Raw genomic sequence first — 108,898 nt, 5'->3', positions numbered from 1 at the left:
CGCTCCCTCAAACCCGAAAGATCATCGCGTCCAACAGCCACGGCCCTCGCAACTCCCACAGATCGCGGGTGTTGCGAGGACCGTTAGAACCCAAGGTCGACGGGGCCCCTCACCGTGCACCACGGGCCCGTCAACCGGCCGTCCGCAGCAGCTTCTTGACGATCTTCCCGGCCGGGTTCCTCGGCACCTGCTCGATGAACTCGACCCGCCGGGGCCGCTTGTAGGGGGCCAGCAGCCCGGCCGCGTGCCGCAGCAGCTCGGCCGCGCCGACCTCGCCGTCGGCCACCACATAGGCCAGCGGCACCTCGCCGTAGTCCTCGTCCGGCACCCCGACCACCGCGACGTCGGCCACCCCGGGGTGGGAGCGCAGCGCCCGCTCGATCTCCGTCGGGTAGACGTTCTGCCCGGCCCGGATGATCAGGTCCTTGCTCCGGTCGACCAGGTGGATCCGGCCGTCCCGGTCGATGAACCCGAGGTCGCCGGTGAGGGTCCAGCCGTCGACGGTGATCTCGGCGGTGGCCTCGTCGTTGCCCCAGTACCCGCGCATCACGCCCGGCCCCCGGACGCCGATCTCGCCGATCTCGCCCGGCCCGGCCTCGCCGCCCCGGGCGTCCAGCACCCGCGCCGACATCCCGGGGATCACCCGGCCGCTCGGGATGATGTCGGGGATCCGGTCCAGCGGGGGGTGCTCCTCGGGGCCGAGGGTGACGAACGGACCCCCGACCTCGGTCATCCCGTACACCTGGCGGAAGCCGCAGCCCAGTTCCTCCAGCGCCTCGCCGTACACGTCGACCGGCATCGGCGCCGCGCCGTACAGGATCTCCCGCAGCGAGGAGAGGTCCGTGCCCTGTCGCGCCCCGGCCCGCAGGATGAAGCGCAGCATCTGCGGCACCAGCCAGACGTGCGTGGCGCGGTTCTCCTCGATGGCGGCGAGCGCGGTCTGCGGCTTGAAGCCCGGCATCAGCACCACGGTGGCCCCGGCGGCCAGGTACGTCAGCGAGACGACCACGCTCCCGTGGTACAGCGGGCAGCAGTTGACCAGCACCATGTCGTCCTCGGGCCGGGCGAGCGCCAGCCAGCCGAGCGCGATCGCGCGGAACGACGCGTGGTCCACCGTGACGCCCTTGGCCTGGCCGGTGGTGGCCGAGGTGTGCAGGATCGCGGCGAGCGCGTCGTCCGGCACGGCCGGCAGCCCGGGGGCACCGGCCCCGCCGTCGCCGTCGGCCAGCGCGGCGTACTCCGCGCCGTCCAGGGCGATCCGCAGCCGCACCGGCAGATCCGGGTGCCGGCCGAGCAGTTTCCCTTCGCCGACGATCGCCGCCGGCCCGGTGCGCTCGACGATCCCGCCGATCTCCGCGGTCGTCAGACTGTGGTTGAGCGGCACGAACAGGACGCCGATCCGGGCCAGCGCGAAGTACGTCTCCAGCACCTCGATCCGGTCCAGCGACAGGACCGCGACCCGGTCACCGGCCCGCAGGCCCAGCCTGGCGAACCCGTGGGCGAGGCGCAGCGTCCGGTCGTGCAGCTCGCTCCAGGTCACCGAGCGCCGCTCGTCCACGAGGGCCCGGCGGTCCGGGTAGCACTGGCGGTTGCGCTCCAAGAGCTGGGTCAGCCACATCAGGCGGGACCGCCGTGCCCGGCCAGGAACCGCTCGTAGTCGGCGATCGTCGAGAGCCCCTCCAGGTCCCCGGCGGTCACCTCCGCCCCGGTGTGCTGTTCGATCAGCAGGACCAGGCGCACCATGTCGCCCGAGTCGATGCCGCTGGCGGTGAGATCGGCGGTGTCCTCGATCGCGTCGGCGAACTCCGGCAGGCCGGTCAGGTCGACCAGCATCTTTCGTACAGTGCTCATGCCCTGCCTCTCGTAGCGGTCCCGTGCGGGGCCTTGCCGCCCCCGGGCGTGTCTGACCCGCCCTTACAGAGGAGCGGTCGCGGCCTGACCAATCCCTGTCATGTCTGTGATCAGCATCACTGGCGCGGTTGTACGGCCGGGGGATGGAGCACCCCGCCCCGCTCCTCCTCTACCCGTGAAGGCACGCGCCGGGCCGTCGGCCGGAGCGTGCGTGCGACGAGGAGGAGCGAGGGGTGATCCGGGTGCGTTCAGGGCCCGTGGAGGAGGCCGGCCGGGCACCGGCCGGGCCGGCGCCGGACGACGGCGACGGCACCGCAGGACAGCGGCTGGAGGAGCACTTCGAGGCGCTGCTCGCCGCCGACGAGCGGATCGAACCGCGCGACTGGATGCCGCCCGGCTACCGGATGATGCTGCTGCGCCAGATCGCGCAGCACGCCCACTCCGAGATCATCGGCATGCAGCCGGAGGGCTCCTGGATCACCCGCGCGCCCTCGCTGCACCGCAAGGCCTCGCTGCTGGCCAAGGTGCAGGACGAGGCCGGGCACGGGCTCTACCTGTACGCGGCGGCGGAGACCCTGGGCGCCTCCCGCGAAGACCTGCTCGACGCCCTGCACCGCGGCCACCAGCGGTACGCCGCCACCTTCAACCACCCGGCCCTGACCTGGGCCGACACCGGCGCCATCGCCTGGCTGACGGACGGCGCGGCGGTGGTCAACCAGGCCCCGCTCTGCCACACCTCGTACGGCCCCTACGGCCGGGCCATGCGCCGGGTCTGCCAGGAGGAGGCCTTCCACGTCCGCCAGGGCTACGACGTCCTGTGGGCGCTCTGCCGGGGCACGGCCGGGCAGCGGGCGATGGCGCAGGACGCCGTCGACCGGTGGTGGCTGCCGGCCGTCGCGCTGATGTTCGGCCCGCCCGACACGGAGGCCGGCGGCCTGGACAGGCGCACCGCCGCCATCGGCGCCGGGGTCTCCCGCCGCTCGCTGGCCTGGGGCATCAAACGGCACACCAACGACGAGCTGCGCCAGCGGTTCGTCGACAACGCCGCCCCGCAGGCCGAGCGGCTGGGCGTGACCCTGCCCGACCCGGCGATCCGCTGGAACGAGGAGCGCGGGCACTACGACTTCAGCCCGATCGACTGGCAGCTGTTCCGGGACGCCCTCGGCGACGACTCGCAGTGCGCCCGGGCCCGGCTGGCCCACCGGGTCGCGGCGCACGAGAACGGCGCCTGGGTCCGCGCCGCGGTGGACGCCTACGCCGCCCGCCTCGACGAGGACGGCACCCTGCCGGACGCGGCGCGGCCCGAGGCCGCCGAACCGGCCGGGCGGCGGTCATGACGGCGACGACGCGGGGGAGCGGACGGGTGCAGACGCCCTGGGAGGTGTTCATCAGGCCGCGCCGCGGCCTGTCCCACCAGCACGTGGGCTCGGTCCACGGCGCCGACGCCGACATGGCGCTCGCCAACGCCCGTGACCTGTACGCCCGCAGGGGCGACCCGGTGTCGATCTGGGTGGTGCGCAGCGACGCCGTCCGCGCCTCCTCGCCCGCCGAGAAGGACCCGCTGTTCAGCAACGCCGCGGACAAGCCGTACCGCTACCCGGAGCACTACGTCTCCCTCACCGAGGACGGCGCCCATGACGACTGACACCACACCGGCCCGCCCCGCCGCCCCGGGCCCCGCCCCCCACCCGGACCCCGACCCGGACCTGGCCGGCTACGCGCTGCGGCTCGGCGACGACGCCCTGGTGCTCTGCCAGCGGCTCTGCGGCTGGATCACCCGCGCCCCGACCATCGAGGAGGACCTGGCGCTCTCCAACATCGCGCTCGACCTCCTCGGCCACGCCCGCACCCTGCTCTCCTACAGCGGGCAGCGCGACGGCACCGGACGCGGCGACGACGACCTCGCCTACCGCCGCACCGAGCGCGAGTTCCGCCACGTGCTGCTGGTCGAACTGCCCGACCCGGACTTCGCCGCGACCGTCGTCCGCCAGCTGGTCTTCTCCCACTACGCCGGACTGCTCTACACCGCGCTCGCGGACTGCGCCGACCCCGTCCTGTCCGGCTTCGGCGCCCGCGCCGCCGCCGAGGTCGAGTACCACCGGATGCACGCCGCGCAGTGGACCGTCCGGCTGGGCCGCGGCACCACCGAGAGCCGCCGCCGGATGACCACCGCCCTGGACGCGCTCTGGCCCTACACCGACGAACTGTTCGAGGAGGACGGGCCGAGCAGCCGGCTCGACGCCGCCGGCACCGCCGTCGCCCCCGCCCGGCTGCGCGACGCCTGGCAGCGCGAGACGGCCGCCGTGCTCGCCACCGCGGGACTGGCCGTCCCCGCCCCCCGCTGGCGGGCCACCGGCGGACGGGCCGGCCTGCACACCGAGGCGTTCGCCCCGCTGCTCGCCGAGTTCCAGTCGGTCCACCGTCAGTACCCCGGCGGCACCTGGTGACCGCGCCGGCCACCCCGGCCGCCCCGGACCTCGACCGCGTCCGGGCCCGCGTCGCCACCGTCCCCGACCCGGAACTGCCGATGATCACGCTCGCCGACCTCGGTGTGATCCGCGCCGTCGGCCTGGCCCCCGACGGCGCGGTCGAGGTGGTCATCACCCCGACCTACCTCGGCTGCCCCGCGCTGCCCGCCATGACGGAGGCCATCCGGGAGGCCCTGGCCGACTGCGGCCACCCGGACGGCCGGGTCCGCCAGGAGCTCACCCCCGCCTGGACCACCGACGCGATCACCCCCGAGGGCCGCCGCCGGCTCGCCGAGCACGGCATCGTGCCCCCGGGCCCCGCCACCGCGCCCCTGCCGCTGCGCCTCGGCCTCGGCCTGCCCTGCCCCAACTGCGGCTCGGCCGCGACCAGGCCGCAGAGCCCGTTCGGCGCCACCCGCTGCCAGGCCGTGCTCGTCTGCACCGCCTGCCGGGAGACCTTCGCCCACCTGAAAGCGATGTGACGACCCGTCATGACAGCGATACCGGCGGCCGCCCCGCCCCGCACGCCCGGCTGGCACCGGCTGCGCGTCGCGGGCCTGGACCGGCTCACCGACGACGCCGTGGCGATCCGCCTCGACCTGCCCGACCCGCTCGCCCCGGCCTTCGCCCACCGGCCGGGACAGCACGTCGTGGTCCGTCACCGGGGGCCGCGGGGCGAACTGCGCCGCAGCTACTCGCTCTGCCCGCCGCCCGGCGAACCGCGGACGCTGCGCCTGGTCGTCCGCCGGCTCGGCCCCGGCGGCTTCGCGGACCACGCCACGACCGCGCTCGCCGCCGGCGACACCCTCGAACTCTCCACGCCCACCGGCGGGTTCGCCCTCGCCGACCGCCCCGGCGAGCACCATGTGATGATCGGCGGCGGCAGCGGCATCACCCCGCTGTTCGCCATGGCCGCGCACGCCCTGCGCACCGACCCGCACGCCAGGGTCTCCCTGGTCCACGCGGTGCCGACCGCCCGCGCCGCCCTGCTCGCCGACGAACTCGCCGACCTCAAGGACGCCCACCTGCGGCGGTTCACCGCCCTCCATGTGCTCTCCCGCGAGAGCCGGGAGAGCGAACTGCTCTCCGGCCGGATCGACGAGGAACGGCTGCCCGGCCTGCTGACCCTGCTCGGCGCCGCCCCCGGCGACCCGTGCTCCTTCTACCTCTGCGGCCCCTGGGGGCTGGTGCGGACCGCCCGGTCGGCGCTCGCCCGCTGGGGCGCCGAACCGGGCCGGATCCACTGCGAGTTCTTCACCGCCGACGACACCCCGGCACCGGCCGCCGCCCCCGACGCCCGCACCGCGGGCCGCCCGATCACCGTACGGCTGGCCGGCCGCACCAGCGCGGTCACCATGGCACCCGGCGACCGCGTCGTCCTGGACGCGGTGCTGCGCGCCCGGCCCGAGACCCCGTACTCCTGCCGCGACGGCCTCTGCGGCGCCTGCCGGGCCAGGGTCGTCCGCGGCGCCGTCCGGATGGACCGCCACTACGCGCTCGGCGAGCGCGAGGTGGCCGAGGGCTGCGTGCTCACCTGCCGGGCCCGGCCGGAGCCGGACGCCACCGGCGAGATCGCCCTCGACTTCGACCTCTGACACCGCTGACCGGCCGTCCCGGTCGACAGCCCCGATTCCCACGGAGTCCTCATGACCGACGCACCGTTCCTGGAATTCCAGGGAGTGACCCCCTACGAGGACTACGTCCACGCGGACCTCCTCGCCTCGCTCCAGCAGCCGCTGACCGACGCCCCCGACGAGATGGGCTTCCTGGTCACCGCACAGGTGATGGAGCTGTGGTTCGCCCTCACCGTGCACGAGTGGCGCTCCGCCGGAGAGGCGCTGTCCAAGGACGACCCCGAGGCCGCGCTCGACGCCCTGCGCCGCAGCGCCCGCGCCCACCGGGCGCTCAACGACTCCTGGCACCCCATCGCGACCCTCACCCCCGGCCGCTTCAACTCCTTCCGCGCCGCCTTCGGCAAGGCCTCCGGCTTCCAGTCGGCGATGTACCGGCAGATGGAGTTCCTGCTCGGGGACAAGTCCCGCCCGATGGTCGACTCCTACCGGGGCCACCGGGCGGCGCACGAGGCGCTGGAGGCCGCGCTCGTCCGGCCGTCGCTCTACGACGAGGTGCTGCAGTTCCTGTACCGCCGGGGCCTGCCCGTCCCCGAGGCGGTCCGCGAGCGCGACGTCACCGAGCCCTACCGCCCGGACCCGGGCGTCGAGGAGGTGTGGCGCCGGATCTACGCGGGGCCCGCGCACGACCCGCTGCTCACCCTGGCGGAGACCCTCACCGACATCGCCGAACTGGTGCTGCGCTGGCGCGCCGACCATGTGCTGGTCGTCCGGCGGGCGATGGGCGCCAAGACGGGCAGCGGCGGCTCACCGGGCGTGGTCTGGCTGGAACAGCGCGCCGCCCGGCCGGTCTTCCCCGAGCTCTGGACGGCCCGCAGCCATGTCTGACGCCCCCGGCAGCCCCGATGTCCCGGCCCCCGCACCCCGCGTCCGCCCGCCGCTCTCCGCCCAGGGCGCCGAGGAGGAACGCCGCGTCCTCTCCCTGAAGCCGGTGCTCGCGCCCGCGCGCGGCTCCTACGGCGGCCATCCGCACCAGACCTACGACCTCTGGACGGCGAACCGGCCGGACGCCCCGCTGGTCGTGCTGCTGCACGGCGGCTACTGGCGCTACGACCGGCTGCACCTGACGCCGTTCGCCGCCCACCTCGCCCGCCAGGGCTTCGACGTCCTGCTGCCGGGCTTCCGCCGCGCGGGCGGCGCCGGCGGCTACCCGGCGACCTTCGACGACGTCGCCCGGGCCGTGGACACCCTGCCCGCCGGGCGGCCCTACATCCTGGCCGGCCACTGCTCCGGCGGGCACCTGGCCCTGTGGGCCGCCGCCCGGGCGCTGCTCCCCGAGGACTCGCCCTGGTACAGCACCCGGCTGCCGGACGCCGTGCTCGGGCTCGCGCCGATCACCGACCTGGCCGGCGTGATCCGCGACGGCCTCAGCGACGACGCCGGGCTGCTCCTGCTCGGCGGTGACGGCCCGGCCGTCGAACGGCTGCCCGCGGTGGACCCGCTGACGCTGCTGCGCGGCGCGGGCACCACCGGCGTGCCGACGGTCGTCCTGCGCGGGGCGAACGACGAGGAGCTGCCGCACGACCAGTTCACCGGCTACCTGGCCGCGCACCGGGACGCGCGGGAGATCGTGCTGCCCGGCACCGGGCACTACACCCTGATCGAGCCGGGCTCGCCGGCCGCCGGCTCCGTCGTCCGGGCGCTCACCGACCTCGCGGCCGGCCTGCCCGGCTGAACCCCGCCCGGCAGCACCGCCTGACCGAACCCGGTCCGGCCGAACCACCTGGCCAGGGGGCGGGGTTCGGCCCACGGGGGGCACGCTGTGAGAAGACGCCGTCCACCCCGCTGCGGCACGATGGCCGGGCCACCGCGTCCACCCGGACCGGCCGGCTGAACGGGACCGTCGTACGGCCGAGGGTGGAGGGCTCATGCTGGTCTGTGTCACGGGGGGAACCGGGTTCGTCGGAGCCCATTCGGTAGCGGCGGTTCTCGCGGCGGGCTGCCGGGTACGCCTGCTGGTCCGCGATCCGGCGGCGGTGGGCCGGGCGCTCGGGCCGCTGGGCGTCGACCCGGCCCGGGTCGAGGTGGTGGTCGGCGACGTCACGGCCCCCGACGCGGTGGCCCGGGCGGTCACGGGAGCGGACGCGGTGCTGCACGCGGCCTCCGTCTACTCCTTCGACAGCAGGAAGTACGCGCAGGTGCGCCGCGTCAACGTGCAGGGCACCGGGCTGGTCATCGAGGCCGCCCGCCGGGCCGGGGCCGACCCGATCGTCCATGTCTCCAGCGTCGGAGCGCTCTTCCCCTCCCCGCAGGCCGAGCTGGGCGCGCACTCGCCGGTCGGGCGGCCGCGGGAGGCCTACCTGGCGAGCAAGGCGGCGGCCGACCTGCTCGCGCGCGGGCACCAGGAGGCGGGCGCCCCGGTGGTGATCAGCTACCCGCCGGCGCTGCTGGGGCCGCACGATCCGTACCTGGGTGACCAGAACGCGCGGCTGCGCAACGAGTTGCGCGGCCTGATGCCGCTCTGGCCGTCGGGCGGGCTCCCGCTCGGGGACGTCCGGGACACCGCGGCCCTGCACGCCGCGCTGGTCACCAGGCCGGCCGGCCGAGTCCCCGCCGCCGACCGGTACTTCGCGCCCGGGCGGTTTCTGACGACCCGTCAGTATGTCGAGGCGGTGGGGGAGGTGACCGGTCGGTGGCTGCCGGCCGGGTATCTGCCCGCCCGGGCGATGTTCCCGGTCGGCCGACTGGTCGGGCTGCTGCAGCATGTGTGGCCGTGGTACATCCCGGCGGAGTTCGGCGCGGTCTACACCTGCGCGGTGGCGGCGCCGGTGGCCGTGGACGCGCCGTCGCTGGGGCTGCGGGCGCGACCGCTCGCGCAGACCCTGGCCGACACCGTCGGCTGGCTGCACCGCTCGGGGCGGATCTCCGCCCGGCAGGCCGGCCGGGCGGCCGGCGGGCACCCGGATACCGTCGCGTCCGGCCGGGTCTGAGCGCGTCCGGGTCGGTGCGTCCGGTCCGGGCGAGGCCGGTCCGGGCGAGGCCGGGCGGGCCCGGTCGGAGGCGGGCCGGGGCGGGACCGGCGGTCGGGCTTCCGGCGGCGGGACACCCTGGTCCCGGCCTGCTCCCCGAGGCCGTCCGCGGTGGGGGTGACGCGGCAGGGCACGGCTCGGCGGGCATGGTCGGCAGGGCGCGACACGGCACGGTGGGGCGTGGTCGGCCGGTTCGTTCGACGGCACACCGGCCGGCGGTCCGGGGTGCCGGGTCCCGGCCCGGCCGTCAGGCCGGGTACGCCTGCTGGGTCAGCTCGGACCGCGCCTCGCGGCTCCACGGCGAGGACGCCGCGGGTGTGCACGCGGATCCCGAGAAGTGGCAGTCCAGTTCGGGCAGGGCGAGCAGGATCGGCATGTCCAGCAGACAGAGCGGTCTGGTGTCGATGTCGGCCTCGGCGCGGCCGCTGCGGACCGTCATCGGCGCGCTCGACCCGACGAACAGCGGCTGGTGCGAGCGCCGGCGGGGCTGGGAGTCCAGCGCGAGGACGGTGGCGCGGACGTACCAGAGCCCGTCGGGCAGCGCGTCGAGCCGGTAGCGCCCGGGGCCGTTCAGGACGGCGCAGGCCACCGGGAAACCCTGCACGATCGGTTCCTTGAAAGCCCCGACATAGACCCGGACGGCGCCTTCGGTGGGCGGCACGGTGACCGATCCGGTGACCGTGGAGACCCGTTGTCCTAAACCTGCCGCCGGCGGGCGGTTAATATCGTGAATTCCGGTTCGGGTAAACGCGCGAAATCGCGCCGGCGACATTCCGACGCTCCGGGTGAAACGGCTGGTGAATGTTCCGAGGCTGTTGTAACCGACCTGATAGGAGATGTCGGTGACGCTCAGCAGGGTGTGCTGGAGCAGGCCCTTGGCCTTGAACAGGCGGATGGCGGTCAGGAATCTGCCGGGGGAGGTGCCGGTCTGGTCTCTGAAGACACGGGAGAAGTAGAACTTGCTGAGGATGGCGGTGTCGGCCAGGTCGGCCAGCGAGAGCGGCTCGTTGTAGTGGTCCCACATCGTGTTGATCGCACGCTCGACAGCAGCCCGCATGACATCTCTCCAATCGGGGGAAGAGGTGCGCGGCATGAGACCGCGGGCGCCGCGGGAAGCGGCGCCCGGATCAGATGGCGCATGGAACCGGCCGGGCGCAGCCTCCGTCGAGCCTGTGGCGGCGCGCGGCCGTGGAATTCCGCCGATTCGGCGGGACGCTCTGTTCCGTTAGTGGAGAAACCGTCGTCAATTTGTGATGCCCCCGTGTTATGGGCCGTTACGTTAGCGGAGTCGTATGTCGAACTCAAGGTCACGCCCGAGGTTCGGGCCATGCCCGGGCGGGGTAGCCCTCAATGGCCGGTGGCGTCCTTCCGGCCGGTCTGCCGGTAGGTCCGGTCGCCGATTCGGCGGGCCGCCTCGAAGCTCGCCCAGGCGGTGATTTCGACGATGTCGCGGTCGGTCCGGCCGGGCCGCGCGGCGGCGACGGTCCGGTCGTCGACGCGGTAGGAGGCCATCGCGCTGAGCAGGGCCAGCCGGCCCGCCGGCCGGTCCTCGGCCGACAGGCCGGCCAGCGCCCGCTCCGGCCAGGGGGTGCCGAGCCCCGGCGGCTGCCCGTCCCACTGGTCGAGTTCGGCGGTCACCACGGCCCGGACGGCGGCCGGAACGGCCCGGCGGCCGGCCTCGTCGAGGGCGGCGCAGGCCCGGGCGAAGGCGTCCGCGACGCTCGGCTCGCCCGCCGCCCAGCGGAGGTCCTCCGGCAGCTCGGCCGCGGGGAGCAGGCCGTGATTGCGCGAGCGCGGGGAGGCCGTCCGGCCCGCCGAGCGGATCAGCCAGGTGAGCACCCGCAGGACCGGGCCGAGCGAGGTCCTGGGGGCGCCGGGCGGCAGCGGGACTTCGCTCAGGAAGACGTTGACCATCCGGTTGAGGTAGTGCATCACCACCAGGGTCCCGATCAGTTCGGGCACTTCGTCCGCCGGGACGGGGTCGGGCAGCCCGTCGCCGCCCGCGACGGTGGCGGGCTGCCCCGGACCGGCGCCGCCGCCGGGCAGCAGCACCGCCAGGGTCGCGGCGTGCATCCGGACGCAGAAGGGGCAGGAGTTGGCCTCGGAGACCGCGACGGCCACCGCCTCCTTCGCCGCCCGCCGCGCCCGGCCGGGGGCGACCAGCGAGGCGCGGAGGACCAGCCAGCTCGCGGTCATCACGTCCGGCGCGGGGGAGTGCAGTGCGATGGGCGGGGCGAGCACCCCGAAGTCGCGCTCCACCTCCCGGTAGACGCGGCGTACGGGCAGTCCGCCGCTGTGGTAGCCGGCCGGCGAGACGTGGCGGATCTGGGCGAGCGACAGGTTGCGCAGCCCGCGTTGGACGATTCTTCGGTGCACGCGGTTCCCCTGTAGTAGGTGTGTGGGCCGGAGGGACGGGAACGGGGCCGGACGTCCGGTGGGCGCCGGCGGGACCGGCGGTGGTTGGGGAGTCCGACTGAGTGCCAGTCAGGAACGTTCGGTGGACCGCATGTTAAGGGATCGGGAAGAAAGCTCGCACAAATCGCTCGAACATGCGGTCACCGATGGTCCAGCGCATCCGGGGCAGCAGCCGGGACGGGACCCCGATCCGGTACCTGATCCTCGGGTTGTCGCTGGCCACCGCCCGCTCCACGACCTTGGCGACCGTTTCGGCCCGGACCGCCATCCGCCCGCGGCCGGTGGGGTGTTCGGTCTCGCGGTAGGCCCCGTGCCAGTCGACGAAGTGCTCCCAGAACGCGTCGTACAGGCCGGACTTCTCCTGGCCGGACATCCCGAGGTCGGCGACGCTGGTCGGCACGAAGCCGCCGAGGATCGGCGAGGGCTCGACCAGGACCACCTTGATCCCGACATGGGCGACCTCGTGCCGCAGCGAGTCCCCGATGGCCTCCAGCGCGTGCTTGGTGGCCTGGTAGTAGCCGCGCCCGGGGGTGGCGAACTGCCCGAAGATCGAGGACATCATCACGATCCGGCCCTGCCCCTGCTCGCGCATGCCGGGCAGGACCAGCTGGGTCAGCCGGGAGAGCCCGAAGACATTGGTCTCGAACTGCCGGCGGACCTCCTCGATCGGCGTCTCGCCGATGGTCCCGTTGAGGCTGTAGGCCGCGTTGTTGACGAGCACGCCCACCGCGCCGTGTTCGGCGGTGATCCGCTCCACCGCCGCCAGCATCGACTTCTCGTCGGTCACGTCCAGGCGCATCGTGGTGATGCCCTCCGCGGCGAGCGGCGCGAGCATCTCGGGGTCGCGGGCGGTCGCGTACACCGGCCAGCCGGCCCGGTGCAGCCGGAGTGCGACGGCCCGGCCGGTGCCGGAGGAGAGGCCGGTGCCGGAGGAGGCGCCGGTGAGCAGAACGGCGCGGGAGGCGTTCACCGGGCGGCGTCCTCGGCGTCCCCGGCGTCTCCGGTCGCCTGCTCCCCGGTGTCCTGCTCCTCGGTGTCCTGCCGGGAGATCCGGCTCTCGCGGACCGTCGTGCCGAGCCCGAGGCCGTCGACCAGCCGTGTGATGAAGTTGAACAGGGCGGCGACGAAGACCGCCTCCAGCAGTTCCTCGTCGTTCCACCCCGCGGCGGCGGCCCGCTGCCAGTCCTCGTCGGTGACCCGGTAGGCGCCGGTGGTCACCTTGGTGACCAGCCGCAGCAGTTCGGCGGTGGGCGCGTCGACGGGCAGCTCGTCGGGGGAGCTCGCGACGGTGATGGCGTCGGCGAGCTCCTTGCTGCCGCCGAACTGGAGCAGGAACCAGTTGTGCGTCCCGACGCAGTACGGGCAGCCGCAGACCTTCGACGTCCAGGCGGAGATGAGTTCCCGGGTGCCGCGCGGCAGCACGCCGTCGCTGAAGACCCCGGAATAGCCGGCGAGTACCACCTCCAGGAGGGCCGGCCGGGCGGATACCAGCCGGAACATGTCCGGAACGAAGGGAAGCTTCGTCGTCTCCTTGATGCGCTCGTACAGTTCCGCGGTGCGGCCGGTGGCCTCGGATTCGGACACCATCGGGACGCGGACCCCGGGGATCTGCTGCTGCTCCGTCATGTCAATCTCTCCTGCTCTCCGAGTGGTTCGGATATTCCGCGGACGGTGATTTCGGTGCTTTGCTTTCCCACGATGGTGGCACCGGGCGGTCGGTCTGGTGTCTCCGAGATTGCCCTCTGCCAGGTGGATTGAACGACCGGTCGGCCGGTTGGTCAAAGGCCGGACCGGGCACGGGTATTGGTCATTTCGGCCGGCCGGCGTCCCGGGTACGCGAACGGCCCCGGGCCCGTCCGCCTGGTACGCGAACGGGCCCGGGGCCGGCCGGCCGTGGCGGCCGGTGGCGGTCAGTCGCGGCTCAGCCAGTCCGCCAGCCGCTCGCCGATCATGATCGAGGTCAGGTTGGTGTTGCAGCTGACGATGTTCGGCATCACGGAGGCGTCGGCCACGTACAGGGCGTCGACACCGTGGACGCGCAGGTACTGGTCGACCACGGCGCCCGGGTCGTCGGCCGGCCCCATCCGGGCGGTGCCGACCGGGTGGTAGGCGCTGTCCAGGCTGACCCGGATGTACTGGCGCACCATGTCGTCCTGCTCGACCAGCCGCTCGTTGAGCACGATGAAGGACTCGCCGTACGGGCGGACGTCCGGGTGGTTGGCCAGCTGCCAGCAGGTGCGGACGCCGTCGGCGAGGATCCGCATGTCCCGCTCGGTGGAGAGGAAGTTCAGCCGGACGTCGGGCGCGGCCGCGGGGTCGGCGGAGGTGAGGGTGATCCGGCCGCGGGACTCGGGCCGCTGGTGGACGACCATGACGCCGAGGATGACCATGCCGCCGGCCAGCATCTGGAGGTCCGGGAAGAGTGTCAGGTCGAAGTGGTTGACCATGTAGAACTGCAGGTCGTTGAACTGGTCGGAGTCCTCGGCGGTGGTGCGCAGGATGGTCTGCAGGAACGGTGCCGCGGTGTCCACGGCGCCGGGCCGGGGCACCATGAAGACGCCGGTCCGCGGGTGGTCGATCAGGTTGGCGCCCACGCCCGGCAGGTCGGTCCGGACCGCGATGCCGTGGCGGGCCAGCTCGTCGGCCGGGCCGATGCCCGAACGCATCAGGATGGCGGGTGAGTTGACAGCGCCGGCGGACAGCACGACCCGGCGGCCGAGCAGTTGCTCGGCCGCGCCGCCCGCGGTGGACACCTCCACGCCCGTGGCGCGCCCGTCCTCCAGCAGCACGCGGTGGACGAGGACGCCGGGCCGGATGGTGAGGTTGGGGCGCTCGCGCACCTCGGCGGTCAGGTAGGCCATCGCGGTGGAGACCCGGACGTCCAGCGGCTCGCGCCGGTTGGAGGGGATCGGGCCGACGCCGGTCGCCTCGGGGTCGTTGTGGTCCTTGACCTCGGGGTATCCGGCGTCCAGGGCGGCCTGCAGGAACCCCCGCTGGATGTCGGTCAGTTCGTCGGGCTGCCAGCGGCGCACCGGGTACGGGCCGCCCCGGCCGTGCACTTCGCCCTGGTCGTGGTCGGCGTCGTCCTCCAGGCGGCGGAAGAACGGCAGGACCTTCTCCCAGGACCACTCGGGGTTTCCGACGGCGGCCCACTCGTCGTAGTCCTGCGGCACGCCGCGCAGGGCGATGGTGGCGCCCACCGCCGAGGAGCCGCCGGTCACCTTGCCGCGCGGGAAGCGGACCCGCCGGCCGTCGGCGATCTCGGCCCGGTACTTCCAGTCGTGCTCGTCCAGCGACATCGCGGCGCCGCTGCGGAGGTCCTCGGGGGTCCCGTCGATGTCCGGAAAGTCCGGGCCGGCCTCCAGCAGCAGGACCCGGCGGGAGGGATCGGCGCTGAGCCGGGCGGCCAGGGCTGCGCCGGCCGAGCCTGATCCGACAATGATCTCGTCGTACGTCTCTGTCATGACATGTCCTCGCGGCGTAGTACCGGTGGCGGCACCCCCGTTCGTGGTGGATCCACGGGGCGTGCGCTCGGGCGATCTGCCGGAGAGCATCACACGTGCCCGGGCCGCGGTCTTCTCCGAACGTGCCCATATCGGCCGTATCGGTGGGCAATGCGGGAGAAGCGTTTTCCGCGGACTCCGATCCATCATTCATTCTGCGAACTCCTGGCCATATCCGCCGTTCTTTTGACGGTATTTCACTGGTCCTGGCAGTTCCGTCCGTGCCCGATCCGAAGGGAATGAGATGCGTCTCCGTGAGCGGTTTCGCCGGATGATACCGGGGGTGGCGACCATCGTGGTCGCCGCCTCCCTGTTCTTCGCGGTCAGGACCTCCGTGGCGGTGGCCGGAGGTGACGAGGCAGCCGCCGCGTACGCCTTCCAGGAACTGCCGATCGCGATGCCACCGGGCTACGAGAACCGCCCGATGAAGACCGTCCGGGAGGTCAACCCGGCCTACTACAAGATCCGTTCGTGGATCTCCTCGGTCGGCGCCAGCATCGCCATCAACGACCTGACCGGACACGGCGTCGCCGATGGCATGTGCATCGTCGACACCCGGACCGACCAGGTGATCGTCACCTACACGCCGACCGCCCGGCCCGGCGACCGCTTCACCCCCTTCGTCCTCGACGCGGCGCCGCTGCCGATGGACGCCGCGATGGCGCCCACCGGCTGTACCCCGGGCGACTTCAACGGCGACGGCCGGATGGACCTGCTGGTCACCTACTGGGGCCGGACCCCGATCCTCTTCATGGCCAGGACCGACGCCACCGAGCCGGCGCCCGGCGCGTACGTGCCGCGCGAGGTCGTGCCCACCGCCTCGCCGGACGGCAAGTACCACGGCCCGCGCTGGAACACCGACGCGGACTACGTCGGCGACCTCGACGGCAGCGGCCACCCGTCCATCGTGATCGGCAACTACTTCCCGGACTCCGACGTCCTGGACCCGCACGGCCTCAACAACGTGGCGATGAACGACTCCCTCTCCAGCGCCCGCAACGCCGGCGGCGACCACGTGCTGCGCTGGGTGTCCGCCACCACCGGCAGCGACCCCACCGCCGCCTTCGTGGAGGAGAAGGACGCGATCCCCTACGACGCCTCCACCGGGTGGACGCTGGCCATCTCCGGCGCCGACCTGACCTCCGACGCGCTCCCCGAGCTCTACATCGCCAACGACTTCGGCCACGCCCACCTGCTGTACAACCGCTCCACCCCGGGGAAGATCCGGTTCACCGAGGCCACCGGGGAGCGGACGCCCACCACCCCGAAGTCGTTCGTCCTCGGCAAGGGCTCCTTCAAGGGCATGGGCGTCGACTTCGGCGACCTCAACCACAACGGCAACTTCGACATGTTCGTCAGCAACATCACCGAGGCCTGGGGCCTGGAGGAGAGCAACTTCGTCTGGGTCAACGAGGCGAAGGACGAGGCCGACATGAAGCGGCAGCTCGAACGCGGCACGGCGCCGTTCACCCAGAAGGCCCAGGAGCACGGCATGGCCTGGACCGGCTGGGGCTGGGACGCCAAGATGGGCGACTTCCTCAACAACGGCGACCTCTCCGTCATCCAGGCCACCGGCTTCGTCAAGGGGAACATCGACCGCTGGCCGTGGCTCCAGGAACTCGCCATGAGCAACGACAATCTGCTCTCCAACCCCCGGATGTGGCCGCACGTGCAGCCCGGTGACGACCTCGCCGGCGACAACGTGCTCGGCTTCTACGCCAAGACCGCCAACGGCGTCTACGCCAATGTCAGCAAGCAGCTCGGCCTCGCCGTCCCCACCCCCACCCGGGGCATCGCCACCGGTGACACCACCGGTACCGGCGCCCTCGACTTCGCGGTGGCCCGCCAGTGGGGCCCGCCCGCCTTCTACGCCAACATGGCGTCCAACCGCGGCGACTACCTCAACCTGAAGCTCTACCGCCCGGCCGGCGACAGCGCGGCCGGCCAGGGCCTGGCGGGCACCGGATCGCCCGCCTACGGCGCCCGGGTCAAGGTGACCTCGGCCCTCGGCACCCAGGTCTCCCAGCTCGACGGCGGTGGCGGCCACGGCGGATTCCGCAGCTTCGACGTGCACTTCGGCCTCGGCGCCACGAGCGGCCCGGTGACGGTGAGCCTCGAATGGCGCGACGCCGGCGGCACCCCGCACCAGAAGACGACCCAGCTGACCCCGGGCACCCACACCCTCGAACTCACCAGCGACATCAAGGAGGTCCCGAGCCGATGACCGCGACCGTACAGTCACCCGTCAGCGGCGTACCGGCCGGCGCGTCCCCGTCGCCCGCGCCCGGACCGAAGCCGAAGCCCGACCCCCGCTACCTCGCCCTGCGCAACTTCGCGCTCTCCATCAGCGTGTTCAACATCTTCGGTTACACCCTGCTCGGCTTCGAGCAGCCCTGGCTCTGGCCGATCCTGGCGGTGCTCACCGGCTACGCCACCGAGATCGCCTTCGAGCTGCTGAGCGCCTGGGCGCAGAAGCGCGGGCCGCGGTTCCTCGGCCACGGCGTGCGCGGCGTCTACGAGTTCCTCCTGCCGTCGCACATCACCGCGCTGGCCGCGAACATGCTCCTCTACGTCAACAACCAGCTGATCGCGATGCTCTTCGCGGTGGTCGTCGGCGTCTCCGGCAAGCACGCCCTCCAGGCCCCGGTGGCCGGGCGGATGCGCCACTTCATGAACCCGTCGAACTTCGGGATCACCGTCTCGCTGCTCTGCTTCGGCTCCTGGCTGAGCATCGCCCCGCCCTACGAGTTCACCGAGAACGCCAACACCTTCTTCCGGATGATGATCCCGCTGATCATCGCCACCGCCGGCACGGTGATCAACTCCCTGCTGACCAAGCGCACCCCGCTGATCGTGGGCTGGCTCGGCGGCTTCGCCATCCAGGCGTTCCTCCGGCACTGGATCTGGGACGTCTCGCTCTACTCCGCGCTCGGCGTGATGACCGGGGTGGCGTTCGTCCTCTTCACCAACTACATGATCAGCGACCCCGGCACCACCCCGTCCAAGGCCTGGCCGCAGTTCATGTTCGGCTCCGGGGTGGCCATGATCTACGGCCTCCTGATGGTCTTCAACGTCGTCTACACGCTGTTCTTCGCCACCTCCCTCGCCTGCGCGCTGCGCGGCGGCGGCTGGTGGGTCGCCCACCTGCTCAAGCGACGCCGCGAGCGCGCCGCGGCCGGCCCGCTCGGCGCGGCCGGCAACCCGCAGGCGGTCGGCCGGCAGTCCGGCACCGAGGCGGTGTCGGTATGAGCGACCGCCGCATCGCCGTCGTCGGCATCGCCTGCCGCTACCCCGACGCCGACTCCCCCCAGCAGCTGTGGCAGAACGTCCTGGCCGGGCGCCGGGCCTTCCGCCGCATCCCCGACGAGCGGATGCGGGCGGCCGACTACTACGACCCCGACCCCGCCGCACCGGACCGCTTCTACAGCCCCAACGCGGCCGTCATCGAGGGCTTCGAGTTCGACCGGGTCGAGCACCGGGTCGCCGGCAGCACCTTCCGCGCCACCGACATGACGCACTGGCTGGCCCTCGACACCGCCGCCCGGGCCCTCGCCGACGCCGGCTTCCCGGCCGGTCACGGGCTCGCCGACGCCAACACCGGCGTCGTCGTCGGCAACACCCTGACCGGCGAGTTCAGCCGCGCCAACGTCATGCGCCTGCGCTGGCCCTACGTCCGCCGGACGGTCGGCGCCGCGCTGCGCGAACAGGGCTGGGACGACGCCGCGCTCGGCGAGTTCCTGGACGGCCTGGAGGAGCGCTACAAGAGCCCGTTCCCGCCGATCGGCGAGGACACCCTGGCCGGCGGCCTGGCCAACACGATCGCCGGCCGGATCTGCAACCACTTCGACTTCAAGGGCGGCGGCTTCACCGTCGACGGGGCCTGCTCCTCCTCCCTGCTCTCCGTCATCACCGCCGCCGACGCGCTCGCCGACGGCCGGTTCGACGTCGCCGTCGCCGGCGGGGTCGACCTCAGCATCGACCCGTTCGAACTGATCGGCTTCGCCAAGACCGGCGCCCTCGCCACCGGCGAGATGCGCGTCTACGACCGGCACTCCAACGGCTTCTGGCCCGGCGAGGGCTGCGGCATGCTCGTCCTGATGCGCGACGAGGACGCCCGCGCGCAGGGCCGGTTCCGCTACGCCACCCTGCCCGGCTGGGGCTACTCCTCGGACGGCCGCGGCGGCATCACCCGCCCCGAGGTCCAGGGACACCGGCTGGCCATCGAACGGGCCTACCGGGCGGCCGGGTTCGGCATCGACTCGGTCCACTACCTGGAGGGCCACGGCACCGGCACGGCCGTCGGCGACGCCACCGAACTGCGCGCCTTCTCGCAGGCCCGCCGGGCCGCCGACGCCACCGCCCCGCCCGCGGCCATCAGCACCATCAAGGGCAACATCGGGCACACCAAGGCCGCCGCCGGGGTGGCCGGGCTGCTCAAGGCCATCCTGGCGGTGCGCCACCAGATCATCCCGCCCGCCACCGGCCACACCGAGCCGCAGGCCGAACTCACCGGACAGCAGCCCGCGCTGCGCGTCCCGGACACCGCCGAACTGTGGCCGGCCGAGGCGCCGATCCGCGCCGGGGTCTCCTCCATGGGCTTCGGCGGCATCAACGCCCACGTGGTGGTCGAGCACGCCGACGGCGTCCGCAAGAGCGCCCTCGGACGGACCACCGAACGGCTGGTCCGCTCCCGGCAGGACTGCGAGCTGCTGCTCGTGGACGCCGCGAGCCCGGCCGACCTGCGGGCCTCGGCCGCCCACCTCGCCGACCTGACCGCCCGCCTCTCCTACGCCGAACTGGCGGACCTCGCCGCCACCCTGCAGTCCCGGCTGGCCGGCCGACCGGTCCGGGCGGCCGTCCTCGCGGCCAACCCGCAGGAGGCCGCCCGGCGCTTCGAGCACCTGCTCGGCCTCCTCGACGGCGGCACCCGCGCCGTCGTCGACCCGGCCGGCGGGGTGTTCCTCGGGGTCGGCTCGGCCCGGCCCCGGATCGGCCTGCTCTTCCCCGGGCAGGGCGCCGGCCGCCGGGGCGACGGCGGCGCGCTGCGCCGCAGGTTCGCCACCGTCGACGCGCTCTACCGCGACCTGCGGCTGCCCGCCGACGGGGACCTGGTCGCCACCGACGTCGCCCAGCCGCGCATCGTGACCTCCTCCGTCGCCGGCCTGCGGGTGCTCGCCGCCCTCGGCATCGAGGCGGTCGGTGCCGTCGGGCACAGCCTGGGCGAACTCACCACGCTGCACTGGGCGGGCGCCCTCGACGAGTCCGCCCTGCTGGAGACCGTCGCCGTGCGCGGCCGGGTGATGGCACACGCCAGTGACGGCAACGGCACGATGGCCGGGATCGCCGCGCCGCCCGCCGAGGTCGAGCCGCTGCTGGACGGGCTCCCGGTGGTCGTCGCCGGATACAACGGCCCGACCCAGACGGTGGTGTCCGGCCCGGTCGACGCGGTCGAACGGGTCTGCGCCCGGGCCTCCCGGCAGGGGCTCGGCAGCAACCGGATCAACGTCTCGCACGCCTTCCACTCGCCCGCGGTCGAACCGGCCGCCCACGCGTTCGCGGAGCACCTGGCGACCGTCCCGTTCACCGCGCCGCACGGCCGGATGTTCTCGACCGTCACCGGCGCCGAACTGGCCGAGGGGACGGACCCGCGTGCCCTGCTGACCCGGCAGGTGCTCGACCCGGTCCGCTTCGCCGAGGCCCTTTCCGCCCTGGCCGCCGACACCGACCTGCTGCTGGAGGTCGGCCCCGGGCGGGTGCTGCGCGGCCTGGCGGCCGAGATCGCGCCCACCGTCCCGGTGCTCTCGCTCGACACCGACGGCACCTCGCTGGCCGGCCTGCTCGGCGCGACGGCCGCGGCCTGGACGATGGGCGCGCCCGTCGAGCACGCGGCGCTCTTCGCGGACCGGCTGGTCCGCCCGCTGCCGCTGGACAAGGAGTTCCGGTTCTTCGCCAGCCCCTGCGAGGAGGCCCCCGAAGGCGACTTCGGCACCACGGCGGCGGCCCGCCCGGCGGAGCGCTCCGAGCCGGCCCCGGCCCGCGAACGCGCCCGGACGGCGGACCGGGAGACGCCGTCCGACGGCGGCGACGACACGCTCGCCGTCCTGCTCCGGCTCGCCGCCGAGCGCGCGGAGCTGCCGCTCGCGGCGGTGCACGGCGGCATGAACCCGCTGGACGAGCTGCACCTCAGCTCCATCACGGTCGGCCAGATCGTCAACGACACCGCCCGTGAACTCGGCCGGTCCGTGCCGATGGCCACCTCCGCCTTCGCCACCTCGACCCTGGCCGAACTCGCCGGACTGCTCGACGAGCTCGGCGACGGCGACGGCCCCGGGACGGACGGTGCGGCGGCCGTCCAGGGGGTCGCCCCCTGGGTGCGGGCCTACGCGGTCGACCTCGTCCCGGCCGCCGCGGGACCGGCCGGCGCCCCCCGGCCGGGGGGCGACTGGCAGCTCTTCAGCACCCCCCACCACCCGCTGGCGGAGGACCTGCACCGCGCCCTCGGCCGGGCCGGACTCGGCGACGGCGTGCTGCTCTGCCTGCCCGCCGACTGCGACGAGCGGCACGCCGGCCTGATGCTCGACGCCGCCCGGGCGGCACTCTCCGCGGCCGGACCGGTCCGCCTGGTCGCCGTGGGCGACCGGCGCGGCGCCGCCGGACTGGCCAGGACCCTGCACCTGGAGGCGCCCGCGGTCGCCACCACCGTGATCACCCTGCCGCTCGCGCCCGGCCGGGACACCGGCCCGGACGCCGGAGCGGGCGCCGACACCGTCGCCCGGATCGTCGCCGACGTCGCGGCCACCCGGGGCTTCGCCGAGGTGCACTACGACCCCGACGGCACCCGCCGCGTCCCCGTCCTGCGCCCCCACCCGACCGCGGCCGCCGAGGAGGGCGCCGACCTCGGCCTCGGGACCGGCGACGTCCTGCTGGTGACCGGGGGCGGCAAGGGCATCACCGCCGAGTGCGCCCTCGGGCTGGCCCGCGCCACCGGCACCGCCATCGGTCTGCTCGGCCGCTCCGACCCGGACGACGACCCCGAACTCGCCGCCAACCTGGAGCGGATGGCCGCCGCCGGCGTCTCCTACCACTACGTCCGGGCCGATGTGACCGCCGCCGACGAGGTCAAGACGGCCGTCGCCCGGATCCACGCCGTCCTGGGCCCGGTCACCGCCGTCCTGCACGGCGCCGGCCGCAATGTGCCGCACGCCCTCGCCGACCTCGACGAGGCGTCCTTCCGGCGCACCCTCGCCACCAAGATCACCGGCCTGGAGAACGTCCTCGCGGTGACCGACCCCGCCTCCCTGCGGCTGCTGGTCACCTTCGGCAGCATCATCGGCCGGGCCGGACTGCGCGGCGAGGGCGACTACGCCACCGCCAACGACTGGCTCACCGACCTCACCGACCGGGTCCGGGAGGACTACCCCGACTGCCGCTGCCTCGCGCTCGAATGGTCGGTCTGGTCCGGCACCGGCATGGGCGAACGGCTCGGCGTCCTGGAGTCGCTGCTCCGGGCCGGCATCGAACCCATCCCGGCCGAGGAGGGCGTCGCGCTGCTCGGCCGTCTGCTCGCCGACCGGACGGCCCCCGGCACCCTGGTGGTGGCCGGCCGCACCGGATCCCTGCCGACCCTCACCCACGAGACGGCCGAACTGCCGCTGTACCGCTTCCTCGACCGCCTCCTGGTGCACCACCCCGGCGTCGAACTCGTCGCCGAGACCGACCTGTCGGACGCCACCGACCCCTACCTCGGCGACCACCTGCTCGACGGCTCGCTGCTCTTCCCCGCCGTCCTCGGCATGGAGGCGATGACCCAGTGCGCCGCCGCCCTGACCGGGCACGGCACACCGCCGGCGCTCCAGGATGCGGAGTTCCTGCGGCCGATCGTGGTGCCGACCGACGGCACCACCACCATCCGGGTGGCCGTCCTCGCCGCCGAGGACGGCACGGTCCGGACCGTCATCCGCAGCAGCGAGACCGGCTACCAGGCCGACCACTTCCGCGCCACCCTGCGGTTCGACGCCCCCGCCCCCGCTGCCCTGGGGACGGCACCCGGCGGCGCCGTCCCGCTGGACCCGGCCCGCGACCTCTACGGACCGGTGCTCTTCCAGGGCGGCCGCTTCCAGCGGCTGCTCGGCTACCGGGCGCTGGCCGCCAAGCAGTGCGTTGCCGAGGTCTCCACCCGCGCGGACGCCCCCTGGTTCGCCGGCTACCTGCCGGACGGCCTGGTCCTCGGCGACCCCGGCGCCCGGGACACCCTCATGCACGCCATCCAGTGCTGCGTCCCGGACGCCACCCTGCTGCCGGTCGGCGTCGAGCGGCTGCACCCCGCCGGCCCGGGGGCCGGCGTGTCCGGCCCGCTCGTCCTGCACGCCGTCGAGCGCCTGCGCGACGGTGACACCTACCTCTACGACCTGGACGTCCGCGACCACGACGACGCCCTGGTCGAGAGCTGGCGGGGGCTGCGGCTCCAGGCCGTCCGCAAGCAGGACGGCCGCGGCCCGTGGGAGCCCGTCCTGCTCGGCCCCTACCTGGAGCGCCGGGCCGAACTCCTGCTGTCCGCCGCCGTCGACTGCGTCGTCCACCCGGACGACGGCGCCCCGCCCCGGGGCACCGCCGAACGGCGGCAGCGTACCGCCGAGGCCGTCGCCCGGCTGGTGGGCGGACCGGCCACGGTCCGCTACCGCCCGGACGGCCGCCCCGAGATCGAGGGCGGGCCCACCGTCTCCTCCTCGCACGGCGCGGGCGTGACCTTCGCGGTGGCGGGGGAGCGGCCGGTCGCCTGCGACGTCCAGACCGTCGACGAGCGCACCGCCGAGGACTGGGCCGGCCTGCTCGGGGCCGACGGCCTCGCCCTGGCCCGGCTGATCGCGGCCGAGCAGACCGAGGACCTGTCCGTGGCCGCCACCCGGGTCTGGGGAGCGGTCGAGTGCCTGCGCAAGCACGGCCGGGCGCTCGGGCGGCTCACCGCCGACCCCGCGACCGGGCCCGCGACCGGCCCGGCCACCGGCCTGGACGGCTGGCTGGTGCTGCGCTCCGGCGCCGCCCGCGTCGCGACCTTTCCGACCGCACTGCGCGGGCTCCGGGAGCCCGTGGTGTTCGCCATCCTGACCGAGGGGGACGAGTGAGCGACCGGCCGTACTTCGAGCACCGCCATCTGGTCGGCTTCGAGGAGACCAACCTGGTGGGCAACGTCTACTACGTCAACTACGTCCGGTGGCAGGGGCGTTGCCGCGAGCTCTTCCTCCGGGAGCGGGCGCCCGAGGTGCTGGCGGACATCCGCGACGACCTGAAGCTGTTCACCCTCAAGGTGGACTGCGAGTTCTTCGCCGAGATCACCGCCTTCGACGAGCTGTCGATCCGGATGCGGCTGGAGGACCTCACCCAGACCCAGATCGGCTTCACCTTCGACTACGTCCGGCTCCGCGAGGGCGGCGAGGACCTGGTCGCGCGGGGCCGGCAGCGGGTGGCCTGCATGCGGGGGCCGAACAACGACACCCGCCCGGCCCGGGTGCCCGAGCCGCTGCGGCTGGCGCTGGCGCCCTACGCCGCCGGCGCCGTCCCGGACGTCCCGGAGCCCGTTCCGGTCCGCAGCGGAAGCGGGGTGTAGGCCGTGGGCGCCACCGACGGCCGGTCCCTGACCGGGCTCACCGCACCGCCCGTACCGGCGGCGCCCGGGACACCGGCCCGGCTGTCCGGGCTGCCTGGGCTGTCCGGGTTGGCCGGGCCGCCTGAGCCGGCCGGGCTGTCCGAGCGCCTCCCGCGCGGGGTCCACGACCGCTCGGCCCTGCGCGGAGCGCTCGGCGCCTTCGCCACCGGCGTCACCGTGCTGACGGCCGGACGGGAGAACCCGTGCGGGATGACGGCGAACTCGTTCACCTCGGTCTCGCTCGACCCGGCGCTCGTCCTGGTGTGCGTGGTGCGCACGGCCGCCGTGCACGACCGGATCCTGGCGGAGGGGGGCTTCGCGGTGTCGGTGCTCTCCGACCGCCAGGAGAAGCTCGCCCGCTACTTCGCGGACCGCCACCGGCCGCGCGGCGCGGCCGAGTTCGAGGGCGTCCCGGCGTCCCCCGGGCGGCACACCGGCGCGCCGCTGCTCACCGGCGCGCTGGCCTGGCTGGAATGCGGGCTGGCCGCCGTGCACGACGGCGGGGACCACTCGATCCTGGTCGGGTCCGTCCTCGGACTGGGGCGCGGCGAGGCGGAGCCGGCGCTGGTCTTCCACGCCGGCGGGTTCCACCCGCTCGGCCGTTCCTGAGCCTGTTCCCCGGCCCTCCCGGTCCCGATCGGGAGGGCCGGGGGCGGCTGTGCCCGGCCGTGCAGCGGCCCTCACCGGGAGGGCCGCTGCACGGCCGGGCCTGCGTGCTGTCCGGACGGGTGCCGGCAGGGCGTCAGGACCGCGAGAAGACCCCCGGGCCCGCGGGCCCGGGGGTCTTCTCGTACGGGTGGTTCAGCCGACCGGCCGGACCGTCATCGGCAGCCCGCCCCGCACCCGCAGGGTCAGCATGGGCTCGGGGACGACCGGGTACCCGGGCACCTCGGTGAGCCGCACCCGGCGGGCGACCGCCGCGGTGACGACGGCGGCCTCCATCATGCCGAGCCCGCTGCCGACGCAGACCCGCGGCCCGGCGCCGAACGGCAGATAGCTGTACCGGGAGCGGTGCGCGGCGCGCTCGGGGGTGAACCGCTCCGGGTCGAAGCGGTTCGGGTGGTCCCAGAACTCCGGGTGCCGGTGCAGGGTGTACGGGCAGATCAGCACATCGGCGCCGGCCGGCACCCGGTACCCGCCGATCTCGTCCTCGGCGAGCGCCTTGCGGGGCAGGATCCAGACCGGCGGGTAGAGCCGCATCACCTCCTGCAGCACCATGGTGGTGTAGCCGAGCCGGTGGACGTCCCCGATGCCGACCGGGCGGTCGCCGAGCACCTCGACGGCCTCCTCGTGCAGCCGCTCCCAGACCTGCGGGTGCCGGGCCGCCAGGTGGAAGGTCCAGCTCAGGGTGGACGCGGTGGTCTCGTGCCCGGCCAGCAGCAGGGTCACCAGTTCGTCGCGCACCCGTAGCCGGCGCACGGCCGGCGGGTCGTCCCGGCTGGACTCGACCAGCCGGGAGAGCACGTCGTCCCGGCCCCCGGTCGACGCCGAGGCCCGTTCGGCCGCCAGCGTGGCGGTGATCCGTTCGAGCTCGGCGCGGGCCCGGCGGAACCGGGTCTGCCCCGGCAGCGGGATCCAGGTGGGCACCGCCCCGAGCGACATCATCTCGAACATCGCCTGGTCCTGGACGGTCTCGAAGTGCTCGCCGATGCCCTCGTAGGCGTCGAGGTCCGCGTCGAGCAGCGTCCGGCCGAGGACACCGAGCGTCAGACCGGTCATCTCCTGCCGGATGTCGACCGGCTCCCCGGGCGGCCTGGCCAGCAGCCGGGCGACCAGCTTCTCGGCCTCCTCCCCGACGGCGGCGGCCTGCTGGGCCAGCCGCTTGGGCTGGAAGGCCGGCTGGATGGTCCGCCGCTGCTGCCGCCAGAGCGCGCCCTCACTGGTGAGCAGCCCGTCCCCGAGCGCCCGCCGGGCGTGGGTGAGGCCGATCCCCTTGTGGTAGTTGGCGCCGTTGTCGGCGAGCACCCGCCGGGCGTGGTCCGGATGGTTGAAGAAGTGCAGCGTCTTCGGGCCGAGCGGCAGCCGGACGGCGTCGCCGTAGGTGCGCGCCGCCCAGGTCATCACGGAGAGCCGGTCCCGGGCCATCCGGGTCAGCAGGTCCAGGGTGCGCCGGCGGGACGGCCCCGGCGGCCGTCCGCCGGGCCGGGCGACGGTGCTCATACGACCGCGCCCGGGCGGGATGCGAACCGGGCGGCGATCGTGCGGCGCCACACCTCGTACGCGGGCAGCTCGCCGTCCACCACCGGCACCGGCCGGACGGCGGTGCTGAACTCCGCGGCCTCCTCCGGGGTCAGGCCGCACAGGACGCGGGCGGCCAGCCGGGTGTGCTCGGTGACCAGCCCGGCCTCGATCCGGGCGGTGGCGGCGAAGACGGAGCCCTGGGCGACCTCGCCCCGGTACTTCTCCGCCCGCCGCAGGAAGGCCCGCAGCTCCGCCTCGTCGCCGCCGCCCGCGTAGGTGGCCGCCAGCCCGGCGCCGCTGTAGAGGTCGGGCCGGCGTTCCTCGGGGAACCGGTCGAGCAGGTCGGCCACCCGCTCGGGGTCGGCGCCGCCGACGAACCAGCAGGCCCGGCCGACCCCCTGGTCGACGGCGTGCGGGACGTAGTCGCGGGGTCCGTCGCAGGGCCAGGGCAGATCGGTGTCCCGCCGGTGCCCGTGGACGTACTCGGCGGTGCGGAAGTAGGCCTGGTGGAAGCCGTAGCCGTCCAGGGCGAGCCAGCGCAGCAGCGGGTCGTCCAGGGACAGCGCCGGCCAGCGGAAGCGGGGGAGCCGGGCCATCGCCCAGCCCACCCCGACGTAGGCCATGTAGACGTGGTCCCGGCCGCGCCCGGCGAGCAGCCCGCGGACGTGGTTGCGGCCGCCCAGCGGCAAGCCGTCCAGCATCGCCAGGGCCATCGCCGCGCCCTCGTAGGCGAAGCCCCGGAACTCCTCCGGGACCTGTTCGAGACGGCGCTCGGCGTCGGGTGGGGTGCGGGCCTCGGCGGCGTACGCGTAGCCGGTGAGGAAGGTGGCGCCGACGTTCTCCAGCAGGTGCCGGGCGGCGGGGTCCTTCTCGTGGAAGCCACGGGTGGAGAGCAGGGTCTCCGAGATGTCGGGCGTCAGGATGCGGCGCCGCAGCGCGCGCCAGTAACCGGCCAACGTTCCCTCCAGCGGGGCGGGGTGGACCGCGGTGATCCGGCTTCACATCGTGCTGGCGGCGGACGCGGCGGGCCTACTCCGAACGTGCCCGACCCGGTCGGCCGGCGGACTGGGCAGGACGGAAGAAGTCCGCCGCCCGGCGGCGCCCCATACTCCAAACGCCCTGTCCCGCCAGCCCGCAGGAGGCCCACAGCCATGAGCAAGGTGATCGACGCCCGGTCCGCCGTCCGTCCGGCGGTTCCCACCTCCCTGTTCGTCAACGGACACCGCCCAGGACGGCTCGGGCTGACGCTCGGGCTGAGCGTCCTCGGCGGCCTGTTCATCGCGTACGCCTGGAACTCCGAACTGGTCGACCGCGAGATCGGTTTCAACACCGCCACCGCCCTGCTCGGGCACGACGCCCACGGCACCCCGATCGCGGGCATCGCCTCGGGGGTGCTGTTCGCGTTCGTCACGGGCCTGGCCGGCTCCTTCACCGCCTGCAACATCGCGGTCTTCGGCGCGGTCGGCCCGCTGGTCGGCCAGGAGAGGACCCGCCGGGCCAGACTCCTCCAGACGGTGCGTCCGCTGCTGTGGATCGGCGCCGGGCTGGTGCCGGTCTCGGCGGCCTACGGCGCGCTGGTCGGGCTGGCCGGGACCCACCTCCCGCAGTTCGCCACGGCCCCGACCAGCGGCCTCTCGCCGCGGGCGGCGCAGTCGATGACCACCTACGGTCTGATCGGCCTGGCGATGGTGGTGCTGGGCCTGGCCGCCGCCGGGGTGGTCCGCGATCCGCTGGCGGCGCTCTCCCGCCGGTTCCCCAACGCGCCGCTGGTGCTGATCGGCGTGCTGGTCGGCGGCTTCCTGATCGGGCGCCCGTACCCGCTCTTCCGGGACCTCTTCCGGCATGCCGCGAACACCCACAACCCGTTCTACGGCGCGGGTGCCTTCGTGCTCCAGTCGATCGGCAACATCGTGGTCATGGGGCTGCTGTTCGTGCTCCTCTCGGTCACCCTGGGCGACCGGCTGCGGGGCTGGCTGGCCGCCAGGCCCGCGCGGGCGAGCGCGCTGACCGCCGCCGCCTTCCTGGTGGCCGGGGTCTTCACGATCGTCTACTGGGACATCCGGATCCTGGGCCGGCTCGGCTACCTCTGGTTCCCGACGGCGCCCTGGAACTGACCCCCGGCGCGTTCCGCACGCTCCGCACGGCCCGCCGACGGGCCGCGACCGCGGGAGCCCCGGGCCCCGGAGATCAGGCCCGGAGCTCCCGCGCTGTTTTCAACGAGGCCATGGTGTCGGCGAGTTTGTCGCCGGCGCCGACGATCAGGCCGCAGACCTGGGCCTCGAAGCAGGCGTCCGCGTCGTACGGCTCGACCAGGTAGCCGCCGAGCTCCAGGGTGACCAGGCCGTGCAGCGCGATCCACATCTGGTGCGCGACCAGCTGGGCGTCGTGGGCCCGGAAGCGGCCGGCCGTCATGCACCGGACGACGGCCCGGACCAGGATCTCCAGGGTGTAGCGGCCGTGCTGGCGGTCGGCGTCGGTCAGGGCGAAGCCGCCCAGGCCGGCGCCGCCGAACATGATGCCGTACAGGTAGCGGTGCTCCAGGGCGTTGTCCCGGTAGGCGTGGCCGAGCGAGGCGACGTCGGTCACCGGGTCGGGCCCCTCGCCGATGGCGCTCATCCGGCCGTTGAGCCGGACGAAGCCCTCGTGGACCACGGCCCGGACCAGGTCGTCCATGCCGCCGAAGTGGGTGTAGACCGCGGTGGTGGAGGTGCCCACGGCGGCGGCCAGCCGGCGGGTCGAGAGGGCCAGCGGGCCCTCCTCGGCGAGGAGGCGGGCGGCGGCCTCGATGAGCTGCGCGCCGAGTCTGGGGTCTGCTTGACGGGGACTCACCGTTGACATGCTGTCATGGCAGCGGTACACCTGAATAGTAACAGTGTTACGTAACGCCGAGACGCCATGGCGGGTAGCGATGTTGACGCAGAGCCAGTCCGACACCCTTCTTCGCGCCACCCGCCGGGAACCCCGGCCGGTCGCGGGCGAACAGACCGTGCACGCCCCGCGGGTCCGGGGCGAACTCCCGGCCGGACTCGACGGCCTGCTGCTGGCGGCCGGCGCCGGCCCGGGCGCCGGCCCGGACGCCGGCCACCACCTGCACGGCGGCGACCCGCTGGTGCACGGGCTGCGGCTGCGCGACGGCGAGGCGCAGTGGTACCGCAGCCGCTGGCTGCGCACCGACCGGGCCTGCCGGCGGCTCGGCGAGCTCACCGTCCCCGGACCGCGCCGCGCCCTCGCCGACGACGCCGGGGCCGCCCTGGTCGGCCACGGCGGGCGGATCCTGGCGCTCGGCGACGACGGCGCGCTGCCGGTCGAACTCGGCCCGGAGCTGGACACCGTCGCCCGCGGCGACTTCGACGGCACGCTGCCGAACGGCTTCGCCTCGCACCCGGTGCTCGACCCGGTCACCGGGGAACTGCACGCGGTCGCCTTCGACCACCGCCGCCCCTACGTGGAGCACGTGGCCGTCGACCGGACCGGCCGGGTGCGGCGCGCCCGCCGGATCACCGTCAAGCAGTCCCCGATGATGCACGCCTTCTCGCTCACCGAGCGGTACGCCGTCCTCTACGACCTGCCGGTCGTCGCCGACGGCCCCGGACCGGGCCCGCGCTACCAGTGGGACGACCGGCACGGCGCCCGGCTCGGCCTGCTGCCCCGCGACGGCGGCGACGACGACATCCTCTGGATCGAGATCGAGCCCTGCTACGTCTTCCACCCCGTCAACGCCTACGAGACCGGCCGGCACCTCGTCATCGACGCGATCCGCCACCCGGCGCCCCGCCCCGGGGCGCACCCGCTCGACCCCGGGCAGGCGGCGCCGGGCCTGTGGCGATGGACGGTGGACCGGCTCTCCGGCACCGTGCTGGAGGAGCAACTCGACGACTTCGTGGAGGAGTTGCCCGGCATCGACCCCCGCCGCAGCGGCCTGCCGCACCGCTACGCCTTCACCACGGCCGTCCGGCCGGACGGCCGCGGCGCCGCCACCGGTACGGCGCTGCTCCGGCACGACCTGCTGACCGGGCGGACGGCGGTGCACCGGGTCGGCGCCGGCCGCACCGTGGGGGAGGGCGTGTTCGTCCCGCGCGGCCCCGGCGCGCCGGAGGGCGACGGCTGGGTGCTGGGCCTCGTGCACGACCGGGAGCGGGACAGCGGCTCGCTGGTGGTGGTCGACACCGCCGACTTCACCGGGGCCCCCGTCGCCGAGGTGCTGCTGCCGGACGGGCTCCCGGCCGCCGGGCACACGGCCTGGGTGCCGGGCGGCTGAACCGGGCGCGGCCGGGCCCGAACGCATGTGCGTCAGCGGGCGGCCGCCGGACCGCCCGCCGGACCGGACCGCCCGCGCGGCCGCCGCGGCCTGCGGCGTCGCCCGGAGCGCGGCGCGGACCGGGACCCGCTCGGCTCGCGGCCCGCCCGGACCTTCCTTAGCGTGGATCGGACGCGCCCGCCGTTACGGCGGTGCCGAAGTCCCGCGGGCCGCGTGTCCGGCTCGCCCGAGGGAAGGTGAAACCCGATGGAGAGTCTGCTGGCCGGGAAGACGGCGGTGGTCTACGGACCCGGCGCGATCGGCGGTGCGGTGGCCCGGGCGTTCGTCCGCGAGGGCGCGCGGGTGTTCGTGGCGGGCCGGGGCGAGGCGGCGCTCAAGCAACTGGCCGACGAGCAACTGGTCGACGAGCAGCCGGCCGACGGGGCCGGGCCGGGGCCGGGCTCGCTGGTCACCGCGCAGGTCGACGCGCTCGACCGGGAGGCCGTGGAGGCCTTCGTCGACTCCGTCGTCGAGCGCACGGGCCGGCTGGACGTGTCGTTCTGCGCCACCTCCACGCACCGCCCGGGCGGGGAGCAGGGCGCGGCCCTCGGGGAGCTGTCCTTCGACGACTTCGCGCTGCCGATCATCGACTTCACCCGGGCGCAGTTCACCACCGCCACCGCGGCGGCCGCGCGGATGGTGCCCGCCGGGCGCGGCGTGATCATGATGGCGACGGCGGTGCCCTCGCGCATCCCCTACCCCTACACGGCCGGCTTCGGCCCGGCCTGGGCGGCGGTGGAGGCGTTCTCCCGGACCCTGGCCGCCGAGGTCGGCCCGGCCGGTGTCCGGGTGCTCTGCCTGCACTCGGCCGGTTCGCCGGAGGCGCGGGCCAGTATCGAGAGCACGCTGGCGACCGACCTGCCCGACCTGCCGGGCCGGGCGGAGGGCTGGAACCGCCGCTCCGCCGCCCGCAGCCTGCTGGACCGCGGGCCGTCGCTCGCGCAGGTCGGCGACATGGCGGCCTTCCTGGCCTCGGAGCGGGCCGACGCGACCACGGCGGCCCTGGTCGACCTGACCGGCGGCATGGCGGCGCACTGACGGCGGGACGGCCGGGTACCGACGGCGACGGGCCCGCCGCCCCGGCAAGCGGGACGGCGGGCCCTGGTCCGGCCGCGGACGGCTCAGATGTAGAGGGTGTTCGGCTCCAGACCGCAGAGGATCCGCCCGTACAGCTCGGCGTTGGTGTCCGGGTTGATCAGCGCGTGCAGACCGGCGGCCTGGATGTCCCGGGCGATCCGCTGGAGCGCCACGTCCAGGTAGATCGCGGAACCCCCGCTGATGCTGACGAAGGTGTCGACGGCCTGCTTCGCCAGCCGGGTCGCCTCGCCCTGGTCGTTGCGGACCCGCGCCCGCTCCTCGATCTTCCACTCCTCCCCGCTGGCCGCCTTGGCGTCGACCACGGCCGCGGCCCGCAGGGCGTGGAACTCCGCCTGGTCGATGCGGTTCACCGCCTCCGCGACCCGAAGGTGCGTCACGGGGGCCTCGTTCTGCGCGGTGTAGTCGGTGTAGGTGATCTGCCGGCCGGGCAGCCGCTCGAAGAAGACCTCCTTGGCCGCCTTCGCCAGACCGACCGCCACGCCCACCCCGGAGGCCGCCGCGACCAGGGTGGCCGGGGTGCGCCAGACGGGGGAGTCGGCGTTGGCCTGCGAGAGCCCCTGCGGGCGCATCGCCGCGCTCATCGGGATGATCCGGTGCTGCGGGACGAAGACGTGGTCGGCCAGCGTGGTGACGCTGCCGCTGCCGCGCAGGCCGACGGTGTGCCAGTCGTCCGCGATCTCCAGGTCGGACATCGGGACGAGCAGCATCAGCGGCTCCGGCTCGGCGTCCGGGCGCAGCAGCACGGCGGCGACCTCCTGCCAGCCGGCGTGCCAGGCCCCGCTGATGAACTTCCAGGAGCCGTTGAGCACGACGCCGCCCTCGGCCGGGACGGCGGTGCCGGTCGGGCTGTTGGTGCCGCAGACCCGCGGGTCCGGGGTGGTGAACACCTCGTCCTGGGCGCTGTCCTGGAAGAGCCCGGCGATCCAGGTGGGGATCCAGTACACCGAGGACGTCCAGCCGATGGCCCCGTCGGCCCGGCCGAGCTCCATGGCGACCTGCACCAGTGTCGTCGTGTCGCACTCGTACCCGCCGTAGCGCCGCGGCGTGCGCAGCCGGAAGACGCCGGCCTCCGCCAGGGTGGCGATCGTCGCGTCGCTCAGCCGTCGGTTCTCCTCGGACCAGACCGCCTGCTCCCGGAGGACGGGCACCAGCGCCGCGACCCGGTCGACGATTTCTTCCCGCGTCGGTATTCCACTGGACGACATCATGGCCTCCTGGGCGATTGGGGATGGGTGACCTGACCGTATTTCCGTACGGTGCGGGCGGTCACCGGGGAAACGATTCCACCGGGCCGCCCGGGTGGGCATCTTCAGAATTGCCGAACCCGGCCGGACTGTTTTTCGGTCAGGGCAATCGAGAGGAAGACACGGCGGCGTCCCGCGTGCCACGCTGGACCGACGCATTCGTTCCCGCCCATGCCGTCCCGGTGGGCGGATTTGTCCCCAGGAGGACAACATGGCTATGCCGCCCGTCGTGACCCGGGAGGAATGGCTCGCGGCCCGCAAGGAGCTGCTGGAGCGGGAGAAGGAGCTGACCCGTTTCCGGGACGAGGTCGGGGTGCTCCGGCGCTCGATGCCGGTGGTCAAGGTGGAGAAGGAGTACGTCTTCGAGGCGCCGGGCGGCAACCCCACCCTGCTCGACCTGTTCGCCGGCCGCCGCCAGCTGATCGTCCGGCACTTCATGTTCGAACCGTCCTGGGAGCAGGGCTGCCCGGGCTGTTCGATGCAGGCCGACTCGGTCGGCCACCTCTCCCACCTGCACGCCCGGGACACCTCCTTCGTGATGGTCGCCCTGGCGCCGATCGCCAGGATCGAGCCGTTCCGCGAGCGGATGGGCTGGGACATCCCGTGGGTCTCGTCCTACGGCACCGAGTTCAACCGGGACTTCCACGTCACCACGGACCGCGGTGAGATCCCCGGGGTGAGCACCTTCCTGCGCGAGGGCGACGAGGTCTTCCACACCAACTCGGTGTTCGACCGCGGCGGCGAGGCCACCCTCAGCCCCTACAACTACCTGGAGATGACGGTGCTGGGCCGGCAGGAGGAGGGGCTGGAGCACCCCTGGGACTGGTGGCGCCACCACGACCGCTACGAGGACGCCAACGCCGTCGGCCCCGGCCAGAACTGGTGGAACGGCCAGGACAAGTTCAGCTCCTGAGCGGGCGTCGACCGAACGGCCCGGGCGGCCGGCCTCCACAGCCGGCCGCCCGGGCCGTTTCGGTGCACCCGCCGGTCAGAGCTCCCCGGCGAGGAAACGCAGGATCAGGCTGTTGACCTCGGCCGGCTTCTCGACCAGCCCGACGTGGCCGGCCCCCGGGACGACCTCGGCGTGCGAGCCCTTCGGCAGCGCCTCGGCGATCGCGGCCAGGACGTCCGGGGTGATCGCGAAACTCGGGTCCTCGGAGCCGAACAGGTTGAGCACCGGCTGGCTCGGCGGCGCCCCCCAGACCGCGCCGTGCTCGGCGGCCCAGTCAGGGGTGCCGAACGCGGCCGGGGGGAAGGCCGTGCGGTACAGCGCGAGCGCCGCCCGCAGGTTCTCGGGCGCGCGCAGCGTGTCCTTGGCGTGCGCCACGTCCTCCGTGGCGTCGAACCCCTCGGCCGTGAACTTCCGGTAGACCCAGTCCAGATAGGCCATGTCGTCGTCGGCGATCACCTGCTCCGCCACCGCCATCTGGAAGAACCAGAAGTGGCTCAGCGCGTCGGTGCCCCGGGGGGTGAGCACCATCGGGCCGAACACCGGGAGCGGGGGGACGTCGCAGACCACCAGCTTCGACCAGCGGTCGGCGGCCTGCGCGGCGCCCCACACCGCCGGAGCGCTGAAGTCGTGGCCGACCAGCACGGCGTCGCCGTCGCCGCCCAGCGCCTCGTGCAGGCCGTTGACGTCCGCCACCAGGTCGGCGATGGCGAAGCCGCCGTCCGCCGGGACGGCCGAGGGGGCGAACCCCCGCAGATACGGCGCGACCGCCCGGTAGCCCGCCCCGGCCAGGGCGGGCATCAGGTGGCGGTAGGTCGCCGGGGACATGGGGAACCCGTGCATCAGTAGGGCCAGCGGCCCTTCGCCGAGTTCCAGATAGGAGATGTCGATTCCGTTGACGGCGATGCTTTTGACTGCCACAGGTGGTCCGTTTCCTCGGGGTGGAAAAGAGAGGGTGTCGGCCGGTCCGGTTCGGGCCGGAACGCGGTCACGCGAAGCACGGAGAAACCCGCGGACCGTGCCGCGGGTTTCTCCGTGCCGGGGGCGCTGTTCGATAATCCCGGGAAATCGGACGGATATCTTCTCCGAATGTGCTGAGACCACCCGGTCTCAGTGGCTGGCGGCCCGCTCGCCCACCTCGACCGGCGGCTCCTGGGCGGCCGGGGAGGCGGCCCCGGAGCGGTTGCGCAGCCCCACCCAGAGCAGGCCCACCGCGACCAGGGTGACGGCCACGTCGACGCCGAGCGCGAGGTGGATGCCGTCGAGCTGCACGCTGCGGGTGGCGGCGACCGCGCTGAGGATCGGGATGCCGATCGTCACGGCCACCTGCTGGCTGAGCGCGGCCAGGCCGGTGGCCAGGCCCTGCTCGGAGTCCGGCAGCCCGGAGGTGGCGGTCACCGTGTAGGCGACGATCGAGGTGACATGGCCGAAGAAGCTGATGAACAGGGCGGGGAGCGCCACCGCCAGCATCACGCGGTCGCTGCCGACCAGGACCAGCGGGGCGGTGGCCAGGCCCTGTACCGCCAGACCGACCGCCAGTACGTTCCGGGTGCCGAACCGGCCGATCGCCCGGCCGGCGACCACACCGGCGGCGACGGCGGCCAGACCGGGCACACCGAAGATCAGCCCCGTGGTCAGCGGCGCGAAGTCCAGCACGTCCTGCAAGTACAGCGTCATCAGGAAGATCAGCGCGCTCTCCATCGAGAACACGACGAGACCGGCGAAGTTGCCCCACTTCACGCTGGGCCGCTTGAGGATCCGGACGGACGCGAGTGGTGCGGGCGACCGCAGTTCGATCAGCCAGAAGACGCCCAGCAGCAGCACGCCGACGGCCGAGATCAGGATGCTCTTGTCGATGACGCCGTAGACGAAGGCCAGCAGGCCGGCGGTCACCGTGACGGCACCGGGCACGTCGAGGCGGACCTTCTCCGGTGCCCGGCTGTCCTCGATCAGCCGGGGCGTCGCCACCAGGATCACCAGCGCGACCGGGACGTTGATCAGGAACGCCCAGCGCCAGCTGAGCAGGCCGACCAGGGTGCCGCCGACCAGGGCGCCCACGGTGAACCCGCCGGACAGCAGGGCGCCGTTCAGGCCGAGCACCCGCTCGCGCATCGCGCCCTCGGAGAACGAGGTGGTGAGCAGGGACAGCGCCGCCGGAGCCGCCATCGCGGTCGAAAGGCCCTGCAGGACACGGGCGGTGAGCAGCAGACCGGGGTCGTCCGCCACCCCGCCGAGCACCGAGGCGACGGTCAGCAGGACGATGCCCGCGAGGAAGAGCCGGCGGCGGCCGAAGAGATCGGCGATCCGGCCGAACAGCAGGGTGAAGCCCGCGGCGGGCAGCGCGTACGCCGACGCGACCCACGGTAGGTCTTCGCTGGACATCCCGATCCCGGAACCGATCTGGGGCAGCGCGACGTTGAGGATGGAGAAGTCGACGGAGAGCATGAACTGGGCGCCCAGCAGGACGAAAAGCGTGAGTTTCAGCCGGGTGCTCATGCGCTGCCGCGAGTCGGGATGCGTGGTCATGGAGCAAGGGTGGGAGAAGACCCGACTCCTAGCCAGACTCTTGTCGTTCGTCTCACCAGGAAGGCTAGCCTTCCCAGTCGTACCTTCAGCATAATGAAGCCATGGATGAGTTAGGCGCATTCCTCAAGTCCCGTCGGGGCCGCATCAGTCCCTCGGACGTCGGACTTGTCCGCTACGGTGAGCGCCGCCGCGTACCGGGCCTGCGGCGCGAGGAGCTCGCCCAGCTCGCCGGGGTCAGCGTCTCCTACTACGCCCGGCTGGAGCAGGGGCTGGGGCAGAACGTCTCGGACGCCATACTGGACGCGCTGGCCCGCGCGCTGCGGCTCGACGCCGCCGAGCGCGCCCACCTGGCGGTGCTCGCCCGGCCCCGGCGGGCGGCCGCCGGAGCGGCCCGCCGCGAGGACGGCCCGCTGCCCGAGGGCCTGGAGCGGCTGCTGGCGATGATGGCCGGGGTGCCCGTCATGGTGCTCTCCCCGACCTCGGACGTACTCGCCTGGAACGACCTCGCGCACGCCCTGTTCGCCGGCCACCGCACGGAGCTGCCGAACATGACCCGGATGGTCTTCCTCGACCCACGGACCCGCGAGCTGTTCGTCAACTGGCCGGAGAAGTCCCGCTCCGTCGTGGCCCACCTCCGGATGGTCGCGGCCAGGCTCCCGGGCGACCGGCGGGTCCGCGCACTCGTCAACGAACTCCTCAGGGCCAGCCCGGAGTTCGCCTCCCTCTGGCAGGACCACTCGGTGGCCACCTGTGATTCCTTCACCAACGTCCTGCGCCACCCGCTGGCGGGCGAGCTGACGGTCCATCAGGAAGTGCTGCGTGGCGACGACCCGGAGCTGATGGTGGTGGCCTTCACCGTCGAGCCCGGATCCCCCTCGGAGGCGGCGCTGCGACGGCTGGCCGCCGCCGGAACGCCGCTGGACCGGCGGGTGCCGGTCGCCTGAGGGCGCGCCCGCCGGGGGCGTGCCCCGGCCACCGGGCGCCTTTCACCTGGCACCCCTCACCTGGCGCGCGGGCGCCGTACCACCAGCGGCACCACGACGGCCAGCAGCACCGCGTCCACGACCAGCAGGCCGATGTTGAACGGCCCCTCCATGTCGTGGCCGTGGCTGTGGCCACCCGCCGCCGACTCCTGCGAATCGTCCTCGTCCGGGTCGGCGGACCGGGAACCGGTGCCGGAACCGACGGTGAACTCCGTCGTCCCCGACACCACCCGGCCCCGGTCCAGGCCCAGCCGGTAGGTGACCAGATACGTGCCCGGCCCGGAGACGGCGACCGGCACCGACAGCCGGCCCCCGTCGAGCACCGGGCTGCCGGTGGTCACCGAGGCGCCGTCCGGCGCGTTCACCGCCAGCATCACGGACGAGGAACGCACCGGGCCGTCGAAGTCCAGTGACACCTCGGTGGGCGCAAGCTCGACCGTGCCGCCGGCCGCGGGGCTCGCCCGGCCGAGGCGGACCGGCTCCGCCGAACTGATCCACGCCACCGCCGCCAGCACCACCGCCAGCAGGGCGATCCCGACCGCCATCGTCCGCTGGAACGACCGGGCGGCCCGCCGTTCGGGCCGGTCGGCCGGGTCCGCCCGCCGGTCCGCTTCCTGTTCCGCCTGCTGGTCCGCCACCGGGGCGCCGACCAGTTCAGGCATGGCTGGCGACCGTCGTCCGGGACGGCTCCTGCGCCCGGCAGCTGCACGTCATCTCCGCCAGCTCGGCCTGGCTCGGCCGCAGGTGGAGATACATGCCGATGACCATCGGGATGAAGACGATGGTGTTGTAGAAGAGGTGCAGCTCCACCCGGGCGATCAGCAGCTGCAGGACGCTGGTCGGTGCGGACTTGCCGAAGAGGTAGTGGCCGGTCTGCGCCTGGATGATCAGCAGCAGGTGTTCGATGTGGTGCCAGAACTGGATGCCCAGCGCGATCGTCCACCACGTCCGGCTGCGCCCGGTGAAGCCGCGGCGCAGCGCGAAGAGACCGATGATCATCACCAGCGCGTAGCCGTAGTGCAGCCACTCGGAGGTGACCAGCCAGGGATAGGCGAGGCCGAGTGCGCCCTTGGCCTTCGGCACGGGCCAGCCGAGGCCCCAGATCTGGTACGCCTGCGTGATGTGTTCGGCCCAGTGCCCGAGGACGATCAGCAGGAACCCGTTCAGTGCTGCGCGGTGATGCGATCCGTTGAGGCGGTCCAGCAGACTGCTGCCGGTGGCTCTCGGTTCCCCGGTCTTCGTCACAGGAACTCCAGTGGGGCGTAGGTGGGTGAGGGGGCCCAGCCGGCCGCGGCGGACACGCCGTGGGGCCGCGCGGCGCCCGGACCAATGTGCCCGAGCCGCCCGCGACCGGCTTCTTCGAGGTTGCCCAGGTGGCGCGAAGTCACCTGGTGCCGGGTCAGTCGGCCGGGGCCCGCAGCGCCTCCATGAGGACGGGCACCGCCTCCGCCTGGAAGTCCACCCCCGCGTCGAACTCCTTGATCATCCCCTCGATCACCAGCATGGAGAGCAGCGGGAAGGCGAACTCCGCCGCGGCGAAGATCCCGTGGTCCCGCTGGACCCGGAAGAGCCGCGGCGCGAAGGCCGCCAGGTCGAAGTCGCCGGACAGGGCCCCGGTCGCCTCGGCGACGAGCTTCTCCACCGCCGCCCGGAAGCTCTCCAGATCGCACGTCTCCGGCACCACGGCGGCGCTCTCGATGGTGATGTCCGCACACCGCCGGCCCCGGCCGAGCGCCATGTTCAGGAAGAATTCGCCGAACAGCCGCCGCACCCGGTCCGGCAGGCGGACGACGAACCCGGCGTCCAGGACGACGACCTCCGAACGGTCCGTCAGATAGAGGTTCCCCGGATGCAGATCGCAGTGGACCGTCCCGTCCAGGAAGAGCATCCGGTACACCGCCAGCAGGACCGTGCGCACGATCTCCCGGCGCTCCGGCGCGGGGCGCGCGTCGGGGCTGAACCGGCCGAGACCCGTCATGAACTCCATGACCACGGTCTCCTCGGAGCAGAACGCGTCGTACGGCTCGGGCAGCCGGACGCCGGCCACCCCGGCCAGGTTGCGGCGCAGGGTGTGCAGGGACGCCAGCTCCGCCGTCAGGTCGAGCTGGCCGAGGATGGCCCCGCCCACCTGGCGGACCATCTCCTCGGCCGGCAGCTTGCGCAGCGCGGGCACCCACCGGCCGGCCCGGACGACGGCGGTGATCAGCCGCAGGTCGGTCTCCAGGGCGCGGGCGACGCCGGGGCGCCGCACCTTCAGCGCCACCTCGCGGCCGTCCAGCAGGACCGCCCGGTGCACGGTGGCGATGCTCCCGGCCGCCACCGGCTCCCAGCCGACCGAGGCGAACGGCCACCGCTCCGGCGGCCCGTACGCCGCGCGCGCGACCGCCTCGATCGCGGCCGCCGGCGGCGCGGGCACCGCGTCGGTGAGCCCGCCCAGGGCCTGGCAGATCCGAGCCGGCAGCAGATCCCGCCGGGTGCTCAGCAGTTGCCCGCCCTTGACGAAGAACGGGCCGAGCGCGATCAGCAGCGCGGGCAGCGCCGAGTCGGCGCGGGCGGCCCTGCCGCGGCCGGGGGAGAGCCGCCGGGCCGCCGCCCTGAGCAGATGGCGGCCGACGATCAGCAGGACCTGGCAGAACCTCGCGACCAGGTCCCACCGGCCGACTTTCCTGGGCTGTCCTGTCATGGTGATCCGTCGCCTCGCTTCCGTCATCAGTGGGGGAGCGGCCCCGGCCCCGCCGCCCGCCCGCCCTCGGGCGGGCAGGCCCGGTCCGAACCGCTCCGTGGCGCCGTACGACTGCCCGGGAACCGCCGCGACGGCATGCCGGAGGAGGACGGCCGGCCCGGCACGTCGTACGGCCGTGGGTCGCGCCCCCTGTCCGCCATGAGTATTGCGGGCCCGAATCCAGCGGCAATCTTCGGTATTGCCCTCTCTGTCGCGGACCGGCCTCCCCGCACCCTCCACCGTCCTGATGGACCGTCGGCCCGAGTGACAGTCATTCGAGGCCGTGGCATGCGGACCTGACGGTGAGGGCCCGGGTAGGGCCGGACGGGTGCTTTCCGGCGCGATGTCACGTCCACGGCGTCATTCGCACCGGCCGAACCCCTCTTCCAAGGTGATGCCCGGCTGTCGAACGCGAAGGCCGGGCATGGCCGAGGAGAGCGTGACCGACCGATGGACGACACCTGCTTCCCGCGTCTGCGGGCGCCGCACGCGGTCCCGCGCGCCTTCCCCCGTGTCCTCCCGTGGGCTCTTCCGCACCTCTTCTGCGGCCTCCTGCCGCGCGTCCTTCCGAACCTCCTCCCGCACGCCGACGCCGTGCCGGCCCGGCGCCCCGGTGCCCGGCCTCCTCCCGGCCGTGGAGGAGCTGTCGCTGCGTTCCCGGTCCGCTGATCCGCGGCGGTGGCCGGAGGTCCCCGCGTCCTCCCGGCCGACGCCGCTCCGCCTTGCCATATCGAGACGGTGCGTGTGCGCCTGTATTTCTGGAAGGGATCCACCATGAGACGATGCGCGGTCTCGCGCCTGGCCCGGGAGCGGCGCAGAGCCGGCCCGCCGGATGCCGGTTCACCCGGTGCCGCCGGTCCCGCCGCCGGCCGGTCGCCGGGTATGAGGGCGTTCGCGCTGCTGGTCGCGCTGTGGGGCGTGGTACGTCTCGCGGCCGGCCGGACCGCGGCGCGGGCCCACCGAGGGCCCGGGCGTCCGCCGAGGGCGGCCAGGGTGGTGCTCACCGTCCTCGTCGCGACGGCCGCGGCGGTGTCCTCGTTCTCGCTGCCCGCCTCGCCGGCCTCGTTCGCACCCCCCTCGGCGAACGCGGCGAACGGGAGCAAGGCGCCGGCACCCCCCGCACCGTCGCGGGCCGCCGTCCCCCCGTTGAGCAAGACCGGCGTCGACCTGACCAACGGCAGCACGACCACCGCCGACCACGGCGACACCCTCCAGTGGGTGGTGTCGTACAGCAACCCGGCCTCCACCGTGCAGCCGGCCACCGTCACGGACGTGATCCAGGGCGGTCCGGGCAGTACGCCGCAGACCCAGACCTATGTGCCGGGCTCGCTGAAGGTCCCGCCCGGGTTCACCCCGCAGTGGTCCACCGACGGCGGCACCACCTTCCAGACGACCGATCAGGGCACCGCCACCAACGTGGTCCAGGCCACCAACCCCAACACCGGGTCGCCGGCCACCAGCGCGACCAACCTGATCCCCGCGCCGTTCACCCCGGTCGACACCGCGACCGGCGGGGACGGCTTCATCCCGATCCTGTTCACCGCCACCATCAACGGCCAGCCGGTCCGCGAGGCGTGGAACATCTACCACCACGCCGGAACCTCGCCCCTGCCCATCGTGGTCTGCACGGACCTGGACACCAACGGACCGTGCCCCAGCCCGACCGGCGCGCCGCAGACCTGGCCCCGGCCCCTGAACTCCTCCGCCGCCGGTGCGACCACGGGTGACGTGCGCACCACGCGCAAGGAGCAGTACGTCCTGCTGGGCGACCAGCTGTACTACCCCGCGTCCCTCACCTCGACCCCCACCCAGATCGGCGTCGGCTGCCTCAACCTCCAGACCCAGCAGAGCTGCGGGTTCACCTCCCTGCAGAGCGCGACCGCGGCCGGCGGAAACGGCATCGGCGGTCTGGTGCAGGCGGCCAACGGCCTGATCTACGGGGTGTCCACCAGCGGGCAGGTGCTCTGCTACGACCCGACGACCAACACGGGCTGCGGCACCTTCAGCATCGGCCTGGGCCCCAACACCAGCGCCACCAACAGCCCGACACCCAACGACTACTTCGGCACGACGGACCTCGTCAACGGGAAGATCTACATCACCGACACCGCGAACATCGGAGGGGTCAACACCTCGCAGATGTCGTGCTTCGACCCCGCGACCAACGCGGCCTGCACCGGCTGGGCCGTCCCGAAGACGCTGGCCGTCGAGACCGGCGTCCCCAACTTCACCGTCGTCAACGACAACATCTTCACGGACTACGACGCGGCCGGGAACATCCTCGGCGTCTGCACGACCGTGGGCGCGGACAGCACCGCGTCCTCGAACCCGGCGCAGGGGACCGTTCAGTGCTTCAGCCTCACCGGTGCCTCCATCGCCGTGCCCCCGGGTCTTCAGGCCCTGGTCGGCGCGCATGCCGCGCCCCTCGGGCAGAACGTCTACATGAACCCGTTGACGATCACCGCGCCGAACGGGCACCTGGAGACCGAATTCCCCTACTGGTCGAGCACGCCCACCGTCGCCGACTACAACTACTGCTACGACTGGGTGACCCAGGCCCCGTGCGCCTCCTACGGCACGGGCGGCACCCTGTCGGGGCCGCCGAACGTCAACGGCGGCGTCACCCGCCCCTACGGCTACGCCTACGACGGGCAGTGCAAGTACGGCCTGGGCGACAGCGGCTACCTGTGGTCCATGGACCCGGTCACCGGCGCCGCCCCCTGCCTGAGGCTCACCGCCGTCTCGATGCTCAACCCGGCCCAGTTCTACTGCGACGGGAAGACCGGACACGTGACCTCGTACGGCACGGTGTCACTCGCGGACATCGATCCGACCACCGTGAACTTCGCGGCCTCGTCGGTGACCGTGAAGGACTCCAGCGGCAACGTGCTGGGCACGTTCCCGTTCAACCCCACTACCGGGACGGCGGACATCTCCTCCATCCCCGTGTCGACGTCACCCGTCACGGTCGACTCCAACATCTCGCTGCTCAACAGCTCGTCGTTCACCCCGACCAACCACCCGATGACCGTGGTCTCGTTCGTCGGTGACCCGCCGCAGGTCTGCTTCGACACCACCGTGGGCACCGACTGCTCCATCACCTCGGTCTCCAACCAGGCCACCGCGGTCACCGGCACCCTGCCCGCCGTCACCTCGAACACGGTGACCTTCGAGGTCACCCCGGGCGCCGGCTGCCAGCCGGCGATGACCGTGCTCAAGGAGGTCTGCACCAGCTCGAACCCGGCCGACTGTCAAAGCGGCGGAATCGGACCATGGGCATCCAGTACCTCCGTCCCCTCCGGCGGGACGGCGTACTGGCGGATCACCGCCACCAACACCGGTCAGGTGAACCTCACCGGGATCACGCTGGACGACGGCGTCGCCCCGTCCTGTGTGACGGCCGCCGGGACGTTCAGCTTGGCCGCTGGTGCGAGCATGCAGTTCTTCTGCTCGAGTGCCAATATCACGACCTCGACGACGAACGTGGTGACGGCGTCGTTCGTGCCGCCGGGTTCTCCGCCGGGGACGCCTCCGGTCACGACTCCGCCGTCTTCGGCGACGGCGAATGTGTCGTCGTTGACGATCGACAAGGAGGTTTGTGGGTCGACGACGGTTGCTGACTGTCAGTCGGGTGGTGCGGGTCCGTGGGTGAAGGTGACGGATGTTCCGTCGACGGTCGAGGGTGCGGCCGCCACCGAGGCCGCGGGCGTGCTCGGGCTGTCGCCCTCCGCGGTCTCCGCGCTGGCCTACCGCGCCCGGGAGGGGCTGCGCCGCGCCTATCTCAGCCAGCACGCGGGGGCCGGCGGTGAGGCCTGCCGCAGGTTCATCGAGAGGTTCGGTACCCACGCCCGAGGCGGCCTCGGTGTCCAGGCGTCGCGGCTTCAGGAGCGTCACATGCGCGAATGCGTTTCCTGTATGGCCGCGTTCACCGAGGTGCGCTCGGTCGAGCGGCTGCTCCATGCGTCGCCCGCCCCGCTGCCGCGGTGTGCCCGGACCTGCGGGTGCGCCCACCGGGCGGCCTCCGGCGCGGTGGGCCGGGCCGCTCTTCCGGAGGCCGGGGCGAGTGGCCGGGTGCCGGGTGCGGGGTGCGTGAACAAGCCACCTGCGGAGACGGGTGGTTGAAGTACATATGACATGGGGAGTGATGATCGCGTCATGAGTATTTGTCGGGCCTTGTCATAAAGTGACCGCGTTCTATTGCGTTCGAGTGCCGATCATCGGGGCGCCCGGCCGTCGGCGGACCGCGCGGTGCCGAGGCCGTGGTGGGCGGTGCGGGAGGGCGGATGACCTCGTTGTCGGGGGCCGGTCGTGGATCCGAACTGGCGCGGCTGAGGGCCGTCGTCGAGAGAGCGCGCACCGGTCGGCCGACCACGGTACTGCTTTACGGCGAGCCGGGCAGCGGGAAGTCGGCGGCCCTGGCGGAACTCGCCACCATGGCCGCCGAAGCCGGCTTCCAGGTGGCCGTCGCCAAGGCGCGCAACAGTCCGGACACGCCGTTCGCGGCGGTCGAAGGTCTCCTCGGTGGCCTGCTGCCGAGCGCCGCCGCGCTGCCCGAACAGCGGGCCCCATCGGACGAACTCCTCTGCGAACTCGCCGGGTTGGTGCGGGCGCAGGCCCGGCGCACACCGATCGCGGTCTGTCTGGACGACGCGGCCCATGCCGATCCCTGGTCGCTGCGGTGGCTGTCGGCGCTGTCCGAGTCCGCGCTCCCCACTCCGCTGGTGATCGCGCTGTCGGCGGGTGACTGCGGCTCCGGCCACGAACCCCCGTTGACGGCCGAACTCGCGGCGGGCGCCGAGCACATCCGTCTCGCCGGGCTGCCCACGGCCGCCCTCGCCGACTTCGCTGCGGCCCGCTGCGGTGTCGAGCTCGACGAGGAATCCGCCGCCGTGTGCCACGAGTTGACGGGCGGAAACCCCGGTCTGCTGGTGGCCCTGCTGTCCGCCCACACCGGCGCCGCGCCCACCGCGGAGGAGGTCCGGGCCACCACTGGTCCGACGCTTCTCCCGGACGCCGAACGGTGGTTGGGCGGCCTGGACGAGCCGGCGCTCGCCCTGGCCAGGGCCGTCGCCGTGCTCGGGGTCGATGCGGAGATCGCGCTGGCCGCCGAACTGGCGGGGCTGACCGTCGGGGAGGCGCTGGCGGGGCTGGACGTCCTGGTCGGCCGCTGCCTGCTGGCCAACCGCACCCCGCCGGCCTTCCGCCACCCGCTGCTGGCCACGATGGTCGTCGGCGGCATCCCCGTCGGCAGCCGGGCCGCCCTGCACCTGAGGGCCGCCGAGATCCTGCGCGACGGGCACTACGGGGTGACCGGCGTCGCCCGGCAACTGGTCGCCGCGGGACCGCTGGGGCTGGGCTGGACGGTGCGGCCGCTCAGGATCGCCGCGCGCCGACTGGCCCGGGAGGGCCGTCCCGAGGACGCCGCCCGGCACCTGCGCGGGGTGCTGCGCGAGCGGCTGCGGCCGCGCGTCCGGTCGGCGGTGCGGCGTGAACTCGCCACGCTGGACGCGTTCGTCGATCCGGACCTCGCCGCCCGCCAGCTGGACGCGGCCCGGCAGGAGGCCGAGGAGCCCGAGATCACCACCGACTACGCGGTGGCCCTGGCCGGTCTGCTGACCGAGTGCGGGCGGCCGGCGGACGCCGTGGCGGTCCTCGACGACACGGCGGAACGGCTCGGCGGGGCGGCCCCGGCACAGAGCTGGCGTCTGCGGCTGCACCGGGCGTTCATCTGCGCGGGTGGCCCCTCCTGGCTGGCACGGAGCGCAGACCGGGTCGACGACCTCGTCGCCGATGATCCCCAGCCGGGAGAGAAATGCCGCGAGTTGTCCATGCTGCGGGCCGCCGAGGCGGTCAACGCCGGCGAGGACCGGGCGGCGGCCGTGTGCCATGCCCGGCAGGCGCTGGCCGGTCGCGCGGACGGCCAGGCCAGGTACCTGTGGTACGGCTGTAGCGCGCTCGTCCTGGCGGACGAGCTGACCGAGGCGTGGACGCACTGCGGCCGGGCCCGCCTGGCCAACGGGGCGCCGCCCGGGCGGTGGGAGGATGTCACGGCGGAGCTGCTGCGGGCCGTGATCTGCCGGGCGCGCGGCGACCTGGCCGGCGCGGCCGGGGCACTGACCCCGATGGCGGAGCTGCTCTGCGCGGCGGCGTCCGCGTCCCAGCTGCTGGCCGTGCTCGCCGTGTCGGCGCTGGTCGAGGCGCGGGCCCTGATGGGGGAGCCGGACGCCGCCCGTGCGCTGCTCGCCGACTGCGGGCTCGACCACGACCTGCCACTGCGGCAGGACACCCCCGCGGTGCTGTCCGCGCGCGCCGTGCTGTGGGAGCAGACCGGTGATCTGCCGCGCGCGGTGGAGGACCACCTCGCCGCCGGCCGGCTGCTGACCGAGTGCGGCGTGCGCAATCCGGCGGTGGCGCCCTGGCGGTCGCGCGCCGCGCGGCTGCTCGTCGAGGCGGGTGAACTCCCCGAGGCCGCCCGGCTCGCCGCCGCCGAGCTGGACGACGCGCGCCGCTGGGGCACCCCGCGCGCCATCGGCACCGCCGAGCACGCGCTCGCGCTGGCCGAGACCGGCGCGCGGCGGACCGGTCTGCTCACCAACGCCGTCGCCACCCTGGCCGGCTCCCCGGCCCGGCTGGAACTCGCGTCCGCCCGGCTGGACCTGGGCACCGTCCTCGGTGCGGCCGGCCGGGTGGACGAGGCACGCGCCGAGTTCACCGCGGCGCTGTCCACGGCCCGGTCCTGCGCCGCGCGGCCACTGGTGCAGCGGATCACGGCGGCCCGGCAGGCGGTCTGCCCCGGGGACGCGGACGAGCCGGTGGATCCGCTCCTGGGCCGGCTGACCCCGCAGGAGCTGAAGATCCTCCGGCTGGCCCGGGCGGGCCACACCAACCGGGCGATCGCCGACCGGCTGTACGTCACGGTGCGGACCGTCGAGTTCCATCTGTCCGGCGCCTACCGCAAGCTCGGCATCGCCGGGCGCCAGCAGCTCGCCGAGGTGATCCCGGCGACGGAGCCGGCCACGGCGACGGCCAGAGCGACAGCCACCGGGACGGCCGCCCGGCCGGGGCACGCACACCCCCGGTAGGCGGCGCCGCGCCGGCTCAGCCCAGCCCGTCCGCCCACTGCTCGCCGAGGCCGGCCCACTCGGGCACGCCGGTGGCGGGCGAGGCGACCACGTACCGCTGGAAGCTGCCGACCGCGGAGACCCCGTGCACCGTCTCGACGGTGTTCGCCGCCAGATGGCAGAGCAGCCCCCGGTCCACCGGCCCGAGCCCGAGGCGGTTGAGGTGGACGTACAGGTAGTTCACCACCAGCCGGAAGGAGGCGAACCAGTGGTCGGTGCGCAGGAAGTCCGCGTGGCCGTGGTCGCTCTGCAGCAGCCGGTGGAACTCGCTGACCTGCCGGGTCGGCATCCGCGGCGCCCGCCCGGCCCCGCTCAGCGACACCTCGCCGGACACCAGCAGCGGGTACGCCGCCCGCTGGCAGCGGCGGACCGCCTCCGCCCACTCCAGGACGAACGGCGGGCCGCCCCCGTCGCCGGCCAGCGCGGCCTCCACCGCGCGCAGCCGCTCGGCCAGCGCGTCGGCCTGCCGCCGGTAGCGCCCGTCGAACGCCGCCCGGTACCCGGCCGGGTCCTGGGTCCGGGAGAGGAAGGCGTCGGCGTGCGAACGCAGCGAGAGGAAACCGCGCTCGATCGGCGCTCCTCCCTCGTCGAACGGGACGGCGGCCACCGACACGGTGGCCCACATCAGGTCCAGCGCCAGCGGCGCCAGGGCCCCGCCGGACCGGAGGTGGTCGTACATCCCGAACGCCAGGTCGTTGGTGTCGCCGAGGAACCCGGCCAGCAGCTCGCTGGCCCGCATCGAGCCCAGGACCGGCAGCCGGTGGTCGTAGGGCCGCTCGACGACGGTGTTGTCCGCCACCCAGGGGCGGAGCGGCCCGGTCTCCATCTCCAGCTCCGCCAGCCGCTCGTGCACCGGGGCCAGCGCCGCCTCGTCCAGCCGGGCCGTGGACGGACGGGCCCGCACATGGGCGTCGATCTGCGCGGCCACGGCCGGTCGCACCAGGGCGGCCCAGTCCTCCCCGGACACCAGGAAGTTGAGGCGCAGGTGCGGCCCGCGCAGCCAGTGCCGGCCGAACCAGGCGCCGTCGACCAGCGGGCGCACGGCCTCGAACGCGGGCCGGACGGCGTCCAGGACGAGCGCGGCCTCGGTCCGCTCGTCGTGGTGGTGGACGTGGAGACTGTGCCAGCGGGCGGACGGCCGGCTCACGAGGCCGCCAGTGCCTCGGGCAGCTCCGCGAGGACCCGGCCGACCAGGAACCGCAGCTGGTTCTCCTGCCACAGCGTCAGCCCGAGCCGGTTGTTGACCAGGTGGGCGCAGCGCAGCAGCACCAGGCTGGTGGCCGGGTGGTCGGTGGCGGCCAGATGGAGCGGCTCGGCCAGCGGCGAGTCGGCCCACTCGGAGGTGAAGCCGCCCGTGTCCTCCAGCGCGTGCAGGTCCTCCCGCAGCCGGCGCACCGACGCGAGCCAGTACGCGCGGTGGTCCCCGCCGTCCGGCCGGGCGGCCAGCCGCCAGGTGCGCTGCGCCCGCTGCTGGAGCTTCTCGCGCTGGGCCAGATAGCGCGGCTCGACATCGGCCGCCTCCGGACCGCTGCCGAAGGGCAGCGGCGGGCCGCCGTGCCGCACCCAGCGGTCGCGCACCTCGTCGCAGAGCGCGAACACCCCGACGACCAGGTCGAACGCCAGCAGCGCGCGCTGCTCCACCGACGCACCGGCCGCCACCACTGACAGCGCCAGCTCGCTGGACTCCAGGAAGTGCCGCTCGACGGCGGCGACGGCCGGGCCGTAGCCGTAGTCCCCGTGCTCGCGCCGGTAGGGCAGGAACTCCACGGAGTTGTTCGGCCGCACCGCCTCGTCATGGCCGGCGCGGCCCTCCAGGCCGGCCAGGCCCTCGGCCACCTGGGCGAAGCGCGTCCGGTCCACGACGTCCGCGGCCGGGGCGGCGGCCAGGAACGCGCGGATCCGCCGGGCCGCCCGGTGCTCGATCTCGGCCCGGTCGGCGGGGAACGAGGGAAGCAGCCGCAGCCGGACGTGCGGCCCGCCCTCCCAGTAGCGCAGGAAGAAGTAGCGCTGCACCAGGCCCTCGGCCGTCAGCGCCGCGACCAGCGGCCGGACGCAGCCGGCCAGCAGCGCGTCCTGGTCGGTGTCGTAGAAGATGTGCGCGCACACCCAGTCGGAGTCCTCCGCCGTGTCCGGGTCCAGCCGGCCGCTACCGCTCAGCATCGTGTCCTCCATTGATCTCGACGAGGTATTCGGTCACCCGGGAACCGTGGTCCCCGTAGTCCGGGGTGTCGGCCGGGTCGGGCAGGGCCTCCTGGAGGAACAGCACATGCCCCCGGTCGGCCAGCATCCGCTCGAAGACGCCGACCAGCAGCAGGTTCGCGAAGTCGACGTACAGCGGCTTGCGGGACTTGATCCGCCACACGCTGCCGCCGACCACCGAGGACGGGTCCAGGCCCCGGACGAAGCAGCGCTGCGGCATCCCGTGCTCGTGCAGCCACGCGGCCAGCCGCAGCAGATAGGGCCGGTCCCGCTCGCCCTTCAGCCGGGCCGGCACCGCGTCCGCCGGGAAGACCCACTGGCGGCGGCTGACCGTCGTCCGGCCGATCACCACCCGGGGTTCGGCCAGCATGCCGTCGACCCGGGCCAGCGAGGTGTCCCCGAACATCCGGCGGCCCGGGATGAGCAGGTTGGCCGTGGCGCCGAACGCCTGCATCAGCAGCCTGATCGCCGGCGGCAGCCACAGCTCCGCGATGAGGTTGGGGTGGACCGGGCGCACCACGGCGTCGCGGTCGCGCGAGCGGAGGGTGAGCAGGCCCAGGGCCGGGTCGTGCCGCACCACGAGGTCGGCGAGCGGAAGGCGGTCGCCGGTGCCGCGCAGGCTCGGCCCCTCGGGGTAGTCGATCTCCACGGCCAGCGCCGAGGTGCGCAGCCCGACGTTGCTGCCGTAGTGGCGGCAGGTGTCCGCGACGAGCACGCCGTCGGGTGGCGGCGCGGTGGCCGCCTCGGCCGTGATCCCGGCCTGGGTGAGCAGCCGCCGGATCCGGTCGCGGCCCCGGCCGTGACCGGAGTTGACGGCGTTGAGCACGAACCGGGGCCCGTCGTCGCCGGGTTCACCGCCGCCGCCTCCGCCGCTGATCGGTTGGCCGTAGAAGGCGACCGAGTCCGGCGGCCGCATCCAGACCGGCCACCGGTCGGCCAGCGCGGAGAGCCGGTCCGGGTCCAGCCACAGCACACCGTGTCCGTCCGCCCGCCCGTCCGCCGCCTCGGCGCACAACCGGGCCCGCAGCAGGGCCAGTTCGCGGATCCGGGGGAGCCGGTGGTGGGTCAGGGCCTGGTAGCCGTGCGTGCCGATGGAGAGCAGGCCCGGCAGGCCGGCGTCCTCGCGCAGCCACTCCTGCACCGCCCGGTGGAAGACGAGGAAGGGCACGGTGGCGCCGGGGCCGATCCGCTCGGCGAACGCCTCGGCGAGCGCCACCCGGCCGGGCAGGGCCGGGTCCAGGACGGCGTAGCAGCGCCGCACCACGTCCAGATCGCGCAGCACCGGCTCCCAGGCGTGCCGGTCCGGCCCGGGCGGCGGTGCGACCAGCAGGGCGTTCTCGATGACGCTGTTCTTGGCGGGCAGCTCGATCCGCTCCGGTCCGGCCAGCAGACTGATCCGCCGCAGGGCGGCCTCGACTCCCCGGGTGCGCCGCAGCCGGTCCTCCGGGTCCGCGGCCGCCGGGTAGCCGTCCAGGTGCTCGGCCAGCCGGGCCAGCTCGCCGCCGATCCCGGCCAGGTCCGGCCCGGCGCCGTCCACCCAGGAGCGCAGTTCGGCGAGCGGATCCAGGGCCTGGTCGGCGAACGGGCGTTCGGCCTCCAGGAGCCCGAGCTCCACCAGCCGGCCGAGGTAGGCGTCGGCGGCGGCCGACGTGCTGCCGGTCCGGGCCGCCAACCGCTCGGCGGCGTCGGCGCGGGCGCGGCCCTCCTCGCCCACCGCGTCCAGGCAGGCCCGGACGGCAGCGGTCGCCGGCAGGGCGCGCAGCGGCTCCTCGGAGCCCGCGCCGAGGAACTCCCAGCGGTCGCCGACCAGCAACGCGCTCGGGTTGAGCCGCAGCCGGAGGCGGGCCGCGAGGACCGGATGCCCGCTCAGCCGCCGGACCAGCTGCTGGACCACCCAGACGTTGATCTCCGTGACGCTGCGCACCGTGAAGCCGACGGGCGCCGGAGCCGCGAGGGCCGCAGCCGCGGGGGCCCGGTCCTGCCAGGTGCCGAGGCCGCTGACGGTGAAGGTGCTGAACGGGCTGGTCTTGGTGGTGATCCGGGCGAGGTACTTGGCCAGCCGCAGGGCCAGCTGGCGGTCCGGGGCGGTCTCCTCCGGCTGGGCCAGCCAGGTGCGCAGCCGGTCGTGGAGCACCGGGCTGCTCAGGACCAGCCCGTGCTGGAAGGCGGGATCGCCGGCCGCCTTCCGCAGCAGCGCGTACGGGGCCTTCGTGTGGTGCTCGACCAGTTCGTCCAGGCGGGTCAGATCGCTCCGGTACGTCGCCACCCGGGAGAGCCAGGACCGCACCCCGTCGGCCAGGGCGGGCGGCAGCAGCGCGCGGACGTCGTCGTTCCAGCACCGGGGCGTCGGCGGCCGGCGGTTGTGGACCGACCGGCGGAGCGCGACCAGCAGGGGCCGGCCGTCCGGCCGGTGTCCGATCACCTCGAACAGCGCGTCCGAGAGCGCGGCCTCGGCGGCGGTCAGCTCACGGTCGGCGCGGAGCACCGCCTCGACCCGCTGCCACAGTTCCGGTGAGCGCATGTCGTCCAGCATCGACACCGGCAGCCCGCCGAGCCGGATGCCGAAGGTGTCCGGGGTGGAGAAGTCCTGGGGCATGAGTCGACTCCGGTCACGGGAACGGATGCGGGTGGGGGTTGACCTGATCCGGCGCCAACGGCCCGGCCCGGTAGCCGAGTTCGGCGGGGAGGTGGCGCAGCCGGGGCAGGCCGGTGGTGCGGCGCATGCGGTGGCCGAACGTCATCGGCAGCAGTCCGGGGACGATCACCTTGGCGCAGGCCAGGCCGCCGGCCCGGTGCTCGTCCGTGGTCTGGTCCACCACGACGACGTCCTGGCCGCGGCCGGTGAACCGCGCGACCACCTCGGCCAGGTCGGTGCGCAGGTCCTCGCCGCGGGGCCGGCAGGTGGCCCGCGCGAACGCCTCGGCCACCGGGAGGGCGGCGCCCGAGCCCGTACCGGTGCTCCTGCCGTCGCCGGAGTTGCCGAAGTCACCGGGGTCGCCCGGGTTTTCCGGATCGCCGCCGAACAGGAAGCCGAAGCGGTCGAACGCGGCAGGGTGGCAGTACAGCAGGGCGTGGTCGCGCATCTCCCGCACCAGGTCCGGATCGGCGACCATCGCCGCGATCCTGGCCGACTCGGCGCGGTAGGCGGACCGGTTCCAGCCCAGGTTCGCCGCCAGCTCCAACAGCCCGTTGAGCAGGGCCCGTTCGGGATCGAAGTGCGCACCGGCCGCGCAGATCGCGGCCGGTTCAGGGCCGGGCCCGGGGTGCACCGCCATCACCCAGGCGGTCGGGATGCCGTGCTCCGGGGTGGTGGCGAAGGCCACCACCCGGTGACCGCTGTCCTGCCTGATCCGCTCGGCCAGGATCGCCACCCGCGGCTCGGCCACCGTGGCCAGGTCCACCCGGGGCACCGGCAGCCGGGCGTACCAGGTGAGCAGGAAGGCGTCCCGCTCCGCCAGCTCCACCACCCCGTGCAGCGCGGCCTCCTCCAGACAGCCGCCCAGGGCGCAGCCGTTGGACACCTCGTAGGCGAGCGGCCGGGCGAGCGGATTGCCGTGCCGGGTGCGGTAGTAGGCGTAGTCCTCGGGCACCAGCACGGGCGCGTCGCGGGCGAACGAGTACCCCCAGACCCAGTTCAGCTCCTGGTCCGGATCGAACGGGGGATAGGGGAAGTCCGGCTCCGCGTACCGTTCCGGCGGGTACAGGCCCAGCTCGGTCGGGCAGAGCGCCTGCTCGGCCACGCTGCCGTAGCCGGCCCGGACCGCCGTGCGCCGGCCACCCGGCCGGGCACCGCCGAGCCGCTCCAGCGCCTCGGCCAGCGCGGTGCGCTCGCAGCCGGCGTAGTCGAGGTCCCGGCCGAACCCGGCCTCCTGTTCGCCGCCCGGCAGGTGCAGCGGCGCGGACACCATCGGGTAGCGGTAGTCGGTGCGCACGTCGAGCTGGCGGACCACGCCGGTGCGGCCGTCCACGTAGGTCCTCACCAGCCCGTCCCAGCCGGCCCCGAGGTCGAGGACCCGGTAGGTGTCCCGGCCGAGCTTCGGCCGCGGCGTCCCCATCAGGACGGGCGGTTCGTCCGGGGGCAGCCCGCCGCACTGGGGGCAGGAGGGATCGGGGAGGAACGGGTGGGCGTCGACCGCCAGGCTCGTGAGGGAGAGCACCAGGATGCCGTCGGTGGTGCGGCGCGGCGGTGCGGCGAGGCCGGCGCGTCCGGTACGGCCGGCGGGTTCGGAGCGTTCGGTGTGTGCCACGAGCTCCGCCGCCACGAGTCCGCCGACGGTGTCGCGGGCCCAGGCCGACAGCAAGGGCGTGGTGCGGTCGGCCAGCCGGTCGCCGAACCGGTGGACCAGCGCGGCCCGGGGGCTGTCCGGGCCGAGCGCACGCTCCCGCCGGGTTCGGGCGCACCGCGCGCAGCCGGTCCGGCCCGGCGTGACGTACGGGCCGATGACGACGTTGCCCAACTCGACCCGGACCGGCAGCCAGCCGGCGTCGGACCGGTGCGGGGCCGTGCCGGTGGTCCAGCCGTCGTCCGCGGTGACGATCGCGGCGCAGTCGGCGTCCGTGTCCGCGACCCGCCGGTGCGTGCGGTGGACGGCGGCGCGGATCGCGGCGGCGAGCAGGCCCGTGCCCAGCACGGCGACACCGGTCGGGTGGGTCGTGCCCGGGGCGGCGTGGGTCATCGTCTCGCCTCTTCCTCTCTCGCCGGGGGTGGTGACACACGCCCGTGCCCGGCGGACTGGCTGTCCGCCAGGCACGGTCATGCGGTCAGGTCAGCAGCAGCAACAGGAGCAGCAGCTCGCGGGCGTGCCGGTCGAGGTGCAGTTGGACGCGCCGATCTCGACCATGGCGTGGCCGACGTTGATCGACTCCAGGCTCGCGCCCGGCGAGGTCGGCAGGATGTCGAGCTCGTCCACGCTGAGGTCAGCGAGGTCCAGGACCAGGTTCGTCTCCATCGGTGTCCCCTTTCTCCCGGTTGTCGGGTGTTGTGACGGGTGGACCGGATCCGGTCCACCCACCCCGAATCCTGTGTCGGCGGGCGGCCCCCGGTCTTGACGGTCGGACCGAAGACCGGGCCGTAGGATCTCGCGGGCCGGGGGTTTCGGTCCGCGAGATCACCAGGTCAGCGGCGGTTCGTACTGTGCGGTGGCGCGACGGCGGCCCAGGACGAGGGTGAAGACGGGCACCTGCGCGGGACCGGCGCCGATCAGCGCGCGGACGGCACCGTCGTGGTAGCCGTTGGTGATGCGGGCGGAGAGACCGGCGGCGGCCGCGAGCACGCTGATCCGCTGCGCGACGATGCCGCCCTCGTGGTGCAGGATCCGGTACCCGCGATCGCCGAACCAGCGGTCTCCCTGGACCCGGTCGACGCTCAGGAACACCACCGCGTTGGCCTTCGCCGTGTTCACGGCGGGGGTCCGGTCGCAGAGCATGGACACCACGCCGTGCCACGCGCGACCCGGCAGCGGGACCAGCTCGGGCGCGGCGACCGGCCGGGGACCTGCGTCCGGTCGGGGCTCCGGGTCCCGCCAGGGCTCCGGCTCCGGTGAGGGATCCGGCTCCAACGAGGGCTCGGCGTCCAGCCGGTAGAGGCCGGCGGGCACGCCGTCGACGTTGAGCACCAGCACATGGCAGTCCGCCAGCGGCCGGCAGGCCGCCTCGGTGTGGTCGGAGGCCACCGGCTCCAGCGCGTACCGGAGCAGGCCGGCCAGCTCGCGGGCGGGCAGGGCGGCGCCATCGGGCAGGAACATCCGCCCGCCCGAGTCACGCGCCCGCAGGGCCCGCGCCAACTCGACGCCCCCGGCGGGTGGTTCCTCGCCCGAGGCCGGGATCGGACGCGCGGAACGGGGGCGGTCGGCCGGGAGGTGGAAGGCGGCCGGCTCCACCGGCGCGGCCAGGCCGGTGTCGGTGCCGGTCAGCCGGCTGGCCCGGTCCAGTTCGGCCAGGCCCGACCAGGCGGCCGGATCAACGGTGTTGGTGCGGAGGTGCGACGGCCGGATCGGTGGCAGCGGTGCCGGTGGCAGCGGCGTCCGGGGCTCGATGGGCTCGCCGTCCAGGGGCGTCGCCCCGGTCGCGGCCGGTCGCGCGGGGCCCAGGTCGAGTACCGCGAAGGCGGTCTCCTCCACCCCGTCCAGGCCGAGCGCCCGGTTGACGACGGCATCGTCGAACCGGTGGTGCACACGTGCGCGCAGACCCAGCGCACCGCCGACCAGCAGCACGTTCCCGACCGTCATGCCGACTTCCTGCGCGCACAGCCGGTAGGCGTAATCGCGGTAGCGGAAGGCCGACTTGCGGAAGCACACCGCGGCCACCACCAGGGCGAGCGTGTCCTCGCCTCCCGCGCCGGTGGCGGCCAGCAGCTCCGTCGGGAGGCCACCGGGCCTGAGCCCGGTCAACGCGTGGTGCGCCGGGTCGTAGTGGTAGCAGCCGGCCGGCAGCGCGTCGGCCGGACGGGCCAGCCACAGGTACAGCTCCACCGGGTGGAAGCACCGCGCGGACGCCACCGCCCGGTGGTACGGCCAGGCCGCGTGCGGGCCCAGCTCCATCCGCACCAGCCCGTAGGCGTGCTGCAGCAGTGTCGACAGGTCGGGTTCGTCCAGCGCGGTGAGGCGGGGCGCGCCCCCGGCGTGCGCCCGCAGGAATCCGGGGAAGGACCACCGCGCGTCGCCGATCCGGCGGGCCGGTTCGCTCAGTACGTGGCGCGGCAGGCCGCGGAAGACCTTGGCCGGCAGCGGGTCGTCCTCGTCGCCCTCCTGCCCGTGCCCCTCCGCGAACAGCTCCTGGACCGCTTCGAAGGTGCGCCACCAGAACCGGAGGCCAGCCGAGCCGACCAGGTCCGGGGCGGGTGCGGCCTCACCCGTCCACGTGGCCTCACCCATCGGTCAGCACCACCCGGAGCACGGCGGGCAGGACCTCGTGGACGGCGGGATCGTGGTCCAGCGGCACCGCCACCGGGTGTAGATGACGAGTCGTCAATGCACCTGCCATGTCAAGGAGTTCCGGCAGGTCGGGCCAGCCCGTGCCGGGCGTCGGACCAGGCGCCGGGCCCAGCCCCGGGACGAGGGCCGGGGCATAGGCGTGCTCGCCGGTCAGGGCGGCCTGGCGGTCCAGCAGTGCCCGTTCCAGCCCCTCGGCCACCGCTCCCGGACCGCACGTCACCGCGACCGGCCGCCCCTCCTGCCACCACGCGAGCACCGCGATCCCGAGGGCGCCGCCGATGTCGGCGACGGCGACCGAGCCCCCCGCCGACCGCAGCAGGCCCAGGTACCGCCGCGCCCTGGCATCCGGCGCCGCGCCGGCCAGGTCCAGGGCGAGCGGACGCGCCCGGCCGACCAGGACATCGGCGGTGGCGAGGGCGGCGCAGTGCTGCGCGATCCCGTCGGTCACGGCGTTGTCCCAGCTCAGCCGCGCCGCCAGCCCCGTTCCCCGGACGAACGCCTCGGCCGCGGGCACCGCCCTCGCCCTCCGGCCGGTGACGTCCCAGCCCCGGACCGTGGCGCCGGGGCCGAACCTGCGGGGGTCGGCCGAGACCGCCGCGTACCGCGCGAGGCCGCGCAGCGCGGCACACCGCCGCGCCTCGGCGAAGTCCAGGCCCGCGCCGAACACCCGGGCCGCACCGGCGGTGTGCGGCACGGCCTCGGTCACATGCAGCGGCAGCTGGGTGAAGTCCCGCTCGTCCAGCCGGCGCAGGACGCCGACGTGCGGGTCGAAGCAGCGGGCCGCCCGGGCGGAGAACTCCTGCTCGTCGATCGGTCCGGCCTTTCTCAGCCGGTCGATCCGCTCGGTGAACGCCGTCTCGCTCTCCGGCTGGGCCGGCCGGGTCGCCGGATGCGGGAGGAACGCGTGGGTGGAGGTCCGCAGGGTCTCCAGGTCGATCCTGGTCAGCCTGCCGTCCTCGGCGGCGGCGACGCCCGTCACCGCACGGAACGCCGCCAGCCCCAGGTGGCCCGCCACGACGGCGGCGGCAGGACCGGTGAGGAACTCGCCCTCCCGGTACGGGCCGTGGGCGCCCAGCCGCAGCCAGGCCGACTCCCAGGCCGGACCGGCCGGCCCCAGCCAGGCGACGTCGTCGAGCACCACGCCCTGCACCAGCAGGGTGCCCGAGGCCCGGCACAGCCGGTCCAGCCGCAGGGCGCGCTCCACCCCGTGGGCCGAGGCCACGTGCAGCACCACGTCCGCACCGGCCAGCCCGGCCAGCTCCGCGTCGGACAGCTCGACCTGGGTCAGGGTCTGTCCCGGGTCGCGTTGCCGTGCCTCGGCGGCCAGTTCGGCCAGCCGGGCGGTGTCGGTCGCGGTCTCCGGGGTCCGCACGGCGCGGAGCCGGCGGACCCCCGAGTGCAGCGCGGAGCAGACCAGCGCGACGAACGCCGGGCCCGCGCCCAGCACCACCACCGCGCTGTCGCGGTACGACTCGAACCGCCGGGCGGCGGAGTCCCGGTGGTACTCGACGAAGGCGATCTCGGCCGCGTACGTCTCCAGCTCCCGTGCGGTCAGGCCGTGCGGGAGGTCCTCGGCGGCGTCCACCAGGCAGCCGGCCTCGTGCAGCCGCCGCACCAGTGTGTCGACGACGCCCCGCTTCTCCTCCGGAAGGCCGCGGACCAGGTCGTCGAGCTCGGTCGAACCGTTGAGATGCGGTGCGAGGCGGTCCAGCCACTGGTAGGCGGACCGGCCGTTCAGCGCGATGTCGGCTCCCGCGCCGAACACGTGCACGCCGTCGCTGGTGGGCACATAGAGCACGTCGGACTTCAGTTTCGGTCGCATCGCCAGCCCTCGGATCGGTGATCACCCGAGTATCACGGCCTGACCCGTACCGGTCTTGACGGTCCCACCACAGGATCGACCGCAGGACCGCCCCCAAGACGCCCCATGACCCACCGGACCCACCGAAGCCGTTTCCCGCCCTACCCGTCGGCCGATCCGAGCGGCCCGGCCCGGGCGGGGCGAGGGCCCGGAGGTGCCGCGCGGGCGTACTCAAGGGGCGGCCGCGGACTGCTCGGGCCAGACGGGGGGAGAGTCGATCCGGACCACCACGCTCGTCCAGCTGAACCCGATCCCCACGCCGACCAGCAGCACGTGATCCCCAGGGCGCAGCTGCCCGGTCTCGGCCAGGTGGGCGAGGCCGGCGGCCTGGTCTCCCGCGCCCAGGTGTGACACGTGCCGTCCCCAGTCCCAGAGGGTGCGTTCGGGCCCGATCTCCATCGGTTCCAGGAACTCCCATTCGAGGGTCCCCCTGCCCAGGTTCGGAAGCACCACCCGGCGGATCGACCGCAGGTCGGTGTCCGCCTCGTCCAGCGCCTGCCGGATGTTCCGTTCGGTTCCGGAGACGAGGCGCTCGGCTATCCACCCGTAGCCCGCCTTCTGGACGTAGCGCTGCTTGCGCGTTCGCAGGTCGAGAGGTCTGTCGTCCTGGTGGGGGCGATCGGTGAAGCCGGTCGTGTCCCGGCACATCTCCTCCAGCTCCGGGTCCGAGGTCGAGACCATGGAGCAGATCTGTGCGAAGCCGGCCCGCCGGGAGAGCACCGTCGCTGTCGCGCCGTCCGCGTAGACGACTCCGATGTCGCTGTTCCACCGGTCGAATCCCGGATCGCAGTAGCGGTCCGCCGTGGTCACCAGGGCCGCGCTCCGGCTGCTGTCCGCCGCCATGAAGCACGCTGCCAGCTCCCATGCCGCGAGTCCTCCGTTGGACCCCTGCTGGATGTGCACCGCGGGGCCGCCCCCGCTGACCGTGTGGTGCTGGATGTAGGAGGCAGGTGTCCAGAAGTCCTGTCCCTGGTGGTAGAGGCTGGCGTGCAGGACCAGTGAGATCTCGCCGGGTTCGTGCCCGGACCGGCCGAGCGCGAGGCGCCCGGCGGACACGGCCATGTCCGGTGCGGACTCGGCGGCGGAGATCCGGGTTGCCACGAGCTGGTTCAGCCGGTTGTCACGGGGGTCGTAGCGGCCCGTCTCGACGGCCTCGGAGAGCGGGGTGGCCGGCGGCATGAAGACGCCCAGGCCCGTGATCGTCAGTTCGTTCCACTTCATGGTTCATTCACCCGGTTTCATAGGCCAGTTATGCGATGTCGCAGGGGAGTTCGGAGACCGACAGGGCACCGCCCAGCTGGAAGGACCGGGGAGGCGCGGTGGAGCGGATTCCGGGCAGCTGGGTGAACAGCTCCCGGAGCAGGATCGCGAGTTCGAGCCGGGCCAGGTGCATGCCCAGGCGGTGGCATCGGCGACGGTCCGCAGACCGTAGTGCCCGTCCGCGGGCTTGACGCTCTCCCCGTGGCCGCGCAGGTCCGGGGCGAAGACCTCGCCCCGGCGGGAGAGGTCCCGCGCCGTGCGGGTCCAGGTGAGGGACGAGCGGCTGGCACCGTGGAGGAGGACGGCGGGCGGGTGGTCCGGCCGGGCACCGGTCCAGTGGCGGTAGCGGAACCGGCCGGCGGGGAGGTCGACGGAGGAGGCTCTCATCCCGCCCGCCCCTGGTCCGGGGCCTGCGGGGCTGATCCCGGTACGCACGGTTCACACCGTCGGCTCGATGTTCATGAGGATGTTCTCCACCAGCGCGGAGATCGAGGGCGAGGTCCGGATCACGGTGCGTGGGATCTTCATCCCCAGGCTCTGTTCGAGCCTGTTCCGCAGGGCGAGCGCCATGAGGGAGTCCGGACCGATGCTCGACAGCCGGGTGCCGTCCGTCGCGAGGTCCCGGCTCTGCTGCCGGAAGCCCACCGAGGGGGGAATCATGCCGTGGTGCAGCGCGAGGACCGTCTTCAGCGGTCCGGCGGCACCGGAGACGGCCTCGGTGTGCCCGATGTCCCCCCTTGGCCGAGCCGAGCGCGCACGGACTCGGACCCTGGCCGTACACCGCCGCCGTCGAGGCGAACCCGATGGGATCGCCGACCGGAGCCCCCGGTCCGTGGGCCTCGACCATGTCGATGCGCGACGCCTCGACGGCCGCCCGGTCGAGAGCCCGCCGGAAGACGGCCTCCTGCGCGGCCTGCGAGGGAGCGGTCAGCCTTGCGGAGCGCCCGTCCTGGTTCACCGCCGTTCCCCGGATGACGGCCAGGACCCGGCCCCCGTCACGGTGGGCGTTCGCCAGGCGTTTCGGGACGACGACTCCGCCCCCCTCACCACGGACGAACCCGTTGGCCTCCGCGTCGAACGGCAGGCTCTGCCCGGTGGGGGAGAGCATCCCCCACCGGGCGTAGGAGACCCCCGGCCCGGGCGCGAGGATCAGCTGCACACCTCCGCAGAGGGCGAGGTCCGACTCGTCCCGCTGGAGGCTCTGGGACGCCAGGTGAATGGCGACGAGGCTGGACGAACAGGCCGTGTCCACGGCGATGCCCGGACCGTGCAGATCCAACAGGAAAGACACCAGCGTGCCGTGGCTGGAAAAGCCGAAACAGGCGCTCGTGCGGCCCGCGGGACGCCGGGCCCACAGCGTGTAGTCGCGGGAGAAAACGCCGGCGAAAACGCCCGTACGGGCCCCGCCGAGCGAGGACACCGGAATTCCCGTATGCTCGCACGCCTCCCAGACGACCCCCAGAGAGAGCCGGTGGTTGGGATCCAGCCAGGGTGCTTCGTCCGGGCTGATGCCGAAGAGTCCGGGGTCGAAGCCGCCGATGCCGGAATCGAGGAAGCACCCCCAGCGCAGACGCTCCGCGATGTCCGGGTCGAGCCCCGCTAATTGCCGTTCGGTCCAGCGGCTTTCCGGCACCGGGCCGATCGTGGCGGTGCCGTCCGCGAGGAGTCTCCGGAACGAGGCGGGATCCGTGGCTCCTCCGGGGAACCGGCATGCTGCCCCGATAACCGCGACAGGGGTGTCCGCTCCGTTGGATGGCGTCGTGATGTGCTCGGACAGTTCGCGCATGGCAGTTCGCCTCCTCCACGCCGACCAGTTTCAGATTACTCCGCAGGGCCGATCCGGCTCGGGGGCGGTGGCGGGGAGGCCTGGCGAGGGGGCCTGGCGAGGGGGCTTGAACACGGAACACGGAATGTCGCGACCGGTGGTGCGGAGCCTTGCCGAGCGGGCGGCCGGAGGCGGGCAGGGACGTCGCGATCGGCGATCGCCTTCGCGGCGGATCTGTCCAGTCGGTCAACGGTGTCATTGACGGATGGTCGGTCGCGGGTTTCCGGCGCAGGGTCCAGCGTTTTTGGAATGGCGTGAACCCGGCTCGGGCGTTTTCCCGAAGCTGTGCGATTGCCGGAGCTTTGACGTCCCGTTCCTTCTGGAAGTCCGGAGACCGCCCTCGATGCCTGCCGTGGCCGCTGCCCGTACCGCTGCCATCTGCTGGACCGCTCCGCGACGGGCGTGATGGCGCAGCCGGAGAGCGGCTGACGGCCGGCCGGGTTCAGTCCGCGGCAGGGGAGGGGGCGGCCGGTTCGAGCGCCTCGTCGTCGCGGGCGCCGACCAGGACGGCGTCCAGCAGACCGGGGTAGCGGGCGTCCAGGTCCTCGCGGCGCAGCCGCAGCAGGTTCTCCCGGCCCGAGGGCTGCTGCCGGATGACGCCGCTGTCGCGCAGTACCCGCCAGTGGTGCGTCATCGTCGACTTGGCGGTGACCCCGATGGTGGTGAGCACGCTGCCGCAGTTGTGTTCCCCGCCGCTGTCCAGGACCCGTACGGCGGCCAGTCGTACGGGGCTGCCGAGTGCGGACAGGACGTCCTCGATCCGGATCTGGTCCCGTTCGGGGTGGCGGTAGATCATGGTCCCACCGTACCGCGACCGTCCCGTCGCCCCCGCCCGGCTCCGATCCCCTCCCGCCTGCGGCACCGGCCCCCGCACGTACTACCCTGTAATGAATGAATACCAATACCGACCCTTACGAGCTGCGGGTGGGCGTGCCGAGCGTCGACACCTTCCGCCACCTGCGCACCGCCGCCGGCATGAGCGACCGCCCCGCCGGGGCGGTCGCCGCCGGACTGCCCCACACCTGGCACGGTGTGACCGCGTACCTCGGGCAGGAGACCGTCGGCATGGGCCGCATCGTCGGCGACGGCGGCGCGGTGTTCCAGATCGTCGATGTCTGCGTCCTGCCCGCCCACCAGGGCCGTGGCCTGGGCCGGCGCATCATGGCCCACCTGACCGCCGAACTCGAACACCGCGCCCCCGCCGGTGCCTACGTCTCCCTGATCGCCGACGGCGACGCCCACCGCCTCTACGCCCACTACGGCTTCACCCAGACCGCCCCGCACTCGGTCGGCATGCACCGCCTGGTCTGACACCCCCGCGTCCGCCGAGCCGGGTCGGCGGGGCCTCGCCCTGCCCGGACCCGGACGGTCACCGGCCCGGCGGCCGAGCCGGGTCGAACCCGTCGAGGCCTTCGCGGTGGACCTCGACGCCCCGGCGCCCTGGGCCACCCCGGTGCCGGCCCAGGACGGCACCGGCAAGTCCACCCTCTCGACCCTCCCCTACCGGGTCTCGGCGACCGATCCGCAGGTCATCAACATCGACGCCAGCACGGCCGGGCAGGACGTCTCCTGGTACCTCGACCTGGTCTGGAGCTGCGGTGACCGCCAGGGCCGGCTTCGCGTCGACGACCACGGCCGCCCCTTCCGCACCGCGGGCATCCGCGACGCGGCGGCCTACTTCCACAACGGGAAGAGCTGGGCCCGGACCGAGCCCGACCTCTGATCCCCCCGTGTCGCGGGCGACGGCCGACCGCGCCCCGTCACAGCACGGAGAGGACGTCCTCGTGCAGTTGGTCGAGGACGAGGCCGTTGTCCCACCGGACCCGGACCGTCACCCGCCTGCCCCGCCCCCGGTACGCGGCCCACTGCGGCTCCAGTTCGGCGATCTCCGCCTCCAGCCGCTCGCGGCTCGCCTCCGGCATGGTGTGCCCGTAGTCCTCGAAGAGCGCCTTGAGTCGCTGGTACTCGCGGACCTCCTGGCTCTGGGGGAGTTCCCCGTTCACCCGCTCGACGGTGCCTTCCATCCCGGCTCCCAGCGCGAGGAACCCGACGACGGCCCCGGGCTCCCCGGCGAGGGCCTCACCGATCCCGAGGTCCTCGGCCAGCCTGACGCGGCGGTCCTCCTCCAGGGTCATCCGTTCTCCGCCTCTCCGTCGATCGGTGCCGCTGCCGCTGCCGCAGCCGGCCTCGGAGGTCACGGTACCCGGCTCCCGGCGACGGGTGACACGCGACCGGCGGGGCGGCGCGCCTCACGATCGGTGAGCCCATCGATCGTGTTCGGCCCTTCCTCCGGCTGATGGGCTGATCGCATGACGAACCCACGAACCATCGCACCACCGGCCGCTCCGCCCGCCATCCCGTAGCGCTGGTCGCCGGTCCTCGCCGTCGTGCTCGCCATCTTCACCGTGGTGTCCTCCGAGATGATGCCGGTCGGTCTGCTCACCGCGATGGCGCACGGCCTCGGGGTCAGCGACGGGGTCACCGGACTCTCCCTCACCGTCACCGGCCTGATCGCCGCCGCCCTCGCCCCGTTCACCCCGAGGCTGGTCGCCCGGCGCGAGCGCAGGGCCGTCCTGGCGCCGAACTTCGCCGTCCCCGCCGTCGGCCGGATCCTGCTCGGTGGGCGATGGGCATCGTCCGGGGCCTGGTCACGAGCCTCGGCCCGCGCCTGGCCGAAGGCCCGCGGATCGCCCTCGCCATGACGCTGATCTTCTCCGGCGTCTCCATCGCCTCCGTGCTCGGCGTCCCGCTGGGCACCTTCCTGGCCGCGCTGCTCGACTGGCGCTTCGCGTTCTGGACGCTCGCCGCCCTCGGCGCCGCCTGTGCCGCCGTCGTGCCGGTGCTGCCCGCACCGCCGGTGCCCGAAGGCGGACGGCCGGGCGGGCCGGCCGCCGCGCTGCGCCACCGCGGCGTGGCCGTGGGAATCGCCGTCACCGCCTTCGTCGTGCTCGGCCACTTCGCCGGCTACACCTACGTCCGCCCCGTCCTCGAAGCCGACGCGGGCCTGAGCAGCGGCGTGACCGCCGCCTGCCTGCCGGCCTACGGGCTGGCGGGCGGTGGTTCCACCTCGACAGCCTACGCCCGGCCGCGCACCCCGCCCCGGGTCATTCCCCCCAGGGGCAGGAGGCCGCGGCGCGCTCCAACTCGGTCACGCCGTCGGCCCGGCGTTCCCGCAGCAGTTCGCCGCCGAGGGAGTAGCGGGGGGACGCGGCGTCCGACCGGGCGGCCCGTTCCACGATCGCGTCGACGAGGGAGCGGACCATCGACAGGCGCGGATGGGCGGCGTGGATCCGCTTCTCCCACGGGGAGACGACCGCGGCGTTGCGCCCGAAGTCGCTGCCCACGCCCTCGCGGGTGAGGTAGCACAGCAGGCCGCGGCGCTCGGCGATACCGGGCGAGGTGTGCAGGGCGATCGCCTCCCACACCCGGTCGACGTCGGCCTCGGGAACGTCGTGCCGCCGCAGCAGATCCGCCGCCAGGTCCGCGCCCTCCACCTCGAAGCGGGCCGCGCCCGGCGCCAGGTCACCCGCGCCCAGATCGTGCAGCACGGTCGCGGCGAACAGCAGGTCGCGGTCGTACGCGGCGTCCTCCAGGCATCCCTCGTGGGCGGCGACGAGCTCGGCGAAGAGGAAGCTGCGCACGCTGTGATTGGCCACCGAGGGGGTCTCGGAGGCCCGTACGGTGGAGAGGACGGCTTCGGCCAGGGGGCCGGACGGCAGGTCGAGTGAGAAGTCCATGGGCGCAGACTACGAATGCTCCGCCGGCCGGTGACAGTGGCACGCGGGGCAGGTACCGCTAGGATCGTGCCATGTCGGCTGTGGAGGAGCATCGGGTCGCGGTGCTGGCGCTTCCGGGGGTGCTCCCGCTCGACCTGGGCATCCCGGTGCAGACCTTCGGCACGGACCCGCACTACCGGGTCACCGTCTGCGCGGACCCGGCGGCCGGGCCGGTCCGCAGCGGCGGGTTCACCGTCACCGCACCGGCCGGGCTGGAAGCTCTGCGGGACGCGGACACCGTTGTCGTCCCCGGCTACGAGGACCCGCAGGCCGCGCCGCCCGCCGCCGCGCTGTCGGCGATCCGCTCCGCGCACGCCCGAGGCGCACGGCTGGTGTCGATCTGCACCGGGGCGTTCGCGCTGGCCGCCGCCGGGCTGTTGGACGGGCGCCCCGCGACGACCCACTGGCGGGACGCCGCCGCCCTGCAGCGCCGGTACCCCCGGATCGACGTACGTCCGAACCGGCTCTTCGTCGACGACGGCGGCATCCTCACCTCGGCGGGAGTCACCGCCGGCATCGACCTGTGCCTGCACATCATCCGGCGCGACCACGGCGCCGCGGCCGCCAACAACCGCGCCCGGGCACTCGTCGCCCCGCCCCAACGGCCCGGTGACCAGGCGCAGTTCATCGAACGCTTCCGGCCCGCCGACCGCGGGGAGGAACTCGCCCCGGTCCGGGCCTGGATGCTCGACAACCTCGCGCACCGCCACAGCGTGGACGAACTGGCCCGCCGCGCGCACATGTCCCGGCGGACCTTCATCCGGCGCTTCCAGCAGGAGACGGACACTTCGCCGATGGCCTGGCTGACCGCCGCCCGCATCGACTGGGCCCGCGAGCTCCTGGAGACGACCGCGGCCCCCGTCGAACAGGTCGCCCGGCTCAGCGGCCTGGGCAGCCCCGCCGCCTTCCGGGCGGCCTTCCACCGCCACGTCGGCACCTCCCCGACGGACTACCGCACCACGTTCCGCGCCTGACGCCGCCGCGTCCGCGCCGCCGAGTACGGTCTCCCAGGCGAGGCGGCCGCTGTCGCTGTCCTTGACGCGCACGACGGGGCGGCGGGAGTCGACGGAGTCGACGACGGCGAGCTTGGTGCGCGCGGTCTTCTCGGCGTTCTGGGCGCTGATCCGGGCGGTGGTGGCGCCGCCGATGCGGCCGGAGGCGGCGGACTGGAGGCCGCGGACCTTGCCCTGGGAGTCGGCGAGCACGACGGCGTCGCCGCCGACGACGGGCAGGCCCTTGTAGCTGCGCTCGTAGGCGACGGAGTAGAGGCCGCCGACCCAGGGGGTGACGTTCGTGCGCTCGTACGTCTCGTCCGGGCCCTTGGCGAGGGCATCCAGGCCGGCGGCGGCCGCGGCGGCCGCGGCGTCGGCGGCGTTGACGGCGGCGGCCAGGGCGCTGGGCGGCGCGGGGGTGGGCGCGGCGGTGGCTGGGCCCACAGTGGCGGCGATGGTGCCGGCCAGCACGGTCAGGGTGGTTGCCGCGGTCAGTAACCGGCCTGCGGTAGCACTGCGTTTCATCGAGGCTCCTAGCATGTGGGGGTCCTCGACCGCGGAAGGCATGGCTGATGGCGCACCGCAGGGCCGTGTTCGGGGACGGCCGTGCGGGCCTTGCTGGTCGCCGGCCCGGCCCGCACCCCGGGCAGGCCGGCCTGCGCCGTTCTGCCGCGCCACCCCGTTCCGGTGTTCCCGGAACCGACCGAGCCTTCGCGCCGTCCCCTCCTACGACTGAGGTCCGGGACCCGCGAACGGAGCCGCCCGCCCGCCGATCAACCGCCGCCGCCGGGCTTGCCGGACGGGCGGGGTGGGAAGGACGGGGCAAAGGCCCGGATACGGGGGAGCGAGCGGGCGGCGGGGCGCGGAGTGGGGGGCGTGTGATGAGTCGTGTCAGGCATGCGGTGCGGGGCGGGGCGGTGGGGCTGGCCGTCTGGTGGCTGTGGATGCCGCTGCTCGCGTTCGTCGTCCGGCTGGTCAAGCACGTCGCGTTCGGCGGCTTCGGGCAGCAGGACCAGAGCTATCTGCTGCTGATCGAGCGGGAGTTCTTCCCGAACGGCGGTCCACTGGATGCGGCGCCGCTGTTCTGGTTCTGGGTCGCGGTGGGGCTGTGCGGCACGGTGTGGGGGGTCGTCCACATCGCGGACGAGGCCGGGGCGGGCCTCGGCGGGTGGCGGGTACGCCTGACCGTGGCGGTGGTCGTGGTCGCGATGGCCGGCTCGCTGGCGCGCGCCGGCACCGGGCTGTGGGACGCCGACAAGGACGCTGGCCGCTTCTACGCGGCGGCGACCGTGCTCGACATCCCGGCCGGCGGCGCGGGCACACCGCGTTCGGTGCTGCCGGTGACCGAGCACACCCGCCCCGGCGACGGCGGCCGCTGCGACCTGGTGGGCACCGCGGACGTGCCGGCCTGTGTGAAGACCGCGCCGATGCCGGACTTCGACTTCGAGGCGCGCACCGCCTCCTACGCCGCCGCGACCAAGGCGCTCACCGACAGCGCCGGCCTGACCTCCGGGATCCACCTGCTGGGGCACAGCCTGCACTACCTGCCCGACGACTCGGCGGGCGGCGGAGTGTGGACGGCCGTCCTGGACGGCTCCGGCGAGCAGCCGATGGAGGGCGTCGCCGTCTGGGACGGCCGCTCGAACTCCGTGGTCACCTGCGCCTTCCGCGGCGACCACGCCTTCCGCCGGGCCTTCGGCGGGACGGGGGCCGTCAGCCTGCGCAACCTGCTCGCCGAGCGCTTCCCGGGCCTGGTCTACAGCGACCAGGACATCTGGGGCTACTGCGACGGCACCGACCCGCGCACCGCCCAGCCGGTGGTGGTCATCTCGGTGGCGCGGCAGACCGGCTTCCGGCAGCGCACGGTGCTGGAGCCGGCCGGTGTGCTGGTGCTGCGTGGCTCGCCGGACGGCCGCCCGGAGGTGTCCTACCGGGCGAACGTGGCCCCGGGCGAACTCCCGGGGGCGGTGTACCCGGCCTCGGTGGTCCGCTCGCAGATCCACGAGGTGCAGTGGCTCGGTGGGCGCGGCGCGAAGGACGACCGAGGCTTCGGCTACGCGCACACCTCGGCGGCGACCAACGCCACCAACCCGGGGGAGTTCCTGCTGCGCTCGAAGGCGGACGGGCACCTCTACTACGTGACGCCGCTGGTGCCGAGGGACAGCTCCTCGCAACTGGTGGTGGCCTTCGCCGTCGTGCAGGCCGACCGCGCCGGCGGCGGCCTCAACGACCTGCACGTGTACGTGCGCGGCGACGACGACCCGTCGGTGAACCTGGACGTGCTGGCCAGCCGGATGGTGTCGTACATGGCGCAGCAGACGTCGATCACCATCAGTGCCGGGAAGGACGGTGCGCTGCAGGAGATCATCCCGTTCGGCCGGGACAAGTGGCGCGGTTTCGTGGACTTCAACGGGCAGACCCAGGACTACATCGACCTTTCCGGCGACGCCCGGGTGACGCCCAATCTGGTCTCGCTGAACGGCAGTATCACCGCGCCGGGCGGCCGGCCTCCCCAGGCCCCGTCCCCGTCCTCGTCGCCGAACCCGGCCTCGCCCTCCGCGCCCGCGGCTCCGCCGGCGGGCGGATGCGGCGACGACCCGGGGAAGTTGACGACCGGGCAGCTCGCGGCCTGCGTCGCGGAGCTCTCCAAGGCGCTCCAGGGCCGCGTCCAGGACCAGGCCACGCCCCGGCCCTGACCCCCGGGGCACGCGCCGTCGACCGCCGGTCCGCCTCGCCGGCCCCGTTCGCCCGGCCGTGGCCGCCGGCCGCCTGGCCGGACGTGCCGACCAGGTTCCTGCTGTCCGCCGACGACCGCTTCTTCCCGGCCGGATTCATGGGGGTCGCCGAGCGCCTCGGTCTGCGACCGGACGAGCTGTCCGGCGACCACTGCCCGATGCTCGGCCACCCGAAGGAGGTGGCCGAGCATCGGGAGGCCTGCCGCACCGCGCTCTGAGCGCGACAGGGCGGCAGGGCGGCCGAGCGGTAGAGCGACAGGGCCTCGGACCGTCAGGAGACGGCGATCTCGCCGAGCTGCAGGTAGTGGTCGCCGAACTGGTCGGTGCTCAGCCGGGTGCCGGTGACCTTCACGTAGCGGGCCGTGGCCGGTGCGAACGGGAAGGTCAGGGTGCCGCCCGGGCGGGGCTGGTCGTGGCGGTCCTCGACGGTGGTCCAGGTGGTGCCGTCGGTCGAGACCTGGACGGTGTAGTCGACCGGGAACCCGAGGCCGGTGTTGGCGCCGTCGGTGCGCGGGGTCAGCCGGACCTGCTCGATCCGGCTCGCGCCCTGGAGGTCCACGACGACCGACTCGTTGGCCGCCGCCGTCGGCGACTTGAGGCTGCTCCATCCCATCGAGTAGCCCGCGGCGGAGTTCAGCACGCCGTCCGTGGCCGCGGCGCGGCCCCAGCCGGAGCCCTCGATCGAACTCGACGTGGTCACCGGCCGGTTGGCGGCCAGGTTGTCGCCGGCGGCCTCGATCTCGGCGAGCTGCATGTGGTAGTTGCCGCGCGGGTCGGTCCGCAGCCTGGTCCCGGTGACCTTGACATAGCGCACGTCGGTGGGCGCGAACGCGACGGCCTGGGCCGAGGCGTCGGGCCGCGGCTGGTCGTGCCGGTCGGCGACGGTGGTCCAGGTGCTCTTGTCGGTCGAGACCTGGACGGTGTAGTCGACCGGGAAGCCCAGGCCGGTGTTGGCGCCGTCGGCGCGGGCGAAGAGGTCCAGCCGGCTGATCCGGCGGTTCGAGCCGAGGTCGACGGTGACCGACTCGGTGTGGTCGGTGGACACGTTGTTGATGCTGCTCCAGCCGAGGGTGCCGGTCGGCAGCGACCGGCGGCCGTCGGTGAGGGCGGCGCTGCTCCAGCCGTCGGCCTCGTAGCTGCTGGTGGCGGAGACGGCGGCGGCCTCGGCGGGGTCGGTGCCGGGGTTGAGCCGCACGTTGTCGAAGCGGGCGGCGGCGCCGCCGGTGACGAGCCCGATGTTGCCGACCGGGTAGCCCGAGTCGTCGACGGACATCAGCTTCGTCGCGCCCGCGTACACGTCGAGCGTCGAGCCGCGGGTGACGACCCGCAGGGTGACCGTCTGACCGGGGGTGAAGCCGGGCACGTTGGCGGTGCGCAGCATGGTGTTGCCGCGGTTGACGAAGACCTCGCCGTTGTTGCGCAGCGCCACCAGGTAGCCGGTCTGGCGGTCGACCGGGTTCTGGCTGTGGACGGTCAGGCCGGCCCAGTTCGCGTTGCCACCGCTGGCGTTGGTCCCGGTGATCCGGACGTCGACGGAGGCGGCGACGTCCCCGTAGGCGCGTCCGGCCACCGCGGCGACGTTGTTCCACTCGTCACCGGTGCTGGTCTGCGCGTAGCCCTGGTCGCCGGTGACGGACCAGGAGCCGTGGGTGTGGCGCCACTGGGTGTCGGCGCCGGAGGAGAAGTCGTCGGTGAACGGGTAGGAGGCGTCGGGTCCAGGGGAGGTGAGGGCGTCGAGGATCTGCTTGTGGCGGTAGTCGATCTCGGTGCCCGAGGTGGTGAACTCGGTGGAGCTGGTGATCAGCGACGAGGTCAGGGCGTGGGCCAGGACCGGCTTGGTGGCGGCGAGCTGCTTGAGCAGCTCGTAGTCCTGGACGCCGGCGAGCAGGGCCTCGCTGCGCATGCTGTCGAAGACGTCGGGCGCACCGGGCTTCGGGTTCGGGCGCACCAGGAACGGGTCGCCGCTGGTCCAGCCGTTGAAGGTGTCGACGCCCTTGTACTTGCCGGCGTTGGCGTCCCACTCCGACCAGATGTTCCAGCCCCAGTGGAGGAAGCCGTTGCCGCCGATCGCCGACACCATCCACGGCGTCAGCCGGGAGTCGGAGAGGGGGTAGCTGATGAGGCGGTTGGCGTGGCCGTCCTCGGGGCTGCCGCTGAAGTAGAGCCAGAGGTCCTTGCCGGCCAGGCGCTTGTCCTGGTAGTAGGCGGCGTTGGCGTCGTAGTCGTCGTCGACGTGCGGGGTGAGGGTGGAGAGCGTGTTGTCGACGGAGGGCCCGGTCCACAGGTGGGCCTCGTTGGTCATGCCCTGCGGGAAGTACTGGTGGAAGCGCTGGTAGAGCCAGTTGGAGTTGGCCGCCCAGCCGGTGTTGGCGGGGTTGGGCTCGTCGGACGCGGAGAGGTAGAACACGTCGCTCCACCGGCGGCCCGGTGCGCAGACCGTTCCCGCGTCCAGGCACTTGGTGTCGAGGTGGGCTTTGAGCGCGGGCAGGGCGGCGGCGAGGTACTTCTCGGCCTGGTCCGAGCCGGGTGCCACGCGGGCCATCCGCACCCCGCCGCTGCCGTCCGTGACGAGGACCTCCACGTTCGAGCCGTCGTCCTCCAGGAGGTGGGGGGTGTAGATGTACTGGAGCGCTCCGGCGTCCTGGAAGAGCTGGACGAAGCGGTCGAAGGTCGTCCAGTCGAAGGTGTAGGTGCCGTTCACCAGCGTGGTGCCGGGGATGGCGAGTGCCTGGAAGTCCGCGAAGACCGTGTTGTTGCGGTGCTTGGCGTGGTTCTTGGCGATGTTCCCCATCAGGGTCCACCAGTCGGGGGAGTACGCGTCCACTCCGTACTGGCTGGGTATCGAACTGGCCGTCAGGGTGTAGTCCCAGCCGGCCGAGGTGAACCAGTTGTTCAGCCGGAAGGTGGAGCGGTTCGTCGGGGGCAGTTCGGCCGCGTACACCGTCACCGAGACCGGAACGTCCACCGGGCCCGCCGAACTCTTCACGGTGGCTTTCCCGGTGTAGGTGCCGGGCGCCTGCCCGGGGGGCACCGCCACGCTGTAGTGGTACGGCTGGGTGGTGTTGGTCGCCAGGTTGTAGGGGTCGTTGCCGACGAGCGCGTCGTAGTACTCGTTGCCGCCGTTCGGCGGGTCCTGGCGGTGCGGGCTGTTGTTCTTCGAGATGTTCGGGTGGTTGTATTCCCGGTTGACGGTGATCCTGGAGGCCGGGATCACCGCCCCGCCCGGTCCGGTGAGGTCGCTCGCCTGCACCGACAGACCGGTCAGGCTCCCCCCGGAGCGGACGGCGATCTGGGCGGTCTGGACCTCGTTCCGCGCGGCGAACATGGTCACCGGACCGGTCGGCCGCTGGGGGGCCGGCGAGGACGAGAAGACATGGTCGGCGCCGCTGGCGACCCAGACCGAGGGCGGGGCGGCGGCCCCGGCCTGACCGGGCAGCACGGAGGCCGCGACCAACGCCGCCAATGCCGCTATCGAAGCCCTTGTGGACAGTTTCCCCACGACATCCCCTTCATCGTATTCATACTGCTCCGCGCACGGTCGATCCGTGGCGCTGCAAGTCATATCGCATGAAGAGCAGGTTGTTTGAGGTTTTGACAGAAAAGCGGGATCTTCCTCAGCGTTGCCGCGGACGGCGCCCCGGGGCCGGGTCGAGGGGGAGCCGGTCACCGGTGGTGCCGGCTTCCAGCCGTCGTAGTTCGTCAGCACGTGCTGACGGAGGATCCTGGTCACGGCGACACCGTTCCGATCGGTTGTCTGCCCGGCCGCGGGGGGCGGCGGGGGCGGGCGTAACTGCGGGGACGCGCCGCACCCTAGCGATGGTGATCAGCTCCGAACAGATCGGGATTGACCGTTCGGCATATCCACCCGAAAACGATCATTCAGAGATCGGCCTGTTGTGCACCGCGCGGGCCGGGCCGGAGCAAACCCGGTGACACACGTGGGTTACGCAAGGAGACTGTCTGCGGAGACACGGACAACCGAAGGCTGAGGGGCAACACGGTGGCACTGGCCAAGAAGGGTTCCCGCCGCATCGTCGTCGACGGTGTCGAGTACCGCTGGCGGGTGAGCAGGCGGCACCTGTGCTGTGACTACGAAGGCGGCACCTTGGGCTACGTGGCGGAGGAGGCGGCCCGCCCGGGGGCGACGCTCGTCGTGGAGACCGGACGGCGGGCCTTCGTCGCCCCGGACCTGGTGCCGGACCAGGTCGTCCTGCCGGGGGAGGTCGCCGCCGGTATCCGGGCGGCGCGCTCGAAGGGCTGGACGCCGAGCTCCAGCGGCTCGCCCTTCAAGCTGGACCTGTCCGCCGGCTGAGTGGGGCGGCTCGGGCTCCGCCGGTCCCGGCCGCTGCCGCGACAGCGCCGGGGCGTCATCGGGTATCGGAGAGCGTGGCGCCCGCACCTGAGGCCAGGGCGTCCCCCAGCGCCGTGCGCTGGTAGAGCACGGAGCGCCCCGAGCGGGCGCGGCTGAGCAGGCCGGCATCGAGCAGGACCGCGAGGTGGTCACCGACCGCGCCGGTCGCCAGCCGGAGCTGGCGGGCGAGCTGGCTGGTGCTGGCGGGGGTGTCCAGCGCGGCGAGGACCCGGGCCCGCGAACGCCCGATCAGCGCGCCGAGGGCCTGGGGCGGGCCGGCGGGCGGTGTCCCCAGGAGGGCGGCGGTGCCGCGGGCGGGGTAGATCAGGGTCTTCGGCCAGGGCGGCGCCGTGTGCGCCGCCACGGTCGGGACGATGAAGACCGAGGGGATCAGCAGCAGTCCCTCCCCGGCCAGCGCCACGGTGTCGCCGGCAGCAACGCGGACCTCGATCGCCCCGTCCCGCCACGACACCCCGTCGTGCAGGCCGGCGATCACGGCCTCCCACCCCTGTTCGCCGATCAGGCCCACCCGGTGCACCACGTCCCGCTCGCTGACCGGCGATGCCTATGTGTTGGGGCGGTCACTGAACAGCATGGCCTCCTCGGTCGCCCAACTGGCGGGCCTGGCCGTCGGCGGGGCCGCCGTCGCGGCCCTCGGCACCCGCCAGGCGCTCGCCGTCGGCGCCGCGCTCCACCTCACGGCCGCGGTGGCGGTGCGTCTGGGCCTGCCGCGAATCGACCCCGGCAGCGGTCCGTCCGGCTCCGTGGCGAAGGCCGGACTGCGCGGGACCGCAGCCCTGATGAGCACCCGGTGCCCGCGACGGCTGCTGCTCGCGCAGTGGCTGCCGGGCGCCGCCACGGCCGGCGTCGAGGCGCTGATCGTCGCGTACGCGGGGCAGCGGCACTTCGCCCCCGGCACCTACGCCCTGCTGATGGCCTGTGTGCCGGCCGGCATGCTGACGGGCGCCCTGGTCGTCGGCCGCCTGGTGCGGCCGCCCGTGCGGGAGCGCCTGGTGGCCCCGCTCGCCGCAGTGATGGGACTTCCGCTGCTGGCCTTCGCGGCCGGTCCCGGCGCCGGGTTGAGCGCGGTCCTGCTGCTCTGCGCCGGGACCGGCTTCGCCTACTCCCTGGGGCTGCAGCGGGCCTTCCTGGACGCCGTGCCCGCCGCCGCCCAGGGTCAGGCGTTCGGGCTGCTGCACTCCGGCACCATGACCCTGCAGGGCGTCGGCCCCGCCTGCTTCGGTGTGCTCGCGACCGTGGCGGGCACCGGCGCCGCCACCTTGGCGACCGCCTGCTGGATCGCCACCTGGCACACCGCGACCCCGTCGTAGTCGCGGCCCCGGGCCGCCCTTTGCCCGGGCACCCGCCCGCGGCGTCCGGAAGAGTGTCGACTCCATCATGGCCTGTCAGGGGGCCTGTCCGGTAGGACCGGGAGCACAGCCGATCGCCCTTGTCCGGCGCCTCGGCGACGCGCAGACTCGACGTCATCCACTCTCCCCGGCTCCGTGCCGGCGCCCGCTCCCGGGCGCCGGCACGTACGTCGTGCTGCCCTGCGCGGCCGCCGGGGAGGGGGCGACGACGAAGGGGGACACGGTGAATCAGGATGCGGTACTGCGGGCGAGGATGCTGCTGCTCGGCACGGACCGGCGGGTACTGCGGGGGCTGTGGGCCTACCGGGTGCTGACGCAGGTCTCGCCCGAGGTGTACGGATCGAAGCCGGCCCGGGTGCTGGTCGACGCGACCCGCTTTCCGGTCCGCTGCTCCCACCGCGGGCACCACGCGGGGGCGCCCGGGGGCGCTGCTCGGGCGTCAGCCCGCGCTGTGGGTGCGGGCCAGTCGGGCGCCGGCGGCGGTGAGCCAGTGGGCCGCCCGGTGGCGGGCGTCGGCCGGGTCGCCGGACAGTGCCGTGAGGGTGAGCGCGCCGGGGTCGGAGGCCTCGCCGGCGACGACCCGGGCGGGGACGCCGGCCCGCTCCGCGCGGGCGAGGACCTCGCCGACCGCCTTGCCGTGCAGGCTGGTGAGGTCGAAGCGGCCCTCGCCGGTGATCACCAGGCCGGCCCCGGAGAGGGCCGCGTCGAGTCCGGTCAGCCCGGCCACCGCCGCCGCACCGGGGACCACCCGGGCGCCCCAGGCGTTCACCAGGCCGTAGGCGGTGCCGCCGGCCGTGCCCGAGCCGGGGAGGTCCGGGTCGCCCCCGAGCAGGTCGGCGAAGCGCCGCAGCCCCGCCTCCAGCAGGGCGATCCGGGCCGGGTCGGCGCCCTTCTGCGGGCCGTAGACCGCGGCCGCCCCGGTGGGGCCGAGCAGCGGGTTGGTGACGTCGGTCAGCAGCCGGACGCCGCCGGGCGGGGCGGGGCGCAGGGCGGTTCGGTCGAGCCGGGCGGCCCGGGTGAGGGCGCCGCCGCCGTCCGGGAGGTCGGCGCCGGTGTCGTCCAGCAGCCGCAGGCCGAGGGCGGCCAGCAGTCCGGCACCGCCGTCGGTGGACGCGGAGCCGCCGAGCGCGACGGTCACCTGCCGCGCGCCGGCGTCCAGCGCGGCGGCGATGGTCTCGCCGGTGCCGCGGGTGCCGGCGGTGAGCGGGGCGAGGGCGTCGCCGAGCAGCGGCAGGCCGCCCGTGTCGGCCAGTTCGACCAGCGCGGTGCCGTCCGGCAACAGCGCGAAGCGTCCGGCGACCGGCCGCCCGTCGGGGCCGGTGCAGCAGGGGACCAGGTGCAGGACGGCGCCGGGGAGGGCCGCCGCGAGCGCGTCGAGGGTGCCCTCCCCGCCGTCGGCCATCGGACGGATCAGCAGTTCGTCGCCCGGCCGCACCGAGCGCCAGCCGGAGGCCAGCGCCAGGGCGGCGTCCCGGGCGGTGACGGTGCCCTTGAAGGAGTCCGGCGCGACGACGACCCTCACGGCGTGGCCAGGTGGGTGCGGTGCCGCTCGATGAGGGTGCGCAGCGTCAGCTCGCCCGGGGTGTCCCAGATCTCCTGGTTGAAGATCTCGACCTCGATCCAGCCCTCGTACCCGGCGGCGGTGACCAGGTCGGTGAGGGCACGGAAGTCGATGTGGCCGTCTCCGACGTGGCCGCGGCCGAGCAGGGCGTCGGTGGGCAGCGGCAGGGTCCAGTCGCACACCTGGTAGGAGGCGATCCGGCCCTCCCGCCCGGCGCGGGTGATCTGCTCGCGCAGGGCCGGGTCCCACCAGACGTGGTAGCTGTCGACGACGACGCCGACCTGCCGGGCGGGGTGCAGGGCGGCGAGGTCGAGCGCCTGGCCCAGGGTGGAGACCACCGCCCGGTCGGCGCAGAACATCGGGTGCAGCGGCTCGATCGCCAGCCGCACGCCGAAGTCGCCCGCGTGCGGGGCGAGTTCGGCGAGAAGGTCGGCGACGGCGGCGCGGGCGCCGACCAGGTCGCGGCTGCCGGCCGGCAGGCCGCCGACGACCAGCACCAGGGTGTCGGTGCCGAGTTCGGCGGCCTCCTCGACGGCCTGGAGGTTGTCGGCGAGCGCGGCCCGGCGTTCCCCGGGCCCGTCGGCGGTGAGGAAACCGCCCCGGCAGAGGCTGCTGACGGCGAGTCCGGCGTCCCGGCACAGCTTCGCGGAGCGGGCCAGGCCGGTCTCGGCGACCTTGTCGCGCCACAGCCCGATGGCCGGGATGCCGGCGTCCGCACAGCCCCGCACAGCCTGCGGCAGGCTCCAGCCCCGGGTGGTGATCTGGTTGAGCGACAGCCTTTCGAGGCCGTTCATCGCGTCGGCGCCGTTCATGCCGTCACCCCCGCGACCGCGAGCAGCCGGCGCATCCGCCCGGCGGCGAGGTCGGGGTCGGGGAGCACCCCGGCCGCGTCGGCGAGCCGGAACAGCTCCACCAGGTGGGGCACCGAACGCCCGCTCTGCGCACCGCCCACCATGGTGAAGTGGTCCTGGTGGCCCGCCAGCCAGGCGAGGAAGACCACGCCGGTCTTGTAGTGGAAGGTCGGTGCGGCGAACAGGTGCCGGGCCAGCGGCACGGTCGGCGCGAACAGTTCCTCGTAGCGGTCGAGGTCGCCCTCGTCCAGCGCCCGCAGCGCCGCCGCGGCGGTGGCCGCGATCGGGTCGAAGACGCCCAGCAGGGCGTGGCTGTGGCCGAGTTCGTCGCCGCGGATCAGCTCGGGGTAGTGGAAGTCGTCACCCGTGTACATCCGCACGCCGGCCGGCAGCGCGCGGCGCAGGGCGATCTCCCGGCCGGCGTCCAGCAGCGAGACCTTGATGCCCTCGATCCGGTCGGCGTGCGCGCCGATCAGCTCCAGCACGGTGGCGGCGGCCGTGTCGAGGTCGGTGGAGCCCCAGTAGCCGGCCAGGGTGGGGTCGAACATCTCGCCGAGCCAGTGCAGCAGCACGGGGCGCTCGGAGCCCGCGATCAGCGCGCCGTACACCTCCAGGTAGTCCTCCGGGCCGCGCGCGGCGGCGGCCAGGGCGCGGCTGGCCATCAGGATCGGCTGCGCGCCGGCCTCCTGGACCACGGTCAGCTGCTCCTCGTAGGCGGCCCGGACGGCGTTCAGCGGGTGGGTGCCGGGGGCGAGCTGGTCGGTGCCGACGCCGCAGGCCAGCCGGCCGCCGCAGGCGCGGGCCGCAGCCCCGGAGCGGGTGATCAGCTCGCGGGTGGCCGGCCAGTCGAGGCCCATGCCGCGCTGGGCGGTGTCCATCGCGTCGGCCACGCCGAGGCCCAGCGACCACAGGTGCCGGCGGAAGGCAAGGGTGGCGTCCCAGTCGACGGCGGCGGGTGCGCCGGGGGCGTTGTCGCCCAGCGGGTCGGCGACCACGTGGGCGGCGGCGAAGGCCACCCGCGAGCGGGCCGGGGCGGGCGAGGCGGGCAGGGCCGCGGGCTCGCGCAGCCGGATCCGGCCGTGGCCGGGCAGGTCGATCTCGGTCATCGGAATTCCTTCGTGGATACTCTCGGCTTTGGCCGGGGGAGCGGCTCGTTCGTGAGAACCAAACGGTCGTGATCGAGGATCTGACCGTCCGGAACATGCTCAGGAACCGGACGCTTGCCCGTGCCGTCTCGGACGCGGGCTGGGCCGAACTGCGGTCCATGCTGGAGTACAAGGCCGACTGGTACGGCCGGGACCTGGTGGCCGTGGACCGTTGGTTCCCCTCGTCTGAACTGTGTTCGGCCAGCGGCATCCTGCGGGGCAGGATGCCGCTGAACGTCCGTGAGTGGACGTGCGGCTGCGGTGCGACCCATGACCGGGACGTGAACGCGGCACGCAACATCCTTGCCGCCGGGCTGGCGGTTGCAGCCTGTGGAGGCGGTGCAAGACCTCAACGGAGTACTCCGGGCGGGCGGTCGTCGGTGAAGCAGGAAGTAGTCCCACCGCCGCGCTCGCGCGCAGCGGCTCAGCCGCGAGGCTGAGGGGACCTCCCTCTCCTCAGGAGGGGAAGGAAGTCAAGGTGTCAGTGCATCCGTCTCGTCGGCGGGCGGCTGCGGGGCGGTCGGGTCCCCGGCGGCCGGGTGCGGGGTGGCCGGGTGCCGGCCGGCCGGCCCGGGTGCGGCCGCCGGGCGGTCACAGGGACAGTTCGGGGACGTCCATCCGGCGTCCCTCGCGGGCGGAGCGCAGGCCGAGTTCGGCGAGCTGCACGCCCTTGGCGCCCTCCAGCAGGTCCCAGTGGTAGGGGGAGCCGGTGGTCACGTGGCGCAGGAACAGCTCCCACTGCGTCTTGAAGCCGTTGTCGAACTCCTCGTTGTCCGGCACTCGCTGCCACTGCGCGCGGAACGGCTCGGTCACCGGCAGGTCCGGGTTCCAGACCGGCTTGGGGGTGGCCGCGCGGTGCTGGAAGCGGCACTCGCGCAGTCCGGCGACCGCACTGCCCTCGGTGCCGTCCACCTGGAACTCCACCAGCTCGTCGCGGTCCACCCGGACCGCCCAGGAGGAGTTGATCTGGGCGGTGATGCCGCCCTCCAGCTCGAAGACGCCGTACGCGGCGTCGTCGGCGGTGGCCCGGTAGACCTGCCCGTGCTCGTCCGTCCGCTCGGGGATGTGGGTGGCGGTGTGCGCGTACACCGAGCGGACGGGGGCGATGATGCCGTCCAGCACGTAGCGCCAGTGCGGGAACATGTCGAGGACCATGCCGCCGCCGTCCTCGGCGCGGTAGTTCCAGGACGGCCGCTGGGCCTGCTGCCAGTCGCCCTCGAAGACCCAGTACCCGAACTCGCCGCGCACGGAGAGGATCCGGCCGAAGAACCCGCCGTCCACCAGCCGCTTGAGCTTGCGCAGGCCGGGGAGGAAGAGCTTGTCCTGCACGGCGCCGTTGCACACCCCGGCGTCGCGGGCGAGGCGCGCGAGGTCGAGCGCGGCCTCCAGCGACTCGGCGGTGGGCTTCTCGGTGTAGATGTGCTTGCTGGCGGCGATCGCCGTGCGCAGCGCGGTCTCCCGGGCGGGGGTGACCTGGGCGTCGAAGTAGATCTCGGCGAGCGGGTGGGCGAGGGCCTCGTCGAGCGAGGTGGTCCAGTGGGTGAGGCCGTGCCGGTCGGCGAGGTCCTCGAGCTTGGCGGCGTTGCGGCCGACCAGGATCGGTTCGGGCCACAGCGTCTCGCCGTCGCCGAGCGGCAGGCCGCCCTGGTCGCGGATGGCGAGGATGGAGCGGACCAGGTGCTGGCGGTAGCCCATCCGGCCGGTGACGCCGTTCATGACGATGCCGATCACCCTGCGGGGCATGGGGGTTCTCCGATTCGTTGCTGGTGCGGGGACGCGATGCGGGGGCACGCGATGCGTGTGCACGTGGTGCGGGGCCGCGCGGCGCGGGATCACGCGGTGCGGTGGACGTCCTCGGCGAGGACGGGGTGAGCGAACGGCTGCCCGGCGGTGTAGCGGGCGAGTTCGTCCGCGGCGGCGGCCGCCATCCGGTGCAGCTCACCGCCGAGGGAGCCGGCCACGTGGGGCGTGAGGAAGACGTTCGGCAGGTCGTAGAGCGGGGAGTCGGCGGGCAGCACCTCGGGCTCGGTGACGTCGATGACGGCGTCGAGGCGCCCGGAGGCGACCTCGCGCACCAGCGCCTCCTGGTCGACCAGGGAACCGCGCGAGGTGTTGACCAGAGTGGTGCCGTCGCGCATCAGGGCGAGCCGGCGGCCGTCGATCAGGTGCAGGGTGGCCGGGAGTTCGGGGGCGTGCACGCTCACCACGTCGGAGGCGGCGCAGAGCTCGTCCAGGCCGACGGCGCGCGCGCCGAGCCGGGCGGCCTCGGCGGGGTCGACGTAGGGGTCGTGCAGCAGCAGGTCGAGGTCGTGCGGGCGCAGCAGTTCCAGCACCCGTCGGCCGATCCGGGAGGCGCCGACGACGCCGACGGTGCGCCGGTAGTTGCCCGCCGCGGCGTACGCCAGCTGCCAGTCGTGCGGGGCGCGGCGGCGCCGGTACTCCTCGCGGATCGGCAGCAGCCGCTTGTTGGCGAGCAGCACGACGGCGACGGTGTACTCGGCGACCGGCAGGGCGTTGGCCCAGGCCGCGGAGGTGACCTGCAGGCCGCGGCGCCAGCAGGCCTCGGTGACGTGGTGCTTGACCGAGCCGGCGGCGTGGATGACGGCGCTCAGCCGCGGGGCGGCGGCCAGCACCTCCTCGTCGATCGGCGGGCAGCCCCAGCTGGAGACGATCACCTCGGCGCCGGCGAGCGCCGCGCGGGCCTCGGGGGTGGTGAAGTCGTCCAGGACGAGCGCGGGGTCGAGGTCGGCCAGCGCGGTGAGCCGGGCCAGGGTGTGCGGGTCGATCAGGCGGCCGGCGAGCTCGCGGTGCATGGCGAGGACGGCGCGGGGGCGGTGGGCGGGCCGGCCGTCGGGCACGGTGGTCTCCCGGTCGGGCGTAGGGGCGGGCGTAGGGGCGGGCGCGGTCACGGAGAGGGTGCCGGTCACGCAGGCGGTGCCGGTCACGGCGGTGGCGGGGTTCGGGTTCACTTGACGCTCCCTGCGGTCAGTCCGGCCTTCCAGTGCCGCTGGAGCAGCACGAACGCGAGCACGAGCGGCACGATGGCGAGCAGCGAGCCGGTGATGACCAGCGGGTAGTACTCGGGGAAGGCCTTGGTCTGGGCGTTCCAGCTGAACAGGCCGAGGCTGACCGGGAAGAGCCGGTTGTCGGAGAGCATCACCAGCGGCAGGAAGAAGTTGTTCCAGATGGCGGTGAACTGGAACAACAGCACGGTGACGAAGCCGGGCATCACCATCCGCAGCCCGATCGACCAGAAGGTGCGCAGTTCCCCGGCGCCGTCCATCCGGGCGGCCTCCAGGACCTCGTTCGGTACGTAGCCGGCGCAGAACACCCGGGCCAGGTAGACGCCGAAGGGGTTGACCAGCGAGGGCAGGAAGACCGCCCAGAAGGTGTTGACGATGCCGAGCTCGGAGGCCAGCAGGTACATCGGCAGGGCGAGTGCCGTGGTGGGCACGAGCACGCCCAGCAGCACGAGGCCGAACAGCTTCTCCTTGCCGGGGAAGCGGTAGACGTGGAAGGCGTAGCCGGCCGCGACGCACACCAGTGCGCACAGCAGGGAGCCGATCCCGGCGTACAGCAGCGAGTTCAGGTACCAGCGGAAGTAGATGCCGTCGCCGGTGGTGGCCAGGTCGTGCAGGTTCTGCCCGAGCCGGAAGTTGTCGGCGCCCAGGGCGTTCCCGCCGAGCAGGTCGGCGGTGTTCTTGGCGGAGGCGGTGAGCAGCCAGCCGAGCGGCCACAGGGTGTAGACGGTGGCCAGGACGAGGGTGCCGTTGACGGCGGTCCCGGAGAGCGTCCAGGGGCGGCGCGGCCGGTGCGCCCGGGTCGGCCGGCCCGGCGGGGCGGTGTTGGGGCGGGTGGCGGTGGTGGTCATGCGTCGGCCTCCCGCCGGGGTCCGGAGCGGCCGCGGGTGAGCCGGGTGACGGCGAAGGAGAGCCCCGCCGCGGCGAGGGCCAGCAGCACCGAGGAGGAGGCGGCGAGCCCGTAGTCGTGGCGCTCGAAGGCGGCCGTGTAGGCGTACATGTTCGGGGTCCAGGAGGAGGTGACGCCCGGCGAGGTGCCGTAGAGGATCACCGGCTCGGTGAACAGCTGGAGCGAGCCGATGACGGTGAACAGGCCGACCATCGCGATCGACGGCCGGATCAGCGGCACCTTGATGCTCAGGGCGGTGCGCAGCGGTCCGGCGCCGTCGACGACGGCGGCCTCCAGCACCGTGCGGTCGATGGCCTGCAGCGCGGCGTAGAAGATGACCAGGTTGTAGCCGGTCCACTGCCACAGCGCCATGTTGACCACGGCGGGCAGCGGGTGGCCGAGCGGATCGGGCTGGGTGCCCAGGGCCTCCAGCGCGTCGAGCACGGGGCTGATGCCGGGGGTGTACAGGTACATCCACAGCAGGGCGGCGATGATGCCGGGCACGGCGTGCGGGATGAACAGCGTCAGCTGGAAGAAGCGCCGGGCGCGGGCCAGCGTGGAGTCCAGCAGCAGGGCCAGGACGAGCGCCAGGCCGGTCATCAGCGGGATGTAGAGCAGGCAATACTGCGCGGCGGTCAGGAACCCGCCGCGGAACGCCTCGTCGCTCAGGGCCCGGGTGTAGTTGCCGAGCCCGGTGAAGACCGTCTCGGCGTCGCCGAAGCCGAGGCCGGAGCGGCGTTCGGTGAACAGGCTGAGCCTGATCGCGTAGCCGATCGGGATCAGCGTGCAGGCGGTGAAGAGCAGGAGGAACGGGGCGAGCAGCACGGCCGGTGCCCCGTACCGCCCGCTCCGCCGGCCGGCAGCGCGGGCGGTACGGCCGGGATGGGTGCCGGAGGTCACTGGGCGACCTTCAGTCCGCGGTTCTTGAACTCGGCGAGGGTGGCCTGCTGCGCGGTGGTGAGCGACTCGTCGATGGTGCCGGTCCGGCCGGCGACCTTGCCGAAGGAGTCCTTCAGCGAGCCGTTGGTGACGCCCATCGCCGGTCCCCAGGTCCAGCCCGGCTTGACGGACTTGGCGGCGTCCGTGTAGAGGGCGTAGAGGTCCTGGCCGCCGTAGAAGTCGGTGTTGAAGGCCTGCTTGGCGACCGGCACCAGCTCGGCGGCGGCCGGGTAGGCGGAGGAGGTGCCGGAGGAGATCCGGGCCTTGAAGCCGTCCGCGGTGGTGGTCGCCCAGGTGGCGAACTCGACGGCCGCCTTGGCCTTCTTGCTGTCCTTGGACACGGCGAAGGTGGTGCCGCCGAGCATGCCGCTGGCGGGGCTGCCGTCCCAGCTGGGCATCGGCGCGGCCGCCCAGGTGCCGTTGACCTCGGGGGTGGTGCCGACGTTGGCCTTGAGGACGCCGCCGCCCCAGGTGGCGCCGAGGTAGCCGGCCGTCTCGCCCTTCTGCAGGGACGCGGTCCACTGCTGGCTGAAGGACGGCATGACGCGCACGAGGTCCTCGTCGGCCAGCTTCTGCCAGTACTCGGAGACCTTGCGGGTCTCCGGCCCGGTCAGGTCGGCCTTCCAGGCCTCGTCGGCGGCGGCGAACCAGTGGGCGCCGTTCTGCCAGGCCATCGCCTCGAAGGTGGTCGGGTCGTCGGGGAAGAAGGTGGCGATGCGGGTGTCGGGCTGGGCCGCCTTCAGCTGCTGCGCCGCGGTGCGGAACTCGTCCCAGGTCCTGGGGACGGTGATGCCGGCCTTGGCGAAGAGGTCCTTGCGGTAGTAGAAGACCTGGGGGGAGGCGTCCAGCGGCAGGGCCCAGGTCCGGCCGCCGAGCGAGGTGAGCTCGACGGCCTGCGGCAGGTACTTGGCCTTGAGGTCGTCGCCGACGAGCTTGCTGATGTCCTGGACGGCACCCTGGCTGACGAAGTCCGGCAGCTGCGGGTACTCGACGTTGAAGACGTCGGGGGCGTTGCCGGCCTTGACCGCGTTGGAGAGCTTGGCGTAGCCGCCGGCCGCGCCCGCCGGGATCTCCTCGAAGGTGACCTGGATGTCCGGGTGGCTCGCGTTGAACGCGGCGACCACGTCCTTGGTGCCCTTCGCCCAGCCCCAGAAGGTCAGGCTGACCGGCTTGCCGTCGTCCGCGGCGGCGGCCCCGTCGCCGCTGCTGCCGCAGGCGGCGAGCAGGGTGACGCAGAGCGCGGCCGAGGTGGCCGCAGCGGCGGCGCGGAGGGCTCTGCGCCGGGAGATGGGGGTCGAGCGCATGGGTGGGCTCCTTACGGCGAGGGTGCGCGGGCCCCGGGACGGTCGGCTCCGACCGGGGACCCGCAGAGGGTGGGGGCGATTGGCTGTCATCCTGAGCAGGTCGGCGATCGGAGTCAAGAGATTTGGATCAAATGATCTGACCTGATCGACCCGTCCGGTCGTCGGCAGAGTCGCCGTGACCTCGGGAAATCCCGAAAAGTCGGGGCAGATGGCCCCTGGGGCGGCAACATCACAATCCGATCAAGCCGCTCATTTGATCGCCGTGGCTTGACGAATGATCAAGTGCTGCCTAGATTCCGGCTCACCACCCGATCACGGAGGACCTCATGCGCCTGCCCCCGGAGGACCGCGACCTCAGCCCGTACACCGGCTGGACCAGGGAGCACTGGGAGGCGGTGGCCGACGCCCTGCTGACCGCGGTCCGCCCGTATGCCAGTCCCGCCGGAGCGCTGATCGACCTGCCCGGTCCCCGCCCGAGCCGCTCCGGGCGCCGCTCCGACGGCCTGGAGGGCTTCGCCCGCACCTTCCTGCCCGCCGCCCTGCGGGTGGCGGGCGCGGGCGGCGCCGATCCGCACGGCCTGCTGGCGCACTACGCCGCCGGACTCGACGCCGGCACCCGGACCCCCACCGGCGAGCGCGACCTCGCCGACGGCGACCGAGAGTCCTGGCCGCTGATCACCGACCGGGGCCAGGCCATGGTCGAGGCCGCCTCCATCGCCTTCGCGCTGCGCCTCACCCGCCCCTGGCTGTGGGACCGGCTGCCCGGACCCGTCCGCGACCGGGTCGGCCACTGGCTCGCCGACGCCCTGCACCGCGCGCCCAACGACAACAACTGGTGGCTCTTCCCGCTGTCCGTCGGCGGCTTCCTCGCCGAGGCCGGCATCGCCGAACCCGAGGCCCGCGCCGCGGTCCGCCGCGGGCTGGAGCACATCGACCGCTGGTACCTCGGCGACGGCTGGTACACCGACGGCCGCCCCCGCGCCTTCGACCACTACAACGGCTGGGCCCTGCACCTCTACCCCGTCCTGCACGCCCACCTCGCCGACGACCGGGCCCTGCGCGCCGAGTACGGCGAACGCCTCGCCGCCCACCTGGCCGGCTACGCCCACACCTTCGGGGCCGACGGCGCGCCCGTCCACCAGGGCCGCTCGCTCACCTACCGCTTCGCCGCCACGGCCCCCCTGTGGGCCGGGGCCCTCACCGGCCAGACCCCGCTCGCCCCCGGCACGACCCGCCGCCTCGCCTCCGGCGCCCTGCGCCACTTCGTCGACCGCGGCGCCGTCGACGACCGGGGCCTGCTCACCCTCGGCTGGCACGGACCCGACCTCCGGCTCGTCCAGGTCTACTCCGGCCCCGCCTCCCCGTACTGGGCCGGCAGCGCCTTCCTCGGCCTGCTGCTCCCGCCTGGCCACCCGGTGTGGACCGCGCCCGAGGGGCCCGCACCCGCCGAGGAACGCGACACCGTCCTCGCCCTGCCCGGGCCCGGCTGGCTGGTGCAGTCCACCGCCGCCGACGGCCTGGTCCGGCTGCACAACCACGGCAGCGACGACCAGCCCGCGGACGCCGTCGGGCCCGACGACCCGCACTACGCGCGGCTCGCCCACTCCACCGCCACCGGGCCGGCCTTCGAGGGCCCCGCCGACAACCACCTCGCCCTGCTGACGGACGCCGGACCCACCGAACGCGGCCGCGTCCACCCCCTGGGCACCGGGCCCGGCTGGGCCGCCTCTCGCTGGCACCCGCGCGTCGGCGGCCGTGAACTGCCCGGTGTCACCGTCACCTCGCTCACCCTCGCCCGTGGCGCCGAGGAGGTCCGGGCCCACCTGGTCACCGGCGGGCCGGATGGCACCCCGGTCACCCAGACCGGCTGGGCCGTCGCGGGCCGGCGCACCGAGCAGCACGCCGTCACGAGCGTCCGCACCGGGCAACACGCCGGCGCGGGCGTCCGGGCCGACGGTCGGCTCGCCTCCGAGCTGCACGCCCTGTCCGGCTTCACCGCCGCAGACAGCGAACGGGTCCCCGGCGGCACCGCGTTCGGCCCGGAGGCGGCGCTGCCCCGGCTCACCGGGGAACTGCCCACCGACGGCCCCGCCCTGTTCGCCTGCGCCGCCAGGCTCACCGTCGCCGAACAGCCGCCCGCCCTCGCCGACGCCCTCACCCTGGAGGTCCGGCCGGACGAGCGGGACCCGGCGGCCGTCGTGTTGATCGTCCGCCCCGCCGGCGCCCCGGGCCTGTGGATCCGGCTGGCACCCGGCGCGGTCACCGTCCTCCCCGCCGAGCGGGACTGAACCGCCGTGCCCCTCGCCCTCGCCACCCTCGGCCTGCCCGGGCTCCCGCTGGACCGGGCCGCCGCCCTCGCCGCCGAGCACGGCTGGCACGGCCTCGAACTGCGCTGCGCCGACGGCCAGCCGGTCCGCCTCGGGCTGGACGCGGACGAACGCCGGCGCGCGGCCCGGCTGCTGTCCGCCGCCGGGGTCGTCCCGCTGACCCTCGCCTCCTACGTCGGTGTCGCCGTCCCCGGGCCGGACGCGCCGGTGCTCGCCGGGCTGACCGCCCACCTGCGGCTGGCCGCCGACCTCGGCTGCCGCCGCCTGCGGGTCTTCCCGCACGGCGGCCCCGGCCCGGCGGCCGAGGCCGACGAGCGCGCGGTCCGCAGGCTGCGCGGGGCGGCCCCGCAGGCGGCGGCCCTCGGCGTGCGGATCCTCGTCGAGACCCACGACTCGCACCGCGCCGGCGACGCGCTGGCACCGCTGCTGCGCCGGGTGGGTCACCCCGCGGTCGGCGCGCTCTGGGACCTGCTGCACACCTGGCTGGCCGGCGAGACCCCGGCGCAGACCTACCGGGCGCTCGGCCCCCACCTGGGGTACGTGCAGGTCAAGGACGTCGTCTCGGCGGACGACCTCACCCCGCTGCCGCTCGGCGCGGGCGTGCTGCCGATCGCCGACTGCCTGCACCTGCTGCCGCCCGGTGCCTGGGCGGCCTGGGAGTACGAGGCCCCCTGGCACCCGCGCGCCGCGCCCCTCGCGCCGCAGCTGGGCCCCGGGGCGCGGCACCTGTCCGCGCTGCTTCCGGGCTAGCCGGGGCGGCGGGGCCGGCCGGGTCGGTCGTCCCGGCCAGCCGCACCCGGTGCGGGTGTGCCGTGCGCGAAGCGTCCCGGCACCCGCCCGCCGCGCCCCTCACACCAGGGGCGCGGCGTTTGCGCGTGGTGCCGCCCGATCGGCCCCGCAGGAGGCGCGCACGTGCAGGACCGGGAGCAGCGCGGTGCGGTGCACCGGCAGGTCGGCGCCGGACGCCAGACGGCGCAGCAGCAGGTCGACCGCGGCCCCGCCCACCGCGCGCTTGGGCGGGGCGACGGCGGTCAGCGGGGGTGCGGCGAGCGCGGCGAAGACGTCGTCGTAGGCGACCAGCGCCACGTCCGCGGGCACCGCGAGACCGGCCGCGCGCAGCAGCGGCGCCAGCCGCAGCGCGTCCTGGTCGTTGTGGACGAGCGCCGCCCGGGTCCCGGACCGCACGGCCTCGGCGATCCGCGCCACCAGCAGCTCGGGGTCGGCCGGCACGTTGCCGGGCCCGAGCGTGTCCAGCGCCGGCAGGGCGGGCAGCCCGAGCAGCCGGGTGCCCTCCTGGTACCCGGCCCGCACCTCGGCGGCCGTCCAGGAGTCGCCCCGGGCGGCCAGCAGCACGCTCCGGTGGCCGAGCCCGGCCAGGTGGCGCAGGGCGCTCAGCACCCCGTGGCGGTGGTCGGAGGCCACGGTGTCCAGTCCGGACCCGGGGCCGTCCGGGGTGGGGGAGCGGCGTTCCACCAGCACGGCGGGCACCGGCAGGGTGTCCAGCCAGGCGTAGTCCTCGACCGCCCGGCCGGGGACCAGTCCCGGGGCCAGCAGGAGGCCCTCGGCGCCGGACTCCAGCAGGCGCTCGGCCTGCAGCCGGTCACCGCCCGCCCCGTACGGGGCGATGCCCAGGACCAGCCGGGCCCCGGCGGTCGCGGCGGCGGCCCGGGCCCCGGCGATCACCTCGTCGAAGTAGGAGCCGACCGAGGGCACCAGCAGGCCGAGGGCGCGGCCCTCTCCGGGGCCGGGGGCGATCGGCGGTCCGGCGGCGTCCGGACGTTCCAGGGAGACGAAGCCGTGCGAGCGGGAGAGCCGGCCGGCGTCGGCGAGCGCGGCGACGTCGCGGCGGACCGTCACGGCCGGGATGTCCAGCCGGTCGGCCAGCTCCGTGAGGCGGACCCGCCCGCCGAGCTCGCCGACGGCCGACACGATCAGCCTGCGGCGCTCTTCCCCCGAAACGGCCATCCTGGCCTCCCTCTCTCGTGCCCGCCGAAGCGTCGTCCGGAAGCGGTCCGCCGATGATATTCCGATCGAAGAGTATCGTTCGATCGAAAATTGATCAATAATGCCGGTGATTGCCGATCGATTGACCGTGCGATCACCGAGCTCCTAGGGTGTCCCCGGTGGCCGCCGCGCCCGCAGCCACCCGCGCGGCCGTGCGCCCGGACCCACCCGAGGTCCCACGCCCTTCACTCCCGCCTTCTCGTCACCCCCCTCACTCCCGCTCCCCTCCCGCGGAGGACCCGATGGCCGACCAGGCCCCCCACCCCGCCCTCACCACCGACGGCGATACCTTCCTGCGCGACGGACGTCCGCACCGGATCGTCTCCGCCGCCGTCCACTACTTCCGCATCCGCCCCGAACAGTGGACCGACCGCCTCACCCGGCTGCGCGCCATGGGCGTCAACACCGTCGAGACGTACGTCGCCTGGAACTTCCACCAGCCCACGCCCGACCGTGCCGACTTCACCGGCGACCGCGACCTCGCCGCCTTCGTCCGCGCCGCCGGCGACCTCGGCCTCGACGTCATCGTCCGCCCGGGCCCGTACATCTGCGCCGAATGGGAGTTCGGCGGCCTGCCCGGCTGGCTGCTCGCCGACCCCGCGATGCGGCTGCGCCGCCTGGATCCGCCCTTCCTCGCCGCCGTGGACGCCTGGTTCGACCACCTGGTGCCCGTGCTGCTCCCGCTGCTCTCCTCCCGCGGCGGCCCGGTGGTCGCCGTCGCCGTGGAGAACGAGTACGGCAGCTACGGCAACGACACCGCCTACCTCGAACACCTGAGGGACACCCTGGTCGCCCGCGGCGTGGACGTCCTGCTGTTCACCGCCGACGGCGCCGAGGACGGCTTCCAGCTCGGCGGCCGGGTGCCCGGACTCCTCACCACCGGCACCTTCGGCTCCCGCCCCGAGGAGTCCCTCGCCTGCCTGCGCCGTCACCAGCCGGTCGGCCCGCTGGTCACCATGGAGTACTGGTGCGGCTGGTTCGACCACTGGGGCACGCCCCACCACGTGCGCGACGCCGAGGACGCCGCCGCGGTGCTCGACGCCCAGCTCGCCGCCGGCGCCTCGGTCAACATGTACATGGGCCACGGCGGCACCAACTTCGGCTGGTGGAACGGAGCCAACCACGACGGCACCACCTACCAGCCGGACGTCACCAGCTACGACTACGACGCCCCGGTCGGCGAGGCCGGCGAACTCACCGAGAAGTTCCACCGCTTCCGCGAGGTGATCGAACGCCACCTCGGCCCCAACCCCCATCCGCTGCCGCCGCTGCCCGCCCGCCTCGCCCCCCGCACCGCCCCCGTCACCGCGAGCCGCCCGCTGCTCGGCGCCCTCGGTGAACTCTCCACCGCGCACCGCCTCCGCGAGCCCCGCCCGATGGAGGAACTCGGCCAGAACCTCGGCCTCATCCACTACCGCACCCGCCTGCGCGGCCCGCTCGCCCACGGCGACCTGCGCGTGGACGGCCTCGCCGACCGCGCCCAGGTCTTCCTCGACGGCGAGCCGCTCGGCGTCCTCGACCGCAACCACCCGGAGCAGGCCCTGCCGCTGCGGGTGCCCGAGGGCGGCGCCGTGCTCGACCTGCTCGTCGAGAACCTGGGCCGGATCAACTACGGCCCGCTGCTGCACGATCCCAAGGGCATCACCGGCGGTGTCCGGGTCGACCGGCAGTACCAGTTCGGCTGGGAGGTGCGCCCGCTGCCCCTCGACGACCCGACGGCCCTCGCCCTCGGCGCGCCCTCCACCGCCGACAGTCCCGCCTTCCACCGCGCCGAACTGACCGTCGACACCCCCGCCGACGGCTTCCTCGCCCTGCCCGGATTCACCAAGGGCATGGTCTGGCTGAACGGCTTCGCGCTCGGCCGCTACTGGGACCGCGGCCCGCAGCGCACCCTCTACGCCCCGGCGCCGCTCTGGCGGGCCGGCGCCAACGACCTGCTGATCCTCGAACTCCACCGCCCGGGCGACCACGTCGAACTGGTCGAGGGCCCCGACCTCGGCCCGGTCGTCCCCGAGGAGCGGTACGGCTCCTGACCCCTCCCGCCCCGCGGGTGCGCGCCGGCCCGCCCCGCGGGGCGGGCACCGGCCGTCCGTCCGCTGACCGAGTGGTAGGTTCCTGTCCACTTCGACAGACCGGCCCACCGACAGGGAGTGCCATGCCGATCCCGGCGGACGATCGCCGCGCCCGCATCCTCGACACGGTGCGCGGCCTGGGCACCGTCCGGGTGGTGGACCTCGCCGAGCGGCTGGGCCTGCCCGCCGTCACCGTCCGCCGGGACGTCGCGGCCCTCGCCGACGCCGGCCTGCTCCGCCGCACCCACGGCTCCGTCTCGTTCGGCGGCCCTGCGGCCGCGGCCGCCCCCGCGCCGGCCCGCCCCGCCGAGGCCCCCACCCTGGGGCTGCTCGTCCCCGCCGTGGTGCAGTACTTCGACGAGGTGATCACCGGCGCGCGCACCGCCGCCGCCGAGGCCGGCGTCCACCTGGTCCTCGGCATCTCCTCGTACGAGGCCAGCGCCGACCGCGTCCAGGTCGACCAGCTCCTCGCCTCCGGCGTCCAGGGCCTGCTGCTCGCCCCGAACTGGACCGCCGCCGACCGCCCCGAGGACCACGCCTGGGTGGCCGAACTCCCCGTCCCCGCCGCCCTGCTGGAACGCCGGCCGGCCGCTGGCAGCCCCGCCGACGCCCTCGACGCGGTCGGCTCCGACCACCGGCACGGCGTCCTGCTCGCCCTGCGCCACCTCGCCGTCCTCGGCCACCGCCGGGTGGCCCTGGCGGCCCGCACCGACACCTGGACGGCCCACCAGGTCCGCCTGGGCTACGCCGAGGCCTGCCGCACGCTCGACCTGCCCGCCGAACCCGTCATCGACGTCCGCACCCTGGCCGACGGCGTCGACGGCGTCGCCCATCGGCTCGCCGCGGCGGTCGCCGACGGCGTCGGCGCCGCGCTCGTGCACAACGACCAGGACGCCCTGCAACTGCTTCCCCTGCTGCGGGCCAGGGGCGTGCGAGTCCCCGAGGATCTCGCCCTGGTCACCTACGACGACGTGTTCGCCGCCCTCGGCGCCCCGCCACTGACCGCCGTGGCCCCGCCCAAACGCGCCGTCGGCGCCGCCGCGGTCGACCTCCTGCTCCGACGCCTGGCCGCCACCGGACCCGCCCTGCCGGTCCACCACCTGGACCTCCTCCCGACCCTGACGGTACGCGAGTCCTCCGGAGCCTGACCGCGGCCGGGCCACTGTGCTACCGAGTCCTCGACGCCATCCAGGACCTGATGCGGCCCAGGACCGGCGAATGCCCCGTGGGGTCCTGTCCGGCACGGCAGGAGAGCAGGACGTCGGGGCCCTGGGCGCTCTCCCGGCGCAGGATGTGAGCTGCTCCGGCCTTCGTGGAGTCCCTGATGTCTGGGTTTGTTGCGATCCAGGCGTAAGGAGAACCACGAGCAATGCCAGCACCACGCAAGTACCCCGATGAACTCCGCGAGCGCGCCGTACGCGAGTCGCCCATGTGGCCCGCGACCTCGGCATCCACCAGGAGGCCCTGCGGTCCCGGGTCCGGCAGGCCGAGGCCGACGCCGGAGAGCGGGACGACCGCCTCACCACCGTCGAGCGCGACGAGCTGAAGGAACTCCGCAGGGAAGCCGCCGAGTTGAGGCGGGCCAAGGAGATCCTGAAGGCCGCCAGCGTGTTTTTTGCCCAGGAGATCGGCCGTCCCCGGACGAGGCCGAGCAGGTGATCGACCACCTTCGTGACGGCTTCGGGGCCGATCCCGTCTGCCGGGTGCCCGCCGAGGACGAGCATCTTCGACTCGGACGGCAGCACCACGCGACGCCCGAGCTCCCACTCGCGGCACAACCCCGACGTCCGCATCCCGGGGACCACCTCACGGCGGGTACGCACCGCCTGGTCCGACCCCCCTGTGTCCGCCCCGGCCCAACGGCCGGGGCGGACACAGGGCGCGCCCGTCAGGCGTGGATGCCCTGCCCCGGGGTGAGGATCCCCGCCGGGTCGAAACGCCGCTTCGCCGCCACCACCGACGACCACCGCGCCCCGTAGTGTCGGCCCCAGTCCGCGCCCGTCATCCCCGGGATCGCTCCGATCAGGTAGCGTTTGCCGCCCAGTGCTACCGCTCGTTCGTACAGCCGTCGGTTGCGGGTGAGCATAGCTGCGGTATCCGTGTCGGGGCCGGGGAACGCCAGCAGGTCGAAGTGCCAGCCCACCGGTTCGTCGGGTATCACCGCCAGTGGGCGGGTGAACCGTTTCGCCGTGTACGGGTAGAACAACAGGATCCCCGCTCCCAGATCCTCCGGCGTCAACACCTCCGCCGCCTCCCGCATGAACGTTTCCGCACGCGAGGCTGGCAGGAACAGGCTCAGCCACGGCTTCGGCAGCCCCCAGTACCCGGCCGCCTTCAGGTATCCCGCGAAAGCGTCGACCCGGAACGCGTACTCGCGTACCCCCTGGTCCGTCACCGTCGTCTCACCCGCCGCGCACCGCAGTCCCCGCAGCAGCGCATCCCGGTCCGGTAGCGTCGTGCCGTCGTAGTGTGCCACCGCTTCCACCTTGTACCGCCACCGGGTACCGGCCGTGTCCCGTACCACCTCGCCGACCTGCAGGTCGAACCGTTCCTCGGCCATCAGCCGTTCCTGGTCCGCCAGATACGTGCCCAGGTCGTCGTAGAACAGGTTGAACACCAGTGCCCGTTCCCGTGCCGGTACCAGCCGCACCGTCGCCCGTACGATGATCCCGACCTGACCGCCGCCGGCCAGTACCGCGTCGAACAGTTCCCGGTTGCGTGTCGCGCTGGCCGTCACCAGCTGTCCCTGCCCGGTCACCACGTCGACCGATTCGACCGTGTCCGCCTGCAGTCCGAACCGCTGCACACCACCGCCGATCCCGCCGACACTCAGCGTCCCGCCCACCGACAGGTGCAGATAGTCCGTCAGGCACGGGGGCATCCACCCCTTCGCCAGTGCCGCGTCCGTCAGCCGCGCCCACGTCACACCGGCCTCCACCACGGCCCGCCCCGGGGCGAGGGAGACGATCCGGTCCAGACCCCGGGCGTCGATCGCGACACCGCCGGGCGCACCGGCCTGCCCGTAGCTGGAGTGCGACTCCAACTGCGCCGCGCCGGTGCCGGTGTCCGGGTTCCCGCTCTGTCCGTTCATGGCGACGGGGATCCGGTGGCGGCGGGCGAAGCCGACCACCTCCACGATGTCGCGTACCGATCCGGGGTGCAGTACGGCGCGTGGCGCGGCGTTCACCAGGTGTCCGAAGTCGCCGGCGAACCGGGCGAGTTCAGTGCCTCCGGTGACCATCGTCCCGTCCAGGCGCGGCAGTGCCGCGACTCCCGGCGGCACGCCCGCGCCGGACTCCCCGCCACCGGCGGCACCGGGGGTGCCGGGGGCGAGGGCCCATGTGCGCCCGGCGGTGTTCCAGCCGATCACCGCGGCCGCCGCACCGGCGAGGAGACCGCGGCGCGGCAGATCCGACCTGCTCATATCAGGATCCTCCGATCAATCGTCAAAGAGGGATTGTTGTACCGCAGCAGGCACCTACCCGCGCAATCCCCGCGTCGCTGAAGCCGCTCCGACCGCTCCAGCCGCGCCAGTGCCTCCAGCGCCCGGGCGAGCACCTTCGCCCGGTACGGGGGCCTCGTGAAGCGCCCGCGCCACCCGCCCGGCCTCCTCCAGCAGCGCCCGCCGGGCCCGCGGCAGCTTCCGTACCTCGGGCCACTCGCATGCCCTCATCAGCACGCACGCCAGCTTCGACCCGTACACCCGCGGACTGACCTCCGTCAGCAGCCGGTACACCCACCGTGCATCCGCGCCCGCCTGCGCGGCACCCGCCGGTCGCACGTGGGCAGCAGCGTCTGTGCCTGCCACGTCAGGTCCTGGTCCACCGTCATGTTCCTCCTCGTTCCTTCGCGTCTCTTCCGGGGCCGGGCGGCAGGGCACACGTGCCGGCTTCCGGCGGGCGGGTGCGGGTGCGGGTACGGGTACGGGGTCGGGGTCGGGGGAGTGGGTGACGATGAGTCCGCGCCTGCCCGCCACTGCCGGGCAAGGCGGAACCGGCGTGCGCTGTGTCCTGTCACCAGAGCCTTGTGACCTGGCAGGAGGGGGCCTGACATGCTCACCGGGCCCGGTTCGGTGCCCGGCGCCCGGCAGCGTCCTGTGGTGCGGAGGCGGGTGTCCGGTGTTGTGTGGTGCGGCAGCGTTCTGCCGTGTGGATCCGGGTGTTCGCTGCCGTGTGGTGTGGTCGTGTCCGGGTCTAGCGTGGGCGTCCATGAGGACACCCGTACTGGCCATCTCTCTTGTCTCCCTCGTCTGTCTTGTGACGGGCGCCGCCCCGGCCGCCGCCGGGCCCTTACCGGACGCGAACGGACCCGGTTGCGGCGACCACCGTGCCGTGGCGCATGCACTGGAGCGGCTCACCGGCGAGTACCGGCTGGCCGGAGCGGTCGTGGAGGTGGCCGATCCCGTCTGCGGACGCTGGAGCCTGGCCTCCGGCCGGGCCGACCTGGACACCGGGCGCCCGGCGAGTGCCGGGGACCGTCTGCGGATCGGCAGCATCACGAAGACGTTCACCGCGACCGTGGTCCTCCAGCTCGTCGACGAGGGCCGGCTCTCCCTCGACGCCACCGTCGACGACTACCTGCCCGGACTGGTCCGCGGCAACGGCTACGACGGCCGCACCATCACGGTGCGCCAGCTCCTCCAGCACACCAGCGGCCTGCCCGACCACGCCGACGCGTTCGCCACCGCCGACACCGACTGGCTGCGCCACCACGACTTCACGCCCAGGGAACTCGTCGAGGCGGCGCTGCGGCTTCCCCCTCCCGCCACCACCTGGCACTACTCGACCACCAACTATGTCCTGGCGGGTCTGCTGATCGAGCGGGTCACCGGCCGCAGTTACGAGAGCGAGACGGAGCGGCGGATCATCCGGCCGCTGGGGCTGCGTGACACCTACTGGCCCGGTGGCTCCGAGGTCATCCGCGGGCGGCATTCCCACAGCTACTTCACCGTCGAGCGGGACGGTGCGGCGGTGCGGGTGGACGGTACCCGCTGGAACACCTCCGCGGGCGGCGCGGGCGGCGCGCTCGTCTCCACGCCCTCCGACGTCAACCGTTTCCTCGACGCCCTGCTCGGCGGGCGGCTGCTGTCCCCGCGGCAGCTCGCCCGGATGCGGGACACGGTGCCCGGCGATCCCGGCCGGCTGGGCCCGGGCGGCCGTTACGGACTCGGGCTGATCACCTCCCCGCTGTCCTGCGGCGGGCAGTGGAGCGGTCACACCGGGTCGACCCGGGCCGGGCATCACGCCATCACCGCGATGGCGCCCGGCGGCCGCCACCTGACGGTCGCCGTCAACGAGACCCCGACCACCGAGGAGAGCGTCGCCGCCTTCGTCGCCGTCGTGGACACCGCCCTGTGCGAACCCCCGGCACGGCACCCGGCCTAACGCCCGGCACAGCGCCCGGCCGGGCCCACGGACCCGGCGCGGGCCCGGTGCGGCACCGGCTGACGGGGCGTCGCGGGCGGGGGCCTGTCGTCAAACCTCCCGCCTGCGCGCCGACGCCCCCAGCTTTCGGCCGGGAGGTGCCCCCACCGCATCGCGTCCCTCCTCCGCCCTTGCGATGCACGCATCCCAGCGTCGTCACGCCCGCCCTCCGGGCGGACGACGGGGGCTAGCCTTGGTGTCATGTTCGTTCTGGAGCTGACCTGTACCGCTTCCCTGGATCGCGTCGACGCCGCGCTCGCGCGGCACGTCGACTGGTTGCGCGAGCACTACGAGGCGGGCACGTTTCTCGCCTCCGGCCGTAAGGTGCCCCGTGACGGCGGTGTCATCATCGCGGTCGGCGGGGACCGGGCGGCGGTCGAGGAGCTCACCCGTACCGACCCGTTCGCCCGTGAGGGCCTGGCCTCGTACCGGGTCACGGAGTTCCTCGCCACCACCACCGCCCCCGCCCTGGACGCCCACCGCCAGCAGCCGCCCGCCTGACACCCGCCCGGGCCCCTGCCCGGGCCCCGTCCGGACTCTGTCCGGGTCCGGGCCTGGTGTGCTGTGGTGCCCCGTGCGTTGGGTGGGGTCGTGTGCTGGTTACGATCGGTGAGCGCGGGGGAAGGATGCGCGGGGCCGTGGGGGCCACGCGTGCGGGCAGGGAAACTGGCGGGAGAAGACGTATGGCACACGCACGGGCCGGACAGCCGGCGCAGCCGGGTGATCTGGTGGATGTCGCGCGGCTGGTGACGGCGTACTACGCGTTGCATCCGGATCCGCAGGAGCCGGGGCAGCGGGTGGCGTTCGGTACCTCGGGGCACCGCGGGTCGTCGCTGGACGCGGCGTTCAACGAGGACCATATCGCCGCGACCACGCAGGCGATCTGTGAGTACCGGGCGGAGCAGGGGGTCAGTGGTCCGTTGTTCCTCGGTGCGGACACCCACGCGCTGTCCGAGCCGGCGAGGGTGACCGCGGTGGAGGTCCTGGCGGCCAACGGTGTGAGTGTGCTGCTGGACAGCGCGGACGGTTACACCCCGACTCCGGCTCTCTCGCACGCGGTCCTTGCCCACAACCGCCGTCATCCGCAGGCGCTGGCGGACGGTATCGTGGTGACGCCTTCGCACAACCCGCCGCGTGACGGCGGGTTCAAGTACAACCCGCCCAGTGGCGGCCCGGCGGGCTCGGAGGCCACCGGGTGGATCCAGGACCGTGCCAACGCCCTGATCCGTGAGGGTCTGCGCGGGGTCAAGCGGGTGCCGTACGCCCGCGCGCTGGCGGCGGCGACCACCGGCCGCTACGACTACCTCACCGCGTACACCGAGGATCTGGTGTCGGTGCTGGATCTGGACGCGGTGCGGGCGGCGGGCCTGCGGATCGGTGCGGACCCGCTGGGCGGGGCGTCGGTGGCGTACTGGGGGCGGATCGCCGAGACGCACCGCCTGGACCTGACGGTGGTCAACCCCCTGACGGATCCCACCTGGCGGTTCATGACGCTGGACTGGGACGGCAGGATCCGGATGGACTGCTCCTCGCCCTTCGCGATGGCCTCGCTGATCGGGCGCCGTGACGAGTACGCGATCGCCACGGGCAACGACGCGGACGCCGACCGGCACGGCATCGTCACCCCGGACGGGGGCCTGATGAACCCCAACCACTACCTGGCGGTGGCCGTCGACTACCTCTACCGTCACCGCGGCGAGTGGCCCTTGGACGCGGCGGTCGGCAAGACGCTGGTGTCCTCCTCGATGCTCGACCGGGTCGCCGCCGACCTGAAGCGCGAGCTGGTGGAGGTGCCGGTGGGCTTCAAGTGGTTCGTCGACGGGCTGCTGGAGGGCTCGATCGCCTTCGGTGGCGAGGAGTCGGCCGGGGCGTCGTTCCTGCGCCGCGACGGCGGGGTGTGGACCACCGACAAGGACGGCATCCTGCTCGCGCTGCTGGCTTCGGAGATCACCGCGGTCACCGGCCGCACCCCCAGCCAGTACTACCAGGACCTGACCGCCCGTTTCGGTACCCCCGCCTACGCCCGGGTGGACGCCCCCGCCGACCGCGGGCAGAAGGCGCTGCTGGCCCGGCTGTCGCCGGAGCGGGTACGCGCCGGTGAACTGGCCGGCGAGCCGGTCACCGCCGTCCTGTCGCACGCCCCGGGCAACGGCGCGGCCATCGGCGGCATCAAGGTCTGCACCGAGAACGCCTGGTTCGCGGCCCGCCCCTCCGGCACCGAGGACGTGTACAAGATCTACGCCGAGTCCTTCCACGGCCCCGAGCACCTCGCCCGGGTCCAGGACGAGGCACGCCAGCTCGTCGGCGAGGTCCTCACCGGCCCCACCACCTGACACCCCCCCGCCCGGGCCGCCGAACCGGGCGGCCGCCCGCACGGGCCGCCCGGCCGGAACCCCGGCCGGGCGTCCCGTGCCCGTGGCGGGGCGGCCTCGCCCGCTCCTGCCGGAACCGCCGCGCGGGCAACAGCCCGCGGTGGCGGCCGGCAGGTGTCGTGCCCCCGGGTACCACGCCCCGGGGCCGGCCGGCACGCCCGGGTCCCGCGTCCTGCGGTCGGCCGCACGCCCGTGAACACCCCCGGTCGGCACACCACCCCGCCGTCATCAACCCCCCGTCATCACCTCCCCGGTGACCGGCCCCTGTCGGCGGCCCCGGCCCGGTCGCCGTCACGGACCGCACCCCCCGCCGCCCCCCGCTGTCCTCGGCCACCCCTCCCGGCGTCGTGACGCAGATCACGGCGGGCGCAGAACCCGCGCGCCGTGTCCGGCGTCTGGCTGGTGTGAGATCACGCAGGAGAACACCGGACGGGCTGGACGAGGAACACCTCTTGCGGCTGGTGGCCAGAGGCGACCGCGGGGCGTTCGACGAGCTGTACCGGCGTACGGCGCCGTGGCTGGCGGTGCGGCTGCGCCGCCGTTGCGCGGACGAGCAGATCGTCGCGGAGGTCATGCAGGAGACCTATCTGGCGGTGTGGCGCGCGGCGGGCGCGTTCGCCGGCAGCGCGGTCGGCGGGTCGGCCGTCGGGTGGCTGTGGACGATCGCGGCTCGCCGTCTCGTCGACGCGTTCCGGCGCCGCGCCCACCACGCCGAGCCGCCCGTCGCCGCCGCGGAACGGGCGGTGGTGCCCGCGGCGGAGGAGGAGGCACTCGCCAAGGCTGTCGGCGGCGACGTGGGTGATGCCCTGCGGCGCCTGGCGCCGGAACTGCGACAGGTACTGCAGGCCACGGTCCTCGACGGGCTCTCCGTCCGGGAGACCGCGGTCCTGCTCAGACTGCCCGAAGGCACGGTCAAGACCCGTGCCCGCCGGGCCCGGATCGCGATGCGGGAGGCGCTGGCATGAGCGGGGAACACGCGTCGGGGCGGCTGATCGACGACTACGCGCGCGGTGACACGGCGATGGCCGCGGACACGGTCTGGGCGCTGGAGGCCCACCTGGAGACGTGCGCGCCGTGCCGTGGCCGCCTGGCGGCCAGCGTGGCCACCGGGGTACCCGGCGTCGCCGCGCTCGTCGACACCGTCCGGGCCGGTCTGGAACCGCAACTGGACGCGGCCGTGCCGGCACCCGCGCGCCGCCGCCCGAGGTGGGTGTCGGCGTGGCTGACACCGGTGATGACCCCGTGGCTGGCGATGACCGCCGCCGTCACCCTGATGGCGCTGCTGCTGGACGCGGTCGCGCCGGCGAGGGTCTTCGGCGACGCCTCACCCGTGCTGCTGATCGCGCCCGTGCTGCCGCTGTGCGGCGTCGCCGCCTCGTGGTCGCGCGCCCTGGACCCGGCACACGAACTGACGGCCTCGACCGCCCGGGCCGGCCTGCCCCTGCTCCTGCGGCGCACCACGGCGGTCCTCCTCGTCGTCCTGCCCGGGCTCCTGCTGGGGGGGTGGCTGACCGGGACCATGACGGCCGCCCAGTGGCTGCTGCCCTCCCTGGCCTTCACCTCCACCGCCCTGGCCCTGGGCAGCGTGATCGGCCCCGCCCGCGCCGCCACCGCCCTGGCGGCCGCGTGGGGCGCCGTCGTCGTGGCACCCGCCTGGGCCACCGGCCGCACCCCCTACGTCCTGCAACTCGCCCTGCAGCCGGACTGGCTGCCCGTATGGGCACTGCTCCTCGCGCTGGCCACCGCCGCCGTGATCGCCCGCAGGAACGCGTACTCAACGCTGTGAAACCACCGCTGACCCCCGAAAGGCACCACCGCATGACACCCGTGACGAGCGCGGCCGACACCGCGCCGAAGACCTACGCCTGGGAGATCCGCGCCGGCGCCCTGAAAGTGCGCGCCGCACGCAAGAAGACGGCCGTCGACGGGCTCGACCTCTGCCTGGGCACCGGTACCCACGGCCTCCTGGGACCCAACGGGGCGGGAAAGACCACCCTGATCCGGGCACTGGCCACCGTGCTGCCCCCCGCCGGGGGCGAACTGGAACTGCTCGGCACCCCGGTGGGCCGGGTGGGCGACCACCGGGCCTTGCGCCGCCGCATCGGCTACCTGCCGCAGGACTTCGGCTACTACAAGCGCTTCACGGTACGCGAGTTCGTCGAGTACATGGCCTGGCTGAAGGAGGTCCCGAAGACGGACATCCCCGCGGCCGTCCAGCGCGCCGTGGAACGCGTGGGCCTGGCGGACCGCGCCGACCACCGGATGAAGACCCTGTCCGGCGGCATGGTGCGCCGCGCCGGCATCGCCCAGGCCATCGTCAACGACCCCGCCCTGCTGCTGCTGGACGAGCCGACGGCCGGCCTGGACCCGGCACAGCGGCTGCGCTTTCGCGAACTGCTGCAGGAACTGGGCCGCGAGGCCTGCGTGGTCGTCTCCACCCACCTGGTCGAGGACGTCGCGGCGGCCTGCTCCGACGTGGTGCTCTTCGCCGACGGCCGCCTCGTCTTCCAGGGCACACCGGACGATCTGGCCGCGGCGGGCGGCACCGAGCACCCGGGCGACAGCCCCCTGGAGCGCGGCTACTCGGCGCTGCTGAGCACCCGCGGCCGGCAGGCAGGCACCTGGTGAACACACGTGTCCTGCGTACCGAGCTGAAACGCTCCGTCGCCCCGTGGGCCGGCGTCGTCGTCCTGGGCGGCAGCCTGGCGTTCCTCTGCCTGATCGACGGAATGTGGTGGCGGGGCGCCGCCGCGTGGACGGCCCAGTGGACGTCGATGGCGCTGACGACCCGGTGCATGCTGGCCTTCATGTGGCCACTCGCGGTGGGCTTCGGGGCGGTGCACGGGCTGCGTGATTCCCGCTCACGGATGACCGAACTGCTGACGACCACACCACGGCCGCCCTGGCACCGCGCGGCACTGCCGGCCGGCGCGACGGCGATCACACTGGCGTCGGGCTTCGGCCTCCTCGTCCTGGTGGGCGCGGTCCAGGTGGCGCTCGGCCCTGCCACCTACACGCCGCCGTCCTGGCCGGTGATCTCGCTGGTGGCGGTGCTGGCCCTGGTCGCGGGGGCCGTGTTCGGCATGGGCGTCGCGCGGGCCCTGCCCTCCGTGTTCACCCCGCCGCTCCTGGTGGTGCTCTTCCTGGCGGCGACCGTCTTCCTGCGGCTGTTCACCGACGGGGCACTGCCGTCGGGTCACCTGCCGAACCGGCTCTGCCTGCTGTCCCCGGTGACCGAGATGCCACGGCAGATGCTGCTGACCCTGTCCGGCGCCGTGGACCTCGGCCAGACGCTCTGGCTGCTCGGCCTGCTCGCCACCGGCTTCGCACTGCTGATCGCCGCGACCCGCCGGGCCCGGCTCCTCGCGGTGGCCCCCGTCCTGGCCGGCGCGGCCCTGGCCCTGCTGATCCTCCCGGCGGCCGCGCGCGACACCTACGTCGTCGACAAGGCCGCCGCCACCCTGGTCTGCGACGGCCCGGTGTGCGTGACGCGGGCGCACCGCTCACACCTGCCCGAACTCGCCCCGCGCGGCAGGGAAGCGCTGCGCGTGCTGCACGACGCCCTGGGCGACCGGGCGCCGGTCTCGGTGCGGGAGGAGACCACGCTGCGCGCGATCGCCGGCGAACGCGAACTCTCCGGCGACGTGGTGCTGATCGACTTCGACGACCCACTGCTCACCGGGGCGGCGGGGCCGGAACTGACCCGCCGGCTGGTCGCCCAGGGCCTGGCACCGAACTGCCGACCGCGTACCGTCTGGGAGGGCGGGGGGCTGGCCGGCGTCCCGGTCCAGAGCATCGTTGCGAGCTGGGCCCTCGGCGATCACGAGCTCCGGCCGCTGCGGGAGCCGGAGGCCGACGAGTACGCGCGCCGTGCCTGGGCGGACGCCGAAGCCGCCTGGGAGAAGCTGACGGCCCTGCCTCCGGCCGAGCAGCGCTCGCGGATCGCCCAGGTGCACGGCGCCGCGCTCTCCTGCGCGGACGCGCAGCTTGCGGTGCTGGCGGGGGAGGCGTCGCGATGAGGTGGCTGATGCTGTACGCGCGTTCACGGCAGGTGCCCGCCTCGGCCGCCGCGGTCCTGCTCGTCGCGTCGGCGGTGTGGGCCTTCAACCGGGGCGGCCCGGGCCCGATGGACCTGGGGATCGCGGTCCTGGTCCTGGCCGCGAACGTGGCGGCCGCCTCCGTCGGGCTCGGCGGGCAGGACGCCGCGCTGGAGCGGACGGCCGCGATCCGGTGGGCACCCCGGCGGGCGGCGCACGTGCTGCTGACCGGCGCGGCCGCCGGTGCGGCGCTGCTGGCGGTCCAGACGGCGGGAGCGGAGCTCGCCCCCGCCTGGGTCGTCGTCCGAGACAGCGCGGGCCTGGCCGGCCTGGCCGCGCTCGGTGCGGTGCTGTGCGGGGCGCAGTTCGCGTGGACCCTGCCGACCGGCTGGCTCGCGTACGCCCTCCTCGTCCCGGCTCTGCGCGGCACCGCGGGAGAGGTGGCCAGCTGGATGATCTTTCCCTCCGGTACGGCGGCGGCCACTGGTACGGCGTGGGCCCTGCTGGTGACCGGCACCGCGGTCTACGCCGTGGCAGGACCGCGACGGTAACGGGCCCGCCCGCCCCGTGCCCCGGTCGGCACGGCGCGGCCTGCCGGGTACCGGACGGTCTGCGGCAGCGGCACCTTTCCTCCAGCGGGGGTTGTCGGTTCTTGGGGGTCCGGCCGCCCGGCAGGCCGGTCCGCGGACGGTCGGCCCCGCGCCGCCGCACGGCCGACCACACGGGAGGGCACGCGGCGGGCCTTTCCCGGCAGGCGGTGCCCCGCCCCGAGAGGCCGCCATGACAGCACCAGGGGCGGGGGTTCGAGGGGCGGCCTCCTGAAGCCCCCCGGAGCGCGGACCCTGCCGGTCCCGCGTGGATCGCGACCGTCCTTTATCCGTTCGTCCTGCTGGCGGGTGTCGGCGCAGTGCTCCAGCGAAGGGATTCCTGAAGCCCGGCTCCACCGGGCCGAGGTGATACCGGGAGAGGGAGGCGCGTGTGCCGGAACCCCCGTCACGCGCCTCCCTCTCCCGTCAGCCGACTCCGGCGTACGAATGCTTGCCAGTCACGAAGATGTTGACGCCGTAGTAGTTGAAGAGAATGCAGAGGAAGGCGACCAGCGCCAGATACGCGGCCTTCCGTCCCTTCCAGCCACTGGTGGCACGCGCGTGGAGGTAGGCCGCGTACGCGATCCAGGTAATGAAGGACCACGTCTCCTTGGGGTCCCACTCCCAGTACTTTCCCCATGCCGCCTCGGCCCAGATGGCGCCCGCCACGATGGTGAAGGTCCACAGAGGGAACACCACGGCGTTCATCCGGTACGAGAACTTGTCGAGGGTTGCCGCGGCCGGCAGACGTTCCCAGACATGTGCCGAAGTCCCCCATGGGCCGTCCGGCCGGCCGGAAGCGCGCCGACTCTCGTACGAATCCTTTCCCAGGAACAGTAACGTCGCCGCGAAAGCGGTGTAGAAGGCGCCGGCGCACGCTGTCGCAGCAGTGACGTGAATGGCCAGCCAGTAGGAGTGCAGGGCCGGTACCAGCTGCTCTGTGTCCGTGTACAGCACGGTCACCGCGAGGCCGAGGGTGAGGACCACAGCTCCTGTGACCGGCAGCCCCAGCCACCTGACGGGCTTCTTCGTGGCGAGGAGGCCCAGATAGATCAGCACGGTCGCGAGGGAGAAGGCACAGGAGAACTCGTACATGTTCCCCCACGGCCACCGCGCGGCCGATATGCCCCGGGTGGCAACCCCGCCGACGTGGAGCAGCGCCCCCAGCACAGCGAGGGAGACGCCGATCCGGCCGGCGAGGTCACCCCTGGCACTCGTCCCCGCCGCACCGGGCCCGTCTGTTCCGCCGCCGTCCCCTCGGCCCGATGTCACGCTGGCGGCTCCTGCACCGGCCAGAAGAGGGCGGACGAGGGTGGTGGTTCCCCCATCGGACGAGGCAACGGTCACCGCTACCTCGCGGCGCGCGGCCCTCTCCGGGGCGGTAACCGCGTCAGCGAGGCCGGTCTGCTCGGCCGAGCGACGCGCGACCGAGCCCGAGCTGCCGAAAGTCCACTCGAAGATGTGAGCAAACATGGCCAGGAGGTACACGGATACCGCAGAGTAGATCAAAACATTGGAAAAGCGGGCGAGTTGAAGGTCAACTGTTGCAGCCAAGCTCACCATAGGCTCCCTGAATAGCAGTCAAAGAGCGGGCAGGTCCAGGTGGTTGCCCGCCGCTCCGGGGTGATTCTTGCACGCACCCCCGGGTGCCCATGCGGCGCCTCCTCGTTCGTCGAAGATGCTCAACTCGTTGATGCTGTAAGATAATTGATTTTTACTCTGCTGATTCCGTGACCGGATCCGTCCGGCGGATCGTGCGGCCCGCCCTCTGTCGCCCCACCCGCCATGGGGGCTCGCCGCCGGAAGACGCCTGGGTCGGCGCGACGATCCGGATGTGGATCGCGACCGTGGAAGCGACCGGACCGCCCAGTACAGGAGCCGGGCCGACCTCTTCTCGCTCTACCCCTCCTGGCCCCGGGACCGTGTCCGGCGGCGTCTGAGCGCCGGCGGCCCGGGAAGCCTCCGGCCTGTCGTGCGGGGGCTTCCCGGGCCGCCCGGAACGGATCGTGAACCCCCGCCGCCCTGTCCTTCGGGCCGGCACGTCCCGGGGGCGGGGGCTCAGGGCCCGGTGAACGGGCCCTGCTCGACGAAGCGCCGCAGGCCGCGGGTGAACGCCTCGGCCTCCCCGGGGGGCCAGGAGGCGAGGGTGGCGGTGATCCGCCCGGCCAGGCGCCGGCGCATCACCGCCACGGCGTCGTGACCGGCCGGGGTGAGGGCCAGCAGGGTGGCCCGCTGGTCGCCGGGGTCGGCCTCGCGGCGCAGCAGCCCGGCGGCCTCCAGGCGGGAGGCGCGCCGGCTGACACCGGAGCGGTCGAGGTCGATCTCGGTGGCGAGTTCGGCGGCGCTGCGGGCCCCGGTGCGGGCCAGGCCGCTCAGCACGGGGTAGGTGGCCTCGTCCACGGCCTCGCCCAGGCCCTCGGTCAGCTGCCGGTACAGGTGGGTGCGGGTGCCGCGCTTGAGCAGGACGGCGAGGGCGTCGGCGACGGTGTCCCCGGGAGTGGTCGAGGGCGAGGAGCCGGGGGAGGGGGTCCGGGTGCCAGGGGTGTGTGCGGGGTCCACCCCCCGATCGTAGCGTGCGTGGCGCACGCGTTCCTCGGGTAGGGTGCGAGAAGCGTGCGTAACGCACGCATTTTTCCGCCGTCCGCGCGCCCGCCCGCCGCAGGCCCTATGGCCGGGCGGCGGGGGCGGGGGTGGGTGTGGCCGGGGTGGAGGTGGACGGGTGGGTCTGGTTCTCTCCGCGGGTGGTGGCTGCGGCGGTGGCTGTGGCCGTCAGGGCGAGGGCGGTGGCCGCGAGCGGGAACCAGCGTTCGCCCAGTAGTGCGATGGACGCGCTGCCGGCTGCGCCGCCGGCGGCGGTGCCGAGGTAGAGGGCGCTGCTGTTGAGGGAGATCAGCAGGGGTGCGTTGGCCGGGTCGATCGAGGCGAGCCGGTGTGGCAGTGCCACCGACACGGCCCAGCCGGCCAGTGGGGTCACCGCCGCGTATGTGAGCGCGCCGGGCATGCTGGCCGACGCCCAGGGCAGTGCCGTGAATGCGGCTGCCGCCACCGTCGAGCCCCACAGCAGTACCCGCCGCACGCCGATCCGGTCCACCAGACGCCCGCCGAGCCAGCTGCCCGCCACCGAGGCCAGGCCCGAGACCAGCAGGACCAGGCTCAGCCGCTCGGAGCGCCCGCCGGTGGCCGGGGCGACGGCGGTGGCCAGGTAGATGTAGACCGACTGGAAGGCGAGGAAGAACACCAGTGTGGTCGCGGCCGCGCCCAGCACCCGGCGTTCGCCCAGTGGGGCCAGCCGGGCCCGCAGTCCGGGTGCGGCGGCGGGCGCGGGCAGGCCGCGCAGCAGCAGCGCCAGTCCGGCGAACGCGGCCGCCCCCAGTGCGGTGACCAGCCACATCGTCAGCCGCCAGTCGGAGCGCCCGACCCAGGTGCCCAGCGGCACGCCCAGCGCGGTGGCCACCGTCATCCCGCCCAGTACCGTGGCCAGTGCCCGCCCGCGCCGCTCGGGGCCCACCAGTGTGGTGGCCACCGCGTTGGCGGTCGGGGTGTAGAGGGCGGCCCCGGCCGCCGCCAGCACCCGGGTGGCCAGCAGGAACCCGTAGCCGGGCGCGAGCGCGCTGAGCGCGTTGGCCGCGGTGAACACGGCCAGCGCGCTCAGCAGCAGCCGCCGGCGGGGCCAGCGGGCGGTCAGCGCGGCGAGCAGCGGCGCCAGCAGCGCGTACGCGAGCGCGAACACGGTGACCAGCTGGCCCGCCGCCGGGACGGAGACCCCCAGATCGCCGGCGACCGGGCCGAGGATCCCGGCGATCACCATCGAATCGGTGCCCATGGCGAAGGTGCCGAGGGCGAGCAGGAGCAGGCGTACGGGCATGGGTTCCCCCCTGTTGGACGAACGGGCAACAGTTTGACGCTCGTCAAACATTAGGGATTGGTGGATGATTGTCAAACCATCGCGCACCACCACCGCGCCGCGGGGAGCCGCCGCAGGAGCCACAGGAGGACGACCGGCCATGGAAGACGAACGGCTGCCCCAGCCCGACAGCGACGGCATCGACCTGGTCGCGGTGCTGCACGCCCTCGGCGACCCCGTCCGGATGCGCCTGCTCGCCTCCTACGCCGACGGCGCCGAGCACTCCTGCGACCCCCGCCACCTCGGCCTGGACCACCTCCACAAGTCGACCGTCTCCCATCACATGCGGGTCCTGCGCGAGGCCGGCGTCACCAGCACCCGTGTGGCCGGGCGCAACCGTTTCGTCAGCCTGCGCCGCGCCGACCTCGACGCGCGCTTCCCCGGCCTCCTCGACGCCCTCCTGGCCTCCCTGGCCCCCGCCGAACCCCCGGCCGCCGCCGAGCCCGCCGGGGAGCCCCGCACGCCGTGAGCCCCCGGCCCGGGCCACCGGTCAGGCCCGGCCCGCCGGCGCACACCGCCCCGCCCCCGCCCCGGCCGCGCGGGCCGGCCCCGCCCCCGGGGTGGCCGTCGCGCCGGCCCGGCGACGCCCCACACCCCCTCGCATCGCACCACAGGCCTATGTCCCGGGTCGTACCCGCCGCCCCCGATCCCCGGCCGTGGCCGGACGCGCCCGCCCCCGCACCCCGGGCACGGTGGAACCCGCACCACGCGCCGGCCACCCCGAGGACAGACCACCATGACGACCCGTCACCACAGGCCCGAGCGGACCCTGACCGCCGCCCTGCTCGCCGCCACCGCCCTCCTGACCACCCTCCCCACCGCCACCGCCACCGCCGCCGCTGCGGCATCCGTACCCGCCGGGGCCGTGTCGATCCAGCTGGCCCTGCCCCCGCCCACCGGACCCCACCCCGTCGGCACCACCACCCTGCACCTGACCGACCCCACCCGCCCCGACCTCTGGGCCCCCACCCCCCGGCCCCGCGAACTCAAGACCCAGCTCTGGTACCCCGCCACCACCACCGCCGGCCACCCCGCCGCCCCCTGGGCGACCCCGCCGAAACGGCCCACCTGGAATCCGACTACCTCGGCGCCCCCGCCGGCCGCCTCACCTGGCCGCTCACCCACGGCCACCAGGACGCCCCCGCCGACCACACCACCCGCCACCCCGTCGTCCTCTACTCACCCGGCTCACGCGGCGACCGCGGCTTCGACACCGCCCTGGCCGAGGAACTCGCCTCCCGCGGCTACATCGTCGCCGCCATCGACCACACCTTCGACTCCGGCGAGGTCGAATTCCCCGGCGGACGCCTCGAAGTCCGCAACACCGCCGCCGTCCACGCCATGACCGATGCCGGCATCGTCGCCTACCGCGCCGCCGACACCCGCCTCGTCCTGGACCGGCTGACCGCCCTCGCCGCCACCGGCACCAGTCCCGACGCCGGCCACCGTCCCCCGCCCCCCGGCCTCGCCGCCGCCCTCGACCCCGCCACCGTCGGCATGTTCGGCCACTCCATGGGCGGCGCCACCACCCTGCAGACCCTCCACGACGACCCCCGCGTCC

87 protein-coding genes and 7 pseudogenes are annotated in these 108,898 nt (G+C 74.0%); 46 read left to right on the top strand and 48 right to left on the bottom strand.

Going from position 1 to position 108,898, the window contains the following annotated elements:
* Positions 1 to 130 precede the first annotated feature (130 nt).
* On the bottom strand, positions 131 to 1,618 hold the full coding sequence (locus AB0P06_RS18035; protein WP_363608305.1) for an AMP-binding protein: 1,488 nt from the start codon (positions 1,616 to 1,618) through the stop codon (positions 131 to 133).
* A complete protein-coding gene (locus AB0P06_RS18030) occupies positions 1,618 to 1,851 on the bottom strand; it encodes an acyl carrier protein (protein WP_363608303.1) in 234 nt (77 codons plus the stop codon). The genes AB0P06_RS18035 and AB0P06_RS18030 overlap by 1 nt, the downstream gene beginning before the upstream one ends.
* Positions 1,852 to 2,177: 326 nt before the next feature.
* Here AB0P06_RS18030 and paaA point away from each other — a divergent pair, with 326 nt between their 5' ends.
* From paaA to AB0P06_RS17990, 8 genes are all read left to right on the top strand, one after another.
* Positions 2,178 to 3,188 (top strand): 1,2-phenylacetyl-CoA epoxidase subunit PaaA, encoded by a 1,011-nt coding sequence (paaA, locus tag AB0P06_RS18025; protein ID WP_363608321.1) that lies wholly within the window; start codon positions 2,178 to 2,180, stop codon positions 3,186 to 3,188.
* The gene (paaB, locus tag AB0P06_RS18020; protein WP_363608301.1) at positions 3,185 to 3,496 is read left to right on the top strand and encodes a 1,2-phenylacetyl-CoA epoxidase subunit PaaB; all 312 of its coding nucleotides are present in this window, start codon (positions 3,185 to 3,187) and stop codon (positions 3,494 to 3,496) included. The genes paaA and paaB overlap by 4 nt, the downstream gene beginning before the upstream one ends.
* Entirely contained in the window at positions 3,486 to 4,298 is an 813-nt protein-coding gene (gene paaC, locus AB0P06_RS18015) for a 1,2-phenylacetyl-CoA epoxidase subunit PaaC (protein WP_363608299.1), read from the top strand. Before paaB ends, paaC begins: the two co-directional genes overlap by 11 nt.
* Before the next feature lie 80 nt (positions 4,299 to 4,378).
* Entirely contained in the window at positions 4,379 to 4,801 is a 423-nt protein-coding gene (paaD, locus tag AB0P06_RS18010; protein WP_363608319.1) for a 1,2-phenylacetyl-CoA epoxidase subunit PaaD, read from the top strand.
* 9 nt (positions 4,802 to 4,810) lie between these two features.
* A complete protein-coding gene (locus AB0P06_RS18005) occupies positions 4,811 to 5,914 on the top strand; it encodes a 2Fe-2S iron-sulfur cluster-binding protein (protein WP_363608297.1) in 1,104 nt (367 codons plus the stop codon).
* Between the two features lie 51 nt (positions 5,915 to 5,965).
* Positions 5,966 to 6,778 (top strand): tryptophan 2,3-dioxygenase family protein, encoded by an 813-nt coding sequence (locus AB0P06_RS18000; RefSeq protein WP_363608295.1) that lies wholly within the window; start codon positions 5,966 to 5,968, stop codon positions 6,776 to 6,778.
* The gene (locus tag AB0P06_RS17995) at positions 6,771 to 7,625 is read left to right on the top strand and encodes an alpha/beta hydrolase (protein ID WP_363608293.1); all 855 of its coding nucleotides are present in this window, start codon (positions 6,771 to 6,773) and stop codon (positions 7,623 to 7,625) included. Before AB0P06_RS18000 ends, AB0P06_RS17995 begins: the two co-directional genes overlap by 8 nt.
* Positions 7,626 to 7,818: 193 nt before the next feature.
* Complete coding sequence (locus AB0P06_RS17990; RefSeq protein WP_363608291.1) at positions 7,819 to 8,880, top strand: SDR family NAD(P)-dependent oxidoreductase; 1,062 nt, start codon at positions 7,819 to 7,821, stop codon at positions 8,878 to 8,880.
* A 286-nt stretch (positions 8,881 to 9,166) separates the two neighbouring features.
* On the opposite strand, the gene AB0P06_RS17985 is transcribed toward AB0P06_RS17990, so the two are convergent.
* The 5 genes from AB0P06_RS17985 to AB0P06_RS17965 form a co-directional block, all read right to left on the bottom strand.
* Entirely contained in the window at positions 9,167 to 9,976 is an 810-nt protein-coding gene (locus tag AB0P06_RS17985) for a helix-turn-helix transcriptional regulator (RefSeq protein ID WP_363608289.1), read from the bottom strand.
* Positions 9,977 to 10,266: 290 nt separating this feature from the next.
* Entirely contained in the window at positions 10,267 to 11,295 is a 1,029-nt protein-coding gene (locus tag AB0P06_RS17980; RefSeq protein WP_363608287.1) for a carboxymuconolactone decarboxylase, read from the bottom strand.
* A 133-nt stretch (positions 11,296 to 11,428) separates the two neighbouring features.
* Positions 11,429 to 12,304 (bottom strand): SDR family NAD(P)-dependent oxidoreductase, encoded by an 876-nt coding sequence (locus AB0P06_RS17975; protein ID WP_363608285.1) that lies wholly within the window; start codon positions 12,302 to 12,304, stop codon positions 11,429 to 11,431.
* Positions 12,301 to 12,960, bottom strand: a complete 660-nt coding sequence (locus AB0P06_RS17970) for a peroxidase-related enzyme (protein ID WP_363608283.1) — start codon at positions 12,958 to 12,960, stop codon at positions 12,301 to 12,303. The genes AB0P06_RS17975 and AB0P06_RS17970 overlap by 4 nt, the downstream gene beginning before the upstream one ends.
* A gap of 284 nt (positions 12,961 to 13,244) precedes the next feature.
* Positions 13,245 to 14,798 carry a GMC family oxidoreductase N-terminal domain-containing protein gene (locus tag AB0P06_RS17965; protein WP_363608281.1) on the bottom strand — a complete coding sequence of 518 codons (1,554 nt, stop codon included), beginning with the start codon at positions 14,796 to 14,798 and terminating at the stop codon, positions 13,245 to 13,247.
* Between the two features lie 283 nt (positions 14,799 to 15,081).
* On the opposite strand from AB0P06_RS17965, the gene AB0P06_RS17960 reads away from it, so the two are divergent.
* The 5 genes from AB0P06_RS17960 to AB0P06_RS17940 all read left to right on the top strand — a co-directional run bounded on the left by AB0P06_RS17960 (position 15,082) and on the right by AB0P06_RS17940 (position 25,089).
* Positions 15,082 to 17,061 carry a CRTAC1 family protein gene (locus AB0P06_RS17960; RefSeq protein ID WP_363608279.1) on the top strand — a complete coding sequence of 660 codons (1,980 nt, stop codon included), beginning with the start codon at positions 15,082 to 15,084 and terminating at the stop codon, positions 17,059 to 17,061.
* Positions 17,058 to 18,086 carry a hypothetical protein gene (locus tag AB0P06_RS17955; protein WP_363608277.1) on the top strand — a complete coding sequence of 343 codons (1,029 nt, stop codon included), beginning with the start codon at positions 17,058 to 17,060 and terminating at the stop codon, positions 18,084 to 18,086. Before AB0P06_RS17960 ends, AB0P06_RS17955 begins: the two co-directional genes overlap by 4 nt.
* Positions 18,083 to 23,959 carry a type I polyketide synthase gene (locus AB0P06_RS17950; RefSeq protein WP_363608275.1) on the top strand — a complete coding sequence of 1,959 codons (5,877 nt, stop codon included), beginning with the start codon at positions 18,083 to 18,085 and terminating at the stop codon, positions 23,957 to 23,959. Before AB0P06_RS17955 ends, AB0P06_RS17950 begins: the two co-directional genes overlap by 4 nt.
* A complete protein-coding gene (locus AB0P06_RS17945) occupies positions 23,956 to 24,441 on the top strand; it encodes an acyl-CoA thioesterase (protein WP_363608273.1) in 486 nt (161 codons plus the stop codon). The genes AB0P06_RS17950 and AB0P06_RS17945 overlap by 4 nt, the downstream gene beginning before the upstream one ends.
* A 135-nt stretch (positions 24,442 to 24,576) precedes the next feature.
* On the top strand, positions 24,577 to 25,089 hold the full coding sequence (locus AB0P06_RS17940; RefSeq protein WP_363608317.1) for a flavin reductase family protein: 513 nt from the start codon (positions 24,577 to 24,579) through the stop codon (positions 25,087 to 25,089).
* A gap of 192 nt (positions 25,090 to 25,281) precedes the next feature.
* On the opposite strand, the gene AB0P06_RS17935 is transcribed toward AB0P06_RS17940, so the two are convergent.
* Positions 25,282 to 26,640: a cytochrome P450 gene (locus AB0P06_RS17935; RefSeq protein WP_363608271.1), complete on the bottom strand. Its 1,359-nt coding sequence runs from the start codon at positions 26,638 to 26,640 to the stop codon at positions 25,282 to 25,284.
* Entirely contained in the window at positions 26,637 to 27,617 is a 981-nt protein-coding gene (locus AB0P06_RS17930; RefSeq protein WP_363608269.1) for a DUF1702 family protein, read from the bottom strand. Before AB0P06_RS17930 ends, AB0P06_RS17935 begins: the two co-directional genes overlap by 4 nt.
* Positions 27,618 to 27,812: 195 nt before the next feature.
* Between AB0P06_RS17930 and AB0P06_RS17925 the strand changes: the two genes are divergently transcribed.
* Positions 27,813 to 28,775 carry a hypothetical protein gene (locus AB0P06_RS17925; protein ID WP_363608267.1) on the top strand — a complete coding sequence of 321 codons (963 nt, stop codon included), beginning with the start codon at positions 27,813 to 27,815 and terminating at the stop codon, positions 28,773 to 28,775.
* Positions 28,776 to 28,848: 73 nt separating this feature from the next.
* Here the strand turns inward: AB0P06_RS17925 and AB0P06_RS17920 are convergent, their stop codons facing one another.
* On the bottom strand, positions 28,849 to 29,490 hold the full coding sequence (locus AB0P06_RS17920; RefSeq protein WP_363608265.1) for a TetR/AcrR family transcriptional regulator: 642 nt from the start codon (positions 29,488 to 29,490) through the stop codon (positions 28,849 to 28,851).
* Between the two features lie 79 nt (positions 29,491 to 29,569).
* On the opposite strand from AB0P06_RS17920, the gene AB0P06_RS17915 reads away from it, so the two are divergent.
* Entirely contained in the window at positions 29,570 to 30,919 is a 1,350-nt protein-coding gene (locus AB0P06_RS17915) for a carotenoid oxygenase family protein (RefSeq protein WP_363608263.1), read from the top strand.
* Between the two features lie 246 nt (positions 30,920 to 31,165).
* Positions 31,166 to 31,996 (top strand): SDR family oxidoreductase, encoded by an 831-nt coding sequence (locus AB0P06_RS17910; protein WP_363608261.1) that lies wholly within the window; start codon positions 31,166 to 31,168, stop codon positions 31,994 to 31,996.
* An 83-nt stretch (positions 31,997 to 32,079) separates the two neighbouring features.
* Here AB0P06_RS17910 and AB0P06_RS17905 read toward each other — a convergent pair whose 3' ends face one another.
* Entirely contained in the window at positions 32,080 to 33,264 is a 1,185-nt protein-coding gene (locus AB0P06_RS17905; protein WP_363608259.1) for an acyl-CoA dehydrogenase family protein, read from the bottom strand.
* 247 nt (positions 33,265 to 33,511) lie between these two features.
* On the opposite strand from AB0P06_RS17905, the gene AB0P06_RS17900 reads away from it, so the two are divergent.
* Positions 33,512 to 34,213 (top strand): DUF899 domain-containing protein, encoded by a 702-nt coding sequence (locus AB0P06_RS17900; protein ID WP_363608257.1) that lies wholly within the window; start codon positions 33,512 to 33,514, stop codon positions 34,211 to 34,213.
* 75 nt (positions 34,214 to 34,288) lie between these two features.
* Here AB0P06_RS17900 and AB0P06_RS17895 read toward each other — a convergent pair whose 3' ends face one another.
* Together AB0P06_RS17895 and AB0P06_RS17890 are read right to left on the bottom strand one after the other, a co-directional pair.
* Positions 34,289 to 35,170, bottom strand: a complete 882-nt coding sequence (locus AB0P06_RS17895; protein ID WP_363608255.1) for an alpha/beta hydrolase — start codon at positions 35,168 to 35,170, stop codon at positions 34,289 to 34,291.
* Positions 35,171 to 35,359: 189 nt separating this feature from the next.
* Entirely contained in the window at positions 35,360 to 36,775 is a 1,416-nt protein-coding gene (locus AB0P06_RS17890; protein ID WP_363608253.1) for an MFS transporter, read from the bottom strand.
* Between the two features lie 101 nt (positions 36,776 to 36,876).
* On the opposite strand from AB0P06_RS17890, the gene AB0P06_RS17885 reads away from it, so the two are divergent.
* Positions 36,877 to 37,719: a helix-turn-helix transcriptional regulator gene (locus tag AB0P06_RS17885; protein ID WP_363608251.1), complete on the top strand. Its 843-nt coding sequence runs from the start codon at positions 36,877 to 36,879 to the stop codon at positions 37,717 to 37,719.
* Positions 37,720 to 37,775: 56 nt separating this feature from the next.
* On the opposite strand, the gene AB0P06_RS17880 is transcribed toward AB0P06_RS17885, so the two are convergent.
* From AB0P06_RS17880 to AB0P06_RS17870, 3 genes are all read right to left on the bottom strand, one after another.
* Entirely contained in the window at positions 37,776 to 38,420 is a 645-nt protein-coding gene (locus AB0P06_RS17880) for a copper resistance CopC family protein (RefSeq protein ID WP_363608249.1), read from the bottom strand.
* Positions 38,413 to 39,003, bottom strand: a complete 591-nt coding sequence (locus tag AB0P06_RS17875; RefSeq protein ID WP_363608247.1) for a hypothetical protein — start codon at positions 39,001 to 39,003, stop codon at positions 38,413 to 38,415. Before AB0P06_RS17875 ends, AB0P06_RS17880 begins: the two co-directional genes overlap by 8 nt.
* Positions 39,004 to 39,157: 154 nt before the next feature.
* Complete coding sequence (locus AB0P06_RS17870; RefSeq protein ID WP_363608245.1) at positions 39,158 to 40,441, bottom strand: AarF/UbiB family protein; 1,284 nt, start codon at positions 40,439 to 40,441, stop codon at positions 39,158 to 39,160.
* A 921-nt stretch (positions 40,442 to 41,362) separates the two neighbouring features.
* Here AB0P06_RS17870 and AB0P06_RS17865 point away from each other — a divergent pair.
* Together AB0P06_RS17865 and AB0P06_RS17860 are read left to right on the top strand one after the other, a co-directional pair.
* Positions 41,363 to 44,602: a hypothetical protein gene (locus AB0P06_RS17865; RefSeq protein WP_363608243.1), complete on the top strand. Its 3,240-nt coding sequence runs from the start codon at positions 41,363 to 41,365 to the stop codon at positions 44,600 to 44,602.
* Between the two features lie 161 nt (positions 44,603 to 44,763).
* Positions 44,764 to 47,562, top strand: a complete 2,799-nt coding sequence (locus AB0P06_RS17860) for an AAA family ATPase (RefSeq protein ID WP_363608241.1) — start codon at positions 44,764 to 44,766, stop codon at positions 47,560 to 47,562.
* Between the two features lie 16 nt (positions 47,563 to 47,578).
* Here the strand turns inward: AB0P06_RS17860 and AB0P06_RS17855 are convergent, their stop codons facing one another.
* The 13 genes and pseudogenes from AB0P06_RS17855 to AB0P06_RS17795 form a co-directional block, all read right to left on the bottom strand.
* Positions 47,579 to 48,748, bottom strand: a complete 1,170-nt coding sequence (locus tag AB0P06_RS17855; RefSeq protein WP_363608239.1) for a thiopeptide maturation pyridine synthase — start codon at positions 48,746 to 48,748, stop codon at positions 47,579 to 47,581.
* Positions 48,745 to 49,761 (bottom strand): lantibiotic dehydratase C-terminal domain-containing protein, encoded by a 1,017-nt coding sequence (locus tag AB0P06_RS17850; protein WP_363608237.1) that lies wholly within the window; start codon positions 49,759 to 49,761, stop codon positions 48,745 to 48,747. Before AB0P06_RS17850 ends, AB0P06_RS17855 begins: the two co-directional genes overlap by 4 nt.
* Positions 49,748 to 52,396, bottom strand: coding sequence for a lantibiotic dehydratase (locus AB0P06_RS17845; RefSeq protein ID WP_363608235.1), 2,649 nt, complete (start codon positions 52,394 to 52,396; stop codon positions 49,748 to 49,750). Before AB0P06_RS17845 ends, AB0P06_RS17850 begins: the two co-directional genes overlap by 14 nt.
* A 13-nt stretch (positions 52,397 to 52,409) precedes the next feature.
* Entirely contained in the window at positions 52,410 to 54,476 is a 2,067-nt protein-coding gene (locus AB0P06_RS17840) for a TOMM precursor leader peptide-binding protein (protein WP_363608233.1), read from the bottom strand.
* Between the two features lie 90 nt (positions 54,477 to 54,566).
* Positions 54,567 to 54,749: a hypothetical protein gene (locus AB0P06_RS17835; RefSeq protein ID WP_363608231.1), complete on the bottom strand. Its 183-nt coding sequence runs from the start codon at positions 54,747 to 54,749 to the stop codon at positions 54,567 to 54,569.
* A 159-nt stretch (positions 54,750 to 54,908) separates the two neighbouring features.
* Positions 54,909 to 56,672 (bottom strand): SagB family peptide dehydrogenase, encoded by a 1,764-nt coding sequence (locus AB0P06_RS17830; protein WP_363608229.1) that lies wholly within the window; start codon positions 56,670 to 56,672, stop codon positions 54,909 to 54,911.
* The gene (locus AB0P06_RS17825; protein ID WP_363608227.1) at positions 56,665 to 58,554 is read right to left on the bottom strand and encodes a hypothetical protein; all 1,890 of its coding nucleotides are present in this window, start codon (positions 58,552 to 58,554) and stop codon (positions 56,665 to 56,667) included. Before AB0P06_RS17825 ends, AB0P06_RS17830 begins: the two co-directional genes overlap by 8 nt.
* Positions 58,555 to 58,764: 210 nt before the next feature.
* The gene (locus tag AB0P06_RS17820) at positions 58,765 to 59,814 is read right to left on the bottom strand and encodes a ketoacyl-ACP synthase III family protein (protein ID WP_363608225.1); all 1,050 of its coding nucleotides are present in this window, start codon (positions 59,812 to 59,814) and stop codon (positions 58,765 to 58,767) included.
* 28 nt (positions 59,815 to 59,842) lie between these two features.
* Positions 59,843 to 59,986 (bottom strand): hypothetical protein, encoded by a 144-nt coding sequence (locus AB0P06_RS17815; protein WP_363608325.1) that lies wholly within the window; start codon positions 59,984 to 59,986, stop codon positions 59,843 to 59,845.
* Between the two features lie 23 nt (positions 59,987 to 60,009).
* Positions 60,010 to 60,240: pseudogene (locus AB0P06_RS17810) on the bottom strand (alpha/beta fold hydrolase); the annotation flags it as partial.
* 51 nt (positions 60,241 to 60,291) lie between these two features.
* Positions 60,292 to 60,582, bottom strand: coding sequence for a phosphopantetheine-binding protein (locus tag AB0P06_RS17805; RefSeq protein WP_363608315.1), 291 nt, complete (start codon positions 60,580 to 60,582; stop codon positions 60,292 to 60,294).
* Between the two features lie 22 nt (positions 60,583 to 60,604).
* A pseudogene (locus AB0P06_RS17800) lies at positions 60,605 to 61,639 on the bottom strand (polyketide synthase); the annotation flags it as partial.
* A 481-nt stretch (positions 61,640 to 62,120) separates the two neighbouring features.
* Positions 62,121 to 62,474, bottom strand: a complete 354-nt coding sequence (locus tag AB0P06_RS17795) for a helix-turn-helix transcriptional regulator (protein WP_363608223.1) — start codon at positions 62,472 to 62,474, stop codon at positions 62,121 to 62,123.
* A 95-nt stretch (positions 62,475 to 62,569) separates the two neighbouring features.
* On the opposite strand from AB0P06_RS17795, the gene AB0P06_RS17790 reads away from it, so the two are divergent.
* Both AB0P06_RS17790 and AB0P06_RS17785 read left to right on the top strand, forming a co-directional pair.
* Positions 62,570 to 62,989, top strand: coding sequence for a GNAT family N-acetyltransferase (locus tag AB0P06_RS17790; RefSeq protein WP_363608221.1), 420 nt, complete (start codon positions 62,570 to 62,572; stop codon positions 62,987 to 62,989).
* A gap of 106 nt (positions 62,990 to 63,095) precedes the next feature.
* Positions 63,096 to 63,401 (top strand): hypothetical protein, encoded by a 306-nt coding sequence (locus tag AB0P06_RS17785; protein WP_363608219.1) that lies wholly within the window; start codon positions 63,096 to 63,098, stop codon positions 63,399 to 63,401.
* A 37-nt stretch (positions 63,402 to 63,438) separates the two neighbouring features.
* Here AB0P06_RS17785 and AB0P06_RS17780 read toward each other — a convergent pair whose 3' ends face one another.
* A complete protein-coding gene (locus tag AB0P06_RS17780) occupies positions 63,439 to 63,813 on the bottom strand; it encodes a hypothetical protein (RefSeq protein WP_363608217.1) in 375 nt (124 codons plus the stop codon).
* Between the two features lie 252 nt (positions 63,814 to 64,065).
* Here AB0P06_RS17780 and AB0P06_RS17775 point away from each other — a divergent pair, with 252 nt between their 5' ends.
* The gene (locus AB0P06_RS17775) at positions 64,066 to 64,380 is read left to right on the top strand and encodes a hypothetical protein (protein ID WP_363608215.1); all 315 of its coding nucleotides are present in this window, start codon (positions 64,066 to 64,068) and stop codon (positions 64,378 to 64,380) included.
* A pseudogene (locus AB0P06_RS17770) lies at positions 64,305 to 64,712 on the top strand (MFS transporter); the annotation flags it as partial. The gene AB0P06_RS17775 and the pseudogene AB0P06_RS17770, both read left to right, overlap by 76 nt.
* 70 nt (positions 64,713 to 64,782) lie before the next feature.
* Here the strand turns inward: AB0P06_RS17770 and AB0P06_RS17765 are convergent.
* Positions 64,783 to 65,415, bottom strand: a complete 633-nt coding sequence (locus AB0P06_RS17765; protein WP_363608214.1) for an HD domain-containing protein — start codon at positions 65,413 to 65,415, stop codon at positions 64,783 to 64,785.
* A gap of 71 nt (positions 65,416 to 65,486) precedes the next feature.
* Between AB0P06_RS17765 and AB0P06_RS17760 the strand changes: the two genes are divergently transcribed.
* On the top strand, positions 65,487 to 66,428 hold the full coding sequence (locus AB0P06_RS17760; RefSeq protein ID WP_363608213.1) for a helix-turn-helix domain-containing protein: 942 nt from the start codon (positions 65,487 to 65,489) through the stop codon (positions 66,426 to 66,428).
* A gap of 207 nt (positions 66,429 to 66,635) precedes the next feature.
* Here AB0P06_RS17760 and AB0P06_RS17755 read toward each other — a convergent pair.
* Positions 66,636 to 66,971 (bottom strand): annotated as a pseudogene (locus tag AB0P06_RS17755) (M4 family peptidase); the annotation flags it as partial.
* Positions 66,972 to 67,327: 356 nt separating this feature from the next.
* Here AB0P06_RS17755 and AB0P06_RS17750 point away from each other — a divergent pair.
* Together AB0P06_RS17750 and AB0P06_RS17745 are read left to right on the top strand one after the other, a co-directional pair.
* Positions 67,328 to 69,142, top strand: coding sequence for a hypothetical protein (locus AB0P06_RS17750; protein ID WP_363608212.1), 1,815 nt, complete (start codon positions 67,328 to 67,330; stop codon positions 69,140 to 69,142).
* Positions 69,143 to 69,225: 83 nt separating this feature from the next.
* Positions 69,226 to 69,399 (top strand): hypothetical protein, encoded by a 174-nt coding sequence (locus AB0P06_RS17745; protein WP_363608211.1) that lies wholly within the window; start codon positions 69,226 to 69,228, stop codon positions 69,397 to 69,399.
* 53 nt (positions 69,400 to 69,452) lie between these two features.
* Here AB0P06_RS17745 and AB0P06_RS17740 read toward each other — a convergent pair whose 3' ends face one another.
* A complete protein-coding gene (locus AB0P06_RS17740; protein ID WP_363608210.1) occupies positions 69,453 to 72,644 on the bottom strand; it encodes a discoidin domain-containing protein in 3,192 nt (1,063 codons plus the stop codon).
* Between the two features lie 537 nt (positions 72,645 to 73,181).
* On the opposite strand from AB0P06_RS17740, the gene AB0P06_RS17735 reads away from it, so the two are divergent.
* Entirely contained in the window at positions 73,182 to 73,493 is a 312-nt protein-coding gene (locus tag AB0P06_RS17735; protein ID WP_363608209.1) for a hypothetical protein, read from the top strand.
* Positions 73,494 to 73,548: 55 nt separating this feature from the next.
* Here the strand turns inward: AB0P06_RS17735 and AB0P06_RS17730 are convergent, their stop codons facing one another.
* Positions 73,549 to 74,073 carry a winged helix-turn-helix domain-containing protein gene (locus tag AB0P06_RS17730; RefSeq protein WP_363608208.1) on the bottom strand — a complete coding sequence of 175 codons (525 nt, stop codon included), beginning with the start codon at positions 74,071 to 74,073 and terminating at the stop codon, positions 73,549 to 73,551.
* A gap of 52 nt (positions 74,074 to 74,125) precedes the next feature.
* Here AB0P06_RS17730 and AB0P06_RS17725 point away from each other — a divergent pair, with 52 nt between their 5' ends.
* On the top strand, positions 74,126 to 74,863 hold the full coding sequence (locus AB0P06_RS17725; RefSeq protein WP_363608207.1) for an MFS transporter: 738 nt from the start codon (positions 74,126 to 74,128) through the stop codon (positions 74,861 to 74,863).
* Positions 74,864 to 75,341: 478 nt separating this feature from the next.
* On the opposite strand, the gene AB0P06_RS17720 is transcribed toward AB0P06_RS17725, so the two are convergent.
* The 3 genes from AB0P06_RS17720 to AB0P06_RS17710 are packed head-to-tail and all read right to left on the bottom strand — an operon-like array spanning position 75,342 to position 78,420.
* Positions 75,342 to 76,424 carry a glycerate kinase gene (locus tag AB0P06_RS17720; protein ID WP_363608206.1) on the bottom strand — a complete coding sequence of 361 codons (1,083 nt, stop codon included), beginning with the start codon at positions 76,422 to 76,424 and terminating at the stop codon, positions 75,342 to 75,344.
* Positions 76,421 to 77,275: a sugar phosphate isomerase/epimerase family protein gene (locus AB0P06_RS17715; protein ID WP_363608205.1), complete on the bottom strand. Its 855-nt coding sequence runs from the start codon at positions 77,273 to 77,275 to the stop codon at positions 76,421 to 76,423. Before AB0P06_RS17715 ends, AB0P06_RS17720 begins: the two co-directional genes overlap by 4 nt.
* On the bottom strand, positions 77,272 to 78,420 hold the full coding sequence (locus tag AB0P06_RS17710) for a dihydrodipicolinate synthase family protein (RefSeq protein ID WP_363608204.1): 1,149 nt from the start codon (positions 78,418 to 78,420) through the stop codon (positions 77,272 to 77,274). The genes AB0P06_RS17715 and AB0P06_RS17710 overlap by 4 nt, the downstream gene beginning before the upstream one ends.
* A 41-nt stretch (positions 78,421 to 78,461) precedes the next feature.
* Between AB0P06_RS17710 and AB0P06_RS17705 the strand changes: the two are divergent.
* Positions 78,462 to 78,899, top strand: a pseudogene (locus AB0P06_RS17705) (RNA-guided endonuclease TnpB family protein); the annotation flags it as partial.
* 151 nt (positions 78,900 to 79,050) lie between these two features.
* Here the strand turns inward: AB0P06_RS17705 and AB0P06_RS17700 are convergent.
* The 5 genes from AB0P06_RS17700 to AB0P06_RS17680 all read right to left on the bottom strand — a co-directional run bounded on the left by AB0P06_RS17700 (position 79,051) and on the right by AB0P06_RS17680 (position 84,611).
* Positions 79,051 to 80,202, bottom strand: a complete 1,152-nt coding sequence (locus AB0P06_RS17700; RefSeq protein ID WP_363608203.1) for a Gfo/Idh/MocA family oxidoreductase — start codon at positions 80,200 to 80,202, stop codon at positions 79,051 to 79,053.
* An 89-nt stretch (positions 80,203 to 80,291) separates the two neighbouring features.
* On the bottom strand, positions 80,292 to 81,272 hold the full coding sequence (locus AB0P06_RS17695; RefSeq protein WP_363608313.1) for a hydroxyacid dehydrogenase: 981 nt from the start codon (positions 81,270 to 81,272) through the stop codon (positions 80,292 to 80,294).
* 152 nt (positions 81,273 to 81,424) lie between these two features.
* A complete protein-coding gene (locus AB0P06_RS17690) occupies positions 81,425 to 82,330 on the bottom strand; it encodes a carbohydrate ABC transporter permease (protein ID WP_363608202.1) in 906 nt (301 codons plus the stop codon).
* Complete coding sequence (locus tag AB0P06_RS17685) at positions 82,327 to 83,193, bottom strand: sugar ABC transporter permease (protein ID WP_363608311.1); 867 nt, start codon at positions 83,191 to 83,193, stop codon at positions 82,327 to 82,329. The genes AB0P06_RS17690 and AB0P06_RS17685 overlap by 4 nt, the downstream gene beginning before the upstream one ends.
* 71 nt (positions 83,194 to 83,264) lie before the next feature.
* Positions 83,265 to 84,611 carry a sugar ABC transporter substrate-binding protein gene (locus AB0P06_RS17680; RefSeq protein ID WP_363608201.1) on the bottom strand — a complete coding sequence of 449 codons (1,347 nt, stop codon included), beginning with the start codon at positions 84,609 to 84,611 and terminating at the stop codon, positions 83,265 to 83,267.
* 326 nt (positions 84,612 to 84,937) lie between these two features.
* Here AB0P06_RS17680 and AB0P06_RS17675 point away from each other — a divergent pair, with 326 nt between their 5' ends.
* Positions 84,938 to 86,899 (top strand): DUF2264 domain-containing protein, encoded by a 1,962-nt coding sequence (locus AB0P06_RS17675; RefSeq protein WP_363608200.1) that lies wholly within the window; start codon positions 84,938 to 84,940, stop codon positions 86,897 to 86,899.
* 6 nt (positions 86,900 to 86,905) lie between these two features.
* A complete protein-coding gene (locus tag AB0P06_RS17670) occupies positions 86,906 to 87,688 on the top strand; it encodes a sugar phosphate isomerase/epimerase family protein (RefSeq protein ID WP_363608199.1) in 783 nt (260 codons plus the stop codon).
* 99 nt (positions 87,689 to 87,787) lie between these two features.
* Here AB0P06_RS17670 and AB0P06_RS17665 read toward each other — a convergent pair whose 3' ends face one another.
* Positions 87,788 to 88,903, bottom strand: a complete 1,116-nt coding sequence (locus AB0P06_RS17665; protein WP_363608198.1) for a substrate-binding domain-containing protein — start codon at positions 88,901 to 88,903, stop codon at positions 87,788 to 87,790.
* Between the two features lie 281 nt (positions 88,904 to 89,184).
* Here AB0P06_RS17665 and AB0P06_RS17660 point away from each other — a divergent pair, with 281 nt between their 5' ends.
* From AB0P06_RS17660 to AB0P06_RS17650, 3 genes are all read left to right on the top strand, one after another.
* The gene (locus AB0P06_RS17660; protein ID WP_363608197.1) at positions 89,185 to 90,975 is read left to right on the top strand and encodes a beta-galactosidase family protein; all 1,791 of its coding nucleotides are present in this window, start codon (positions 89,185 to 89,187) and stop codon (positions 90,973 to 90,975) included.
* 122 nt (positions 90,976 to 91,097) lie between these two features.
* Positions 91,098 to 92,162 carry a substrate-binding domain-containing protein gene (locus AB0P06_RS17655; protein ID WP_363608196.1) on the top strand — a complete coding sequence of 355 codons (1,065 nt, stop codon included), beginning with the start codon at positions 91,098 to 91,100 and terminating at the stop codon, positions 92,160 to 92,162.
* A 283-nt stretch (positions 92,163 to 92,445) separates the two neighbouring features.
* On the top strand, positions 92,446 to 92,673 hold the full coding sequence (locus tag AB0P06_RS17650) for a transposase (protein WP_363608195.1): 228 nt from the start codon (positions 92,446 to 92,448) through the stop codon (positions 92,671 to 92,673).
* Between the two features lie 229 nt (positions 92,674 to 92,902).
* On the opposite strand, the gene AB0P06_RS17645 is transcribed toward AB0P06_RS17650, so the two are convergent.
* The gene (locus AB0P06_RS17645) at positions 92,903 to 94,438 is read right to left on the bottom strand and encodes an FAD-binding protein (protein WP_363608194.1); all 1,536 of its coding nucleotides are present in this window, start codon (positions 94,436 to 94,438) and stop codon (positions 92,903 to 92,905) included.
* 907 nt (positions 94,439 to 95,345) lie between these two features.
* Between AB0P06_RS17645 and AB0P06_RS17640 the strand changes: the two genes are divergently transcribed.
* From AB0P06_RS17640 to AB0P06_RS17605, 8 genes are all read left to right on the top strand, one after another.
* The gene (locus AB0P06_RS17640) at positions 95,346 to 96,398 is read left to right on the top strand and encodes a serine hydrolase domain-containing protein (RefSeq protein ID WP_363608193.1); all 1,053 of its coding nucleotides are present in this window, start codon (positions 95,346 to 95,348) and stop codon (positions 96,396 to 96,398) included.
* A gap of 240 nt (positions 96,399 to 96,638) precedes the next feature.
* Complete coding sequence (locus tag AB0P06_RS17635) at positions 96,639 to 96,938, top strand: YciI family protein (RefSeq protein WP_363608192.1); 300 nt, start codon at positions 96,639 to 96,641, stop codon at positions 96,936 to 96,938.
* Positions 96,939 to 97,120: 182 nt separating this feature from the next.
* Positions 97,121 to 98,770 carry a phosphoglucomutase (alpha-D-glucose-1,6-bisphosphate-dependent) gene (pgm, locus tag AB0P06_RS17630; protein WP_363608191.1) on the top strand — a complete coding sequence of 550 codons (1,650 nt, stop codon included), beginning with the start codon at positions 97,121 to 97,123 and terminating at the stop codon, positions 98,768 to 98,770.
* Between the two features lie 443 nt (positions 98,771 to 99,213).
* Positions 99,214 to 99,774: an RNA polymerase sigma factor gene (locus AB0P06_RS17625; protein ID WP_363608190.1), complete on the top strand. Its 561-nt coding sequence runs from the start codon at positions 99,214 to 99,216 to the stop codon at positions 99,772 to 99,774.
* Positions 99,771 to 100,595 (top strand): zf-HC2 domain-containing protein, encoded by an 825-nt coding sequence (locus tag AB0P06_RS17620; RefSeq protein ID WP_363608189.1) that lies wholly within the window; start codon positions 99,771 to 99,773, stop codon positions 100,593 to 100,595. Before AB0P06_RS17625 ends, AB0P06_RS17620 begins: the two co-directional genes overlap by 4 nt.
* A 32-nt stretch (positions 100,596 to 100,627) precedes the next feature.
* Positions 100,628 to 101,437, top strand: coding sequence for an ABC transporter ATP-binding protein (locus AB0P06_RS17615; protein ID WP_363608188.1), 810 nt, complete (start codon positions 100,628 to 100,630; stop codon positions 101,435 to 101,437).
* Entirely contained in the window at positions 101,434 to 102,828 is a 1,395-nt protein-coding gene (locus AB0P06_RS17610; RefSeq protein WP_363608187.1) for a hypothetical protein, read from the top strand. The genes AB0P06_RS17615 and AB0P06_RS17610 overlap by 4 nt, the downstream gene beginning before the upstream one ends.
* Positions 102,825 to 103,397: a hypothetical protein gene (locus tag AB0P06_RS17605; protein ID WP_363608186.1), complete on the top strand. Its 573-nt coding sequence runs from the start codon at positions 102,825 to 102,827 to the stop codon at positions 103,395 to 103,397. The genes AB0P06_RS17610 and AB0P06_RS17605 overlap by 4 nt, the downstream gene beginning before the upstream one ends.
* Positions 103,398 to 103,859: 462 nt before the next feature.
* Here AB0P06_RS17605 and ccsB read toward each other — a convergent pair whose 3' ends face one another.
* The 3 genes from ccsB to AB0P06_RS17590 form a co-directional block, all read right to left on the bottom strand.
* On the bottom strand, positions 103,860 to 104,993 hold the full coding sequence (gene ccsB / locus AB0P06_RS17600; RefSeq protein ID WP_363608309.1) for a c-type cytochrome biogenesis protein CcsB: 1,134 nt from the start codon (positions 104,991 to 104,993) through the stop codon (positions 103,860 to 103,862).
* A 498-nt stretch (positions 104,994 to 105,491) separates the two neighbouring features.
* On the bottom strand, positions 105,492 to 105,896 hold the full coding sequence (locus AB0P06_RS17595; protein ID WP_363608307.1) for a MarR family transcriptional regulator: 405 nt from the start codon (positions 105,894 to 105,896) through the stop codon (positions 105,492 to 105,494).
* A gap of 202 nt (positions 105,897 to 106,098) precedes the next feature.
* The gene (locus AB0P06_RS17590) at positions 106,099 to 107,298 is read right to left on the bottom strand and encodes an MFS transporter (RefSeq protein WP_363608185.1); all 1,200 of its coding nucleotides are present in this window, start codon (positions 107,296 to 107,298) and stop codon (positions 106,099 to 106,101) included.
* Between the two features lie 139 nt (positions 107,299 to 107,437).
* Here AB0P06_RS17590 and AB0P06_RS17585 point away from each other — a divergent pair, with 139 nt between their 5' ends.
* Together AB0P06_RS17585 and AB0P06_RS17580 are read left to right on the top strand one after the other, a co-directional pair.
* Positions 107,438 to 107,806 carry a transcriptional regulator gene (locus AB0P06_RS17585; protein WP_363608184.1) on the top strand — a complete coding sequence of 123 codons (369 nt, stop codon included), beginning with the start codon at positions 107,438 to 107,440 and terminating at the stop codon, positions 107,804 to 107,806.
* 149 nt (positions 107,807 to 107,955) lie between these two features.
* Positions 107,956 to 108,558: pseudogene (locus AB0P06_RS17580) on the top strand (hypothetical protein); the annotation flags it as partial.
* On the opposite strand, the gene AB0P06_RS17575 reads toward AB0P06_RS17580, so the two are convergent.
* On the bottom strand, positions 108,526 to 108,675 hold the full coding sequence (locus tag AB0P06_RS17575; RefSeq protein WP_363608323.1) for a hypothetical protein: 150 nt from the start codon (positions 108,673 to 108,675) through the stop codon (positions 108,526 to 108,528). The pseudogene AB0P06_RS17580 and the gene AB0P06_RS17575 overlap by 33 nt on opposite strands.
* A 3-nt stretch (positions 108,676 to 108,678) precedes the next feature.
* Between AB0P06_RS17575 and AB0P06_RS17570 the strand changes: the two are divergent.
* Positions 108,679 to 108,898 (top strand): annotated as a pseudogene (locus tag AB0P06_RS17570) (hypothetical protein); the annotation flags it as partial.

Origin of the sequence: Kitasatospora sp. NPDC088351 (assembly GCF_040685575.1) — a bacterium.
Classification (GTDB): Bacteria; Actinomycetota; Actinomycetes; order Streptomycetales; family Streptomycetaceae; genus Kitasatospora.
Note: the sequence above shows the minus strand (reverse complement) of the source record. Positions and strands in the feature narration are given on the sequence as shown.

What these genes read in the sequence shown, in the direction of transcription:
- AB0P06_RS17620 (WP_363608189.1), top strand. Translation starts at nt 99,771, where the DNA reads ATGAGCGGGGAACACGCGTCGGGGCGGCTGATCGACGACTACGCGCGC.
- AB0P06_RS17995 (WP_363608293.1), top strand. Translation starts at nt 6,771, where the DNA reads ATGTCTGACGCCCCCGGCAGCCCCGATGTCCCGGCCCCCGCACCCCGC.
- AB0P06_RS17910 (WP_363608261.1), top strand. Translation starts at nt 31,166, where the DNA reads ATGGAGAGTCTGCTGGCCGGGAAGACGGCGGTGGTCTACGGACCCGGC.
- AB0P06_RS17835 (WP_363608231.1), bottom strand. Translation starts at nt 54,749, where the DNA reads ATGGAGACGAACCTGGTCCTGGACCTCGCTGACCTCAGCGTGGACGAG.
- AB0P06_RS18035 (WP_363608305.1), bottom strand. Translation starts at nt 1,618, where the DNA reads ATGTGGCTGACCCAGCTCTTGGAGCGCAACCGCCAGTGCTACCCGGAC.
- AB0P06_RS17915 (WP_363608263.1), top strand. Translation starts at nt 29,570, where the DNA reads ATGTTGACGCAGAGCCAGTCCGACACCCTTCTTCGCGCCACCCGCCGG.
- AB0P06_RS17985 (WP_363608289.1), bottom strand. Translation starts at nt 9,976, where the DNA reads ATGCGGGCTGCTGTCGAGCGTGCGATCAACACGATGTGGGACCACTAC.
- AB0P06_RS17750 (WP_363608212.1), top strand. Translation starts at nt 67,328, where the DNA reads ATGAGTCGTGTCAGGCATGCGGTGCGGGGCGGGGCGGTGGGGCTGGCC.
- AB0P06_RS17905 (WP_363608259.1), bottom strand. Translation starts at nt 33,264, where the DNA reads ATGATGTCGTCCAGTGGAATACCGACGCGGGAAGAAATCGTCGACCGG.
- AB0P06_RS17935 (WP_363608271.1), bottom strand. Translation starts at nt 26,640, where the DNA reads ATGAGCACCGTCGCCCGGCCCGGCGGACGGCCGCCGGGGCCGTCCCGC.
- AB0P06_RS18000 (WP_363608295.1), top strand. Translation starts at nt 5,966, where the DNA reads ATGACCGACGCACCGTTCCTGGAATTCCAGGGAGTGACCCCCTACGAG.
- AB0P06_RS17655 (WP_363608196.1), top strand. Translation starts at nt 91,098, where the DNA reads ATGCCGATCCCGGCGGACGATCGCCGCGCCCGCATCCTCGACACGGTG.
- AB0P06_RS17820 (WP_363608225.1), bottom strand. Translation starts at nt 59,814, where the DNA reads ATGAAGTGGAACGAACTGACGATCACGGGCCTGGGCGTCTTCATGCCG.
- AB0P06_RS17840 (WP_363608233.1), bottom strand. Translation starts at nt 54,476, where the DNA reads ATGACCCACGCCGCCCCGGGCACGACCCACCCGACCGGTGTCGCCGTG.
- AB0P06_RS17950 (WP_363608275.1), top strand. Translation starts at nt 18,083, where the DNA reads ATGAGCGACCGCCGCATCGCCGTCGTCGGCATCGCCTGCCGCTACCCC.
- AB0P06_RS17900 (WP_363608257.1), top strand. Translation starts at nt 33,512, where the DNA reads ATGGCTATGCCGCCCGTCGTGACCCGGGAGGAATGGCTCGCGGCCCGC.
- AB0P06_RS17860 (WP_363608241.1), top strand. Translation starts at nt 44,764, where the DNA reads ATGACCTCGTTGTCGGGGGCCGGTCGTGGATCCGAACTGGCGCGGCTG.
- paaB (WP_363608301.1), top strand. Translation starts at nt 3,185, where the DNA reads ATGACGGCGACGACGCGGGGGAGCGGACGGGTGCAGACGCCCTGGGAG.
- AB0P06_RS17765 (WP_363608214.1), bottom strand. Translation starts at nt 65,415, where the DNA reads ATGGACTTCTCACTCGACCTGCCGTCCGGCCCCCTGGCCGAAGCCGTC.
- AB0P06_RS17660 (WP_363608197.1), top strand. Translation starts at nt 89,185, where the DNA reads ATGGCCGACCAGGCCCCCCACCCCGCCCTCACCACCGACGGCGATACC.
- AB0P06_RS18005 (WP_363608297.1), top strand. Translation starts at nt 4,811, where the DNA reads ATGACAGCGATACCGGCGGCCGCCCCGCCCCGCACGCCCGGCTGGCAC.
- AB0P06_RS17880 (WP_363608249.1), bottom strand. Translation starts at nt 38,420, where the DNA reads ATGCCTGAACTGGTCGGCGCCCCGGTGGCGGACCAGCAGGCGGAACAG.
- AB0P06_RS17725 (WP_363608207.1), top strand. Translation starts at nt 74,126, where the DNA reads ATGGCCTCCTCGGTCGCCCAACTGGCGGGCCTGGCCGTCGGCGGGGCC.
- AB0P06_RS17645 (WP_363608194.1), bottom strand. Translation starts at nt 94,438, where the DNA reads ATGAGCAGGTCGGATCTGCCGCGCCGCGGTCTCCTCGCCGGTGCGGCG.
- AB0P06_RS17710 (WP_363608204.1), bottom strand. Translation starts at nt 78,420, where the DNA reads ATGACCGAGATCGACCTGCCCGGCCACGGCCGGATCCGGCTGCGCGAG.
- AB0P06_RS17700 (WP_363608203.1), bottom strand. Translation starts at nt 80,202, where the DNA reads ATGCCCCGCAGGGTGATCGGCATCGTCATGAACGGCGTCACCGGCCGG.
- AB0P06_RS17690 (WP_363608202.1), bottom strand. Translation starts at nt 82,330, where the DNA reads ATGACCACCACCGCCACCCGCCCCAACACCGCCCCGCCGGGCCGGCCG.
- AB0P06_RS17605 (WP_363608186.1), top strand. Translation starts at nt 102,825, where the DNA reads ATGAGGTGGCTGATGCTGTACGCGCGTTCACGGCAGGTGCCCGCCTCG.
- AB0P06_RS17760 (WP_363608213.1), top strand. Translation starts at nt 65,487, where the DNA reads ATGTCGGCTGTGGAGGAGCATCGGGTCGCGGTGCTGGCGCTTCCGGGG.
- pgm (WP_363608191.1), top strand. Translation starts at nt 97,121, where the DNA reads ATGGCACACGCACGGGCCGGACAGCCGGCGCAGCCGGGTGATCTGGTG.
- AB0P06_RS17790 (WP_363608221.1), top strand. Translation starts at nt 62,570, where the DNA reads ATGAATACCAATACCGACCCTTACGAGCTGCGGGTGGGCGTGCCGAGC.
- AB0P06_RS17955 (WP_363608277.1), top strand. Translation starts at nt 17,058, where the DNA reads ATGACCGCGACCGTACAGTCACCCGTCAGCGGCGTACCGGCCGGCGCG.
- paaD (WP_363608319.1), top strand. Translation starts at nt 4,379, where the DNA reads ATGATCACGCTCGCCGACCTCGGTGTGATCCGCGCCGTCGGCCTGGCC.
- AB0P06_RS17585 (WP_363608184.1), top strand. Translation starts at nt 107,438, where the DNA reads ATGGAAGACGAACGGCTGCCCCAGCCCGACAGCGACGGCATCGACCTG.
- AB0P06_RS17865 (WP_363608243.1), top strand. Translation starts at nt 41,363, where the DNA reads ATGAGGGCGTTCGCGCTGCTGGTCGCGCTGTGGGGCGTGGTACGTCTC.
- AB0P06_RS17680 (WP_363608201.1), bottom strand. Translation starts at nt 84,611, where the DNA reads ATGCGCTCGACCCCCATCTCCCGGCGCAGAGCCCTCCGCGCCGCCGCT.
- AB0P06_RS17675 (WP_363608200.1), top strand. Translation starts at nt 84,938, where the DNA reads ATGCGCCTGCCCCCGGAGGACCGCGACCTCAGCCCGTACACCGGCTGG.
- AB0P06_RS17990 (WP_363608291.1), top strand. Translation starts at nt 7,819, where the DNA reads ATGCTGGTCTGTGTCACGGGGGGAACCGGGTTCGTCGGAGCCCATTCG.
- AB0P06_RS17885 (WP_363608251.1), top strand. Translation starts at nt 36,877, where the DNA reads ATGGATGAGTTAGGCGCATTCCTCAAGTCCCGTCGGGGCCGCATCAGT.
- AB0P06_RS17665 (WP_363608198.1), bottom strand. Translation starts at nt 88,903, where the DNA reads ATGGCCGTTTCGGGGGAAGAGCGCCGCAGGCTGATCGTGTCGGCCGTC.
- AB0P06_RS17965 (WP_363608281.1), bottom strand. Translation starts at nt 14,798, where the DNA reads ATGACAGAGACGTACGACGAGATCATTGTCGGATCAGGCTCGGCCGGC.
- AB0P06_RS17870 (WP_363608245.1), bottom strand. Translation starts at nt 40,441, where the DNA reads ATGACAGGACAGCCCAGGAAAGTCGGCCGGTGGGACCTGGTCGCGAGG.
- AB0P06_RS17815 (WP_363608325.1), bottom strand. Translation starts at nt 59,986, where the DNA reads ATGCACCTGGCCCGGCTCGAACTCGCGATCCTGCTCCGGGAGCTGTTC.
- AB0P06_RS17825 (WP_363608227.1), bottom strand. Translation starts at nt 58,554, where the DNA reads ATGCGACCGAAACTGAAGTCCGACGTGCTCTATGTGCCCACCAGCGAC.
- AB0P06_RS17890 (WP_363608253.1), bottom strand. Translation starts at nt 36,775, where the DNA reads ATGACCACGCATCCCGACTCGCGGCAGCGCATGAGCACCCGGCTGAAA.
- AB0P06_RS17925 (WP_363608267.1), top strand. Translation starts at nt 27,813, where the DNA reads ATGAGCAAGGTGATCGACGCCCGGTCCGCCGTCCGTCCGGCGGTTCCC.
- AB0P06_RS17615 (WP_363608188.1), top strand. Translation starts at nt 100,628, where the DNA reads ATGACACCCGTGACGAGCGCGGCCGACACCGCGCCGAAGACCTACGCC.
- AB0P06_RS17830 (WP_363608229.1), bottom strand. Translation starts at nt 56,672, where the DNA reads ATGGGTGAGGCCACGTGGACGGGTGAGGCCGCACCCGCCCCGGACCTG.
- AB0P06_RS17635 (WP_363608192.1), top strand. Translation starts at nt 96,639, where the DNA reads ATGTTCGTTCTGGAGCTGACCTGTACCGCTTCCCTGGATCGCGTCGAC.
- AB0P06_RS17845 (WP_363608235.1), bottom strand. Translation starts at nt 52,396, where the DNA reads ATGCCCCAGGACTTCTCCACCCCGGACACCTTCGGCATCCGGCTCGGC.
- paaC (WP_363608299.1), top strand. Translation starts at nt 3,486, where the DNA reads ATGACGACTGACACCACACCGGCCCGCCCCGCCGCCCCGGGCCCCGCC.
- AB0P06_RS17590 (WP_363608185.1), bottom strand. Translation starts at nt 107,298, where the DNA reads ATGCCCGTACGCCTGCTCCTGCTCGCCCTCGGCACCTTCGCCATGGGC.
- AB0P06_RS18030 (WP_363608303.1), bottom strand. Translation starts at nt 1,851, where the DNA reads ATGAGCACTGTACGAAAGATGCTGGTCGACCTGACCGGCCTGCCGGAG.
- AB0P06_RS17970 (WP_363608283.1), bottom strand. Translation starts at nt 12,960, where the DNA reads ATGACGGAGCAGCAGCAGATCCCCGGGGTCCGCGTCCCGATGGTGTCC.
- AB0P06_RS17695 (WP_363608313.1), bottom strand. Translation starts at nt 81,272, where the DNA reads ATGCACCGCGAGCTCGCCGGCCGCCTGATCGACCCGCACACCCTGGCC.
- AB0P06_RS17780 (WP_363608217.1), bottom strand. Translation starts at nt 63,813, where the DNA reads ATGACCCTGGAGGAGGACCGCCGCGTCAGGCTGGCCGAGGACCTCGGG.
- AB0P06_RS17960 (WP_363608279.1), top strand. Translation starts at nt 15,082, where the DNA reads ATGCGTCTCCGTGAGCGGTTTCGCCGGATGATACCGGGGGTGGCGACC.
- AB0P06_RS17850 (WP_363608237.1), bottom strand. Translation starts at nt 49,761, where the DNA reads ATGCTGAGCGGTAGCGGCCGGCTGGACCCGGACACGGCGGAGGACTCC.
- AB0P06_RS17715 (WP_363608205.1), bottom strand. Translation starts at nt 77,275, where the DNA reads ATGAACGGCGCCGACGCGATGAACGGCCTCGAAAGGCTGTCGCTCAAC.
- AB0P06_RS17795 (WP_363608223.1), bottom strand. Translation starts at nt 62,474, where the DNA reads ATGATCTACCGCCACCCCGAACGGGACCAGATCCGGATCGAGGACGTC.